Annotated in this window: 104 protein-coding genes and 5 pseudogenes (2 of these 109 only partly in view); 42 read left to right on the forward strand and 67 right to left on the reverse strand. The window is 70.4% G+C overall.

The window, feature by feature from the left end; all coding sequences use genetic code 11:
• The 4 genes in view from FB470_RS33400 to FB470_RS33415 are tightly spaced (at most 40 nt apart) and all read right to left on the reverse strand, a layout consistent with a single transcriptional unit that may run on beyond the window.
• A protein-coding gene (locus FB470_RS33400; RefSeq protein WP_306998111.1) for an SDR family oxidoreductase crosses the window boundary here: on the reverse strand, positions 1–486 show its 5' portion. The gene continues 327 nt to the left of window position 1, outside the view; only the first 486 of its 813 coding nucleotides appear in the window; the start codon lies at positions 484–486; the stop codon falls past the left edge of the window.
• A 40-nt stretch (positions 487–526) separates the two neighbouring features.
• Positions 527–1,774 carry a cytochrome P450 gene (locus tag FB470_RS33405; RefSeq protein WP_306998113.1) on the reverse strand — a complete coding sequence of 416 codons (1,248 nt, stop codon included), beginning with the start codon at positions 1,772–1,774 and terminating at the stop codon, positions 527–529.
• A gap of 4 nt (positions 1,775–1,778) precedes the next feature.
• Positions 1,779–3,233, reverse strand: coding sequence for an AMP-binding protein (locus FB470_RS33410; protein ID WP_306998115.1), 1,455 nt, complete (start codon positions 3,231–3,233; stop codon positions 1,779–1,781).
• Positions 3,234–3,271: 38 nt separating this feature from the next.
• Positions 3,272–4,036: an SDR family NAD(P)-dependent oxidoreductase gene (locus tag FB470_RS33415; RefSeq protein ID WP_306998117.1), complete on the reverse strand. Its 765-nt coding sequence runs from the start codon at positions 4,034–4,036 to the stop codon at positions 3,272–3,274.
• Positions 4,037–4,155: 119 nt separating this feature from the next.
• On the opposite strand from FB470_RS33415, the gene FB470_RS33420 reads away from it, so the two are divergent.
• Both FB470_RS33420 and FB470_RS33425 read left to right on the forward strand, forming a co-directional pair.
• Entirely contained in the window at positions 4,156–5,328 is a 1,173-nt protein-coding gene (locus tag FB470_RS33420) for a thiolase family protein (RefSeq protein ID WP_306998119.1), read from the forward strand.
• A gap of 31 nt (positions 5,329–5,359) precedes the next feature.
• A complete protein-coding gene (locus FB470_RS33425; RefSeq protein WP_306998121.1) occupies positions 5,360–6,169 on the forward strand; it encodes an enoyl-CoA hydratase/isomerase family protein in 810 nt (269 codons plus the stop codon).
• A gap of 53 nt (positions 6,170–6,222) precedes the next feature.
• Here FB470_RS33425 and FB470_RS33430 read toward each other — a convergent pair whose 3' ends face one another.
• From FB470_RS33430 to FB470_RS33505, 16 genes are all read right to left on the reverse strand, one after another.
• Positions 6,223–6,651, reverse strand: coding sequence for a nuclear transport factor 2 family protein (locus tag FB470_RS33430; RefSeq protein WP_306998122.1), 429 nt, complete (start codon positions 6,649–6,651; stop codon positions 6,223–6,225).
• A complete protein-coding gene (locus FB470_RS33435) occupies positions 6,648–7,874 on the reverse strand; it encodes a cytochrome P450 (RefSeq protein WP_306998124.1) in 1,227 nt (408 codons plus the stop codon). Before FB470_RS33435 ends, FB470_RS33430 begins: the two co-directional genes overlap by 4 nt.
• 61 nt (positions 7,875–7,935) lie before the next feature.
• Positions 7,936–8,700: an SDR family NAD(P)-dependent oxidoreductase gene (locus FB470_RS33440; RefSeq protein WP_306998126.1), complete on the reverse strand. Its 765-nt coding sequence runs from the start codon at positions 8,698–8,700 to the stop codon at positions 7,936–7,938.
• A gap of 193 nt (positions 8,701–8,893) precedes the next feature.
• The gene (locus FB470_RS33445; protein ID WP_306998128.1) at positions 8,894–9,823 is read right to left on the reverse strand and encodes a zinc-binding dehydrogenase; all 930 of its coding nucleotides are present in this window, start codon (positions 9,821–9,823) and stop codon (positions 8,894–8,896) included.
• 155 nt (positions 9,824–9,978) lie between these two features.
• Positions 9,979–10,179 (reverse strand): hypothetical protein, encoded by a 201-nt coding sequence (locus tag FB470_RS33450; RefSeq protein ID WP_306998130.1) that lies wholly within the window; start codon positions 10,177–10,179, stop codon positions 9,979–9,981.
• Positions 10,166–10,615, reverse strand: coding sequence for a nuclear transport factor 2 family protein (locus tag FB470_RS33455; RefSeq protein ID WP_306998133.1), 450 nt, complete (start codon positions 10,613–10,615; stop codon positions 10,166–10,168). The genes FB470_RS33450 and FB470_RS33455 overlap by 14 nt, the downstream gene beginning before the upstream one ends.
• A gap of 16 nt (positions 10,616–10,631) precedes the next feature.
• Positions 10,632–11,507 carry a phytanoyl-CoA dioxygenase family protein gene (locus FB470_RS33460; protein WP_306998135.1) on the reverse strand — a complete coding sequence of 292 codons (876 nt, stop codon included), beginning with the start codon at positions 11,505–11,507 and terminating at the stop codon, positions 10,632–10,634.
• Between the two features lie 162 nt (positions 11,508–11,669).
• Positions 11,670–12,809 (reverse strand): amidohydrolase family protein, encoded by a 1,140-nt coding sequence (locus FB470_RS33465; protein WP_306998137.1) that lies wholly within the window; start codon positions 12,807–12,809, stop codon positions 11,670–11,672.
• Positions 12,810–12,880: 71 nt separating this feature from the next.
• The gene (locus FB470_RS33470) at positions 12,881–13,369 is read right to left on the reverse strand and encodes a PaaI family thioesterase (RefSeq protein WP_306998139.1); all 489 of its coding nucleotides are present in this window, start codon (positions 13,367–13,369) and stop codon (positions 12,881–12,883) included.
• Positions 13,370–13,388: 19 nt separating this feature from the next.
• The gene (locus tag FB470_RS33475; RefSeq protein ID WP_306998142.1) at positions 13,389–14,165 is read right to left on the reverse strand and encodes a crotonase/enoyl-CoA hydratase family protein; all 777 of its coding nucleotides are present in this window, start codon (positions 14,163–14,165) and stop codon (positions 13,389–13,391) included.
• Positions 14,166–14,173: 8 nt separating this feature from the next.
• On the reverse strand, positions 14,174–15,616 hold the full coding sequence (locus FB470_RS33480) for an aldehyde dehydrogenase family protein (protein WP_306998144.1): 1,443 nt from the start codon (positions 15,614–15,616) through the stop codon (positions 14,174–14,176).
• Complete coding sequence (locus FB470_RS33485) at positions 15,613–16,407, reverse strand: SDR family NAD(P)-dependent oxidoreductase (protein ID WP_306998146.1); 795 nt, start codon at positions 16,405–16,407, stop codon at positions 15,613–15,615. Before FB470_RS33485 ends, FB470_RS33480 begins: the two co-directional genes overlap by 4 nt.
• Positions 16,404–17,201, reverse strand: coding sequence for an SDR family NAD(P)-dependent oxidoreductase (locus FB470_RS33490; protein ID WP_306998149.1), 798 nt, complete (start codon positions 17,199–17,201; stop codon positions 16,404–16,406). The genes FB470_RS33485 and FB470_RS33490 overlap by 4 nt, the downstream gene beginning before the upstream one ends.
• Positions 17,198–18,199 (reverse strand): acyl-CoA dehydrogenase family protein, encoded by a 1,002-nt coding sequence (locus tag FB470_RS33495; RefSeq protein WP_306998152.1) that lies wholly within the window; start codon positions 18,197–18,199, stop codon positions 17,198–17,200. The genes FB470_RS33490 and FB470_RS33495 overlap by 4 nt, the downstream gene beginning before the upstream one ends.
• The gene (locus FB470_RS33500; RefSeq protein ID WP_306998154.1) at positions 18,196–19,359 is read right to left on the reverse strand and encodes an acyl-CoA dehydrogenase family protein; all 1,164 of its coding nucleotides are present in this window, start codon (positions 19,357–19,359) and stop codon (positions 18,196–18,198) included. The genes FB470_RS33495 and FB470_RS33500 overlap by 4 nt, the downstream gene beginning before the upstream one ends.
• Position 19,360: 1 nt before the next feature.
• Positions 19,361–20,209 (reverse strand): SDR family oxidoreductase, encoded by an 849-nt coding sequence (locus FB470_RS33505; protein WP_306998156.1) that lies wholly within the window; start codon positions 20,207–20,209, stop codon positions 19,361–19,363.
• 113 nt (positions 20,210–20,322) lie between these two features.
• Between FB470_RS33505 and FB470_RS33510 the strand changes: the two genes are divergently transcribed.
• Entirely contained in the window at positions 20,323–21,102 is a 780-nt protein-coding gene (locus tag FB470_RS33510) for an enoyl-CoA hydratase/isomerase family protein (RefSeq protein WP_306998157.1), read from the forward strand.
• A 53-nt stretch (positions 21,103–21,155) separates the two neighbouring features.
• Here the strand turns inward: FB470_RS33510 and FB470_RS33515 are convergent, their stop codons facing one another.
• Positions 21,156–21,899 (reverse strand): SDR family NAD(P)-dependent oxidoreductase, encoded by a 744-nt coding sequence (locus FB470_RS33515; RefSeq protein ID WP_306998160.1) that lies wholly within the window; start codon positions 21,897–21,899, stop codon positions 21,156–21,158.
• 125 nt (positions 21,900–22,024) lie between these two features.
• Here FB470_RS33515 and FB470_RS33520 point away from each other — a divergent pair, with 125 nt between their 5' ends.
• The 7 genes and pseudogenes from FB470_RS33520 to FB470_RS35920 form a co-directional block, all read left to right on the forward strand.
• A complete protein-coding gene (locus FB470_RS33520; RefSeq protein WP_306998162.1) occupies positions 22,025–23,188 on the forward strand; it encodes a cytochrome P450 in 1,164 nt (387 codons plus the stop codon).
• Positions 23,189–23,284: 96 nt separating this feature from the next.
• Positions 23,285–23,923: a TetR/AcrR family transcriptional regulator gene (locus FB470_RS33525; RefSeq protein ID WP_306998164.1), complete on the forward strand. Its 639-nt coding sequence runs from the start codon at positions 23,285–23,287 to the stop codon at positions 23,921–23,923.
• A gap of 212 nt (positions 23,924–24,135) precedes the next feature.
• Entirely contained in the window at positions 24,136–25,641 is a 1,506-nt protein-coding gene (locus FB470_RS33530) for an AMP-binding protein (protein ID WP_306998166.1), read from the forward strand.
• A 42-nt stretch (positions 25,642–25,683) separates the two neighbouring features.
• Positions 25,684–27,156 (forward strand): aldehyde dehydrogenase family protein, encoded by a 1,473-nt coding sequence (locus FB470_RS33535; RefSeq protein ID WP_306998168.1) that lies wholly within the window; start codon positions 25,684–25,686, stop codon positions 27,154–27,156.
• A gap of 30 nt (positions 27,157–27,186) precedes the next feature.
• Positions 27,187–28,296: an NDMA-dependent alcohol dehydrogenase gene (locus FB470_RS33540; protein WP_306998170.1), complete on the forward strand. Its 1,110-nt coding sequence runs from the start codon at positions 27,187–27,189 to the stop codon at positions 28,294–28,296.
• Between the two features lie 308 nt (positions 28,297–28,604).
• Positions 28,605–28,703 (forward strand): annotated as a pseudogene (locus tag FB470_RS35915) (IS481 family transposase); the annotation flags it as partial.
• Between the two features lie 17 nt (positions 28,704–28,720).
• Positions 28,721–28,836 (forward strand): annotated as a pseudogene (locus FB470_RS35920) (IS481 family transposase); the annotation flags it as partial.
• Between the two features lie 690 nt (positions 28,837–29,526).
• On the opposite strand, the gene FB470_RS33545 reads toward FB470_RS35920, so the two are convergent.
• On the reverse strand, positions 29,527–29,937 hold the full coding sequence (locus FB470_RS33545) for a nuclear transport factor 2 family protein (RefSeq protein WP_306998172.1): 411 nt from the start codon (positions 29,935–29,937) through the stop codon (positions 29,527–29,529).
• A 40-nt stretch (positions 29,938–29,977) separates the two neighbouring features.
• Positions 29,978–30,721: an SDR family NAD(P)-dependent oxidoreductase gene (locus FB470_RS33550; protein ID WP_306998174.1), complete on the reverse strand. Its 744-nt coding sequence runs from the start codon at positions 30,719–30,721 to the stop codon at positions 29,978–29,980.
• Between the two features lie 184 nt (positions 30,722–30,905).
• On the opposite strand from FB470_RS33550, the gene FB470_RS33555 reads away from it, so the two are divergent.
• Both FB470_RS33555 and FB470_RS33560 read left to right on the forward strand, forming a co-directional pair.
• Complete coding sequence (locus FB470_RS33555; protein ID WP_306998176.1) at positions 30,906–31,301, forward strand: nuclear transport factor 2 family protein; 396 nt, start codon at positions 30,906–30,908, stop codon at positions 31,299–31,301.
• 1 nt (position 31,302) lies between these two features.
• Complete coding sequence (locus FB470_RS33560; protein WP_306998177.1) at positions 31,303–32,508, forward strand: cytochrome P450; 1,206 nt, start codon at positions 31,303–31,305, stop codon at positions 32,506–32,508.
• A 50-nt stretch (positions 32,509–32,558) separates the two neighbouring features.
• Here the strand turns inward: FB470_RS33560 and FB470_RS33565 are convergent, their stop codons facing one another.
• A complete protein-coding gene (locus FB470_RS33565) occupies positions 32,559–33,587 on the reverse strand; it encodes a phosphotransferase family protein (RefSeq protein WP_306998180.1) in 1,029 nt (342 codons plus the stop codon).
• 22 nt (positions 33,588–33,609) lie between these two features.
• Positions 33,610–35,283, reverse strand: coding sequence for an AMP-binding protein (locus tag FB470_RS33570; RefSeq protein ID WP_306998182.1), 1,674 nt, complete (start codon positions 35,281–35,283; stop codon positions 33,610–33,612).
• A 67-nt stretch (positions 35,284–35,350) separates the two neighbouring features.
• Between FB470_RS33570 and FB470_RS33575 the strand changes: the two genes are divergently transcribed.
• The 3 genes and pseudogenes from FB470_RS33575 to FB470_RS33580 all read left to right on the forward strand — a co-directional run bounded on the left by FB470_RS33575 (position 35,351) and on the right by FB470_RS33580 (position 38,606).
• Positions 35,351–36,838, forward strand: a complete 1,488-nt coding sequence (locus FB470_RS33575) for a phytoene desaturase family protein (RefSeq protein ID WP_306998184.1) — start codon at positions 35,351–35,353, stop codon at positions 36,836–36,838.
• Between the two features lie 165 nt (positions 36,839–37,003).
• Positions 37,004–37,378, forward strand: a pseudogene (locus FB470_RS35925) (alcohol dehydrogenase catalytic domain-containing protein); the annotation flags it as partial.
• A 388-nt stretch (positions 37,379–37,766) separates the two neighbouring features.
• Positions 37,767–38,606, forward strand: a complete 840-nt coding sequence (locus FB470_RS33580; RefSeq protein WP_306998186.1) for an SDR family oxidoreductase — start codon at positions 37,767–37,769, stop codon at positions 38,604–38,606.
• Positions 38,607–38,679: 73 nt separating this feature from the next.
• Here FB470_RS33580 and FB470_RS33585 read toward each other — a convergent pair whose 3' ends face one another.
• The 7 genes from FB470_RS33585 to FB470_RS33615 all read right to left on the reverse strand — a co-directional run bounded on the left by FB470_RS33585 (position 38,680) and on the right by FB470_RS33615 (position 45,665).
• On the reverse strand, positions 38,680–39,894 hold the full coding sequence (locus FB470_RS33585; protein ID WP_306998188.1) for a cytochrome P450: 1,215 nt from the start codon (positions 39,892–39,894) through the stop codon (positions 38,680–38,682).
• A 400-nt stretch (positions 39,895–40,294) separates the two neighbouring features.
• Positions 40,295–41,152 carry a mycofactocin-coupled SDR family oxidoreductase gene (locus FB470_RS33590; RefSeq protein ID WP_306998190.1) on the reverse strand — a complete coding sequence of 286 codons (858 nt, stop codon included), beginning with the start codon at positions 41,150–41,152 and terminating at the stop codon, positions 40,295–40,297.
• Complete coding sequence (locus tag FB470_RS33595; RefSeq protein ID WP_306998192.1) at positions 41,149–42,690, reverse strand: class I adenylate-forming enzyme family protein; 1,542 nt, start codon at positions 42,688–42,690, stop codon at positions 41,149–41,151. Before FB470_RS33595 ends, FB470_RS33590 begins: the two co-directional genes overlap by 4 nt.
• Entirely contained in the window at positions 42,690–43,946 is a 1,257-nt protein-coding gene (locus FB470_RS33600; protein WP_306998194.1) for a phenylacetate--CoA ligase family protein, read from the reverse strand. Before FB470_RS33600 ends, FB470_RS33595 begins: the two co-directional genes overlap by 1 nt.
• Positions 43,947–43,993: 47 nt before the next feature.
• Positions 43,994–44,452, reverse strand: coding sequence for a nuclear transport factor 2 family protein (locus FB470_RS33605; protein ID WP_306998196.1), 459 nt, complete (start codon positions 44,450–44,452; stop codon positions 43,994–43,996).
• An 80-nt stretch (positions 44,453–44,532) separates the two neighbouring features.
• Entirely contained in the window at positions 44,533–44,724 is a 192-nt protein-coding gene (locus FB470_RS33610) for a ferredoxin (RefSeq protein WP_306998198.1), read from the reverse strand.
• Positions 44,725–44,930: 206 nt separating this feature from the next.
• A complete protein-coding gene (locus tag FB470_RS33615) occupies positions 44,931–45,665 on the reverse strand; it encodes a TetR/AcrR family transcriptional regulator (protein ID WP_306998200.1) in 735 nt (244 codons plus the stop codon).
• A 78-nt stretch (positions 45,666–45,743) separates the two neighbouring features.
• Here FB470_RS33615 and FB470_RS33620 point away from each other — a divergent pair, with 78 nt between their 5' ends.
• The 7 genes from FB470_RS33620 to FB470_RS33650 all read left to right on the forward strand — a co-directional run bounded on the left by FB470_RS33620 (position 45,744) and on the right by FB470_RS33650 (position 52,517).
• Complete coding sequence (locus FB470_RS33620; RefSeq protein WP_306998201.1) at positions 45,744–47,006, forward strand: FAS1-like dehydratase domain-containing protein; 1,263 nt, start codon at positions 45,744–45,746, stop codon at positions 47,004–47,006.
• Between the two features lie 48 nt (positions 47,007–47,054).
• Entirely contained in the window at positions 47,055–47,852 is a 798-nt protein-coding gene (locus tag FB470_RS33625; RefSeq protein WP_306998203.1) for an enoyl-CoA hydratase/isomerase family protein, read from the forward strand.
• Positions 47,849–48,280 carry a hypothetical protein gene (locus FB470_RS33630; RefSeq protein WP_306998205.1) on the forward strand — a complete coding sequence of 144 codons (432 nt, stop codon included), beginning with the start codon at positions 47,849–47,851 and terminating at the stop codon, positions 48,278–48,280. The genes FB470_RS33625 and FB470_RS33630 overlap by 4 nt, the downstream gene beginning before the upstream one ends.
• A gap of 115 nt (positions 48,281–48,395) precedes the next feature.
• Positions 48,396–48,884 (forward strand): DoxX family protein, encoded by a 489-nt coding sequence (locus FB470_RS33635; protein WP_306998206.1) that lies wholly within the window; start codon positions 48,396–48,398, stop codon positions 48,882–48,884.
• A 161-nt stretch (positions 48,885–49,045) separates the two neighbouring features.
• A complete protein-coding gene (locus tag FB470_RS33640) occupies positions 49,046–50,245 on the forward strand; it encodes an NAD(P)/FAD-dependent oxidoreductase (RefSeq protein WP_306998208.1) in 1,200 nt (399 codons plus the stop codon).
• A 562-nt stretch (positions 50,246–50,807) separates the two neighbouring features.
• Positions 50,808–51,653, forward strand: coding sequence for a mycofactocin-coupled SDR family oxidoreductase (locus FB470_RS33645; RefSeq protein WP_306998209.1), 846 nt, complete (start codon positions 50,808–50,810; stop codon positions 51,651–51,653).
• Positions 51,654–52,250: 597 nt separating this feature from the next.
• Complete coding sequence (locus FB470_RS33650) at positions 52,251–52,517, forward strand: hypothetical protein (RefSeq protein WP_306998210.1); 267 nt, start codon at positions 52,251–52,253, stop codon at positions 52,515–52,517.
• A gap of 80 nt (positions 52,518–52,597) precedes the next feature.
• On the opposite strand, the gene FB470_RS33655 is transcribed toward FB470_RS33650, so the two are convergent.
• The gene (locus FB470_RS33655) at positions 52,598–53,914 is read right to left on the reverse strand and encodes an MFS transporter (RefSeq protein ID WP_306998212.1); all 1,317 of its coding nucleotides are present in this window, start codon (positions 53,912–53,914) and stop codon (positions 52,598–52,600) included.
• Between the two features lie 45 nt (positions 53,915–53,959).
• Complete coding sequence (locus FB470_RS33660) at positions 53,960–54,355, reverse strand: MarR family winged helix-turn-helix transcriptional regulator (protein WP_306998213.1); 396 nt, start codon at positions 54,353–54,355, stop codon at positions 53,960–53,962.
• Positions 54,356–54,485: 130 nt separating this feature from the next.
• Between FB470_RS33660 and FB470_RS33665 the strand changes: the two genes are divergently transcribed.
• Positions 54,486–54,932 carry a MarR family winged helix-turn-helix transcriptional regulator gene (locus FB470_RS33665; RefSeq protein ID WP_306998215.1) on the forward strand — a complete coding sequence of 149 codons (447 nt, stop codon included), beginning with the start codon at positions 54,486–54,488 and terminating at the stop codon, positions 54,930–54,932.
• Positions 54,933–55,227: 295 nt separating this feature from the next.
• Here the strand turns inward: FB470_RS33665 and FB470_RS33670 are convergent, their stop codons facing one another.
• The 9 genes from FB470_RS33670 to FB470_RS33710 form a co-directional block, all read right to left on the reverse strand.
• Positions 55,228–55,383 (reverse strand): TetR family transcriptional regulator, encoded by a 156-nt coding sequence (locus FB470_RS33670; protein WP_306998218.1) that lies wholly within the window; start codon positions 55,381–55,383, stop codon positions 55,228–55,230.
• Positions 55,384–55,703: 320 nt separating this feature from the next.
• On the reverse strand, positions 55,704–57,089 hold the full coding sequence (locus FB470_RS33675; RefSeq protein ID WP_306998220.1) for an MFS transporter: 1,386 nt from the start codon (positions 57,087–57,089) through the stop codon (positions 55,704–55,706).
• Between the two features lie 39 nt (positions 57,090–57,128).
• Positions 57,129–59,273, reverse strand: coding sequence for an acetate--CoA ligase family protein (locus FB470_RS33680; RefSeq protein WP_306998221.1), 2,145 nt, complete (start codon positions 59,271–59,273; stop codon positions 57,129–57,131).
• A 68-nt stretch (positions 59,274–59,341) separates the two neighbouring features.
• Positions 59,342–60,238 carry a LysR family transcriptional regulator gene (locus FB470_RS33685; RefSeq protein WP_306998223.1) on the reverse strand — a complete coding sequence of 299 codons (897 nt, stop codon included), beginning with the start codon at positions 60,236–60,238 and terminating at the stop codon, positions 59,342–59,344.
• Between the two features lie 26 nt (positions 60,239–60,264).
• Positions 60,265–60,663, reverse strand: a complete 399-nt coding sequence (locus FB470_RS33690) for a Zn-ribbon domain-containing OB-fold protein (protein ID WP_306998226.1) — start codon at positions 60,661–60,663, stop codon at positions 60,265–60,267.
• A gap of 15 nt (positions 60,664–60,678) precedes the next feature.
• Positions 60,679–61,836 carry a thiolase family protein gene (locus FB470_RS33695; protein WP_306998228.1) on the reverse strand — a complete coding sequence of 386 codons (1,158 nt, stop codon included), beginning with the start codon at positions 61,834–61,836 and terminating at the stop codon, positions 60,679–60,681.
• A 2-nt stretch (positions 61,837–61,838) separates the two neighbouring features.
• On the reverse strand, positions 61,839–62,669 hold the full coding sequence (locus FB470_RS33700) for a crotonase/enoyl-CoA hydratase family protein (RefSeq protein WP_306998230.1): 831 nt from the start codon (positions 62,667–62,669) through the stop codon (positions 61,839–61,841).
• Between the two features lie 6 nt (positions 62,670–62,675).
• Entirely contained in the window at positions 62,676–63,473 is a 798-nt protein-coding gene (locus FB470_RS33705; protein ID WP_306998232.1) for an alpha/beta fold hydrolase, read from the reverse strand.
• Positions 63,473–65,872, reverse strand: a complete 2,400-nt coding sequence (locus FB470_RS33710) for a CaiB/BaiF CoA-transferase family protein (RefSeq protein ID WP_306998233.1) — start codon at positions 65,870–65,872, stop codon at positions 63,473–63,475. The genes FB470_RS33705 and FB470_RS33710 overlap by 1 nt, the downstream gene beginning before the upstream one ends.
• A gap of 203 nt (positions 65,873–66,075) precedes the next feature.
• Between FB470_RS33710 and FB470_RS33715 the strand changes: the two genes are divergently transcribed.
• Positions 66,076–66,981 carry a LysR family transcriptional regulator gene (locus FB470_RS33715; RefSeq protein WP_306998235.1) on the forward strand — a complete coding sequence of 302 codons (906 nt, stop codon included), beginning with the start codon at positions 66,076–66,078 and terminating at the stop codon, positions 66,979–66,981.
• A gap of 18 nt (positions 66,982–66,999) precedes the next feature.
• Here the strand turns inward: FB470_RS33715 and FB470_RS33720 are convergent, their stop codons facing one another.
• The 4 genes from FB470_RS33720 to FB470_RS33735 all read right to left on the reverse strand — a co-directional run bounded on the left by FB470_RS33720 (position 67,000) and on the right by FB470_RS33735 (position 71,266).
• The gene (locus FB470_RS33720; protein ID WP_306998237.1) at positions 67,000–67,452 is read right to left on the reverse strand and encodes a hotdog family protein; all 453 of its coding nucleotides are present in this window, start codon (positions 67,450–67,452) and stop codon (positions 67,000–67,002) included.
• Positions 67,449–68,045 (reverse strand): FAS1-like dehydratase domain-containing protein, encoded by a 597-nt coding sequence (locus FB470_RS33725; protein WP_306998239.1) that lies wholly within the window; start codon positions 68,043–68,045, stop codon positions 67,449–67,451. The genes FB470_RS33720 and FB470_RS33725 overlap by 4 nt, the downstream gene beginning before the upstream one ends.
• Positions 68,042–70,546, reverse strand: coding sequence for a CaiB/BaiF CoA-transferase family protein (locus tag FB470_RS33730; protein ID WP_306998241.1), 2,505 nt, complete (start codon positions 70,544–70,546; stop codon positions 68,042–68,044). The genes FB470_RS33725 and FB470_RS33730 overlap by 4 nt, the downstream gene beginning before the upstream one ends.
• A 105-nt stretch (positions 70,547–70,651) precedes the next feature.
• A complete protein-coding gene (locus FB470_RS33735; RefSeq protein ID WP_306998243.1) occupies positions 70,652–71,266 on the reverse strand; it encodes a TetR/AcrR family transcriptional regulator in 615 nt (204 codons plus the stop codon).
• Positions 71,267–71,380: 114 nt separating this feature from the next.
• Here FB470_RS33735 and FB470_RS33740 point away from each other — a divergent pair, with 114 nt between their 5' ends.
• Together FB470_RS33740 and FB470_RS33745 are read left to right on the forward strand one after the other, a co-directional pair.
• Positions 71,381–72,466 (forward strand): MBL fold metallo-hydrolase, encoded by a 1,086-nt coding sequence (locus FB470_RS33740; protein WP_306998245.1) that lies wholly within the window; start codon positions 71,381–71,383, stop codon positions 72,464–72,466.
• The gene (locus tag FB470_RS33745) at positions 72,463–74,835 is read left to right on the forward strand and encodes an acetyl-CoA acetyltransferase (RefSeq protein WP_306998247.1); all 2,373 of its coding nucleotides are present in this window, start codon (positions 72,463–72,465) and stop codon (positions 74,833–74,835) included. Before FB470_RS33740 ends, FB470_RS33745 begins: the two co-directional genes overlap by 4 nt.
• Positions 74,836–74,844: 9 nt before the next feature.
• Here FB470_RS33745 and FB470_RS33750 read toward each other — a convergent pair whose 3' ends face one another.
• Positions 74,845–75,456 carry a TetR/AcrR family transcriptional regulator gene (locus FB470_RS33750; protein ID WP_306998248.1) on the reverse strand — a complete coding sequence of 204 codons (612 nt, stop codon included), beginning with the start codon at positions 75,454–75,456 and terminating at the stop codon, positions 74,845–74,847.
• 98 nt (positions 75,457–75,554) lie between these two features.
• Between FB470_RS33750 and FB470_RS33755 the strand changes: the two genes are divergently transcribed.
• The 3 genes from FB470_RS33755 to FB470_RS33765 are packed head-to-tail and all read left to right on the forward strand — an operon-like array spanning position 75,555 to position 80,895.
• Positions 75,555–77,621: an acyl-CoA dehydrogenase family protein gene (locus FB470_RS33755; protein WP_306998250.1), complete on the forward strand. Its 2,067-nt coding sequence runs from the start codon at positions 75,555–75,557 to the stop codon at positions 77,619–77,621.
• 29 nt (positions 77,622–77,650) lie between these two features.
• Positions 77,651–79,771: an acetate--CoA ligase family protein gene (locus tag FB470_RS33760; RefSeq protein ID WP_306998252.1), complete on the forward strand. Its 2,121-nt coding sequence runs from the start codon at positions 77,651–77,653 to the stop codon at positions 79,769–79,771.
• Complete coding sequence (locus FB470_RS33765) at positions 79,768–80,895, forward strand: nitronate monooxygenase (protein ID WP_306998253.1); 1,128 nt, start codon at positions 79,768–79,770, stop codon at positions 80,893–80,895. Before FB470_RS33760 ends, FB470_RS33765 begins: the two co-directional genes overlap by 4 nt.
• An 864-nt stretch (positions 80,896–81,759) precedes the next feature.
• On the opposite strand, the gene FB470_RS33770 is transcribed toward FB470_RS33765, so the two are convergent.
• Both FB470_RS33770 and FB470_RS33775 read right to left on the reverse strand, forming a co-directional pair.
• Positions 81,760–82,866 (reverse strand): NDMA-dependent alcohol dehydrogenase, encoded by a 1,107-nt coding sequence (locus FB470_RS33770; protein ID WP_306998255.1) that lies wholly within the window; start codon positions 82,864–82,866, stop codon positions 81,760–81,762.
• Positions 82,867–82,888: 22 nt separating this feature from the next.
• Positions 82,889–84,568, reverse strand: coding sequence for an ABC transporter substrate-binding protein (locus tag FB470_RS33775; protein WP_306998258.1), 1,680 nt, complete (start codon positions 84,566–84,568; stop codon positions 82,889–82,891).
• 213 nt (positions 84,569–84,781) lie between these two features.
• Here FB470_RS33775 and FB470_RS35930 point away from each other — a divergent pair.
• Positions 84,782–85,514: pseudogene (locus FB470_RS35930) on the forward strand (prephenate dehydratase domain-containing protein).
• A 33-nt stretch (positions 85,515–85,547) separates the two neighbouring features.
• Positions 85,548–87,035, forward strand: coding sequence for an aldehyde dehydrogenase (locus FB470_RS33780; protein ID WP_306998260.1), 1,488 nt, complete (start codon positions 85,548–85,550; stop codon positions 87,033–87,035).
• 66 nt (positions 87,036–87,101) lie between these two features.
• On the opposite strand, the gene FB470_RS33785 is transcribed toward FB470_RS33780, so the two are convergent.
• The 5 genes from FB470_RS33785 to fdxA all read right to left on the reverse strand — a co-directional run bounded on the left by FB470_RS33785 (position 87,102) and on the right by fdxA (position 90,609).
• Entirely contained in the window at positions 87,102–87,848 is a 747-nt protein-coding gene (locus FB470_RS33785) for an enoyl-CoA hydratase/isomerase family protein (protein ID WP_306998262.1), read from the reverse strand.
• Positions 87,848–89,023, reverse strand: a complete 1,176-nt coding sequence (locus FB470_RS33790) for a thiolase family protein (RefSeq protein ID WP_306998265.1) — start codon at positions 89,021–89,023, stop codon at positions 87,848–87,850. Before FB470_RS33790 ends, FB470_RS33785 begins: the two co-directional genes overlap by 1 nt.
• Positions 89,024–89,105: 82 nt before the next feature.
• Positions 89,106–89,411, reverse strand: coding sequence for a hypothetical protein (locus FB470_RS33795; RefSeq protein WP_306998267.1), 306 nt, complete (start codon positions 89,409–89,411; stop codon positions 89,106–89,108).
• Positions 89,412–89,452: 41 nt separating this feature from the next.
• Complete coding sequence (locus tag FB470_RS33800; RefSeq protein WP_306998268.1) at positions 89,453–90,277, reverse strand: SDR family oxidoreductase; 825 nt, start codon at positions 90,275–90,277, stop codon at positions 89,453–89,455.
• 2 nt (positions 90,278–90,279) lie between these two features.
• Positions 90,280–90,609 (reverse strand): ferredoxin, encoded by a 330-nt coding sequence (gene fdxA / locus FB470_RS33805; RefSeq protein ID WP_306998270.1) that lies wholly within the window; start codon positions 90,607–90,609, stop codon positions 90,280–90,282.
• 153 nt (positions 90,610–90,762) lie between these two features.
• Here fdxA and FB470_RS33810 point away from each other — a divergent pair, with 153 nt between their 5' ends.
• Positions 90,763–91,500 carry a FadR/GntR family transcriptional regulator gene (locus FB470_RS33810; protein WP_306998272.1) on the forward strand — a complete coding sequence of 246 codons (738 nt, stop codon included), beginning with the start codon at positions 90,763–90,765 and terminating at the stop codon, positions 91,498–91,500.
• A gap of 9 nt (positions 91,501–91,509) precedes the next feature.
• Here the strand turns inward: FB470_RS33810 and FB470_RS33815 are convergent, their stop codons facing one another.
• From FB470_RS33815 to FB470_RS33825, 3 genes are read right to left on the reverse strand one after another with little or no spacing between them, the layout of a single operon-like run.
• Positions 91,510–92,694 carry an NAD(P)/FAD-dependent oxidoreductase gene (locus tag FB470_RS33815; protein WP_306998274.1) on the reverse strand — a complete coding sequence of 395 codons (1,185 nt, stop codon included), beginning with the start codon at positions 92,692–92,694 and terminating at the stop codon, positions 91,510–91,512.
• A gap of 11 nt (positions 92,695–92,705) precedes the next feature.
• Complete coding sequence (locus FB470_RS33820) at positions 92,706–92,900, reverse strand: ferredoxin (protein WP_306998275.1); 195 nt, start codon at positions 92,898–92,900, stop codon at positions 92,706–92,708.
• A 59-nt stretch (positions 92,901–92,959) separates the two neighbouring features.
• Positions 92,960–94,186 carry a cytochrome P450 gene (locus tag FB470_RS33825; protein WP_306998276.1) on the reverse strand — a complete coding sequence of 409 codons (1,227 nt, stop codon included), beginning with the start codon at positions 94,184–94,186 and terminating at the stop codon, positions 92,960–92,962.
• A gap of 98 nt (positions 94,187–94,284) precedes the next feature.
• On the opposite strand from FB470_RS33825, the gene FB470_RS33830 reads away from it, so the two are divergent.
• On the forward strand, positions 94,285–95,145 hold the full coding sequence (locus tag FB470_RS33830) for an alpha/beta fold hydrolase (RefSeq protein ID WP_306998278.1): 861 nt from the start codon (positions 94,285–94,287) through the stop codon (positions 95,143–95,145).
• Positions 95,138–95,887, forward strand: coding sequence for an alpha/beta fold hydrolase (locus FB470_RS33835; RefSeq protein ID WP_306998280.1), 750 nt, complete (start codon positions 95,138–95,140; stop codon positions 95,885–95,887). Before FB470_RS33830 ends, FB470_RS33835 begins: the two co-directional genes overlap by 8 nt.
• A gap of 225 nt (positions 95,888–96,112) precedes the next feature.
• Here the strand turns inward: FB470_RS33835 and FB470_RS33840 are convergent, their stop codons facing one another.
• Positions 96,113–96,991, reverse strand: coding sequence for an SDR family NAD(P)-dependent oxidoreductase (locus FB470_RS33840; protein ID WP_306998282.1), 879 nt, complete (start codon positions 96,989–96,991; stop codon positions 96,113–96,115).
• Positions 96,992–97,114: 123 nt separating this feature from the next.
• On the opposite strand from FB470_RS33840, the gene FB470_RS33845 reads away from it, so the two are divergent.
• Positions 97,115–97,906 carry a FadR/GntR family transcriptional regulator gene (locus tag FB470_RS33845; RefSeq protein ID WP_306998284.1) on the forward strand — a complete coding sequence of 264 codons (792 nt, stop codon included), beginning with the start codon at positions 97,115–97,117 and terminating at the stop codon, positions 97,904–97,906.
• A 23-nt stretch (positions 97,907–97,929) separates the two neighbouring features.
• On the opposite strand, the gene FB470_RS33850 is transcribed toward FB470_RS33845, so the two are convergent.
• The 4 genes from FB470_RS33850 to FB470_RS33860 form a co-directional block, all read right to left on the reverse strand.
• Positions 97,930–99,117 carry a CaiB/BaiF CoA transferase family protein gene (locus tag FB470_RS33850; protein ID WP_306998286.1) on the reverse strand — a complete coding sequence of 396 codons (1,188 nt, stop codon included), beginning with the start codon at positions 99,115–99,117 and terminating at the stop codon, positions 97,930–97,932.
• Positions 99,118–99,225: 108 nt separating this feature from the next.
• Positions 99,226–99,651, reverse strand: a complete 426-nt coding sequence (locus FB470_RS35935; protein WP_370876639.1) for an aldo/keto reductase — start codon at positions 99,649–99,651, stop codon at positions 99,226–99,228.
• Positions 99,648–100,895 carry an MFS transporter gene (locus tag FB470_RS33855; protein ID WP_306998288.1) on the reverse strand — a complete coding sequence of 416 codons (1,248 nt, stop codon included), beginning with the start codon at positions 100,893–100,895 and terminating at the stop codon, positions 99,648–99,650. The genes FB470_RS35935 and FB470_RS33855 overlap by 4 nt, the downstream gene beginning before the upstream one ends.
• A 35-nt stretch (positions 100,896–100,930) precedes the next feature.
• Positions 100,931–102,124, reverse strand: coding sequence for an acetyl-CoA acetyltransferase (locus FB470_RS33860; RefSeq protein ID WP_306998289.1), 1,194 nt, complete (start codon positions 102,122–102,124; stop codon positions 100,931–100,933).
• A gap of 136 nt (positions 102,125–102,260) precedes the next feature.
• Between FB470_RS33860 and FB470_RS33865 the strand changes: the two genes are divergently transcribed.
• Both FB470_RS33865 and FB470_RS33870 read left to right on the forward strand, forming a co-directional pair.
• Complete coding sequence (locus tag FB470_RS33865; RefSeq protein WP_306998291.1) at positions 102,261–103,718, forward strand: OB-fold domain-containing protein; 1,458 nt, start codon at positions 102,261–102,263, stop codon at positions 103,716–103,718.
• 41 nt (positions 103,719–103,759) lie between these two features.
• Entirely contained in the window at positions 103,760–105,310 is a 1,551-nt protein-coding gene (locus FB470_RS33870) for an ABC transporter substrate-binding protein (RefSeq protein ID WP_306998294.1), read from the forward strand.
• Positions 105,311–105,369: 59 nt separating this feature from the next.
• Here FB470_RS33870 and FB470_RS35940 read toward each other — a convergent pair.
• A pseudogene (locus tag FB470_RS35940) lies at positions 105,370–106,253 on the reverse strand (SDR family NAD(P)-dependent oxidoreductase).
• 57 nt (positions 106,254–106,310) lie between these two features.
• Here FB470_RS35940 and FB470_RS33885 point away from each other — a divergent pair.
• Positions 106,311–107,084, forward strand: a complete 774-nt coding sequence (locus FB470_RS33885; RefSeq protein ID WP_306998299.1) for an SDR family NAD(P)-dependent oxidoreductase — start codon at positions 106,311–106,313, stop codon at positions 107,082–107,084.
• Between the two features lie 12 nt (positions 107,085–107,096).
• On the opposite strand, the gene FB470_RS33890 is transcribed toward FB470_RS33885, so the two are convergent.
• A complete protein-coding gene (locus FB470_RS33890) occupies positions 107,097–108,227 on the reverse strand; it encodes a CaiB/BaiF CoA transferase family protein (RefSeq protein WP_306998301.1) in 1,131 nt (376 codons plus the stop codon).
• 77 nt (positions 108,228–108,304) lie between these two features.
• On the opposite strand from FB470_RS33890, the gene FB470_RS33895 reads away from it, so the two are divergent.
• Complete coding sequence (locus FB470_RS33895; protein ID WP_306998302.1) at positions 108,305–109,852, forward strand: ABC transporter substrate-binding protein; 1,548 nt, start codon at positions 108,305–108,307, stop codon at positions 109,850–109,852.
• A gap of 131 nt (positions 109,853–109,983) precedes the next feature.
• On the opposite strand, the gene FB470_RS33900 is transcribed toward FB470_RS33895, so the two are convergent.
• On the reverse strand, positions 109,984–110,391 hold the full coding sequence (locus FB470_RS33900; protein WP_306998304.1) for a ferredoxin: 408 nt from the start codon (positions 110,389–110,391) through the stop codon (positions 109,984–109,986).
• Between the two features lie 123 nt (positions 110,392–110,514).
• Here FB470_RS33900 and FB470_RS33905 point away from each other — a divergent pair, with 123 nt between their 5' ends.
• From FB470_RS33905 to FB470_RS33915, 3 genes are read left to right on the forward strand one after another with little or no spacing between them, the layout of a single operon-like run.
• Positions 110,515–111,795 carry a cytochrome P450 gene (locus tag FB470_RS33905; protein WP_306998306.1) on the forward strand — a complete coding sequence of 427 codons (1,281 nt, stop codon included), beginning with the start codon at positions 110,515–110,517 and terminating at the stop codon, positions 111,793–111,795.
• A 54-nt stretch (positions 111,796–111,849) separates the two neighbouring features.
• A complete protein-coding gene (locus FB470_RS33910) occupies positions 111,850–113,301 on the forward strand; it encodes an aldehyde dehydrogenase (protein WP_306998308.1) in 1,452 nt (483 codons plus the stop codon).
• Positions 113,302–113,331: 30 nt separating this feature from the next.
• A complete protein-coding gene (locus FB470_RS33915) occupies positions 113,332–114,963 on the forward strand; it encodes a GMC family oxidoreductase (protein ID WP_306998309.1) in 1,632 nt (543 codons plus the stop codon).
• 100 nt (positions 114,964–115,063) lie between these two features.
• Here the strand turns inward: FB470_RS33915 and FB470_RS33920 are convergent, their stop codons facing one another.
• Positions 115,064–115,343, reverse strand: partial view of an MFS transporter gene (locus FB470_RS33920; protein WP_306998311.1) — the final stretch only. The gene runs 1,115 nt beyond the window's last position; only the last 280 of its 1,395 coding nucleotides appear in the window; the start codon falls outside the window, past its right edge — the gene reads right to left on this strand; the stop codon is at positions 115,064–115,066.

Raw genomic sequence — 115,343 nt, forward strand, 5'->3', positions numbered from 1 at the left:
GCCGTGGAATCCGGCGATCGAGATGGTGTTGACGATGACCCCGCGCCCGGCTTCGACCATCGACGGCAGGATTCGTTTGCTCAGCAGGAAGGGCGCGGTGAGGTTGACCGCCAGCACCCGGTCCCACTCCTGCTCGGTGGTCTCGGTGACCGACGTGTAGCTGCCGATCCCGGCGTGGTTGACCAGCACCTCCACCGGACCGTATGCCGACTCGGCACCCGCCGCGGCGGCTTCCACACCCTCCGAGGTGGACAGGTCGGCCACCACCGCGGTCGCCGTGCCGCCGTCCTTGCCGATGAGGTCGACGGTCTCCTGCACGGAATCGGCGGCGATGTCGACCGCGACCACCCGAGCGCCGGCCCCCGCAAAGGCCCGGGCCACTGCGCGGCCGCCGCCCCAGTACGGGAGCCCGCCCGCGCCGGTGATCAGTACGGTCCGGTCCGCCAGCCCGGGTACCGTCGCGGGACCTCCGGAAACCTGCACCATGACATCTCCATTCAGTCGATCTGCGCACCTGACGTGTGAGTCAGCGGTCCCAGGCGACGGTCAGCCGTTCCGGCGCCCGCTTGAGCGCGGTGTCTATGTAGGCCACCTCGTCGTCCACGACTCGCAGCGGCGGGAACTCCGTGGACAGCAGCCGGAAAGCCGTTTCCAGCTCGGCGCGGGCGAGATGCGCGCCCGCGCAGAACGTGGGCCCGGCGCCGAATGCCAGGTGCCTGCCCGCGTCGGGCCGCATGATGTCGAACACCCCGGGGCGTTCGAACTTCCGCGGGTCGCGGTTCACCGCACCGATGATGGCGGTCACACGCTCACCGCGGGGGACGACGTGATCGCCGATCGGGACGTCGGCCACCGCCGTGCGCGCGTACAGCTGGCGGCCCGACGAGTCGTACCGGAGGATCTCCTCGATCGCCCGCGGGACCAAGCCCGGATCGGACCGCACCAGCGCCCGCTGCTTGGGAAACCGGTCGAAGGCGATCACCCCGTTGGCGAGCACGTAGGCCGTGGTCTCGTGTCCGCCGGTGTGCAGCAGGATGCACTGTCCGACGAGTTGCTCGTCCGTCATCGGCTCGTCGTCGGCAGCGTTGGCGGCGACCAGGTCGGAGATCAGGTCGTCGGTCGGCTGCCTACGCCGTGCCGCGAAGATCTCGGTGAAGGCGTCCAGGCACTCCTGCGCCTTGCGGTCGGCCTCCCGCAGCAGGGACTCCGGATGTTCTCCCGGCTCCTGGATGTCGAGCATTCCCTCCGTCCACCGGACGAACGCCTCGGTGGTGCTCGCCGACATCCCCATGACGCGGCAGATCACCTGGGTGGGCAGGTGCACGGCGAACTCGGACACGAAGTCGAACGTCTCGCGTTCGCGAAGGGGCTCCAGCAGGTCGCGTGCGGTCTGTTCGATGCTCGCCTGCGACTGCCGGACGCGTCCCGGGGTGAACGCCTTGTGCACCAGGCGCCGCAGCCGCGCGTGTTCGGGATCGTCCCGGAACATCATGCCGCTGAGGAAGACCCGCGTCGCCAGCGGCAGCGATTCCCACGCTTGCGCGCGAGCAGCCGGGGGCGTCAGCGCGAGCGGGTCACGGCTGAAGCGCTCTTCCTTCGCGAACTGACTCGCCTCGTCCCAGCTCGTGATGAGCCACAGCGCCTGGTCGCTGCGATAGACCGGGTCGTGCGCGCGCAGTCGCTCGTAGAAGGGGTACGGATCCTGCGAGATCTCTGCCCGGCGAGGGTCGCCCGGCGTGAGGTAGATGTTCACCTCGTCGTTGAGAGCGGACATGCGATCAGCCTCGATTCGTGAACAACTTCGCCACCGCGGCCCGGTCCACACGTCCAGACGCCTTCGGCAGCTCGTCGACGACTTCCCACAGCCGCGGCCGTTTGTGGCTCGCCAGCCGTTCGCGCGCGAACTCCTCCAGCGCGGCTTCGGTGACCTCACCGGCCACCGCGGCCGCGATCCGGCTGCCCCACCGGGCGTCCTCGACGCCCACGACGCAGACGGCCCGTACGCCCTCGTGTTCGAGCAGGATTCGCTCCACCTCGGCCGGGTAGACGTTCTCGCCGCCGCTCTTGACCATGTTCGTGGACGTGCCGACGAACGTCAGCGAACCGTCCGCTTCGCGGACGCCGAGGTCGGTGGTGTGGTGCCAGCCGCCCTCCCAGCGCCGCGTCATGTCGTCGCCCCGGTACCCGGCCATGACGAGCGGGCCGCGTACGACGACCTCGCCGACCTCGCCGGGATCGGCCTCGTCGAGGGTGCCGGGTCGCACGACCCGAACCGACGCCACGTGCTGTGGCCAGCCGACGTTGCCGACCGGCGCGCCGGTGCCGAGCGCGACGCTGGTCACCAGGCCGGTGACCTCGGTCTGCCCGTAGCCCGTGGACGTGCCCAGCGACTCCCCCGCCCACACCGGACGCGAGGTCATGGCCGTCCAGCGGTCCAGGACTTCACTGCCGGACAAGGCGGGCGTGCGCAACGTCGAGAGCTTCAGTCCCCGCTCCTCGGCAGCCGCCACGATCTGGGGCACCGACGCGGGCACGAGGTACGCGCCGGTCACACCGAGCCGGTCGACCAGTTCCGCGAACTGCTTCGGCTCCATGCGCGGCACGACCACGGTCCGCGCGCCCACCAGCCAGTGCGCGAGGACGTACTGGAACGTCCCGACATGGGCGAGCGGGCCGGACGCCAGGTACACCTCACGCGGCGAGAGCTGGTCGCGGGCGGACAGCAGCAGTGACTGCAGGATGAGCCCGCGGTGGGTCAGCTGCGCCCACCGCTGCCGGCCGTCGAACGCACCGGTACCGATCACGAGGACCGGATCGTCTTCGAGCGCCTGGTCCTCGGGCGGGGTCTGCGCGTCGCACAGCGCGGCCGCCCCCCCGGGCCCGTCGAGGACCACCCGCGGCCCGAGCTGGGCGAGCTGGTCCTCGCGCTCGGCATCTGTCGACTTCGGGTGCAGCGGCGCCAGTGCCGCGCCCAGCCTGCCCGCGGCGAGCAGCGCGACCGGCAGCCAGGCCGAGTTGCCCCCTGTCCAGGCGACGATGTCGCCCCGCGCGACACCCCGGGCAGCGAGCCCGGCGGCCAGCTCGCCGGCCTGCTGCGCGAGTCCGGCGTGCGTCCAGACGCTGTCCTCGTCCTCGACCGCGGTGGCGTCGCCGAAGCGGCGCGCGTTGTTTTCGGCGATGTCGCCGAGGGTCAGCGCGTGGATCGAGCGCCTGGTGCGCAGATCGGTTCCCACCGTGAAACTCCTTCGTTTCGTTGCGCCTGGCACGGGGGTCAGCTGAAGCGCTGGGCCCCGTCGATGCGGATGACCTCACCGTTCAGGTAGTCGTTGTCGACGATCTGCATGACCAGCTTCGCGTACTCGTCGACCGACCCCATCCGCTTCGGCGCGGGGATGCCGGGCCCCCACTTGGCCTGTGCTTCCTCCTCCGGCATGCGGTAGGCCGGCGTGAAGAACGTCCCGGGCGCGATCGTCATGACGCGGATCCCGAGCGGCGCGAGGTCGCGTGCGCCGACGAGGCCGAGCGAGACCACGCCACCCTTCGCGGCCGAATAGTCCGACTGTCCCACCTGACCCTCGAACGCCGCGATGCTCGCGGTGTTGATCACCACGCCCCGCAGGCCGGAGTCCAGCTCGGGCGCTTCGGCCATCGCCGCAGCGGCCTTCTGCATGAGCGAGAACGTGCCGACGAGGTAGATCTCGGTGGTGCGCCGGAACGTCTCCAGCGGATATGTCGCTCCCTTGCGGTTGACGACCCTGGCCTTCGCCACGGGGCCGCTGTGCACGCAGACCGACACCCGCACCGGGCCCAGTTCTGCCGCCGCGTCCACCGCCCGCTGCACGTCGTCCTCGTCGGTGACGTCGGTGCGCACGAAGATCACCTTCGGCCCCAGTTCGTCGGCGAGGGTCTTGCCCCGCTCCTCGTCCAGGTCCGCGATCACCACCGACGCGCCGGCCCCGGCCAGCCGCCGGACGCTCGCCGAACCCAGCCCGCCGGCACCACCCGTCACGATCGCGGAGCCACCTTCGATGCGCATCTTCCGCCGACCTCCTCTTTGTTGACTGAACTGAGCGTACATAGAATAGTCGTGATAGTCAGTCTCTGGCGCTGTGTTTCTCGCGTCGGACGAGCAGACCACGAGGAAGGCGGGAACCGATGGCGGAGGCCTGGATCCTCAGCGCCGTGCGCACGGCGGTCGGCACAGCACACAAGGGAACTCTGCGCGGCACGAGTGCGCTGGAGCTCGCGCGCGTCGCGGTCGACGCCGCCCGCACCCGGTCCGGTCTCGAACCGGAACGGTTCGACGACGTCGTGTTCGCCGAGTCCTACTACGGCGGCGGGGACATCGCGCGCCACGCCGCGATCGAGGCGGGCCTCGTCAACGTCGGCGGACAGGCCGTGAACCGGCACTGCGCGGGCTCGCTCACCTCCGTGGCGAACGCGGCGGGCTCGATCATCGCCGGCATGGACGACGTCGTCATCGCGGGCGGGGTCCAGTCCTCCTCGACCGCGCCGGTGCAACGCTGGCGCGTGCCGGGCACCGAGGAGTACCTCGAACCGTGGTGGAGCCCCACCCACCCCGACTCGCCCACGGCGCCCAACCGGGACATGACGATCACGGTCGGCTGGAACACCGCGCAGGCCATCGGGATCAGCCGGGAGGAGATGGACCGCTGGGCGTACCGCTCGCACCAGCGGGCGGTGGCCGCGATCGACGACGGCACGTTCGCCGAGGAGATCGTGCCCGTCAAGGTCACCCTCCCCGACGGCTCGGCCACCGAGTTCGCCGTCGACGAGCACCCGCGCCGGGATTCGACGCTGGAGAAACTGGCTTCCCTGAAGCCGTTGCACCCGGAGATCGAGGGCTTCTCCATCACCGCGGGCAACTCCAGCGGGGTCAACGACGCGGCCGCCGCGCTCGTACTCGGCAACGCGGACACCGCCCGGTCCTACGGCGGAACACCGTTCGGTCGCGTACGCGGCTGGGCCTGGACGGCCGTTCCCCCGGAGCGGACCGGCGCCGCCGTCCTCGACGTCATCCCGAAGGTACTGCGCCGCACCGGGCTGTCCATCAAGGACATCGCGCTGTGGGAGATCAACGAGGCGTTCGCCTCGGTGCCGGTCGCCGCGTGTCGCGAGCTCGCCCTCGACGAGGAGAAGGTCAACATCCACGGCAGCGGGTGCAGCATCGGCCACCCCACCGCCGCCTCGGGCGCGCGCATGCTGACGACGCTCGTCCACGATCTGCGCCGGCGTGGTGGCGGCCTCGGGATCGCCGCCATGTGTGCCGGTGGTGGCCAGGCCGGCGCCGTGCTCGTCGAGTGCTGACCCGCTGAAACCCCTTGACAGAAAGGCTTCCATGACCGACCCGAAACCGGGCGCCACCGGGACACGCCCACTGGTCCTGCTCGACGTACGCGACCACATCGCAACGGTGAGCTTCAACCGGCCCGAGCGGCACAACGCGGTGGACAACGACGTCGCCTACGCACTCACCGACATCCTGCGCGAGCTGCACGAGAGGCCCGGCCTGCGGGCGGTCATCCTCCGGGGCGAAGGGAAGTCCTTCTCCTCCGGGCGCGACACCAAGGCGCTCGGCGGGCGCCCCGGCGGGGAGACGGACCTCGAGTTCGTCGCGAAGTTCCAGCGCAACATCACGCTCATCTCGACCATGCCGGTGCCGGTCATCGCGGCACTGAAGGGCTGGGTGCTCGGCGGGTCGTTCGAACGCGCCCTGCACTGCGACATCCGGATCGCCGCGACCGACGCCAAGCTGGCGCTGCCGGAGGTCGGGCACGGGCTGGTGCCCGACACCGGCGGCGTCTCGCGGCTGCGGGCGCTCGCCGGCCCGGGCATGGTGAAGGACCTGGTGCTGACCGGCCGTACGCTGACCGCCGAGGAAGCCCTGACCGCCGGGATCGTCTCGCGGGTCGTGCCGCCCGAACGGCTCGACGACGAGGCGTGGCAGGTGGCATCGCTCATCGCCTCACGCAGCCCGCTGGCGGTTCGCCTGGGCCGCCAGATCATCGACGACCTCGATCGCGAGGCCCACGCTGCTGCGCTGCGGCAGGAAAACCTCGCGCAGGCGCTGCTCTTCGCGTCCGAGGACTACCGCGAAGCGAAGGCAGCCAGAGCCGAAGGCCGTACGCCGGAGTTCCGCGGTCGCTGAAAGTGTGGTGTGTCCCGTCCGCCCGGAACGGGACACACCACTTCCACTCACGCCTACTTGCCTTCGTTCTCGGCCGGTCCGACCCGAATCCGCCGGACGGCGAACCGCCAGCCTTCCGGGGTGCGCACGACCTGGTCGCTATTGCTCCCGGCGAACAGGATCGTCCATCCCTGCCCGGCGGGGGCGACGAACGCCAGCGAGGAGAACACCTCGGCGCTGTCCCTGGACGTGAACTCGATGTCCACGTTCGACATGAGATGCTGGCCGCCGTGCGCCGCCGACCACGCCTCGTTCGTCCAGAACGAGGCCATGTACGAGGAGATCGCGGCCTTGCCGGACTGGACGCCCTCCACCCCGTCGAGGACGCCGTCCGCCACGAAAAGCTCCGCCGCGTCGTGGGCCCGTCCACGGTCGAAGTAGCGGTTGTAGCGCGCCAGCAGCCGGGTGATCTCCAGCTCGTCCTGCACCGTCCCGGCCATCATGCACGCAACCGCACGGGCAGGACGGACACGCAGTTGACCATGACGCTGTCCATCTTCTCCGGCTCACCGGCCAGTTCGGTGCGCGGGAAGCGTTCGAGCAGCTCCTCGAACGCGATCCGCGTCTCCAGGCGGGCCAGCTGGGCGCCGATGCACAGATGCGGGCCGTAGCCGAACGCCACGTGCTCGCGCGCGTTGGGCCGGGTGATGTCGAAGCGGTACGGGTCGTCGAACACGCTCTCGTCGCGGTTCGCCGCCCAGTAGGCCGCATAGACGGGGTCTCCCGCCTTGATGACCCGGCCGTGCAGCTCGACGTCGGTGAGCGCCGTGCGCAGGTTGTAACGCGCCACCGAGACGTACCGCAGCATCTCCTCGACCGCGTTGCGGACGAGCGAGCGATCGGCCCGCAACCGGTCGAACTCGGCGGGGTTCTCCAGCAGAGCCAGCATCCCGCCCGCGATCAGGTCGCGGGTCGTGTGGTTGCCGGCGGACAGCAGCGTCCAGCTCCACATCAGTTCCTCGGCCGGGGTGAGGGAGTCACCGTCGAGCTGCGCCTGGACCAGCGTCGTGAGCAGGTCGCGGCCCGGGCTCCGCCGCCGTTCTTCGAGGAGCTCCTCGAAGAAGTCGTACATCTCGACCATCGCAGGCACGGGACTCTCGCCGCCGATCTCGGTGCCCATGAAGACCGCGTGCGTCCACTCGTGGAACTTCTCCTCGTGGCGACGGTCCGCGCCGAGCAGCTCGCACATCACGTAGCAGGGCACCGCGGCGGCGATCAGCTGGACGAAGTCGACGACCTGCCCGTCACCGGCGGAGGCCAGGCGCTCCCGGACGATGCCGCGGATCCACGGCTCGAACGAGTTGATCTGCTTCATCGCCAGATGCGGGCTGATCAGCTTTCGGTGCCGGGAATGGTCCGGCGGGTCCATCCACATGACGTGCTGGGTGAGAAAGCGACTGTCGTCCTTCGGAAGCTCCTCGGGATCGGCCGAGCGGAACGCCAGCAGAGTCCCCTGGGTGCTGGTGAACTCGGCCGGGCTGCGCAGCACCCGGCGCACGTCCTCCATTCGCGAGACCACCCAGAACTCGCGGGGATAGGCGGGACGCGGGTCACGGAGGTGGGCGGGCTCCTCGGTGTGCAGCCAGCGGATGGCCTCGCGCAGGTCACCGGTGAAGAACGAAGGGTCTTCGGGGGCGACCCGCGGGCGGGCGGAAACCTGGGTCATGCGGACGTGAACCTCCTTGGTCACAACGGGAGCGAACGCGGTGGGAGCCGGCGAGCAGCGCTCACCAGGCTGCCGCGCCGCCGTCGGTGGCGAGCGCGTGCCCGGTCGTGTAGGTCGACTCGTCACTGAGCAGGTAGACCACGGCGTGCGACACCTCGTCCGGGCTCGCCACGCGGTTGAGCGGGGTCATCGCCGCGAACGTCTCCCTGTCCTCGGGATGGGTCTCGTACCAGGCGGCGGCCATCGGCGTGAGCATGGAACCGGGGCACAACGCGTTGACCCGGATGCCGTCCTTGCCATAATCGATCGCGGCATCCTTGGTGAGCCCCAGCACCGCGTGCTTGGAGCTGATGTAGGCCGACGAACCGCCGGCTCCGATGAGGCCGCCCACACTGGAGACGTTGACGATCGAGCCGCCACCGGTGCCGAGCATCGCGGCGATCTCGTACTTGAGGCAGAGGAAGGTGCCGGTGAGGTTGAGCGCGACGACGCGTTCGAAGTCGGCGAGCTCGTAGTCGGCGAGCCGGACCCGCGGCGGGCCACTGATCCCGGCGTTGTTCACCGCGCCGTCCAACTTCCCGAACGCCGCCACCACCTCGGCGGTCATCCGTTCGGCGTCGGCGGCCACGGACACATCCGCCGTGACGGCGACGGTCTTGGCCCCAGTGGCATCGGCGATCTCCCGGGCGGCGTTGGCAGCGCCCTCGCCGTCGATGTCGGCGACCGCGACAGCCGCGCCCTCCTCCGCGACCCGGAATGCACAACTACGCCCGAGTCCCTGCGCGGCGCCGGTGATCACAATGGACTTTCCCGAGAGCCGGTTCATCGTTCCCCATCTCCTATGACAAGGTGTCATATATTGACTCCTTGTTCAGCATTACGACGATGAGGTTAGTCACAGCACCTCAAGGGTGTCAACGCTCACACCCCGGTGAGAGCAGCCGGGCACCTGGCAGCGCGGCGCATCCATCAGGGCGCATCGCGCTTTCGCCGTGCAGCAGGGGTTTTCGGACCGGGTTTCAGAGCAGAGCGACGAGCCTGCCGGCCACTTCGCCGCGGCGGAGCCGGTCCATGCCCTCGCCGATCTCGTCGAAGGAAATGGTGCGCAGCCCGGCGTCGATCTTCCCCGCGGCGACCAGCTCGAGGTAGCCGCTGACGTCCTCGTGCCTGCCGGAGTTGGAGCCCAGGACCTGGACCTCCTTCATCACCAGCGTGAGGACCGGTAGCTCACCGGTGGCGCGGAAGACCCCGATCTGCACCACGCGGCCGCCGGGCCGCACCGCTTCGACGGCGTCCTTCGTGGTGTCGGCTCCCGCGAAGTCGATGATCACGTCGAGACCGACGTCCGCGAACTCGGTGATCGAGCGCGCACATGCCGTGACGCCGACGGCCTTCGCCTTGTCCCACACCTCTTCCTTGAGCTCGGCCGCGTACACCTCGGCGCCCTTGAGCAGCGCGATCTGCGCACCCACCATGCCCAGGCCGCCGAGCCCGACCACGCCGAGCTTGGTGCCCTCGCCCACACCCGCCACGCGAACCGCCTTGTACGAGGTCATCCCCGCGTCCGTCGCGGCGGCCGCCTCGGCGAACGACACGCCGTCCGGAATGGCCACGAGCTCGTCCGCCAGACCGATCACCTTGCCGGCGAAACCGCCGTCGCGACCGGAGCCCGCTCCGCCCATCACAGCGGGAATCACGACTTCGTCGCCCACGGTCCACTTGCTCACGCCGGAACCGACCTCGCTGACCACACCGGCGATCTCGTGGCCGATCGTCATGGGCACGTGGTCCAACAGCCCTTCGAGCGCGCCTTCCATCGTCCCGACGTCGGTGTGGCAGAGGCCGGCGGCCCTGACCTCGATCACCACCTCGCCCGTGCCCGCCCGAGGCTCCGGAACTTCCCTGCACTCCAACGACTTTCCCACCGCCACGAACTGCCAAGCACGCATGTGCCCCTCCTTGGCATCACCGGTCCCACCGCCGGCGGCGCACGCCGGCGGTGGGACCGGTGATGCACGTAGGTGCTCCTCGGCCGGCGATCGTCGCCGGCCCCTCGGCGAGGTTGCCGCCGTAGGTCGCCCCGGTTTGACGGTGGTTCAGAAAATCACTCGGCCGAATAGGACCGACGGACCTCGCGCAGCACGTTCAGCCGATGTTCCAGCTCGTCCCGCCCGGTGTCGTCCGGCCCGAGCGCGGCGAGCTTCTCCTCCGCGAGCGAGATCTCCCCGTCGATCCGCTCACCCGCTTCGTCACGGGTCAACAGGTCCTGGTCCGCCCAGTCGACCAGGTCTTTACGCTCCACCACGGGAGATCCCTTCTGTTCCGGAAACCTTCAGTAGTTCCATGTCACCCTGATGCCAGAGGATCGTGGTTCGTCGTTGCTGGAAGCGCCAGCCCTGCGACAGACGCACGACTTCGTCGTCGTAGCGCGCGCCGACCAGGAGCTGCTCGCCACCATGCGAGATGTGGTTGGCGATGACATAGGTGACGGCGGTGCCCTGGTCGCCGTCGGCCTCGAACTGCGGCACCGACATGTGGTGCTGGGTGAGCTGGAACCCGGCGAGAACGCTCTTGAGATGCCCGAGGATCGCCTCGGGCCCGTCAAGCACGTTGCCCCGGTAGTCGGCTCGCGAACCAGCGTGGAAACACCCGGCGGCAGCCTGCCAGTTCTTCGTGTCGACCGCGTGCGCGTACTTCTGCTGCAAGCGAATGATCGCGACGTAGTCGTCCGTCTCGGACATCTGCTGCTAGCCTCCGCTACTGCAGGTTGGCCAGGGACTGGTCGATCTCCGCGGGCTTCCGGTAGCCCTCCGGCACGAAAACGAGCGGGAACTCGGGGTGGTCCAGTGGCGCACCGACGGTGGCCTCGCCCCGCTCTCGCAACGCATCCACGCGGCGGTGCGCGCTGCCGAGGTAGACGGCGTCAGCGGGGAAGTAGGAGTTGATGTAACCCCAGCGCGGCCGATCCGTCTCGTTGACCGGGGCTCCGTGCACCGTGAGGTCGAAATGCGCGGTCGCGTCGCCGGGCCGGTAGGTCAGCGGTTCGGACAGTTTCCAATAACGGGAATAGGGGTGGTTGCGCGGATCCGGGCCGAGGTTACCGAACCGGTGCGACCCGGAGTAGAACCGCATCGAACCGCTCTCGGGACTTACCGGGGCGAGCGCGATCCAGAAGTTCAGGCCACTCATCGATACCGGAGCGTTGCCCAGGCCGTCCTGGTGGAAACGCGTTTCGGCCTTGCCCGCGTGCCCGCTGTCGTTGCCGACGGGCAACTTGACGCCGAGCAGGTCCTCGTACCGCCGGATGGGCGTACCGCCGCCCAGCAGTTCGCTCGCATTACGCCCCATCGCGGCCGACAGTGATACCGCGGCGAAGGCCGAGCTGTCCGCGGACGGGTTGTAGTAGTCGTGAAAGATCGTGAGGTCGTTCTTCCCCGTCCGGTCGTTCATCCGCTCGGCCGGACGCTCACCGTCGCCCGAGTCGCCGAGCAACTGACGGGCATCGGCGAGCAGGCGTGCCGCGGTGCTCGCGTCCACGAGGCCCGGCAGGAAAACCCAGCCATGCTCGTAGAAGTGCTCGCACTCCGCCGCGGTGACCTCGCGGATGACCGGGGCCTCCAGTCCATCGTCCATTGTGGACTCCTTCGCTAGTCGTCGTTGACGGCCACCGCGGCGCTCGGTACTCGGCGTTGGAGCGCCGGCTACCCGTGAAGTGCGGCGATAGGCCCATCCGCCACGTCCCGGGGTCGGGCGGGTTCTAGCCCGCCCGGTCGTCCGGGTCTTCGCGCTCCACGCTCAGTGGAAGTTGTAGAGCCGCCGCACGTTGAGCTCCACGATCTTGTGGGTGTCCTCGTCGGGGATGTCCTTGAACTGCTCCTCGGCCAGCTTCCGGCTGTTGGGCCAGTTCGAGTCCGAGTGCGGGTAGTCCGACTCCCACGTGATCAGGTCGACACCGATCGAGTCGCGGTTCTCCAGGCCGAAGTCGTCCTCGATGAAGCACCCGTGGAAGTGCCTGCGGAACAGGTCCGACGGCAGCACGTCCTGGTTGATGTTCTGGTAGAAGCGGTGCTTCTTCCACGTCGCGTCAGCGCGCTCGAGGATGTACGGGATCCAGCCGATGCCGCCCTCCGACAGCCCGAACTTCAGCTTCGGGAACTTGTGCAGGGTCGGGCTGAACAGCAGGTCTGCCGTCGCCGACATCGAGTTGGTCCCGAACAGCGTGATCATCGTCGCCATCGGCATCTCAGGCGCGGTGTTCGGCGCCGAACCCGAGCTCCCGAAGTGGATGACCAGCGGCGTGTCGGCCTCCTGCGCGGCGGCGAAGAGGCGGTCCCAGTGATTGGTGTGGAACGACGGGAGCCCGCGCGGGACCGGGTTCTCGGTGAAGCAGATGGCCTTCGCACCCTTGGCGACCGTCCGCTGCAACTCGGCGACCGACTTCTCGATGTCCCACAGCGGGAGAATGACCGCCGGGATGAAGCGGCGCGGGTCCGTGGCGCACCACTCGTCGAGCACGAAGTCGTTGTAGGCCTGGATGCATGCCTCGCGCAGACCGTCGTCACCGCGCCGCAGGAACATCGTCCCGGAGAAGCCGGGTAGCGACGGGAAGCACAGCTGGGCCCACACCCCGTCGAGGTCCATGTCCACCAGGCGTGCCTTCGGGTCGTAGCACCCGGGGATCATCTCGTCGAAGCGCACCGGGTCGACGCCCCAGTCCTCCGGCGCCTTGCCCGCCACGGCGTTCAGGCCCAGCGAGGGGTAGCGCTGGTTCGCGTAGTGCCACACCTGCTTGGGCTTACCCGAGATGCCGGGCTCCTCCACGATGCGGGGGCCCATCTCCTTGTACTTCTCCGGCAGCCGGTCCTGCCAGACCCGGGGATGCTCGATGAGGTGGTCGTCCGTAGAGAGCATCTTCATGTGGGGCTGCAGCGGCATATCCCGCCCTCCTTGTAACGAGTCGTATTTTCATTGTACATGACGTCAACTAATGCTCAGCCGTACACCGCCTATGCGGGCCGCTGCTGAGCGAGCCATTCCTTGTGGCGCTGGAAATGCCGGTCGGTCACCGCGGTGAACACCGACTCGGCCGTCGCGAGCAGCGCGTCGCTCGAGGCCAGCCGCATCTCGCCGTCGATGAACATGTCCCGGTCGAGGGTGCGCACGCGCCACGCCCGCAGCACGATGGGCTGCTCGATGGGGATGGGCCTGCGGTAGTGCACCGTGAGCGATTTGGTGACCGCAACCGGTACCCCGGCGGGGCCGGTCGTCGCGGTGCCCAGCAGCTCGTCGAACACGACCGCGGCGTACCCGCCGTGGATCACACCCGGGCCGCCTTCGACGTCCTTGCCGAAGGTGATCCGGCCGCTCACCGAGCCGTCCTCCTCCAGCCAGCGCACCAGCCCGACGCGGCAGGCGCCCTGCGGCTTGCACCCCGAGCAGTACTGCCACTCCCGAGGCGCGGTCAGCTCCCCGGCATCCTCGACACCACTGTTCATACCCCGGCCCTCCACCACGCTACGAGTTCGTCCACATCGGGTCGCGACGCTCGGAGAAGGCCCGCAAACCCTCCGCCGCGTCGTTCGAGTCGCGCACCTCGCGCGCGATCTCGTAGTTGAGCCGCCACGCGTCCTTCAGCGGCAGGTCGGCGGTCTCCTTGACGACCCGCTTCGAGCCGGCGACCGCGAGCGGTGCCTGGCGGGCGATCTTCGCGGCCATCCCGATCGCCTCGGTGAGCACCTCGTCCGCCGGGACGACCGCGTTCACCAGGCCCAGTTCGTACGCCCGCCGGGCGACGACCGGCTCTGCGGTCATCGCCATCTCGAGCGCCAGCGGAGTGGGGATCAGCCGGGCCAGCCGGAGCAGCCCGCCGCCGCCGGCCAGCCTGCCGAGGCGGACCTCCGGCAGCCCGAACATCGCGTGCTCGGCGGCGACGACGAGATCGCACGCGAGCACGACCTCGAACCCGCCGCCCAGCGCGGCGCCGTTCACCGCGGCGATCAGTGGCTTCGGGAAGTCGCGCCGGGTGATCCCGGCGAAGCCGCCGGAGATCTTCAAATGCCCGTCGGAGCCTTCGCTCGCAGCGGCCCGCACGTCCATCCCGGCGCAGAAGGACTTGTCGCCTGCACCGGTCAGCACGACCGCGCGGACCGACGGATCCTTCTCCAGCTCGTCGAAGTGGTCGTTGAGCGTCCGTGCCGTCTCGACGTCAACGGCGTTGCGGACCTCGGGCCGGTTGATCGTCAGCACCGTGACGTGGTCACGCTCGACACGGAGAACCTTGTCTGTGCCCATCTACGACCTCAGTTCCACGACAGGAGCTTGAGCTCGCAGAACTCGTCGATGCCCCACGGGCCACCCTCCCGGCCGAGCCCGCTTTCCTTGTACCCGCCGATCGGCGCGGCCTGGTTGAAGACGCCGGTGTTCACGCCGACGTTGCCGGCCCGGATCCGCCGGGCGACCGCCATCGCACGGGCGCGCTTGCGCCCGTACACCACGCCGGCGAGGCCGAAGCGGGAGTCGTTGGCGATCGCGACCGCGTCGTCGTCGTCCTTGGCCTTGATGATCGTGACGACCGGGCCGAAGACCTCCTCCTGCGCGAGGTGGGCCTTGTTGTCGGCAAGCACGACGGTCGGCTGGAAGTAGTAGCCGCGGCCGAACCCTGGGTGGCGCGCTCCGCCGACGACGACCTTCGCGCCGTCGTCATCCGCCGTCGCCAGGTGCGCCTCGACCCGTTCGCGCTGTGCGGCGCTGATCAGCGGGCCCACCTGGGTCTTGGGGTCCGCGGGGTCGCCGACGACGGTCGCCTCGACCGCGGCCGAGACCTTTTCGACCACTTCGTCGTAACGCGACTCGGCGACGATGATGCGGGTGGTCGCGCCGCAGGACTGGCCAGCATTGACCACGAAGCCGCCCACGAGAGCGGGCACGATGCCGTCGATGTTCGCGTCGTCGAGAACGATGGCGGGCGACTTGCCGCCCAGCTCCAGCACGACACGCTTGAAGCTCGCCGCACCGGCCTGCAGCACCGAGCGGCCGACCGGCACCGAGCCGGTGAACGACACGGCGTCCACGCCGCGGTGGGCGACGAGGCCGGCACCGATGTGCGGCCCGTCGCCGACGACGAGGTTGAGCACCCCCGGCGGAAGCTCGGCCTCTTCCGCGGCCCGAGCCAGTTCGTACGAGATGAGCGGCGCGATCTCGTTCGGCTTGTAGACGACTGTGCAGCCCGCGGCGAGCGCGGCGCCGAGCTTCCACGTCGCGATGAGGAACGGGAAGTTGTAGGCGCACAAGGACGCCACGACACCGACGGGCTCGCGGACGACCACGCCGGGAACGTTCGTGACGGGCACCGGGGGCACCGGCTCGTCGTCGCGGCGGCCGGCCATCTCCGCCAGGTAGCGCCAGTGGTCCAGTGGGCGCGCGACCTGCAGGCCGCGGGTCAGCGACACCGGCGTGCCGACGTCGGCGACCAGCCGCTTCGCGATCTCGTCCCGCCTGCGCTCGAGCGCGCCGGCGAGCCGGAACAGCGCGGCGCTGCGCTCGCGGGGCGCCATGCGTGGCCACGGGCCCTCGTCGAAAGCCCTGCGAGCGGCGGAAACCGCAGCATCCATATCGGACTCACTCGCACCGCCGACAGTACCGATCCGCTCCTCGGTCGCCGGATTCTCGACCGTGATGGCGCCGCCCGTCGCGGGTGCCCACCGGCCGTCGACGAACAGCTCGGGTTCTTCGTACACGCTCATCCCTGCTTTCCTTCGGATGCGGCTGATTGGCGCACCTTGCGCGGTCGTGGCCTGGGAACGGCGAGCGGGCCGCCGCCGTCGACGGCGATGACCTGTCCGTTGACCATGGCGGCCTCCTCCCGGGCGAGGAACGCCACGACCGAGGCGACCTCTCCCGGTTCGACCGTGCGGGGGTTGGACTGCGCCGAGAGGGTGTTCTCCAGGTGCTCCCCCATCCCGGACGTCATGTCGGTGAGGACGATCCCCGGGGACACGACGTTGACGGTGACGCCGTCGGGCGCGACCTCCTGGGCGAGCACCCGGGACAGCTGGTTGACCCCGGCCTTGGTCACGCCGTAGAGGGCCGAGCCCGGCAGCGGGATCGACCCCGCGGGTGAGCTGATGCTGATGACGCGGCCCCAGCCAGTGGACGCCATGCCGGGCAGCACCCGCTTGGTCATCGCGAAGACGCCGGTGAGGTTCGTCGCGATGCTGGCGTCCCAGTCCTCGTCGGTGAAGCGGTGGCTCGCGCCCACCGCGCGGACGCCCGCGTTGTTCACGAGCACCTGTGGGGTCCCCAGCTCGGACTCCACGGCGGACACGCACTCGTCGACCGAGGCCGCGTCGCCGACGTCGCAGCGGATGGCGACCGCCCGCCCGCCTCCGCGGCGCAGTTCGTCGACCAGCTTGTCGGCGCGGCCCGGGTTCGAGGCGAACGTGACGGCCACCGCCAGCCCGTCCGCGGCCAGCGCGCGTGTGATCGCGCTCCCGATGCCGCCGGCCCCGCCGGTCACCAGTGCGACGCGGGTCATGGCGCGCTCCTTTCGCCCGTGCGGTCCTGTTTCTTCGGCACCCGAGGCAGGAACGTCGGGCCGCCGCCGTCGACCGCAAGGATGTGCCCGTTGATCGCGGCCGCCTCGTCACTGACGAGAAACGCGAGCGCGGCTGCGATCTCGCCGGGCTCGATCGGGCGTTTCAGCGACTGCGCCTGCACGTTCAGGTCGAGGATCGCGTCGCCGTGCCTGGTCAGCATGTCGCTGGCCACGACACCGGGAGACAGGGCATTGGAGGTCACGCCCTTGTTGGCGACCTCCAGCGCGACGACGCGGGTGAACATGTTCAGCCCGGCCTTGCTCGCGCCGTAGGGGCCCGCCGCCAGGAACGGCGTCTGGCCGGCGGCGGAGCTGATGTTGACCACGCGGCCCCAGCCGGCCTCGAACATCGCGGGCAGGCACTCGCGGACCAGGAACGCCGGACCGGTGAGGTTGACCTGGATCAGCCGCTCCCACTCGTCCGCCGTGTGCCGCACGACGGTCTTGCCGACGTTCACGCCCGCGTTGTTGACGACCACGGAAACCTGGCCGAGCCGCTCGCGGACCTCGGCAAGGCCGCTGCGGATCGTGTCGCGGCCGGACAGGTCGAACGCCACCGGGATCGCGGTGCCCCCGTCGGCGGTGATCTTCTCCGCCAGTGCCGTCGCCCGCTCCTCGCCCGAGGAGTACCCGATGGCCACGGGGTGACCGGCGGCGGCCAGTGCCTGCGACAGCGCGCTACCGATCCAGCCCGCTCCCCCGGTCACGAGTGCCGGACGGTTCTGCGCGCTCACGCGGTCCTCCCTTCCGCCAGCAGCGACTGGCCGATCCCGAGCGCGACCTGCGGGGCGGAACCGAACGCGGAGCTCAGCGCGTGCGCGCGCTTGAGGTAGAGGTGCACGTCGGCTTCCCACGTGTAGCCGAGCGCGCCGAACACCTGGACCGCCGTGCGCGAGTTCGCGAGGAACCGTTTCGTGGCGACGAGCCAGGCCATGTGGATCTCCTGCGCGGAGGACTCGACCCCGTTTTCGGCCGCATGCAAAGCGGCCCACAGCGCGGAGGACTCCGCGGCGTGCGCCGCGACCGACATGTCCGCGCACAGGTGCTTGACCGCTTGGAAACTGCCGAGGGGCCTGCCGAACTGCGTGCGCGACTTGGCGTGCTCGACGGCGAGCCCGGTGACGGCGTCCGCTCCCCCGGCGGCGGCCGCCGCGGTCAGGGCCGCGCCCTCCAGGCGCAGTGCACGGGCCAGCTCCGGGCCGCCCACCCTGTCCGTGGCGCCGAGGCCGGTGATCTCGTACAGCGTGCGGGTCGGGTCGAAACTCTTGCGCGGCTTGACTTCCAGCTGCGCGGCGGGCGCGGCCACAACCTCGTCGCCGGCCACGACGAGAACCACGTCGGCCACGTCGAGGTCTTCGACCAGCAGTGGGCGTCCTTCGACGCGCACAGCACCGGCGACGACGAGCGTCCCGTCCGCGGCGCCCGCGTACTCGTCCCCCCGCAAGTGGGTGGCAGCCAGGTGGGTCCACAGCAGCGGGCCCGTGACCAGCGCACGCCCGATCTCGAGGAACAGCAGACTCGCGTGCACCATCGACAGGCCCGCACCACCGGCTTCCTCGGGCACTCGCAGGGAGAACCAGCCCTGGTCCGCGGCCTGCTTCCAGAAGGCCTTCGACGGCCGCTGGCCGTCGTCGGCGAACCTGCGCAGCGTGCCACGGTCGAAGCGATCCTCGCAGAACTCGCGGACGGACTCGGCGAGCTGCCGCTCGAGGTCGTCGTATTCCAGGTTCACCGCTTGCCTCCCTCACGGGGCAGCCCGAGCACGCGCTCCCCGACGATGTTGCGCTGGATCTGCGAGGCACCGGCCGCGATCGACGACGACAACGTGCGCAGATACCGGGCAGTCCACTCGCCGGGGACCTCGTCGTAGGCGGTGATCTCGGGGCCGAGCACGTCCGTGACGAGGCGCCCGATCCGCTGGTCCAGCTCGGCGAAGAACAGCTTCAGCCGCGAGCCCTCGGACCCGGGGTCGGCGCCGGCCGCCAGTTTGGACAGCTCGCGGTAGACCATCGACCGCAGCGACGAGACCTCCGCGGCACATTCGCCCAGCTCCTGCCACGCGGACACGCCGGCGCCGCAGCGATCCAGCAGTCGCGCGACCAACTGCACCCGTTGCCGCAGGCGCAGCTCCCGGTCGGCGAACGCGGTGGAGCGCTCGAAGCCCAGGGTGGTCATCGCGACCTTCCAGCCCTCGCCGACCTCGCCGAGCACGTTGGCGAGCGGGATCCGCACGTCGTCGAAGAAGACTTCGTTGAACTCCGGGCACTCGTCGATCTGCACGATGTTGCGGATCGTGATGCCCGGGGTGTCCATGTCGACGACGACGTAGGTCAGGCCGCGGTGACGGTCCTCCTGCGCGCCGGTACGGACGATCAGCTCGCCGACGTCGGCCACGTGGGCGTTGCTGTTCCAGATCTTCGAGCCGTTGACCACCAGGTGGTCACCCTCGACGCGGGCCCGGCAGCGGATGCCCGCGAGGTCGGACCCCGCCTCGGGTTCGCTGAAGCCCTGGCACCACATCTGGTCGCCGCGCAGAATCGCGGGCAGCCACCGGCTCCGCTGCTCGGGCGTGCCGACCCGCATGATCGTCGGCCCCGCGTGGTAGAGCCCCACGAAGTTGAGACCCGGCTGCGGCGCGTCGAGCTCGGCGGTCACCTCGTGGTAGACCAGCTGCTCGATCAGCGTCGCGCCGAGCCCGCCGAACTCCTTCGGCCAGGAGACGCCCGCCCAGCCGGCCTTGTACATGGCCTGCTGCCAGCGCCGATCGAACTCGCGGCGCGCCGGTGAGTCGTTGAAGTCCGGTCGGTCGGCGAAGTCGGGCAGGACGTCGCCGAGCCAGGCCCGCAGCCGGTGCTCGAAGTCCCTTTCCCTGTCGCTCGGTCGCAGTTCCACGTCAGCGCTTCTCCCGCGTGGGCATCCCGCGCTCCGCGATCTGCTGCGGCACCGTCTTGTATTCCGGTGTGAGGTGCCCGCGCCGCAGCCAGTTCGCGCCGTCCATCACGAGCGTGTGCCCGCTGACGTACGCGCCGTCCGGTCCGCACAGGAACACCGCGGCGCGGCCCAGCTCCCACACCTCGCCGGCGCGGCCCAGCGGCACGACTTTCGCCGCCCGCGCGTACGCGTCCTCGATGGACTCCTCGGGGTGCATCTGCGCCTGCACGGTCGGGTTCGGGAAGATACCCGGCGCCAGCCCGTTGACCCGGATGCCGTGCGCGCCCCACTCGACCGCGAGGGTCTGGGTGAGGTTCGCGACCGCCGCCTTCGAGGCCGCCGAGGCCGCGAGGCCCGGGCAGCCGCTGTAGATGTGGGTCGAGACCACGTTCAGGATCGCGCCCGGATGCTTGGCCTCGATCCAGTGCCGCCCGGCGGCCCACGAGCACAGGAATGTGCCGTTGACCACGATGTCCACGATCGTCCGCCACCCGTTCGGCGTGTACTCCTCGGCCGGCAGCACGAAGTTGCCCGCGGCGTTGTTGACCAGGATGTCGAGCCGCCCGTGATCCCGGACTGTCGCGTCGACCATCGCTTGCACCGCGTCCGCATCACGGATGTCGACCTGGTGCGCCGAAGCGGAGCCGCCCGCCTGCTCGATCGCGGCCACCCCGTCCTTCAGATGTTCCAGGCCTCGTGAGGCGACGACGACGTGCGCCCCTTCCTTGGCCAGTTCGACCGCGATACCGCGGCCCAGTCCCGTGCCGCCGCCGGTCACGATCGCGACCTGGCCCTTCAACGCGTCAGCCACTCAAGCTCCCACCACCGCTGGACGATTACTCAATCACCGTACTCCATAGTCATCGACTCAACAATGCGTCTAGTATTTTCGACGAGACCCGGCTGGTGACGAGGAGAGTGCGCGTGTACGAGACGATCAAGCTGGAGAAGAAGGACCACATCGCCACCCTGACCCTGAATCGGCCGGAGCGGCTGAACGCCTTCACGCCGACGATGCTGGACGAGGTCTCGCACGCCTGGCAGGACATCCGCTACGACGACGACGTCCACGTCGTGGTGCTGACCGGCGCGGGCCGGGCGTTCTGCTCCGGGGTCGACCGCGCCCAGAGCATCACCGACACGCCCAACGTGTGGAACCGCGAGGACGCCGGGCGACGCAAGCTCGGACCGAAGTCGAACAGCTGCTGGAAGCCCGTCGTGCTGGCGGTCAACGGACTCGCCGCCGGTGGGGCGTTCTACTTCCTCAACGAGGCCGACATCGTCATCTGCAGCGAGAACGCCACGTTCTTCGACCCGCACCTGACCTACCACCTCGCGTCCACCTGCGAGCCCATCGGCGCACTGGCCCGGATGCCCTACAGCGAGGTGATGCGCATGGTGTTGCTCGGCAACCACGAGCGCATCGGCCCGGACAGGGCGCTCGCACTCGGGCTGGTATCCGACGTGCTCCCCCAGGACGGGCTCATGGACGAGGCGCACTCGCTGGCCGCGAAGATCGCCGAAGCCTCGCCGCGGGCAGTCCAGGGCTCGGTCCGCGGCGTCTGGACGGCGTTGCACTCCGTGTGGGCGGGCGGACTCGACCACGCGATCGTCTACCCCACGATCGGCAACGACCCCGAGGCGGTGGCCGAGGGCGTCGCCAAACTCAAGTCGGGCAAGCGGCTGGAATACCGCGTCCGCTGACGCCGGTCCGTCGCCGCGGCCGCGAGGCCGCGGCGACGACCGCCCGGACCGCCTCACAGCAACGACCGGCCACCGTCGACGACCACGCACTGCCCGGTGATGAACGACGACTCGTCCGAGACGAGGAAAGACACGAGGTTCGCCACGTCCTCGGGGCGCCCCAGCCGTTCCTGCGGGATCTGACCCTCGAGGATCGTCCGCAGCCGCGGACCGGCCTCGGCGATCAGCGGGGTGTCGATGGTGCCCGGGCACACCGCGTTGACCCGGATCCCGCGCCCCGCGTACTCCACCGCGGCCTGTTTCGTCATCATCACGACCGCACCCTTGCTCATCGCGTAAGCGCTGGACTTGGGGCTGGGGATGATCCCGCCGATCGACGCGGTGTTCACCACGGCGCCGCCACCGGAGTCGAGCAACAACCTCAGGCCGTGCCGCAGGACGAGGTACGCCCCACGCGTGTTGACCGCCATCACGCGATCGAAATCGTCGATCGGGTACTCGTGCAGGTACGCGCGCCCGCCACCGACACCGGCGTTGTTGGCCAGGATGTCGAGACCACCGGCCACTTCTTCGACCCGCGCGAAAAGTTCGGCCACGTCTCCGGAATCCCGCACGTCACAGGAAATCTCCGTGACGCACCCCGCAGTGGACGCGATCGAATCCGACCATCCGGCCTCGGCGACGTCGGCTCCGAACACGTGCGCCCCGTCGCGCACAAGCCGTTCGGCGACGGCGCGGCCGATGCCACTCGCCGCCCCCGTCACCACCGCGCGCCTGCCGCTCAACCGTCCCGCCATCCGCACATCCCTCTTCTCGCGTGGTGGATCCTCGACCACACAAGGGATACCAGTATATACTGCGTCAGTAAACGAACTGTTCGTATAACGAAGTTGGCCGCCGCCCCAGCAGTGGAGATTGCCCGATGGAATACGATCCCTACTCGCCGACGATCCAGCGGGACCCGTTCCCGACCTACCGCTGGCTGCGAGACGAACGACCGGTCTACTACAACGACCGCCTGAAGTTCTGGGCACTCTCGCGCTTCGACGACGTCCTCGCGGCACTGGTCGACTGGCGGACGTACTCGTCCGCGCAGGGTGTCACGATCGAGCGGTTCGACAAGCCGCTGCCGATGATGATCCAGTCGGACCCGCCCTACCACCGCGGGTTGCGCAGCCTGGTCAGCGCCGCCTTCACCCCGCGGCGCATCCGCGAGCTCACCGACTGGATCCGGTCGACCACGCAGCAGTACCTCGACCCGCTGATCGGCTCCGGCGGTTTCGACATCGTCAAGGAGTACAGCTTCCTGCTGCCCAACGAACTGTTCTGCGAACTGTTCGGGGTTCCGACGCAGGACCGCGTCCGCGTCAAGGAACTGTTCCACGCGGGCTTCTTCCGCGACGGCCCCGAGCTGCCGCAGAGCGCCCGCAGCGCGCTGCGGGAAGTGCAGGCGTACTTCCGGGACCTGATCAAGGAACGGCGGCGCAAGCCCGACGACGGCTTCCTGACGCAGCTGATCTCCTCGCAATTCACCGAAGAAGACGGTCGTCTCCGCGACCTCACCGACGACGAGCTGCTCGGGTTCTGCTGGCTGCTCGTCTCCGCCGGCGGCGACACGTCGGCGAAGAACATCCCGAACACGCTGCTGCTGCTGGCCGAGCACCCGGATCAGCGCAAGGAACTCATCGACGACCCGAGCCTCGTGCCGAACGCGGTCGAGGAGGCGCTTCGGCACAGCGGGCCCGCGCACTACCAGGGCCGGTGGACCACCCGGCCAGTGGAACTGCACGGCACGACGATCCCGGAGGGTGAGCGCGTCGTGCTCATCACCGCGGCGGCCAACCGGGACGAGCGGCAGTTCGACAATCCCGACCAGTTCGACATCCACCGCAAGATCCAACGGCACGTGGCCTTCGGGTTCGGCATCCACCTGTGCATCGGCGCCCACCTGGCACGCATGCAGGCGAAGATCGGGATCGAGGAGTTCCTCGCGAGGTTCCCCGACTACACGTTCGACGAATCGGGGCTCGAGCGGGCGCCGTCGGGCAACATCGTCGGCTGGGCCAAGGTTCCGGTCTTCATTTGAGGACGCCCGCCCACACCCTGGCGTCCCGGTCCGTGATTTTCCGGATGTGCAACCGAACCAGTGCAGCCCGCCCGAGCCAAGCGGTGGAGTTCGACGATGGCACGTACCTCTGACACGCACCGCCCGCGCTCACTCCGCGCCGAGCAGAAGGAGCTGACGCGGCGCAAACTGGTCGCCGCGGCCAAGAAGGTTTTCGGCAGCAAGGGCTACGCCGGCACGAGCATCGACGACATCGTCGCGGCGGCCGGCGCGAGCCGAGGTACGTACTATCTGTACTTCCGGAACAAGTGCGAGGTCGCGGCGGAGCTGATCGCGGAGTACACGGTCGAAGCCGAAGCGTTGCTCACCGATCTCACGCAGCAGTCCGACCCGGACCGCGACAAGGTCAAGGCGTGGCTCGAAGCGTACTTCGCCTTGTTCTCCCGCCATCGTTCGAGCATCCGGGCGTGGATGCAGGCCGAGAGCATCGAGCGCAGCCTGCGCGTGGTGAGCGACCAGCGGCTGGAGAGGTTCCTCGGCCGCCTCACCACGTGGATCGGTGAAAACCGCCGTCGCGCGGGTCTCCCGGAGCCGGACGAGATCTCCCACAGCAGAGCCGTTCTGCTGGTGGCCCAACTCGAACGGCTGGCCTACTTCATGCTTGTCCGGAAGTGGGAGATGGACGAGGGTGGTGTCATCGAGTCGCTGGCCGACGCCTGGGAGTTGAGCGTACTGGCCCATCCGGCGGCGAGGTAGCGGATTCCGAACGGGCTCCCTACCCGGTTCGAAATTGCCCGTAGACGAACAGCGGGAACAAACTCTAGTCTTCTGATTAATCGTCGTACAGTGCGTCAGCGTAGCTGACCTTCGTCCAAGGAGGGGCGTTGGGACTTGAATTGACACAGTCCGGCGTAGGCAGTCCTGTCAACCGGGTACCGAGTCATCCCCACGAGATCGTTCTTCGGACGATGCTTGAACACCAGGCCGCCAAGATCGCGGGCAACGAGGCGATCCGCTTCGAAGACGGTGAACGGTGGACCTACGAGGAACTCGTGCACCAGGGTTACGCCGCCGCGAACGTACTGGCCGGGCGCGGCGTGCGCCGGGGCCAGACCGTTCTGGTGTTCCTGCCGAACGGCCCGGACTGGATTCGCGCCTGGCTGGGCATCGCGTTCCTCGGCGCGATCGTGGTCCCGGTCAACACGGCCGCGAAGGGCAAGTTCCTCGCGCACATCTGCCAGGACTCCCGCGCCGAGCTGATCATCACCGACCGGAACCTGGCCACCCGGCTGGAGCAGGTCGACGTGCGGCTGCAGCGCCTGCTCGGCGCCGAGCTCGCCACCGGCGACCGCAGGGCCCCGTCGCTGGACCGGCCGCTCGAACCCTGGGACCCGATCTACATCAACTACACGTCGGGCACCACGGGCCCGTCGAAGGGGGCGCTCACCAGCAACCTGTGCGCGGCGATGACCGCGCACGAGCCGTTCAACAAGTACGTGCGGCCGACCGACTGCCTGCTGGCGGACCTGCCGATGTTCCACACGTCGGGCCAGGCGCCGACCTTCGGGTTCTGGTCCGCCGGCGCCCGCGTGGTGCGGCGTGAAGTCTTCAGCGCGTCGCGGTACCTCGACATCGCGCGTGAAGAGGGGGTGACGCACAGCTTCCTCGTCGGCACGATGGCCGGAATGCTCCTGGCCCAGCCGGAGAAGCCGGACGATGCGGACAACCCGCTGCGGCGGATCCTGGTCACTCCGATGGTGGGCGACCCGGAGGGCTTCATGCGCCGGTTCGGACTGGAGAACATCTTCGTCTGCTACGGCCCCACCGAGACCGGCGCGGTCACGATCCTCAACGACCCCACGCCGAACACGAAGGCGCTGGGCGTGCCTCGCGCCGGCCTCGATGTCCGCGTCGTCGACGAGCACGACATCCCGGTTCCGGACGGCACCCCGGGCGAGCTCATCGTCCGGTCGGACCGCCCGTGGGAGCTCATGACCGAGTACTGGGGCCGGCCCGAGGCGACCGTGAAGGCGTGGCGCAACGGCTGGTACCACACCGGCGACGCGGTCGTGCGGGAACCGGACGGGCAGCTCTACTTCAGCGACCGCATCACCGACTCGCTGCGCCGCCGCGGGGAGAACATCTCGAGCTTCGAGGTCGAGAGCAGCGGCCTGTCGTTCCCCGGCGTGCAGGAGATCGCCTGCGTGTCGGTGCCGGGCGACCTCGATGGCGACATCGAGGTGAAGGTCTACGTCGTGCCCCAGCCCGGCAAGACCGTCGCACCGGATGAGCTGGTGCTGCACATGGCCCGCGAGCTCCCCTACTTCGCCGTCCCGCGGTTCGTCGAACTCGTCGACGAGCTGCCCAAGACTCCGACCGCGAAGATCCGGAAGGTGGAGCTGCGTGAACGGGGCAACGGCCCGCAGACCTGGGACCGGGTCGCGGCGAAGATCGCGATCAACCGCACCACCTGACACGCCTGCCCACCATCCATTGAGGACAGACCAGGAGAGGCAATGACGCCTACCGGAACGCTTTCCGCCGAGACACAGAGCTTCCTGAAACAGCCGATGCGAAACCTCATCGGCGGCGACTTCAAGGCCGGCCGCGGTGAGGAGTTGGCTGTCGTCGACCCCGCGACCGAAAACACCATCGCCGAGTTCCCCGGTGCGGGCAGGGACGACGTCGCCGACGCCGTGGCCGCGGCGCGGACGGCCTTCGACGACGGCCGCTGGCGTTCGCTGCCGCCGGCCCAGAAGGAGAAGGTGCTGCACAAGCTGGGCGAGTTGATGGAGCGCGACCTCCAACAGCTGAGCGAGCTCGACACGCTGGACAACGGCATGCCGCTGGCTTTCGCCCAGTACGCGGTGGGCTTCGCCATCGACACCCTCCGGTACTACGCGGGCTGGCCGACCAAGATCGAGGGCACGCTCAACCCCGTGCCGGGCGAGTACTTCAGCTACTCCAGCCGCGAGCCGATCGGGGTGTGCGCGGGCATCACGCCGTGGAACGCGCCGGTCAGCGTGGCGATCAACAAGATCGTTCCGGCGCTCGCGTGCGGGAACACCGTCGTGCTCAAGCCCGCTGAGCAGACACCGCTCAGTGCCGTGCGGCTGGCGGAGCTGTGCGTCGAGGCGGGCATCCCGCCCGGCGTCGTGAACGTCGTGAACGGGGACGGGCCGACCGTGGGCGCGGCGCTGGTGAACCACCCGGAGGTCGACAAGATCTCCTTCACCGGCTCCACCGCCACCGGCCGCCTGATCCAGGCCCAGGCGGCCGAGACGATGAAGCGGGTGACGCTCGAGCTCGGCGGCAAGAGCCCGAACATCGTCTGCGCCGACGCGGACCTCGACGCGGCCACCGGCGGCTCGCTGATGGCGGCGTTCGCCAACTCGGGCCAGGTCTGCTACGCCGGGACCCGGCTGTTCGTCGAGCGCTCCATCCACGACGAGTTCGTCCAGCGGCTCGTCGCCGCGTCCGGCGCGATGACCGTCGGCGGCGGGTTCGACCCGGCGTCGCAGCTCGGCCCGCTCGTGTCGGCCGAGCAGCTGGACCGCGTCCAGTCCTACATCAAGATCGGCGTCGACGAGGGCGCCGAACTCGTCGCCGGCGGCGAGCGGGTTGGCGACAACGGCTACTTCGTGGCGCCGACGATCTTCGCGAACGTGTCGAACTCGATGCGCATCGCCCGCGAGGAGATCTTCGGGCCGGTGGTCTCGGTGATCCCCTTCGACGACGAGGAGGAGGCGCTGCGCCTGGCGAACGACTCCGAGTACGGACTGGGGGCCGGTGTGTGGACCCGGGATGTGTCCCGCGCGCACCGCCTCGCGGCCGGCATCCGCTCGGGCATCGTGTGGGTCAACACCTACGGCGACCTGCTCCCGAGCTTCCCGTTCGGCGGCTACAAGCAGTCCGGCTACGGCCGTGAGTTCGGCAGCGCCTCGATCGACACCTACACCGAAACCAAAACCGTTCTGCTCCGCCTCTGACCCTCGACGAAGACGAAGAAGGGCAAGTACATGAAGATTCCTGCCGCGGTCCTGTTCGGGGTCAAGGAGGACTACCGGATCGAGGAGATCGAGCTCGACCCGCCCAACCCGCACGAGGTGACCGTCAAGCTGGCGGCCTCGGGCCTGTGCCACTCCGACGACCACTCCGTGACCGGCGACGTGCCGTGTCCTTTCCCGATCATCGGCGGGCACGAGGGCGCGGGCGTGGTCACCGAGGTCGGGTCGCAGGTCACGGCGCTGAAGGAAGGCGACCACGTCCTGCTGCACCCGGTGCCCAACTGCGGGGAGTGCCGCTGGTGTGTGTCCGGGCGCGCGAATCTGTGCGACAACGGCGCCTTCGCGCTCACCGGTTACGCGCCCGACGGCACCTACCGCCGCCGGCTGAACGGCGAGAACATCGGGGCGTACGTCCAGTTGGGCACCTTCGCCACGCACACCACCGTGTCCGAGACCCAGGTCGTGAAGATCCCCGAGGACATCCCACTGCAGACCGCCGCGCTCATCGGCTGCGGGGTCACGACCGGATTCGGCGCCGCCACGAAGGTCGCCGACGTCAAACCGGGTGACGTGGTCGTCGTCGTGGGTGTCGGCGGGGTGGGCACGAGCGCCGTGCAGGGTGCCCGGATCGCCGGGGCCAGCACCGTCGTCGCCGTCGAGCCGCTGCAGTTCCGCCGCGAGTTCGCGCTCACGATGGGCGCCACGCACACCGCCGCGTCCGTCGACGAGGCGACCGATCTCGTGCGCGAGGCGACCCGCGGGGTGATGGCCGACGTCGTCATCGTGACCGTCGGCGTGCTGCACGGCGACCTGCTGGCCCCGGTCATGGGCCTGACCTCCAAGGGCGGCAAGGCCGTCATCACGTCGGTGGCGCCGATCGCGGAGACCACGGCCGCCGTGTCGCTGTTCGACCTGGCGATGTCGAACAAGCGGATCTACGGCCACGTCTTCGGGGAGGCCAATCCGGCGGAGGACTTCCGCCGCCTGATCGAGCTGTACCGGACCGGCCTGCTCAAGCTCGACGAGATGATCACCACCCGGTACTCGCTCGACCAGATCAACGAGGGCTACCGGGCGATGCACTCCGGGGCGAACATCCGCGGCCTCATCACCTACGACTGAGCCGCACCGACGAGAACGGGGCCCCGGCAGGTACGTACCCGCCGGGGCCCCGTTCTCGTCGGTGCGGGTCCAGCTCGGGTATTGACCTGTTCGGCGGGGCCGTGGGTTGCCGGACTTCGATTTCGTTGGTGCAGGCGGCGATCACCAGCCTCGAACCGGCGGAGGAACGCCTGCCGGGCCAGGGCTAGATGTGTTGTTCGGGGACGTTGGTGATGGGCTGACACGCTTGGGATGATCTTGATGTGGGTGAGGACCTCCGGGTTCGGTGTGGATCGCGACATCAACAGCCGAACACCAGGAGGTCCTCGATGGTCCACCGTAACGCGCTCTTGACTCCGACGGGCCGGCTGAGGCTGGCCCGGTGTGTCGTGGAGCAGGAGACCTGGAACCGTTCCGCTGCCCGCCGCAACGACCAGAAACCCAACGCCAAGCCGCCTTCCCCGACTGGCCCGGCTGGTACAACTACCACCGACCCCACACCGCCATCGGGGCAACACCCCAGCCAGCCGCGCCACCAACCTCACCCAACAACACAGCTAGACCTTGCCAGGCCAGTGCGGGAGTGCCAGAGCCACACGGGCTTCGGGATGACCCCCCGACGGCAGGCGGGCCACCTCGAGCCGGATCCCGGTGCACCCCGGGAGGGGCAGCTTGCCCAGGTGACCGGCCCAGGCGATGCGATGGGTCAGCCTCGGGTGCGGTCGGTCCCGTGCCCGGACCAGGGCGGGGCCGTCGAGGTGCGGGTGGTGGTGTCCGGTTCGCCCCAGGTGGACGGGTCGCCGAAGGCGAACTCAGCCACCGCGGCGGCGCGGGCGACCCTTGGTTGTGCCGGGCAGTGGGCGGGTGCCCGGGGCGCAGGCACCAGAACAGTGACCGGCAGACCGGCCAGCACGTGTGCCGGCCGGGGACCATCGTAGCCGGCGTCGGCGACCAGCAGGATGTACGGCTCCCCGGCCTGCCAGTGACCCCCCTGATCCGCCGGTCCACCACGTCGCGCACCGGCCGGCCGTCACTGTTGCCGCATCATCGCCCGGCCGGCCGGACCACGTCCATCCAGAGAATGCGTTGCGGACACGTGCGCGCTTCCGGCGCAGCCCACCGGTGATGTCGACCGCCAACACGAGCCGGCCGTCTGGTGCCCGCGGCATAGTCACCCCGGGCACACCCGGTGGATGCACACCGATCAACTGAAGCCCTTGGACTGACTAAGGGCTTCACCCAGAACTCAAGCTAGGACTTCGAGCCCTCCAGGATGGCGTGCGCGTCGAACGGGATGATGTCGGCGGAGCGGATCCGGCCGTTCTCGAACTTCCACACCGCGACCAAGGGCATGTCGAAGAACTTCCCGGTGGCGCGGATGCGCCCGACGATGCGGTTGAGCGCGACGACGTAGTCGCCCTGGCACACGTACTCCGCCGGCTTCATCGAGTCGAAGGCCCAGAACTCGGCGGTCTTGGCATACAGTTCCCGCCAACCTTCGATCCCGTGGTAGGTGCCCCCGTAGGGCAGCGACTCCGGCTCACGGGTCACCAGGTCGGGGTGCAGCAGGTCGTAGATCTCATCCGGCAACTTCGCACCGGGTTCGTAGGCCGCTCCAGCGAGTTCGTAGAACCTGCGCAGCACAGCGAGATTGTCAGCCATCTGCTGTCTCCTTTTGATGGGATGGGGCTTGTACGAGCGATCAGGGCATCACGGCGCCACCGTTGACGTACAGGATCTGCCCGGTGATGCTCTTCGCGTCGTCGGAGGCCAGGAACAGCGCCGCGGCCGCGATCTCCTGCGGCTCCATGGCACGCCCCAGCGGGGTGCTCGCATTGAGGCGCTCCGCCATCCGCGGCGAAACGGCCTGCTGGGTCGCTTCGGTCATCGTCATCCCGGGCGAGATGCAGTTGACGGTGATGTTGTAGCCACCCAGCACGCCCGCCATGAACTTGGTGAGGCCGTTGACGCTGTACTTCGACCACGCGTAGGCGAAGTTCGGCAGCGTCTCGGGCTTGCGCGACACGTGGTACATCAGCGCCGCGTCGGACGACTGGTTGATGATGCGCCCGGAGTTCTGGGACATCATCGTCGGGACGACGGCCTTCGACATCCGCCACGGCCCGAGCATGTTGACCGACAGCACCTGGTCCAGGTACGCCTCGTCGGCCCGCTTGTGGTCGATGTTCGCATAAATCGCGGCGTTGTTCACCAGTACGTCGATGCGGCCGAACTCGGCGACGACGCGGTCGGCCGCATCCTGGCAGCTGGCCAGCGACGAGATGTCCACGCGGCCACCGAGGTGCCGCTGGTCACCGCCGGCCGGCAGCTCCTTCGCGGTGGACTCGGCACCCTGCTCGTCGATGTCCAGCGCCACGACCGACGCTCCCTCGTCGGCGAACCGCTTGGCGTGCTCCTTGCCGATCCCACCGGCTGCTCCCGTCACGATGGCGATCTTTCCCGCCAGGCGCTGTGCCGCTCCCACCTTGCTCCTCCGATCCGGGTCACCCGCCGGGCGACCACCGCTCGACTTCCTCGTCACCCCGAGCATAGACAGTATGAAGGGTCAACGAGTAGCCTTTACGTCATCTTCTTGCACACATCGTCAGCGTAGACGAAAGGCACCTCGCATGAGCGCACCAGCGGCGGAGATCGTGGAGAAGTTCCAGACCGCCTTCGGCACCGGCGACATCGAGACCGCCAAGAAGCTGGTCGCACCGGACTGCCGGCTCTACGAAGCCCCCTCGCTGCCCTACGGCGGCGTGTACGAAGGCCCAGCGGGCTTCCAGAAACTGTGCGAGCGGGTCAGCGCCAGTGGCGAATTCGCCCTGCAACCCAACGTCTACCTCCCGATCGACGACGAGCGCGCATTGCTGCGCGGACACATGAAGATCACCAACCGCGAGACCGGGGCGAACGTCGACATGCCCTTCCTCGAGCTCTACACCGTGCGCGACGGGCTCATCGAGGAAGTGCTCGTCTGCTACCACGACTCCGCCGCGGTCACCGCGACCCTGCGGGACTGACGTGACCGGCACGCCACCGATCTTCGACGTCACCGACCCCCGGCTCGTCACGGACCCCAACGCCTACTACGCGGTGTTCCGGCGGGAAAACCCGAGCCACCTGGTGCCCGGGCTGGGACTCACGTTCTTCCGCCACGCGGAATGCAGCCAGATCTTCCGCAACGCGAGGACATGGGGCAACGACCCGTTGCGGTCGCTGCGTTTCCAGGAGCTGGAGCGCAGCGACCCCGCGGCCGCACAGGAAAGCCGCCGGATCTTCGAACACCGCTTCATGGACGAGATCGATCCACCGGACCACACACGCATCCGGAAGCTGTTCGACAAGCTGTTCGGCCGCCGCAACTCGCTGGCACAGCGGGAAAGAATCCGGGCGCTGTTCTCCGAGCAGCTCGACCGGCTCGAAGGCAGGACCGAGTTCGACCTCGTCACCGACTACGCGTACGCGGTGCCGATCCGCATGGTCTCGGAGCTGACCGGGCTGCCGTCCGACGACGACCCGAAGGTCGCGGCCTGGCTGCTGCAGATCGCCGCCGACTACGACGTGCGGCTGATCGACGGGGTCTACCGCGCCGCGCAGCCGCTGTTCGACTACATCGAGGACTTCGTCGCCGCCCGGCGAGTGGCCCCCCAGGGCGAATTCATCGACGGGATCCTGGAGGCCGAGGACACCGGCGAGCTCTCACACGGCGAGATCGTGGGCGCCATCGCCATCTTGCTGGCGGGCGGGTTCGAGACGACGGCCAGCGCGCTGTGCAACGGCGTTCACGCCCTGCTCACGCACCGCGACCAGCTCGGCCGGCTGCAGGCGGACCCTGACCTGCTGGACTCGGCGGTCGAGGAAATCCTGCGGTTCGACCCGCCGGTCTCGACGCAGAAACGGATCGCGCTGCACCGCACCGAGCTGGCGGGCCACGTGGTCGAGGAAGGCGAACAGGTCGGCGTCATCATGCACTCGGCCAACCGCGACGAGGATGTGTTCACCGACCCGGACGCCTTCGACGTCGGCCGCAGACCCAACCCGCACCTGTCGTTCGCGGCGGGCATCCACCACTGCGTCGGCGCCCCGCTGGCGCGCCAGGAGCTGCTGATCGGCCTGGAAGTACTTCTGGAGCGCTACCGCGACCTGCGGCTGATCGAGGCCGAGGAACGAAACTCCTTCGGCACCAACAACCTGGCGACGCTGCGTGTGGCGGCCACCCCACGCTGACCGGAAAGTGCCGCCACGACGGGCGTCGTGGCGGCATTTTCCGGTATTCCTCAGGCAGCCCCGGTGAGCCGCTCGTGGGCGGCGGCCAGCAGCAAGGGCAGCACGCGGCGCGACTTTTCCGTCAACGCAGGGGCCTCACCACGCCGCTGTGCATTCTTCACCAGCAGCGCCGACGCGGCCGCCTGCTTGTACCGGGCGAGCGCGTCGAACCACGCCAGGTCCGCGACCTCCCGGCCCATCGCCGCCTCGTAGACCGCCCGCAGCTCGGCCGGTTCGACTGCGGGGGCCCATGGTGCGACGACAGCCGGGTGCGCCGGGTCGGACATGAGCCGCATCCAGGCGAGGTCGGCACGCGGATCGCCGACCGACCAGATCTCCCAGTCGGTCACCGCGCGGATCTCGGTCCCGGCACACTGCATGTTGCCCATCCGCCAGTCGCCGTGCAGTATCGACGGCCATACCGGCGCGGGCAGCGCGTCCTCGAGGAGCCGGCCGCACTCCGCCTCCAGCTCGGCCACGCGCGGTTCGAGCTCGCAGCTCGCGAACGCGGTGCGCCACCGGCCGAGCTCGTCCTCCGGGCCGGAGACCGGCTCGTCGAGCCCCGCCTGGAAGGGATCGGCCGTGTGCAGTGCGGCGAGCATCCCGGCGGCCAGGCGCATGCGGGTCAGCACAACCCCGGCGGGCGGACGGACCGGTGAGTCGGTGTGCCGCGGCTCGTAGCGTTCACCATCCACAGAGGACATGACCAACAGCGGCGGGACCTCCGGTGGCGCGCCGGGGTGTGCCCCCAGCACGGCCGGCACCTCGACGCCGGGCACACCTGCCAGTACCGACAGAACCCTGGCCTGGCGCAACACGTCCCGGTCGCGCACCGGTGCGAGCCCCGGCGGCGCCACCTTCACCACCACCGGTTCCCCGCCGGCGCGCGCGGAGTACGTCAGACCAGACCGGCCGCCCTTGAGCTCGGCGAGCCCGGTCACCTCGGCGCCCATCGCCTCGCCGGCCCGCCGCACGATGTCCGCGGGATCAGCGGCACCGACACCGGCTCCGTGCCCGGCCGGGCGCGAGGCACTGCCCATGTTTTCCCCTCGTGACGGAGTTTTACGAGCGACGGTCGACGACGATGCCCGCCGCGGCCCGGTCCCACGTCCGCGCCGAGTTGCCCAGCTCGCGCAGCGCCGCCTTGCGGATCTTGTTCGTCGGAGTCTTCGGCAGCGCGTCGATCACCTCGACGAACCGCGGCACCATGAAGTAGGGCAGGCGCGGCAGCAGGAACTCGATCAACTTCGCCGGATCGAACGCCGCGGCATCCTTCACGACCACGAAGACCTTGACCTCGTCGTCACCCTCGAACTCGCTCGGCCCGGCGACGCAGGCCACCTCGGCGACCTCCGGGTAAGCGGCCACCTGGGCCTCGACCTCCATGTTGGACACGTTCTCGCCGCGCCGCCGGATGGCGTCCTTCACCCGGTCGACGAAGAAGAAGTCGCCGTCGTCCTCGCGGACCAGGTCTCCGGTGTGGAACCAGCCGTTGCGCCACGCCGCCGCCGTCGCCACCGGGTTGCGCCAGTACTCGGCGATGATCTCCCACGGCCGGTCCGTCCGCAGCAAGAGCTCGCCCGGTTGGCCGGCGGGCACGCGCTGGTCGTGGGAGTCGGCCACGGCGACCTCCATCCCGGGACGTGGCCTGCCGAGCAGGCCGGGCCGCAGCGGGCGGTCCGGCGCCGACACGAAGATCGAACCGCCCTCGGTGGATCCCATGCTGATGTAGAGCTCTTCCAGACCGAACCGGTCCACCACCCGCTGTGGGTCCGAAGGCACCGGGCTGATGTAGACACTGCGCAGCGGCGATTCGGCATCGCCGGGCCGCGGCGGCTTCGACAGCACCATTCCGGCCATCGTGCCGACCAGGAAGGCGAAGGTCGCACCGGTCTCACGAACGACGTCGAGCCAGCGCGAGGCGGTGAACACCTCGCGCAGGGCGATGCTCTGACCGCACGACCAGAACGCCAGGGCCGGGCACTGGCCGCCCACGTGGAAGAGCGGGAGGTCGACGAGCACGCGGTCGCCGGGGCGCACCTTGACCGCGAACGAGTGGTAGGACGCCATGCAGGAATGCAGGTACGTCGTGGCCACGCCCTTCGAGGCCCCCGTCGTGCCCGAGGTGTAGTTGATGAAATGCAGGTCCCACGGCTCAAGCTGTGGATCGGCCACCGGCTCCGGTGACCCGTCCGCCAGCCCGGCACCATCGACGACATCCAGCTCGAGCCCGACCGCATCCACGCGCGGGCGCAGCCCGTCGTCGGTCACGATCACCGAGGCCCCGGAGTCACCGCACACGTGTGCCAGCAGATCGCCCTTGTATGCGGTGTTGACCGGAGTCACGACGGCACCCAGGAACGTCGCGCCGAACCACGCACGGAGCCAGTCCTGACCGTTGGGCAGGAAGACCAGCACCCGGTCGCCGCGACCGACGCCGCGGCCGGCCAGCGCGTTCGCCGCGCGGTGGCCCGCTGCCAGCGCCTGCCGGAAGGTCCACTCGGTGCCGTCTTCGAACAGCACCGCCGTCGCGTCCGGCGTCGCGCCCGCCACACGCTCGAGGATGTACCGGGGAACCATCTCGTCCACCGCGGAAGGCAGCTCGTCGGCCGACCGCTCGCGCCACGCCGTTCGCTCTGCCACGGACACCCACACTCCTTCGTGCAGTCCCCCTGCCGGATCGCCACATCGTAGAGGTCGAATGACGAACAGTCTAGTTGTTGCACTTGGGTTCACCAAGCGTATGGTCAGAACAGCGAACTGGGTACGTGCCGAAGAAGTCACAAATCCACTAGGAGCCGTCATGTCGGACCGAGTTCCCTGGAACGTGCAAGAGCGCGAAGTCGTGATCATCGGTGCCGGCTACGGCGCGCTGATCGCAGGGGCGGTTCTCGCCCGGGCGGGGCTACGGCCGCTGCTGATCGAAGAACTGGACCAGGCCGGGCTGCCGGGCGGGGCCTACCCGTACTCGCCCCAGCCGGGAGAGACCTACTGGCTCGACTTCGGCCGCCGCGACAGTCACGGCGAGCAGGACTACGTGCTGGTCACCAACCAGTGGCACCTGAAGGCCGCCGAGCGAGCGGGCGTCACGCTGCCGATCGTCGGCCCGCATGCGCCGACAATGCGGACGCACCGCCTCCCCGAGCGCGTGGTGTCCTCCTTCGGTGCGGGCACCGACGACGCGACGCGCTTCCTCCGCGAGAACTGCGGCCTCGACGACGAGCTGGCGCAGCGGTTCCTGGTGTTGCTGGGCGAGCTCGCCGCGATGGACGGCGCCGAGGCTGCGAAGCTCACCGACGTCACCTTCGAGCAGTGGTTCGAAGAGCGCGGCGAACCAGCGGACCTGCGCAAGGCGATGTACTCGCTGTGCGTGTGCATCTACTCGCTACCTCCGGAGCAGACGTCGGTGGGCAGGTTCGTGCTCAACTACGCGAAGTCCGCGCTGCAGTTGCACACCATGAACGACCCGGAAGTCGGCGGCATGCAGGGCGCCTGCCAGCCCTACATCCGGGCCATCGAGGAAGCCGGCGGCGAGATCTGGCTGAACACCGAGGCCACCTGCCTGCTGCGCGACGCCGACGGCGCGACCGGCGTGCTCGCCCGGGACGTGCACGCCTTCGTCCGCGAGGTGCGCACCCGCCACGTCATCTTCACCCGGCCTGCGTTCCAGCTGTTCGACCTGGTACCCGAGAGCGAATTTCCGGCAGGGTTCGCCGAGCAGGCCCGCTCGACCAGGCAGTGGGAGCTGCCCATGATCTCCGTCCAAATGGGACTTTCCGGCACGCCGATCCGGCGCGGGGACGGGAAACCGGACGACTTCGCCAGCTGGAATCGCGTCATGGTCGGCGAGGATCGCAGCTACGCGGGCGGCTGGATCATCCCGTCGCTCACGTCCCCGAAGTCGGCGCCGCCCGGCAAGCACCTGCTGGAGGTCTGCTACGCCGACGATGGCACGAAACGGGTGGACGGGCGCATGGTGCCGCATTCCTACGAGGAACTCAAGCCGGGGCTCGAACGACTGGTCGACTACGTGTATGAGTTCTACGCCAACCTGGAGGAGATTGTCGAGTGGTCGGAGGTCTACTACACGACCGAAGCCGGCGGGCACCACTGGGCCTACAAGCCCGGCGCCCGCGTCCCCAAGGTCTCCCCCATCCCCGGGCTCTACCTGCAGGGCTACACGACCGACACCAGCTACGCCTACTACGAAGCCGAGGAGTACTCGGCGCTCGACGTCGTGGACACCGTCCTTGCCGCGCTGCGCAAGGGCGAAGCGAGCGCCATTGGCTGAGTCCCGCAACGACGCGAGGGCGCTGCGCCGCCTGATGACGACGGCGTCGGCGGCGCGCGGGTTCCGCGAGCCGGTCGGCCTCCCGGCGGGCAGGCACAGGCCGATCCGCCGCAGGGTGGTCGCGGACCTGGCCCGCCCGGACACCGGTCCGCATCGTTCTGCCTGATGCGCGGGATCACCACGGCGCCAGGCGAAATCAGCCTGGAAGGCCTCCCCGCTCCCCCGCCAACGGCGCCAAGGGACGCGCTCATCCACATCACCGGCTGCCGGGTCTGCCGCACGGACGTCGAACCATCCGCTGCCTGCGCACCGCCGCCCGGTGCGCGGTATCCGATCCGGCCCGGGCACGAGGTCGCGGGCATCGTCGAGGCCGTCGGCGAGCCTGACCTTGACGCGGACCAGGCAGCGGTGAGCGGTCGCGTGGCCCTGCACCCGGTGCTGAACTGCGGCCGATACGCCGCCTGCCGCGCCCGTGCCGACAACTCGTGCACGCGCGCCGAGATCCCGGGGCTACACCGGCCCGGTTGGATGGCGACGCACGTGCTCTGGCCGCTGCCCCGGACCGTCGGGATGAGCCCGACCGGCCCGACCACGGCGGCTATCCTGGCCGACGCGGTCGCCACGGCGCACCGGGCGCTCAGGCAGGCCGGGGTTCCGCATGGCGGGACCGCCGTGGTCCTGGGCACCGGCAGGCTCGGTGACCAGGTGCTCCAGCCGGCCCCCGTACTCGATCCCAGCGGCTCGATCGCCGCCGTGGTCTCTTCCGCGGCAACGGCTGAACGTGTTGCGTCGCAAGGCATCGAGGCGAACGTCGGACTCACGTCCGGGGTCCGTGCACTGCGGCGGCGGTTCCCCGGCGGCGTCGACGCTGTCTTCGACTTCACCGACGCTCGCGGACGGCACCAGGTGACCGAATCAAGGAGGAACTGTGACACCAAGGGAATTCACGTTGACACCGGCTTACGATCGCGTGGTCGTGACCGGCGGCGGGCCGGGCATCGGCCGCTCGGTCGCGCTCGCGATCGCCGCCACCGGTACCGGCGTCTACGTGCTCGGCCGCCGTGTGGCGCGGCTCGAGGAAACCGTCAAACGCGGCGCCGGCCTGCCGGGCAAAATCGTCCCGGTCACGTGCGACATCCGTGACGCGGAGACGGTCGCCGCGGCTTTCCGCACGATCGAGGAGGACGGCGGTCCGGCGCAGCTGCTGTACCACGCGGCGGCGGCGGCCTACGGTTCACTCGCCGAGGACATCACGCCCGAGGGTTTCGCCCACGTCGTGCAGTCCTCGCTCGTCGGCGCCTTCCACGTGATCCATCGCTGGGCCGAGCCGCTGATCGGCGCCGGGCTGCCCGGCGCCTGCGTCGCGGTCACGAGCGCGCTCGCCTCCCGTGAGACCCCCGGAGTGGCGCACTCGAGTGCGTCGAAGGCCGGCGTGGAGGGGTTCATCCGTTCCGCCGCACGGGAATGGGGCCGTTACGGCATCCGGCTCAACACCATCGGCCCGGGCCCGTTCCCGTCCGAGGGCACCAACGAACTGTGGGACCAGGGCGGGATCCGGGCCCGCATGGAGTCGACCACCGCGCTGGGCCGGCTCGGCACGGAGGCGGAGATCGTCGGCCCGTCCCTGTTCCTGCTGAGCGACGCGGCGCGCTACGTCACGGGCGTGTCGATCCCGGTGGACGGCGGGTTGCGGTTGACCCAGTGGACCGTGCACTCGCCGGCAGAGAGCGTGTCTCCCCAGGACCGCCGGGCCGTACCTTCGCCTTGAACCCCGTACCGCCCCGGCATCTGCGTGCCGGGGCGGTGCGGCGGCCGGCGCAACCGGCTGGACCGGAAACCGGTCAAGCCACCTCGAAGGACAAGTGCAACGATTCGAAGGCCCGGATGCTCGACAGCGGAATCCACTTGGGCCGTTCCCCGTCCCGGAACTCCCACCGCTTCCACCGGTCCAGCAAGACGTCCAAGGCCTCCGACAACTCGAGACGGGCCAGCGCGTTCCCCGGACAGAAATGCGCACCACGGCCGAACGTCACGTGCGAGGGGCCCTCCCGGTCCAGCCGCAACTCGTCGGGGCAGGTGAACACGTCCGGGTCGCGGTTCGCGGCGAGCAGGGAGATCTGCACCATCTCCCCCTCGTGCGCGACGGCCCCACCGCCGAGATCCAGGTCGGTCCGGGCCTTGCGCATCAGCCACGGCAGAATCGGCTCCAGCCGCAAGATCTCCTCGATCGCGGGGCGCATCAGAGCCCGGTCCGCACGCAGCCGGTCCTGCAGCTCCTGGTTCTCGGCGAGGGTCGCCATCATGATCATCAGCGCGGAGCGGGTGGTGTCGTGCCCACCGTGCATGAGGAGCACGACCATCCGCAGCAGGTCGTCGTGGCTCAGCCGGTCGCCGTCCTCCTCCGCGGCGATCAGTGTGCTCAGCATGTCGTCACCGAGATCGCGACGGCGTTCGGCGATCAGCCCTTCCAGATAGGAGTAGAGATTGACGACCGCGGCCTCCGCTGTCCGCCGGCCCTCCGCGCCGAGCTCTTCGGAAAACATGGCGTTGAGGTCGGTCACCCAGGTGTCGAAGGTGTGGTGGTCGGCGCGGGGGATGCCCAGCACATCACAGATGACCTGCACGGGCAGCTGGTGCGCGAAGTCGTGGATGAAGTCCACCTCGCCGCTGTCGCCGATCTCGTCCACGAGCTTGATGCACAGCTCCCGCACCGGCTCCTTCATCCGCGCGACCGCTCGCGGGGTGAACGCATGCATGACGAGCTTGCGCAGCCGGGTGTGGTCGGGACCGTCCTTGTGCAGGATCGTGCCCAGGTGGAACTCCGCGAACGGACCGTCGGTCACGCCCAGCTTGGCGAACGACTGGGCGTAGTCGTTGCACACCTTGGGGCTGTTCAGTATCGACTGCACGTCCGCATGAGCCAGCAGCACCGGCATCCCGTAGATGTTCCGCGCCACCGGATTGGCACTCCGGATCTGCCGCAGGTAGCCGTGCGGGTCGTCGTTGAACTCCTCCGACATCACGTCGAGGCGTGGCAGGGGGACGTCTTGCGCCATCGAAAGCTCCGTCCGATCAGGGTTGACAGCAGTTCGGATTACGACCTGACAATTACTGACAACTTATTCATTCACCGTATCTGTTGATCACCGGAGACTCAGCTGGCGCCCGGGGTCGCTGACCTCACGCCGATCTTGATCGGCACCCTGGCGCGACCGGCCGCCGCGTCCTCGACCTCCTCCGCCCGCCGGCGGGGACCGAGCCGCACTGACGGACAGTTCAAGCATCAAACAGACAGTCGTTCTCTGAATCCGCAGTATTGCATGTCACATTCGGCCAGGTCAACGGCCCGAAAGCCCCATCACGAACGAACCGTCGTCCGTCGGCGAAACGGCCGTGGGAATCGGGTTTCGCCCCGATTCCCACGGCCGTGCCTGCTCTTCCGTCAGCCATCCGCCATCAGGACGTCACCGGATCCGTGTTGATCCCGGCGAGCAGCAGGTGCCCCGCGTCGACCGGGATGGTCACACCCGTGACCGAGCTCGCCAGCTCCGAGTTGAGGTAGAGCGCCGTCTCGGCCACGCGTTCCGGCTCCAGGAAGCTGGTCGCCTTCAGCGCGCTGTAGTGGTAGCCGCCCTGGATCATGTCCGCCTCGGTGCCGCCCGGGTGCCCCGCCATCATGTCCCAGGCCGCCTGGTGGCTCGACATCGGCGTGCGGATCGCGCCGGGACAGATGGCGTTGCACCGGATGCCGTGCCTGCCGCCCTCGAGCGCGATGACCTTCATCAGCCCCAGCGCGCCGCTCTTGGCGGACGTGTAGTGGGCGTAGTTCATCCCGGGCTCGATGCCGTTCACCGAAGAGATGACGACGATCGAGCCGGTGCCCCGTTCGATCATGTGCGGCGTTACGGCCTTCGCCGAACGCCAGATCCCGGCGAGGTTGGTCTCGATCGTCTGCGACCACATCTCCTCGGAGAGCTCCCAGTACGGGGCCATCGTCCAGATTCCCGCGTTGGCGATCAGCGAGTCGATCTGCCCGAACCTCTCCAGTGCCGCCGCAACCGCAGCATCCAGTTGGTCCTGCGACCGCACGTCCGCGCGGACCGCCAGCGCCTCGCCGCCTTCCTTCTCGACGAGCGCGACCGTCTCGTCCAGGTCCTCCGGCTTCGCCATCGCGTAGGGCACACTCGACAGCTGATCGGCGATGTCCACCACCACGACCTTCGCGCCCGCTCGCGCGCTGACCAGCGCGTGAGCGCGGCCTTGCCCGCGCGCACCGCCAGTGATGAAGACGACCTTGCCGTCCAACAGCCTCATCTCGACATCTCCTTCGATCCGGTGGACGCCTTCGCCGGAATGACGAACTCGCCGGCACGGTCGACGACCAGCTTCGTCAGCGCTCGGCGATCCAGCTTCCCGTGCGGCGTCCGGGGCAACTCCGGGAGTGCCAGGTAGCCCCTGGGGGATTTGTAGGGCGCAAGCCGCTCGCGGACCCAGGCGTGCAGCGCCTCGGGTTCCGGCACGCTGTCGCCGGACGGCACAACCACGGCCAGCATCCGCTCACCGAGGCGGTCGTCGGGCACGCCCACCACCGCGGCCGCGGCCACGCCCGGCGCGCGCTCGAGCACGTCCTCGACCTCGGCCGGGTAGATGTTGAACCCGCCGGAGACGATGAGGTCCTTCACCCGCCCGGCCACGGACAGGATCCCGTCCTCGTCGACCGAACCCAGGTCTCCGGTGTGCAGGAAACCGTCCGGATCGACCGGTGCGGCGTCGTCACCGGCGTACCGGCGCATCACCTGCGGGGAGCGAACGGTGATCTCCCCGACCTCGCCCGCGGCGACCTCCCGCCCGGTTGCGGTATCCACGATGCGGATGTGCACACCCGGCAGTGCACGCCCCACGGACCCGGGCGGGCGGCGCCCGGCGCGGACATCTTCCAGACGCTCCGCGGCGATACCGCCCATCGCCTCGGTCTGGCCGTAGTTCGACAGGAGCGGGAACCCATAGCGTTCTTCGAACTTTGCCGCCAGCGAACGGGAAAGCGCGGCGGAACCGACCGTCGCGTACCGGACGCCGGACAGACGCACCCGCGACGGGGCGTGCACGAGGTCGAACACCATGGCGGGGACGAGACGAAGCGTGCGCACCTTGTGCTCGGCGACCACCGCATCGAGCCCCACAGCGTCGAAGCGTTCGAACACCACCACCGGTTTGCCCGCCCACCAAGCGAACAGCAGGCCCATCAGTCCGGAGGTGTGCGAGAGCGGGGTGAGCGCGACGTTCGGCCGCCGGTCCTCGTCCGCCAGCGACCGGGGCCCGGACTCGATGCCGGAACTGGTCAGCATGCCATCGATCGACGACACCAACGCCTCACCCCGGTGCACGATGCCCTTGGGCGCCCCGGTGGTCCCGGACGTGAACAGCACGAGCGCTTCGGCAGCCGGGGCCACCGTGGCCGGTTCCTCAGCCGTACCCGGGGAATCCACGGCGACGACAGGCAAATCCGGGAAATGTGCGGCCCGGTCGGAGGTGGTCACCACGACATCGACCCCGGCGGCCCCGGCGAGCCGGACGGCCTCGGCCGGGGAGGCGAGGCTGCTGATCACCGCGGCTGTGGCCCCGGACTGCCACGCCCCGAACAGTCCGGCGCCGAACAGCGGCCCGTTGGCGATCCAGACCCCGATCCGGGCGGGCCGCCCGGCCGCGGAAAGGCACGCGGCCGTCACGGCGGACGATGCCGCGGCCAGCTCGCCCCAGGTGGTGCGGTCACCGGACGGTGTGTACACGGCCACGCCGTCCGGCCGCTGCTTTCCCCTGTCCCGCACCAGGTTCGCAAGCGCCGCCCAGCCCATCACTGCTCGTCGACCACGAGTGACGGCTTGTACGACGCCCTCGCCATGGTTCCGCGGGGCAGGACGGTGATTTCGACGTCGACCCCGAGCTTCTCCTCCAGCCGCAGCTCCGCATTGTGGCCGCCGCCGTCGCCCTCGGCGCGGATCTCCAGGCGCTTCTGCGTTTCGCCTCGGCGCACCAGCTGGTACACCGGTCCGGGGCGGCCCAGGTCGTCGTCCTTCGCCAGCTCGACGGCCACATCGATGGGCATCACCTCTGTGCCGTCGACGTTGACGACGTCACCGCGCCGGCCATCGTAGAATCCGCGCCGCGTGGTCTCGCCACACGGGCACGGCGCTTCTTCGACGCGAACGACGTCACCGATGTCGTACCGGACGACCAGGCTGTCGCGCTCCAGCGTGGTGATCACCAGGTTGCCGCGCTCGCCCGGCGGGACCGGCTCGTAGGTGACCGGGTCCAACACCTCGACCACGGCCAGGTCCTCGTTGAGGTGCGCACCGGCCTGCTCCGAGCATTCCGTGCCCAGGTACGAGAAAGCGTCGGCGCCGGCCGAGATCTGCCGCCACTGGAACGCGATCGAGTCATCCGGCGGCGGGAGCCGCAGGTCCTCGACCGGGTCGTAGCCGAACTTGACGGCTGCCTCGTTGAGACGCTGCAGTGCCGGCCCGAGCACCACGTACCGGTTCGGCTTGAGCAGGGAAAGCAGCCGCAGGGCGGGCTCGATGCTCTTGTCGTCGGTGGGCGGGCCGATCGAGACGCAGAGGAACCCGTACCGCTCGGCCGCCGCGCGGTTCATCGGCTCCCCGTTGTTGAGGTAGCCCGGGTGCGCGGTGACCATGATCGTCTCGCCCGGCTTGTAGCCCTGCCGCCACTGGTTGCGGGCATAGGCGCGGTACTCGACCTCGAGGTCGCGGGGGGTCCAGAAGAGCACCGTGGGCTTGCCCGTCGTACCGGTCGTCTGCGCCACCCGTACGCAGTCCATGACGGCCGCACCGCGGTAGTCGCCGAACGGCGGGTGCTCGGCCTCGCTCTGACGCAGGTCCGCCTTGACGAAGGGCCGCACCGACGACAGGTTCGCCAGCGACAGCTCCCCCCGGCCGATACCCGCCTCCTCCAGCCTGCGGCGGAAGAACGGGATCGGCACGTCGTAGATCCGTTCCGAAGCCGCGGCCAGGCGCTCATCCTGCAGCGCCCGCCGGTCCTCGCGCGACATCGTCTGGAGCGCCTCGTCGTAGAAAATCCTGCTGCTCGCCACCGCTACCTCTCCGTTGGGGAAGTTCTGAAGTTGCCCGGACTCGCCGCTCAGACGTCGGAAATCTCGGCCTTGGTCAGAGCGATGAACGTCTTGTTGACCCGCCGGAAGGTCAGGTCGGTCGAGACGAGCCGGTGGGTGAAGCGCCACCCGTCCGGCGTGCGGACGAGCTTGTCCTGGTAGAGGCCGGTGGTCACCACGGTCGAACTCGCCCGGTCGTCCCGGCGGTGCCCCATCAGCAGGGTGGCGGTTTGCGTTGCGGTGTCGCCGTCCACCTCGATGACCGAGTCGAGGGTCATGTGCACGCTGCCGTAGACGGCCTTGCCCATCAGCTTCCGGATCGCCTCGGTGCCCTCGGCCTTGGGTCCGTCCGCGACCTCGAAGACACCCTCGGGCGTGAACGTGCCGAGAAAGTCCTCGAGCCGCTGGTTGTCCGCGGCGCGGTTGTACCGGGCGGACAGCTCCCGGATCTCGTCCTTGTCCACCAACATGCGCAGTTCGTCCGCCACGGGGCCTCCATCCTGGTACTGAACGCTATAGCAACACACTAGACGCCCTGTCATCGAGTTGTCACGTATTTCCCTTGGCGCTAGCCCTCGATGCGCAGCGCCTGCTTCGGACAGACCTGGACGGCGTCCTCGACAGCGGCGCGCCGGGACTCATCCGGCGTCTCGTCCAGGACGTACAGCTGGTCGTCATCGCGCAGGTCGAACACGTCCGGCGCCGCCATGACACAGAGACCGTTGCTCTCGCACAGGTCGTAGTCCACCTTGACCTTCATCGCCGATCACCACTCCCAGAGTATCGAATTTCGGTGATGAAGAGTCTATACATTAGTCACTGTGTCGGCTAGCGTGCCGAGGCGTGGCCGGAACGACAACGACCAGACGGGCCGGGGAGCCCGGGTACGAAAAAGGCCGGCAGGCCCGGGAATGGGTACCCGGAACTGCCGGCCGTCGGCGCGCTGTCGCGGCGCGGTTCGGGGGATCAGCGCTTGGTGGACGCCGAGCCGGTCACCTCGCCACGCAGAGTCAGCTCCCAGAAATCGACGAGCGACTCGACCGCGCTGCGCTTGTCGACGCGCATCCCGCGGAGGACAGAGAAGTAGGAGAACCGCTCGAGCTGGGTGAGCAGGACGATCGCGCGGCTGCGCGAAGCCTCCACCGGCTCCCCCAGACCGTTGCGCCGGCGGGTTTCGTTGATCCAGGCGGTCAGGTGGCTGACGAACGTGGCAAGGCGCTCGTCGCTGACCGCGCGCAGTTCCCGCTCACTGCTCTCGGCCTGCATCCACGCCCGGACGCTGGCTTCATGCCGCACGAACAACTTCAGGTACGCCTCGACCCAGCGCTTGATCGCGGCACGATCCGGGTCCAGCCGTTCGCCCACGTCGGCGAGCAGCTCCTCCACCTCGCGGGTGTACTGGGCGGTGAGTTCGGCGGCAACCTCGCCCTTGCTCTTGAAGTACAGATAGAAGGTGCCCCTGCTGGCGCCCGCGGTCTCGACGATGTCGTCGATCGTGGCCTTGGCGTATCCCTTCCGTTCGAAGACGTCCTTCGAAGCCTCGATGAGCTTCCGGCGCGTCATCTCTTTCTGCTCTTCGCGCAGGGAGCGGCGCTTCACCGGAGTTCCGTCGCCCCCACCTGCGTCGGCGTCGCCGAACAGGTCGGCGGCGGTTGAACGCGTTTTCATCACCCCAGCATATCCTGTCCAATGACTGATCACACAGAGACGTTTCTTTACACGGCGTCAACGACCGCGCTGGCGCCGGAACAGCTACCCCTCGACGACACTGGAGCGGCGATGAGCACCAGCCCGGCCACGGAGGCCTCCCAGCAACCGGATCGCATCCGCGAAGAGGACATCACCCGCGCGAAGGACCTCGTCGGGTTCTACTACGCGACGACTCAGCGCGAGCACTTCGCGACGGCCACACCGGACGTGCTGCGCAACTTCGCTCGAGGCTACGGTGACGACAACCCGCTGTACACCGACGCCGAGTACGGCGCGGGTACGCGCTGGGGCGCCCAGATCGCGGCACCCATGACGGGCGTCGCCGTGAACGAGGCACTACGGGCCGACCCCCTTCCCGCCGACCGCAGGCGGCCGTCGTTCCGCGGCATCCACGTGTTCGTCTCGGGCAGCAGCTGGGAGTGGTTCCGGCCGGTGTTCCCCGGCGACCGGCTGCACACGTTCCAAGGCTTCGAGAACGTCGAGGTCAAGGCCTCGGAGTTCGCCGGGCGGTCGGTCATCATCACCCGGCGCCACGTGCGGATGAACCAGCGCGGGGAGGTGGTCTCGATCGCCCGCGTCATCGCGATCCACACCGACCGCGAGAAGGCGAAGAAGACGGGCAAGTACGACGAGATCAAGCCCGCGACCTACACCCCCGAGGACATCGCCGAGATCGACGAGATCTACGCCGCCGAAGGCCCCCGCGGGGACAAACCCCGGTATTGGGAGGACGTCCACGTCGGCGACTCCCTCGGCAAGATGGTCAAGGGACCGCTGACGGGCACCGACCTGATCCTGTTCCACGCCGGCGGCTACGGCTTCACCCCGTACGCCCCGAGCGCGGCACGGCTCGGCTACCAGAACCGGAAGCGGATCCCGGCGTTCTACGTGAACAACGCCCAGGGCGTGCCCGACGTAGTGCAGCGGGTGCACTGGGACACCGAGTGGGCGCAGTCGATCGGAGTCCCGATGGCTTACGACTACGGCGTGCTGCGGGACTGCTGGCTCTCCCACTACCTCACCGACTGGATGGGCGACGACGCCTGGTTGCTGCGCCAGTCCAGCCAGATGCGGAAGTTCAACTACATCGGCGACACGCACATCTTCACCGGTGAGATCGTCGGCAAGCGGCAGGACGGCCCACGCCGCGTCGTGGACGTCGAGCTGCGCGGAACGTCCCAGCGCGGCGAGGTCACCTGCCCGGCCACCGCGACCATCGCGCTGCCGAGCCGGGACGCCGGCCCGGTGCCGCTGCCGCAGGTCCCCGAGGACATCGCCCGTACCGCGACGGAGATCTACACGCGGCACAACCAGCTCGGCCGGGCACACTGACTTGTTGTACACTTATACAGTGATTGAACTGACCGTCAGGGAGGGCCAATGCTGGACGAAGCCGACCACCTGCTGACCGAGCGCGTGGACGACACCCTGGTCGTCACCCTGAACCGGCCGGCTCGCCGCAACGCGCTGACGGTCGCGCTCGTCACCGCGCTCGGCGACGTGATCGAGACCGCTCCCGCCAGGGCGGCGCGGGCAATCGTGATCACCGGCGCCCCGCCGGTCTTCTGCGCGGGTGGCGACCTCACGGATCTCTCGGCGGTGGCCGATGAGGGCGCACTGGCGGTGAGCGAGTCCATCTACGGCCGGTTCCACCGGCTGGTGTCGGCGATCTCGGAGTCCCCGGTCCCGGTGATCGCGGCGGTGAACGGGGCCGCGCTCGGCGCGGGGCTCGACCTCGCGGCCGTGTGCGACTTCCGCATCGCCGCGTCCTCGGCCCAGTTCGCCAGCTCCTGGATCAACGTCGGACTCGTTCCCGGCATGGGCGGGGCGCAGTGGCTCACGCGCCTCACCGGCGGCGCCCGTGCGACCGAACTGGTGCTCACCGGCCGCACGATCGACGCGGTCACCGCGGAGCGGTGGAACCTCGTGCACGAGGTGGCCGAGCCGCACGAGCTCATGGCCCGCGCGTTCGAGCTCGGCAAGCAGCTGGCGGCGTTGCCGCCGGTCGCGCTGGCCCGCAGCAAGGCAGCGCTGCGGCGCACCATCGCCGATGGGCTCGGCCAAGAGCTGGCCACACTGGGTGCGGTGCAAGGGACGCTGCTCACCGGGCCCGAGTTCGCCGAGCGGGCGGCCAGGTTCCGCAAGGGCGGCCGCGCTCACGGCACGAGCGCGAAATGACCGCCGAGACCGTCGAGCGGCGGACGCCGTGGCCCCCCAGCGCCTACCGCACATTGCTCGGCTGGGAGGTCGAATGGCGGGACGGGCAGCCGTGGCTGCGCACGGGCAACGGCGTCGTCGGCGCGTCCGTGCCCGCCTACCTCGGCCCACTGGTGGTGAGGGCGCTCAGCGGGTGTGATCAGCCCGCACCGGCTCTGGAGCTGACCCGCGAACGGCGCTGGGTGTTCCTCGCCGACCCGAACGACGACGTACCGGGGTGTCACGTCCCGCCGTCCACCATGGAGGTGCTGAGCTGCCCGGCGTCGATCCCCTTGCCCGCGGCGGGCACCGTGGATAGGCCGAGTCGCTGGGTGACGCCACCGGATCCCCGGAACCGGTGGCTGCCCACCCTCGCGGCCATCACCGCCATCGCGAGCCGTTACCGCTGACCGCGGGTCGAGCGCATCGCGACGTCCGATATGGGCATCTGGACCAGACACGCAAGGCAACCGGGAGGAGAACGCTGTGCGCAGCAAGAGACGTGACGGAGCGGCCGGAAGGGAGGTGGCCCGCCTGCTCCTGCGTGGAGTGGTCGGCGGAACGATGATCGCCCACGGGCTCAAGCACGGCCGCGGTCTGGAAGGCACGGCAGGCTGGTTCGGTTCGATCGGCTTCCGCCGGCCCATGGTGCAGGCGGTGGCCAGCGCGGTGGTCGAGACCGGCGCAGGCGCGGCGTTGCTCGCCGGAGCGGGCACGCCGCTCGCAGCAGCCGCTGTGGTCGGCACCATGGGTGTCGCGGCGAAGACCGTGCACGCTCCCAACGGGTTCTTCATCACCGCCGAAGGCTACGAATACGTTCTGAACCTCGCCGCGGCCTCGGTGGCGTTGGCCGGGCTCGGACCCGGCCGGTTCAGCGTCGATCGCGCGCTGGGACTCGACCGGAAGCTGCGCGGTGGCCTGGTCGCCGCAGCGGCCGCAGGGCTGGGGCTGGCGAGCGCCGCCGGACAGCTCGCGGCGTTCTGGCGCCCGCCCCAACCGAAGCCGGTCTCCTGAATCGCGGCATGGTGGGGACAGGCGCATCAGGTCCGCTCCGTCCGGGAAGTCGGCGCGCCGGAACCGTCCACGAACTGCCTGTCACCTGGTAACCCGGAAAGGGGCGTCATGAAAATCGAAGTGGACCAGGAAAAATGCGTCGGCGCGGGTCGACACGAGCGATGAAGACTCCGGAGAGTGTAGTGATCGCCGGCGCCTCGGTGGCCGGGCTCTCGGTCGCGGAAACGCTGCGTCGCGAGGGATTCACCGGCCGCATCACGATGATCGGCGAGGAAAAGCACCTCCCGTACGACCGGCCGCCGCTGTCGAAGGAGATCCTGTCGGGCAAATGGCCGCGTGAACGGGCATCGCTGCGCGAACCGTCCGCGATCGACGCGCTGGGCCTGGACCTGCGCCTCGGCGTGCGCGCGACCGGGCTGGATGACCAGGCACGCCGGGTCCGGTTGTCCGACGAGACCGCAGTGGACTACGACGAGCTGGTCATCGCCACCGGCGCCCGTGCGCGGTGCTTACCGGGAGCCGAGGGAATTGCCGGGGTGCACGTCCTGCGCACGCTCGACGACGCCCTGGCGCTCCGGGTGCAGCTGCAGACGTCCAAGCGCCTGGTCGTCGTCGGAGCCGGCTTCCTCGGCGCGGAGGCCGCCTCCGTCGCCACGCTCGGGGGTACGGAAGCGACACTGGTGTCGGACATCCCGGCTCCGCTCGCCGACGTGCTCGGGCCGGAGCTCGGCTCGATGCTGGTGGACGTGCACATGGCGCACGGGGTGAAGATCCTCGCGGGGACCGGGGTGCGGGAACTCCGAGTCGACGGCGGCCGCACCCGGGGAGTACGACTGGCCGACGGCAGGGACGTCCACGCCGACGCGGTGCTTGTGGCGATCGGGTCGGTGCCCAATGTGGACTGGCTGGCCGGCAGTGGGGTCGGAACCGGGAACGGTGTGGTGTGCGACCGGTACTGCCAGGCCGCGCCGGGCGTCTGGGCCGCGGGGGACGTGGCTTCCTGGGAGCACATCGGCTTCGGCGAGCGGCTGCGCATCGAACACCGGACCAACGCGGTCGAACAGGGCATGGCCGTGGCCCGGAACATCCTCGCCGGTGACGAACGCAAGCCCTTCACGCCGATCCCCTACATCTGGTCCGATCAGTACGATCTGAAGATCCAGATCTACGGGCTCTCCCGTGGGGCGGAGGGCTTCGCGGTGACCGAGGGCGGCATTGACGAGCGTTCGCTGCTGGCGCTCTACAACAGAAACGGCGTGGTGCGTGCGGCGGTCGGTGTCAACAAGATCCGTGCCACGCACCAGGCCAGGGCACTGATCGCGAAGAACACGCCCTGGACCGAAGTCGTCCGAAGCCGCTGATCACGCCGACTCGGCCGCCGTGCACGCGGGCAGGTGCCCGGCTAGCCGTGCCCGAGAGGGAATCGTCAGCCGTGGGCCCCTCGCGATCTTTCCCCGCGCCGACGTGGCGCCCGTCGTCGCGGACCCACTACACCTGGTCGGCACAGATCTCCGGGGCCGTGTCACCCCTGCGGCACCCGCATCAATAACGCATACTCAATTATCCCAACCCCGGCGTCAGAAAGACACTGTGAGCGAGAACCGGACTGGTGTGGACATCACGTGGGACGCGGATTCAAAACCGGCCGAATTCCGGCAACGCGATCAGCCAGGCCGCCATCGAGGCGGTACTGCGCCCGCGCACATGAAGCGCCGCCACAGATAAACGTAAATCTCAACAAGCGCACATGTCGTGCGTCCGCACCTGTCGGCCACTCGTCGAAGGTGCGGACCTCGCGCGGTGCGCGCAACCCGCGAGTAGTCGCGAGACTCGGTGCGATCGGACCACTAGCAACAGAGTGCACTTTGTGATAGCCATGAATGCGGGTTTTTTTCACCACGGGCGAGAAGGAGAAGGGGTCACATGGCCGGACGGGTCGAAGGCAAGGTCGCGTTCATCACCGGAGCCGCACGGGGACAAGGCAGGTCGCACGCCGTGCGCCTGGCGGCGGAAGGCGCCGACATCGTCGCCGTGGACATCTGCGCCCAGATCGACGGTGTGCCTTACCCGCTGGCCACCGAAGCCGATCTCGCCAAGACCGTCCGCCAGGTCGAGGAACTCGGCCGGCGCATCGTCGCCGTACAGGCCGACGTCCGCGACACCGCATCCCTGGCGGCCGCCGTCACGGAAGGACTCGCCGAGCTGGGACACATCGACATCGTCTGCGCCAACGCCGGGATCACCGGCCCCATCGGCGAGCCCATCTCCGACGTCAACGAACGCGTCCGCCTCTTCGAGCAGGTCGTCGACATCAACCTCACCGGCGTGTACCGCACCATCGAACTCACCAAGCAACCTCTCATCGACAACGGCCCCGGCGGCTCGGTGATCATCACCAGCTCACTGGCCGGCCTGCGCGCGCTCGGCGCCGGAGGCGGATACACCGAAGCCAAACACGGCCTGGTCGGCATGGTCCGCGCCTACGCCCACGAACTGGCCCCGCACCACATCCGCGTCAACAGCATCCACCCGTCCAACGTACGGACACCGATGATCGTCAACGACGCCACCGTCCGCGCCTTCCGCCCCGACCTGAAGAACCCGACCCTGGACGAAGCCGCGGCAGCACTGCAAACCCTCAACCTGATGCCGGTCCCCTACCTCGAACCGGAAGACATCAGCAACGCTGTACTCTTCCTCGCCTCCGACGAGTCCCGCTACATCACCGGGATCGCTCTACCCGTCGACGCCGGCGGTGCCATCAAATGACCGGCGGCGTTCGGCGCTGGCAAACTGCTCTACGGCAGTGACTACTGCTGGGCCCCGCCGCCCCTGGTCGACGTGCAACTGGGGAGCATCGACGGGGCACGACAGCCTCCAGGCAGCGCGCAGGGACATGACTCCACTCCATGTGGGCCGCCGGTGCCGCCTTCGTTCCACGAGCTCCTCATTATTCCACTGTGGACACATGCTTCCCGTTGGCACAGCACCAAGAAGGGGCTCGGACGGTGCGCACCGCGACCGGGGCACCGGTCAATCCGCGCAATGTGTGGCGGTCTTGATGCGTCCCGAACCGGCCGCGACGGGAGGCTTGAGTGGCAGCAGCGTGGAGCTGTCACAGCTGCGGCACGGGGAGCTCGACCTTGCCCTGGTCCACCTTCCCGTGCCGTTCCCGGTGTCGCGTCGCCGGGGCTGGCCCGGTACCGCTATTCGATCGCCTCGGCCGGCGGCGCCGGGTTGCCGGAGGGCCGTCCGCTGCGCTTCTCGGACCTGCGCGGACGCAGCCTGTTGACCTCTCCACTGAGGATGCAGCCGGAACCGATGTGCAGACTGCTCGACGCTCTGCACTGCAGCGGGGTCGAGTCCGTGACAGAGATCGATCTCCGCGTGGTCACCGTCGAGGGAAGGTCGGCTCGCAGCGGGGAGCTCATCCTCACCGCACTCGGGGACGACCTGCCCTCTGCCCGCTTCCTGGACCTGCAGCGCATCCGCACGGAGCCGCTCGCCGATGACGAGATCCGCTTCGAGATCGGCTCGGCCTGGCACGCCCGCGATGCCGTGCACCGCACGCTGATCGAGGCCATCGTCCTCGACGTGATCCCGGTTGGCCGCGATCTGCCCTTCCTGGGCTGAGCCCGCCCGGCCCCGCATGGAAACGGCGTCGTCCGGCGGGTTCTGGCCTGCCGGACGACGCCGTGGTCGGAGAGCCCGATTCAGGATGCCGGATGCGCCTGGTGCCGGGCGTGCTCGTGGTGCAACTCGTCGTCGATCGCGCCCGGCGCGCCGCCGAATTCGTCGGCCACCTCGCCCGCGATCTCCTCTTCGGTGGGCTCGGCGCTCTCGTCCCCCGTGGCCATTTTCTTGTCCGCCGCACTGAGCTGACGGTGCCCGGTGGCGAGCGCGACAATGCCCAGGACGACCGCGACCGCGCCGACCACGAACGGAACGTGGATGTTCCAGGCATCGACCATCTTGCCCGCTACGAACGGGGCGAGCCCGCCACCGATGAAGCGCACGAACCCGTACGCGGCGGACGCGACCGGCCGTTCGACCGGAGACACGAGCATGACGGCCTGGGTGGTCAGCGTGTTGTTGATGCCCACCACGATCCCCGAGGCGACCACGCACACGATCACGAGCCACCTGTTGCCGGTGAAGAACCCGATCAGCACCAGCAGGACCGCGAAGAACCCGAGCGCGCCGTACAGCGACGGCGCGGTGCCGAACCGGTTCTGCAGCCGCGGCGCGCCGAACACGGCGAAGATCGCGACGAGCAGGCCCCAGCCGAAGAACACGAACCCGAGCTGGATGGCGTTCAGCTTCATCGGGTAGGGCGCGTAGCCGAGCATGGTGAAGAAGCCCCAGTTGTAGAGCAGGGCGGTGAGGCTCATGACCAGCAGGCTGCGGTGCCGCAGGGCGAGCAGCGGCGCGGCGATCGAGGTCTTGTGCGCCGGCTTCGGGGTCTTGTCGAGCAGGGTCACCGTCGCGAGCAGGGCGATGGCCATCAGGACGGCGACCCCGAAGAACGGACCGCGCCAGCTGATGTCCCCCAGCAGGCCGCCGAGCAGCGGCCCGGCCGCGATGCCCAGGCCGAGCGCGGCTTCGTACAGCACGATCGCGCCGGCGAACCCGCCCGTCGCCGACGCGACGATGACCGCCAGCGAAGTGGCGATGAACAACGCGTTGCCCAGCCCCCAGCCGGCTCGGAAGCCGACGATGCCGCCGATCGAATCCGAGAATCCGGCCGCCGCGGAGAACACCACGATCAGCACGAGCCCTGCGATAAGTGTCCACTTCGGACCGATCCGGCTCGACACCCACCCGGTACCGAGCATGGCCACGGCCGTCACCACCAGATAGCTGGTGAACAGCAGGCTGACCTGACTCGGGCTGGCGTGCAACTGCTCGGAAAGCGCGGGCAGGATCGGGTCGACGAGCCCGATGCCCATGAAACTGACGACACAGGCGAAGGCGACGGCGAAGACGGCTTTCGGCTGTTTGAAGATACTGGTGCCCTGAGCTGAGCTCATCTGGCGTCCTCCGGTTGGGGGGTCGGGACCGGCGCAGCTCGCCGATCAGACGGTTGAGCGCGGGCATCGCCGCCGCGATGGCGCGCAGATCTTTCCCGGACAACCCGGCGACGCTCGGGCCAGGCGGGCCGCGCGTTCAGTGCGCCGGCAGTCCACCAGCCGGGCGCCGGCTGGGGTGGCGCTGAGCACGACCGCGCGCTTGTCGGCCGAGTCGCGTTCGCGCCGCACCAGCTCTTGACCGCACAGGCGCGCGACCAACGCGCTCGTGGCCGGCCGGCTGAGGCAGGCGTACGTGGCCAGGTCAGGTCCCACGCGGGCCAGGCGTCCGAAGACGGCGGCCGCGGTCGGGCTCAGCTCGCCGTGCTGCCCGCGCACGCAGAGCAGGAGGTCAGCGACAACGTCGTCGAGCTCCTCGGAGACCTGCAGGGCGCTGTTCCTCACGCTATAGTTGTACATGCTAACTATGTAGTTTCGGAACCGAGAGTGGAGAAAGTCACCTTCTTGCCCGAAAAGATCGGTTGTGTTGATCAGTTCTTCGGCTAGCTACATCCACCCGTGATACAAATGGTCCGTGGACGACATCGCGGACGCGCTCGACGAGATGGCCCGCCTGGTCGTGCATCACCTCGCTGACCGAGAAGGTTTGTCCGTGACGGCCACAACCTGTCTGGCACGCCTCCACCGCGAGGGCGCACTCCGGCTCACGGCACTGGCCGCGGCGGAGCGCGTCAGCCAGCCCTCGATGAGTCAGCTCGTGCAACGCCTGCAACGGCAGGGCTACGTGACCCGGGTCGACGACCCCAGCGACGGGCGCGCCTCACTCGTGACCCTCACCGACTCGGGCCGCGCGCTCCTCGAGGACCGGCGCCAAAGACGTCACGAGCGGCTCGCCGAACTACTCGGCGCACTGCCCGAGTCCGACAAGACGGCGCTCCGGCTCTCGATGCACGTCACCCTGCCACTGATGCGCAAACTGGCCGCCGTCGCTCAGGAGGACCGGACGATCGGCGGCAGGTAAGGCACTTCGGAGGGTGACCGAAGCGTTCCACGGCAACCTGGGTGCCCGGTGACGGCCCTGAACGGCCATCGGACAGCGCTGCCGACCTTGCCAGCCGGCTGGTGCAGCGGGGAGTCAATACACCGCCACGGATGGTGCGGCTGCCACGGCGAGCGGAGACGGGACATGCCGACGGCCCGGATTCTCGGTCTGCGGACGTCTCCGGTCGCCGAGGGACAGCTGCGGTTCCAGATCGGCCTGGCCTGGCAAAGCACATCCGACGGCAGTTCCGTCCGTTCGGTACCGCTGTTGAGCATCAGGCCGCAGTGGCCCGGGTTCTCGATCGCAAGGGCGTTCGCAACCGCGCGAAGTCGAACCGCAACAGGCCGCGCACGACCTCGGCGCGGCCGGCGAAATGCTGGTAGATGCTGACCGGTGCGATCCCCACCGCGCGAGCGATGTCGCGGACCACGGCGCGTCCTCGTCCTCGATACTCGACAACAACCGGCTGGCGGCCTGCAGGATCTCCGTCCGCAACTGCTCGCCCTCACCCCACCGGTTGCGAGCGCGCGGGCGCGGCATTCACGTGATCCTTCATCGGCCGATCCTCGCCCGCCGCCGCAAGCCACCCGCTCCGACGCCAGCGCGCCGCCCAGCACCGCACGCGGGCCAGAAACGAAACCTGACTCGATCACCACCAGGTCCGGTCGTGGCGCGTGGTAGGCGAACCTCGTCTTGCGGGTCGCCGCCGGCGCCGACGACCACGCCCTTCACCTCATTGCCATTGCTGTCCTACCCGACCGAGATCTCGGCGAGTGATCGGTCCTTCGTGCGCGGGCCCAGCGCGACGGACACGGTCGCGACCACCATCGTCGCGATGATCGTCCACATCGCCCAGTGCGCGCCGGCGGCGGAGAGCACCGGCAGGACCACGAACGGCGCCACCGCGCCCCCGAGGTGTCCCACTCCGTCACCGATCGCGGCGGCCGTGCCGCGGGCCTGGGTCGGGAAGATCTCGGCGGTGTAGGTGAACGCCGGAGGCACCATGATGCCGATGGCGAAGGTGAACAGCAGGTTCGCCACCACCAGCACCGCAGCTCCCGATCCGGCGACCAGCAGCAGGTAGCTCGCCAGTGTCATGCCCGCGGAGAGCACGATGATCGTGCGCCGTTCGACGCGCTCGATGGCACCGAAGAGCAGCAGGCAGGACAAGATCCCGGAGATCCGGCCGATGACGGTGAGCCAGAGGGCCTGCGTCGGCTGCGCGCCGAGTCCCTCCAGCAGCAGCGGCTGGTAGGCGCTGAACCCGTAGAACCCGACGTAGAAGAAGAACCAGAAACCGGTGATCAGCGCGACCCGGCCCAGCATCGGGCGCCGCAGCAGCTCCGCCAGCGGCGTGCGGACGTCCTGGACGGGCTCCGCCGCCGTGATCGGCCCCTCCGGCGGCAGCTGCGCGTGCCGGTAGGAGCGCGCCGCCAGACGCTCGGTGATCCGCTCGGCCCGGTCGAGATGACCGCGTGCCGCGAGCCAGCGGGGTGATTCCGGGATGACGCGGTCGTTCAGCAGGAACAGCACGACCAGGACCACGCCGCCGAAGGCGATGAGGATCCGCCAGCCGCCCGGTCCGAGGTCGAGCACCGGCAGCGACCCGAACCCGATCAGCGTGAGCAGGACCGCCTGCATCAGGTAGATCGTCGTCAGGTACCGGCCGCGGCGGTTCTTCGGCGCCAGCTCCCCGACGTAGGCCGAGGCGAGCGCCAGCACCGCGCCCATACCGCACCCGCACAGGAACCGGAACACCGTGAAGGACCACAGGTCCCAGGACAGGGCGGTCAGGAACCCGCTCAGCCCGAGCATGACGACCGTGCCCCGCAGGCCGGCCAGGCGTCCCCGCCGGTCGGCGAGGTGGCCCAGGGCGTACGCCCCGATCGCGTACCCGACCAGGTTGGCGGTCACCGGCCAGGACAGGTCGGTGACCGCCAGCCCCAGTGCCTTCGAGATCGACGGGAACGTGATCGTGACGACGCTGATGTCGTAGTTGGCGAACAGGTAGGTCAGCAGGAGGCCGAACGTCGCCAGCGCGCTCTGCCCGACGCGGGGTGCGTCGTCGAGCAGCTGGTTGATGCGGGCCCTCCGTCGGGAATCCGCGTCCGGCGCATGGGTGGGAACGGTGGACACAGTGCGCTCCTTACATCGTTGTAGGGGGTGCGGGAGGGGTCAGTCGTTCCATACGACCAGTGCGTCGAGCGCTTCGATGCCGTCCGCCGCGACACGCAGCGGGTTCACCTCCAGCGCGGCGAGGTCCGGACCGAGGCGCCGGGCGGTGTCGCCGATGCGCCAGACGACGTCCGCGAGCCGGTCGACGTCGATCGGGGCGCTGCCGCGGGCGCCCTGCAGCAGGGGCGCGGCCTTCAGGTCCAGGATGGCGTCGCGGACGGTGTCCCGGTCGGCGGGCAACGCGATCCTGCGTACGTCCCGCAGCGTCTCGGTCCACACACCGCCCATGCCGACCGCCAGCACCGCACCCCAGTCCGGATCCCGCACGACGCCGACGAGGAACTCCAGCCCGCCCTCGCGCATCGGGCTCACCAACACACCGTCCAGAGACGCGCCGGGAACCGCGGCCGCGACGTGCGTGAGCAGCGCGTCGACGTGCGCGGGCACGTCCGCCGCCGCCACGCCGAGCACGACGCCGCCGACATCGGACTTGTGGGCGATGTCGGGCGAGACGATCTTCAGCGCGTACCGGTCGGCCGAGCCCGCGACCAGTCCCGCCGCGGTCGCACCGTCGGGAACGACGGTCGCCGGAACCACCGGCACACCCTCGCGTTCGAGCAGTGCGCGGCTGCGGGATTCCGACCAGGTGCCGGTGGCAGGGCCGAGACCGGTGATGTCGAGCGGCCGGGCGTCGGCTGTGGTGTCCAGCAGGTGCACACGCGCGTGGCGGGCGAGCAGGGACACAGCGGTCAGCACGCGGTCGAGTCCCCAGGCGACGGCGGGCATCGGGTGTTCCCGCCTGAGGCGCAGGGTCGTGTCGGAATAGGCGCGCACCGTCGTGCTCACCAGCAGGGCCGGGACGGGCGAGTTCGCCGCGGCCGTCAGCAGGCCGGCGAGCATGCCGTCCTCGGGGGTGGCCGCCATGTGGTCGGCTTCGGTGATGGCGATGGACACGTCGATGTTCGGGTCGGCGGACACCAGCGCGAGCCCCTGGCCGAACAGCTCGCGGTCGGCGACCGCGGCGCCGGTGACGTCGAGCGGGTTCTGGGCGGTGCCGTAGGAAGGCAGCACCTCGGCGAGCCCGGCGGCCGTCGCGGGTGTGATCTGCGGCAGCTCGAGCCCGAGCGACTCTGCCAGGTCCCCGGCGATGTCTCCCGCGCCGCCCGAGATGGAGGTGACACCCACTCGGTTGCCCCGGATCGGGCCGACCCTCGTGAAGATGTCGGCCGTGGCGAGGAGATCCTCGAGCGTGTCGACGCGGACCACGCCTGCGGCGGTGAGCGCGGCGTCGATCACGGCGTCGTCACCGACGAGCGAACCGGTGTGCGCCATGGCGCTGCGCGCGGCAGCTTCGCTCCGGCCGGCCTTCAGCACCACGACGAGCTTGCCCGCCGCGTGCGCGCGCAGACAGGCCGCCCGGAAGTCGTCGGGTCGACGGATCGTCTCGAGGAACACCCCGATGGCAGCGGTCCCCGGATCGTCGACCAGGTAGTCGATCACGTCACCCGCTGTGACGTCGACCTCGTTGCCCGTGCTGACCACGACGCTGACCCCGACGTCGAACTGGCGTGCCAAGGTGGACAGTTGGCCGCCCAGGTTGCCGCTCTGCGAGACGATTCCCACCGAGCCGGGGCGCAGCGGTGCCTCCTGGCCCATCGGGGTGAGACCGATTCCGGCGCGAACATTGGCGAAACCGAGGTTGTTCGGTCCCAGGACGGCCATGCCGGTCCTGCTCGCGAGCTCGCCGATCGCGTTCTGCAGCGCAAGCCCCTCCGAACCGACCTCGGCGAAACCGGAGCTGAGCACCTCCGCCGCCGGAACGCCCAGGGAAGCGGCCTCCTCCAGCACCCCGTACACCCTGGCCGCGGGCACCATCACGTACACGAGATCGGGTGTCCGGGGCAGGCTGGACAGGCTGACGGCCAGTTCGTGCCCGTGTGCCGTGCCGCCTCGGGGGTTGACGTAGAAGACCTCGCCATCGAAGCCGTAGGCGCGCAACGCGTGCTCGACCAGGCCCGACCACGCGTTCCGGTCACTCGCGCCCACCAGCGCCACCGACCGCGGCTCGAACAGCGGGCTCAGCCGGTGCCTGCCGCCCGGCCTCCCGCCGCTGTCCGCCGGTGCCTGGTCCATCGTCGTGGTCACGCGTTCACTCCCTTGCGTCCGTGGTGTGCACGGAAAACGCTAATCAGCGGGAGCCGGTGAAACCACGATCAGCTGGGTCGCCGAGCCGGACCGAAACGGTCCGGCTCGGCCGGCACGCGCTCGCGCACCGCGCGGACGATGTCGTCGAGGTCGACGCGGTCACGCCGCCACACCAGGTGGGTGGCCGCGAGGATCGGGCGCTCGGTCACGAGCCGCACGAGCGACGCGCTCGTTGGTCGCGGCGTTCCCACGAGGTTCAGCGTCACCCGCTCGCCGTGCTGCGCCAGCACGGCGAGCGCGTTGGCGTCGGCTCGCGGCACCACGCGGACATCGGTGATCCGCTGCTCGACCAGGAAGCGGTCGAGATCGGCGCTGAAGTTCAACGGATACGAGGTGAGCAGTGTCCAGCCCTCGAGGGCGCCCGCGGACAGCCGGTGCCCGGGAAACCGCGCCCCGGCTTGCGGGCCGGCGAGCACCTCGATCTCCTCCAAGCCGATCGGCACGCTTCCCAGCCGTTCATCGGACACCACGACGCGCACGGTCGCGATGTCGAGCTGCTGATCGAGCACCTTCCGGTTCTGCACGGGCGAGCTGGCCGGCAGGAACTCCAGCTCGGCCCCGGGGCGCAGCCGCCCGAGAACGTCCTCGAGAACCCTGGTCACGGTGGCGCTGATCCCGGGCACGAGCCCCACCCGGAACGGCACGGCCCGGGTTGCGGTGCGGAGTGCTTCGACGCGGTCGAAGGCGCTCAGCACCTCCTCGGCGAGCGGCAGCAGCCGACGTCCCGCCTCGGTCAGGTCGAGACGACGGCCGCCCCGCACGAACAACGGCGCGCCCAGGTGCCGTTCCAGGTCGCGGATGCGCCGCGACAGCGGACTGGCCTCCATCGAGAGGCTGACGCTGGCCGCGGCGACGGTGCCCGCCCTGGCGACCTCGACGAAGTACCGCAGGTGCCGAACGTCCACAAGCGCCTCCTCGTACCGCGACCCGGCTACTCCACCTTGGCGAAGTACGGCACCGTCTCGTCGTGCTCGCCGTCGCCGGACTTCTCGAACCGTACCCTCACCCGGGCCCCGGCGAGGTCGTCGTCCGGGTCGAACCCGCGCAGCTCGGTCCACCACCACGGGCCTTCCGCGAGCTCGACGATGCCCACCACGGAACGACGGGTGCCGCCGTCGGGTGTCCTGGTGTGGGGCACCGACCACGTCACGACGGTCCCTTCGCCCGAGGCCGGCACGTGCTCGAAACGAGCCCTGTCGAAGGCGGTGTCGGTGCGCGGGTCGAGGATCTCACCGGTGGTGGTGTCGCGTACCAGCAGGAACTCGCCGCGCGCGGTGCCGTCGAAGAACTCGGCTGTCGCCGCGTCCCGGCGCACTGGGAAAAGTGCCATTCCACTCAGTCCTTTCTAGACGGTGCCCAGCACGAGGGTGGCGTGGTGGTCGAGGGTGCCGCCGTTGCCGGACACCAGCACCCGGTCGTGCCGGGCGACTTGCCGCTCCCCCGCCTGGCCCCGGGTCTGGATGACGGCCTCGGACAGTGGGGTCATCCCCCACAGGTAGTACGACGACAGCTCACCGCCGCCGGTGTTCACCTTCAGCTTCCCGTTCGGGCCGAGCGTGCCCGGCTCCGCCAGAAAGGGCCCGCCTTCGCCCTTCTCGCAGAACCCGTAGTCCTCCAGTGTGATCAGCGCGGTGAAGGTGTAGCAGTCGTACACCTCGACCACGTCGATCTCGTCCAGTTTCGTGTCGGCCATCCGCAGCGCCGCCGGTCCCGAGCGCGCGGCGCCGCTGACGAGGCCGAAGTCCTCGTTGCGCACGCCGGTGCGACCGGGATGGGTCTGGGCCCAGCCGAGCACCTCGACGGGTGGCTGCTTGAGCGTGCGAGCGCGGTCCAGCGACGTGATCACGAGCGCGATGCCGCCGTTGGAGACCAGGCAGCAGTCGAGCAGGTGGAACGGTTCGGAGATCCAGCGCGAGGCGTGGTAGTCCGCCAGCGTGATGGGCTTGCGCATCTGTGCCAGCGGGTTCATCGTGGCCCACTGCCGCTGCGCCACCGCGATCGCACCCAGGTGGTCGTTGGTGGTGCCGTACTTCTGCATGTGCCGCCGCGCGGCGAGCGCGTAGTAGGTGTTCGCGCTGGACAGCCCGCCCGCCGCCATCATCCCGCGCCATCCGGTGGGCAGCGACGCGGCGCTCCGGTAGGCCGCACCCGCTCCGACGTTCTCCTTGAGCGGGTCGTCGGCCCACACGACGGCGATCGTGTTCGCCATCCCCGACCGGATCGCCATCGAGGCGTACTGCACCATCTGCGCCGCGGTGGACCCGTAGCCCTGCATGGACGTGAGCAGGTTCAGGTCCGTCAGGCCCAGCATGCCCTGCAGGCCCAGGTCGACACCGCTGCCGAGGCCGCTCGAGACGATGAGGCCGTCGAGGTCGCCCAGTTCCAGCCCGGCGTCGGCGACGGCGTCGCGCACGGCGATCGAGGCGAACTCGCTCGCCGTGTAGCCGTAGACCTTGCCGATCTCGCTCATGCCGAGACCGGCGATCGCGGTCCGCACAGTCATGGTCACTTCCCTTCCCAGCGCGGTTGGCGCTTCTCCGCGAAGGCGCGCATGCCTTCCCGGGCGTCCTGTGTGGTCATCAGATGGGCTCCCTCGGCCGCGCTGCGCGCCCAGTCGGCCTCCTCGGCGGCGACCTTGCCGTCGGTGATGCCCTTGGCGATCCGTTTGGTCACCTGGACCGCGACCGGTGCATTCGCCAGGATCCGGTCGGCCAGGGCGAACGCCGCCGGCAGCAGGTCGTCCAGCGGCACCACCTGGTTGACCAGACCGAGCTCCCGCGCGCGGTGCGCGGACAGCGGCTCACCGGTGAGCATGACCTCCATCGCGATCTTGTCCGGGATCTGCCGCGGCAGCCGGAAGGCGCCGCCGGCTCCCGCGAAGATGCCGCGCTTCACCTCCGGCAGCCCGAACGTCGCGCTGTCCGCCGCCACGGCGAGGTCGCTGGCGAGCGTGATCTCCGTGCCGCCACCGAGGGCGAACCCGTTCACCGCGGCGATCGTCGGCTTCGAGACGTGGTGTGTCACGTATCCCGCGAACCCCCAGCGCCGCAGGCGTTCGTCGTCGCCACCGAGCTCACCGGCCGCCGCGGCTTTCAGATCCGCGCCCGCGCAGAACGCCCGGTCCCCCGCACCGGTGATGATCACGCACCACACGTCGGTGGTGTCCTCGGCGTAGTCCAGTGCCTCCCCGACGCCGACGGTGACGGCCCGGTTGACGGCGTTGCGTGCTTCCGGCCGGTTCAACGTCACCAGCAGCACGTGCCCCCGCTTCTCGGCGAGTACGGCCCCGTCGCCCCCGATGGCGATGTGTTCGGGCTCAGTGTCGAAGCTGCCCACAGTCGTTCACTTCCCTTCCTCACCACGGCTGAGCCAGTCGAGCATCAGCCGGTTGAACTCCTCGGGACGCTCCTGGTGCAGGAAGTGGCCCGCGCCTTCCCAGACGTGCACCTCGTCCCGGTGACCGGCCGGCAGCGAACGCTCCAGCGTGGACGCTTCCCCGCTCGCGTACACCGCCAGGCGGGGATGGGATCGCCGCCGGAGGTAGTCGGCAGCCACCACCGCACGGCCGATTCCCTCGTCGCCCTCGTAGAGCCCGAGCAGGCACCCGGACACCACGTGCGCCGGCACGCCCAGCAGGCGCCGGATGTGCCAGGTCTTCAGGAACGGCGGTGTCGCCTCGGTGTAGAAGCCCGCCGCGAACATGCCGGCGGCGGTTCCCACCGGGTCCGGACCGCGCATCGCCGCGAGCACGGGGGCGAGGTGCTCGTCGGAGGCGTTGTACACGGGGTCGACCAGAACCAGCGCCTGGACCAGGCCGGGGTGGCGGACCGACAGCGCGGAGGCCACGACCGTGCCCATCGAGTGGCCCACCACCACCGCCCGCTCGACCTCCAGTGCGCGCAGCAGCGCCGCCGCGTCGTCGGCGAGGACCTGCGGGCGGTAGGAGCCTTCGGGGGCGGACGAGCGGCCGTGGCCCCGGTGATCCGGCGCGATCACCCGGTAGCCGGCGGCGAGCAGGGCGGGCACCTGCCACGACCAGTCGTGCGAGTCGCACGACCAGCCGTGCAGCAGCAGCGCCGCGGGTCCGCTCCCCTCGTCGGTATAGAACAGCTCCACGTCGTCCAGTGCGATCCGGGGCATCACCGCACCGGTGTCCGTTCGGGCGATACGGCCGCGTTTTCCTCGATCGCGCCCGCGTCGAGCAGGCGCTGGATCTCGTCGTCGCTCAGGTCGAGGACCTCGCGCAGGACCTGCCGGGTGTGCTCGGCCGCCAGCGGCGCGGGACCCAGCCGCGGCTCGCCCAGCGTCCGGGTCCGCGCCTCGCCGAGGTTCGTGACCAGCGGGGCGGGCAGCTGCGGCTGGACCAGCTGGCCGAACACCTTCCGGGAACGCAGGTGCGCGTCCGCGCGCAGGTCGTCGACGCGCAGCATCGCTCCGGCGGGCACGCCCACGGCCTGCAACTCGGCCGCAGCGTCGCGCGGGTCTTTGGCCCGGCACCACTGCGCCAGCAGTCCCCGCAGCTCGTGCCTGCGCTCCCAGCGCTGGGGCGCCGTCGCGCACCCCTCGTCGTCGATGAGGTCCGGCCGGCCGATGGCCCTCGCCACCGCGGCGAACCGCTCGTCTCCCTGGGCGTCGACGACGAGCCACTCGTCGTCACCGGCCGCGGGGAAAATCCCGCGGAACGCATCGCCGCCCCGGTCGTTGCCCTCGATGCGTGGCCCGGCCCCAGGAGCGAGCGATTCGGCCAGCAGCAGGTCCGCCATCGCCCCGAAGATCGCGTCGACCTGCGCGGTGCTCACCCGACCCCCGGCGCCGGTCCGGTCGCGGCGGATCAGCAGCGCCACGATCGCCGCCGCGTTCAGACGGGCGACCACGTGGTCGGGGAAGATCGTGATCGCGTCGCTGTAGCCGTCGGCCTCGTCCGGGTAGGACCACAGCTTCGACAGCCCCGCACTGGCCCGCACCAGCGGCCCGTACCCCAGCCGCCTGCTCCACGGGCCGTGGTTCCCGAACGCGCTCGACTCCGACAGGATGATACCGGGGTTCAGCGAGCGCAGGGTGTCCATGTCGAACCCGAGCGAGGCCAGCGTCCCCGGCTTGAAGTTGGTCAGTACCACGTCGGAGCGGCGGACCAGGTCGGCGAACACCCGCTTGCCGTCCTCGCTGCGCAGGTTGAGGCCCAGACTGCGCTTGTTGCGCAGGCCCCAGCTGGCCGCCTCGGAGATGGCCTCCCCGCCGGGGGTCTGCCGGGCCCCATCGGGAAACGCCGACGACTCGACCTTGATCACGTCGGCGCCGTAGTCCGCGAACAGCCGCCCCAGCTCGGCGCCGACGACGATGACCCCGAGATCGAGGACGCGCAGGCCCTCGAAGGGCAGCCGCCCCGGACGCGCGTCCGGGAGCGTGGTGACCCCGGTGTGCGCGGACGGAACGTCACCGGCCTGGGCCGGGAGCCGGCGGTCGTCGATCTCGAACCAGCCCGAGTGCACCACGGCGGGCGCACCGTCCACAGTGTTCTCGGCGAAGGAGCCGTTCTCACGGAAGGCTTCCTCGGCGAGAACCTCCTGGGCGCTCGCGAGCGCCGCTGTCGGTACCCCGTGCTGCTGCCCCTGCTCCACTGCCTCTGCCATGGTGAGCCCGGCGAACAGCTGCCCGATCAGCGGGTACAGCCGGGCCGCGGCCCCGAACCGCGTCGTCGTGTTGTCGTACTTCGGGTCGTCGAACTCCGCCGGCCTGCCGAGCCACTCGAACATGCCGCGCCACTGGCGCTTCGACAGGACGCAGATGCGCACCATCCCGTCCCGCGCGGCGAAGATCGGGTACAGGTGGCGCGCGTCGGGACGCCCCCGGGGCAGCTCGCTCAACGGCACCCCGGCGCGGGCGCTGCCGCCCACGCCGAACACCGGATCCAAGATCTGGATCAGCGCCTCCTGCACCGAGAAGTCCGCGACATCCCCCTCGCCGGTGGCTCGCACGTGCGCCAGCTCCAGCAGCACGACCCACACCGCCTGCACCGCCGCGGACTCGTACAGCAGGAACTCCGGTGGCAGCAGCGGCTCGGTGACCTCCGGCAGACCGGACCGGGCCAGCACGGTGCTCAGCGCCGCGTGCACATCCGGCGTCGCGACCCAGCCCGCGCGTTCGCCGTAGGTGCCGAAGTCGGTCATCTCGACCACGACCAGCCGCGAGTTGCGGTCGCGGAGCCGTTCCGCGGCCAGGTCACCGGTGCGCGGCCGGTCCCGCAGGACGACATCCGCCGAGGCCGCCAGTTCGGCGAACTCCGCACGTCCCCCGGCCGTGTCCAGGTCCAGGACGACCTTCTTCTTGCCGGAGTTGCGCACCAGGAACGTCAAGCTCTGTCCGTTGTGGACGACACCGGACCGGCGAGCGGGCGAGCCGCCCGGTGGTTCGACCCGCAGGACCTCGGCGCCGAGGTCGGCCAGGACGCGGCCGACCGTCTGCAGCGGTCCGTCGACCGCATCCACGACGCGGACGCCGCTCAGCGGACGGCCGGTCGTGACGTCGTTGTCCCGAGACATGGTTCACTCCTTCGTGTGCCGCTGTCGCCGCTGGTTCCCGCCGGCGCTCCCTTCCACTGTGGTCACCTGTTCCCGCCCGGCACAGCGCAAAGATGGCCCCGCGAACGCTGCGCCCGGCGACGGGAGCACCGGCCAATTTCGGCAATGTGCTCCGGACGAGATCGGTGTGGAGCGACGAGGGCGCAGGCGCCTAGAGTGGCAACGTGGAGCTGTCACAGCTGAGAGCTTTCGTCACGGTTTCGCGCACCGGCACCATCGCCGCGGCGGCCGAGTGCCTGAACGTCACCTCCTCACCGCTGAGCCGCACCATCCGCGAGCTGGAACGCCACCTCGGCCGGGAGCTGTTCCTCCGCAGGTACCACCGGTTCGAGCGCACCCCGTTCGCCGAGGAGTTCCTGCCGCTGGCGGTGGAGATCCTCGCCCAGGCGGACGAAGCCGAACGTTTCGCGGCGGGCGAGGAGGCACCACTGCGCATCGGCGCGACGCCGTGGACGTCGAAACGGCTGACCCGGCAGCTCATGGAGTCCGCGGCGGAGCGGTCGGCGGGCACCCCCGAGTTCAGCTCCGACGTCTCATCGGTGCTCATCGAGTCACTGCGCCACGGCGAGCTGGACCTGGCACTCGTGCACCTCCCGGTCACGGCCCGCGGCGTTGCCACGGCGGGCCTGGCCCGCTACCGCTACTCGGTCGCCGCCGCGGGCGACCCCGATCTGCCCACGGGCCGTCCCCTCCGGCTGTCGGACCTGCGCGGCCGGAAGCTGCTGTCGTTCCCGCTGGCGATGCAGCCCGCGCCGATGAAGGCCATGCTCGACGCCCTCACCCGTGCCGGCGTGGAGTCCATCGCCGAGATCGACCTGCGCGACGTCATCGGCCTCGAAGGACGGATGGCGCGCACGGGTGAACTGATGCTCGCCATGCTCAGCGACGACCTGCCGACGGCCCGGTTCCTCGACCTGGACCGGCTGCGCACCTATCCGGTCGCGGACGGCGAGATCCGGTTCGAGATCGGACTCGCCTGGCGCGGGCGCGACTGCGTCCATCGCGCGGCCATCGACGCGGTCGTCGCCGCACTGAGCCCGGACGGCGACGACCTGCCGTTGCTCGGCTGACCCGGCGGGCGCCGGGCGTCAGTCCAGGTCCGCGCGCCGCGGCAGCCGCACGACCACCGCGCCGGGGCCCACAGTCACGCCGTCGTCGTCCTCGCAGGCCATGCGGACGGTGACCTCCCCGGTGGCCGGGTCGGCCCCGGTGACGGTGCCGGTGACCCGCGTGGTCGTCCCCACGAGGTTGAACCGGCCCATGCGGAACCCCTTCAGCGCCAGGATGCGCGCCCGAGGGCCGGCCCAGTCACGCACGCAGCGTTCCCACATCCCCATCAGGAACAGGGTGTTCGCGTAGGCGTCCGGCGCGCCCGTGGCCCGGGCGTACTCGCGGTTGTGGTGGATGGAGTTGAAGTCCCGGTTGGCGCCGGCCTCCATGACGAGGCGGTAGAGCGGGAGCGGGAACGCGACCGGCGGCAGCTCCTCCCCCACCCGCACGTCCTCGGCGTACCGGGTGTCCGGGACGGTCGGTGTGCTCACGACTGCTCCTTCCCCGCCGGGTGCGGGTCGTAGGCGTAGGTGCCGGTGCGCATCCGCGCCACCACGTCACCGGCGTCGGACACGATCTCCGACTCGAACGTGCTGAACGCGCCCCGCCCGACCCGGGTCTCCTTGGGCACGCACGACAGCAACCGCCGGCCCCGGGTGCCGAGGCGCTCACCCACCACCACCGGCCGGAGGAAGTCGATTTCGATGTCCGTGGCGAAGAACCCCGTGGTGCGCGGCGCAGGTCCCGGGTCGTCGTTGTTGATGGGCGAGCGGGCGGGCTGCGCGTCCGGGTCCGCCGAGTCGAACAGCGTCGCCTCGCCCGGCGCCCACATCGCCGGGATCGTGTACATCAGGACGGCGCTGCTCGGCGCGACCACCCCGTCGTACCCGGCGGCGCGCGCCGCCTCCTCGTCGTAGTGGACCGGACTGCCCAGCTCGAGGGGTTCGCAGTAGCGGCGGATCGTCCCGGGCTCGACGGCGTCGGCTCCCCAGGTGATGCTGCCGTCGGACAGGTCGGTACCGACCAGGGCGACCATGGTGTCCCAGGCGCTGACCCAGCCGGGCCGCTCGTCGTCGGCGCTCATCGCATGACTCCTTGTTCCACGAGTGCCTTGATCCTTTCGTCGTCGTAGCCGAGCAGCTCCCCGAGCACCTTTTCGTTGTCCTGCCCGAAGGTCGGGGCGGCACACCGCACCACACCGGGTGTCTCGGACAACAGGTACCGCGGCCCTTCCACGGTCGTCTCCCCGTGCAGCGGATGGGGCAGCCGCACGAGGTGGCCGCGGTGTGCCAGCTGGGGATCCGAGCAGAAGTCCGCGCTGGACGCGGACACGTGGGCGGGTACGCCTGCCGCTTGCAGGGCCGCTTCGACGTCGGCGGCGTACCGGGTGCTCGTCCACTCCGCGACCGCCTCCTCCAGCTCAGCGGCGCGGGCGAGCCGTCCGGCGGCGGAACCGAGCTCGGGATCGCCGACGAGGTCCGGCCTGCCGATCGCCGCGGCGAGCGCCCGCCACTGCGCGTCGGTGGTCACCGCGATCGCCACGTACCGGCGTCCCTGGTAGGCGTGCTCGTCGGGCAGGGCCGGGAAGACTCCGTGCGGCGCGTGTTCCCGGTCGGCGTTCCCCATTCGCGCCACGACGGTGCCGTTGTCGGCGTTGTCGGCGATCTCCGGCGCCTGGAACCACACACCGGCCTCGACCTGGGACACGTCGAGGTAGCACCCTTCTCCGGTGGCGTCCCGGCGGCGCAGCGCCGCGAGCAGGGCGACCAGGGAGAACCGCGGGCCGACGTAGTCGGTGTAGGGGCCGTAGGGCCCGAACGGGGGCCGGTCGGGCCACCCGACGATCGACTGGTACCCCGACAGCGAAGCGCCGATGTTGCCGTAGCCCGCCAGCGACGACCACGGTCCGGTCTGCCCGTTGATCGAGGTGCTGACCATGATCAGCCCCGGCTGCTCCGCGCGCAGGGTTTCGTGGTCCAGCGCCCAGCGGCGCATCAGACCGGGCGAGAAGGACTCGATCACCACGTCGGCCCACCGGGCCAGGTCGCGCGCGACCGCGCGCCCGGAGTCCGACCGCAGATCCAGGGTCACCCCGAGCTTCCCGGCGTTCCAGGTGCCGTAGAGGGCCGAGTTCTCGGGCCCGAAGACGCCGCCGTGGAAGGGCGGCATCAGCCGGGCGGTCTCGATCCTGGTCGAGGATTCGACGCGGACGACGGTGGCCCCGAAGTCGGCCAGTGCGCGGCCGACGACCGGACCGGCGACCACCCAGCTGAAGTCGAGGACCTTGAGCCCCTCCAGCGGAAGACGCCGGGTCCCCGCGACGGCCCTGGGCGCCGGGCGTTGCGGCGCGGACAGCCACTCGTCGAGGACTTCACGCGTGTGCTCCCCCAGCGCCGGGGCCGGCCGCGTCAGCGTGCACCCGTCGGCGTCGGTGCGGGCGAACGGACCCGGCAGCGTGCGGGCACGCTCTCCCTCACCGACGGTGCGGAAGAACCCGCGCGCCGCCAGCTGCGGACTGGTGAGCACGTCGGTGGTGTCGAAGATCGGGACGCACAACAGCTTGTACGCCATGGCCGCCTCGATGATCTCGGCCTTCGTCTTCGTGGCCAGGTGCTTCGCCACGGCGGAGCGCAACTCGGCCGTGTCGGCATCGGTGAACTCGCCGGACTCGATGAGCCCGGGCACCGTCCGGAAGTCCAGCTCCGCGAAGCGCTCCACCGGTGCGCCTTCGGCGGCCATCCAGCGCAGGAAGTTGTTCGTGAACCCGCCCGAGGCCGGGCCGACGCCGATGTGGAACTCGACCAGACCGTCCCGGCACTCCCACTTCTTCAACGCGGCTTCGGTGCCGCTGCCGCTGCCCGACTGGTCGACGCGGGCCGCGCCGAGCGTCTGCCCGGCGGCCATGTCCTGGTTGACGTCGCCCACCGCGTCGGCGAGGACGCGGCCGAGCGTCGCCGCGCCGAGCGACGCCTGCGCGGACACGTCGACGAGCTGCCCGGCGCCGCTGGTGTCCCGCTCCCGGAGGGCGAGCAGGATTCCCGCCGCCGCGTCGGCCGCGGCGTGCAGGAACGCCTGCGGCAGTGAGATCCGCACGGGCGGGCGATCACCGTCGCGGTGTTCGTCCAACGGGCCGCCGGCCGCCCAGAGCACGAGGTCGGCGGCGTGGTAACCGGCTTTCGGCCCGGTCCGCCCGAACGCCGTCACCGACGCGTAGACCAGCCCGGGGTTGAGCGCGCGGAGATCGCCGGCGTCGAGACCGCGCGGGCCCTGCACAGCGGGGCCGTCGGTCTCGATCACGACGTCCGCGACCGCGGCGAGCCTGCGGACCAGATCCCGGCCTTCCGGGGTGCCGGGGTCGGCCACGATGCCCCGCTTGTTCGCGGCGTAGGCCTCCCACACGTAGGAGGCATCGGGCCGTGGTGAACCGCCGGGAGCCCGCAGGTGCGGCGCCCTCCGCCGGGCACTGCTGCCCGATGGAGGTTCGACCTGGACCACGTCCGCGCCGAGGTCGGCGAGGATCCTGCCCGCGAGCAGACCCCGTTCGTCACTGAGATCGAGCACGCGCAAGCCGTCCACGAAAGCCATGGCCTCTCCTGGGTTCCGCCGGCCCGGCCATTACTGAACGAAAATGGTCGGTATTGTGGGCTCGAGGTTATACCGACGAAGTTCGTTCAGCAATAGCCTGGACGCTCAGCCCGCGGTCACGGCGCCGAGGACGAAGTCGACCAGCTGTTCCGCGTAGTCGGTCAACCCCTCCCCGACCCGCCCGCGCAGTTCGTCCGGGGTCGACAGTGCGTGGTTGAGACAGCCGCCCACGATGGCGTCGAGCAGCAGGGTGACGCTTGTGCCGGACTTCAGCTCGCCGCGGGCGATCCCGCGGCGGACGATCGCGCGGGCGGCGAGGACCTGCGACTGCCGGAGCTCCTTCACCCGTTCGGCGACTCCGGGTATGCGGTCGGCGTCCATCAGGAGCCTGGTGGTGACCCGGCCCGAGTCCCCGAAGAACGAGGTCAGCATCTGCCCGGCGAGCCGGACGAGGTCCTCGCGCACGGAGCCGGTGTCGATGTCGGCGACCGGGGTGACGCGCGCCTCCAGGCAGCTGGCCAGCAGCTCCTTCTTGTTCGGCCACCGCAGGTAGATCGACGCCTTGCCGACCCCCGCACGCCGGGCCACGGCGTCGACGGTGAACCTGCCCCAGCCGTCCTCGCCGAACACCTCCGCCGCCGCGCGCAGGACACGGCGGTCGACCTCGGGGTCCCGCGGCCGTCCGGCCGCCGGGGCCGCGTCAAGAGCGTTGCCGGTCATGCGCTCACCTTGCCAGAGCCGTGAGGAGGGTCATTGGTGAACGACATCCGATCAGCATATAGTCGTCCTATTGCTGGACGTAACCTGTTCAGTATTTTCGGAGGGGAGTGGACCATGCCGGCCGACCAGGGCATCGAAGTCCTCGGGCTCGAGCAGCAGGCAGCCTGGCGGGCCAAGCAGCTGCCCCCGGCCGAGAAGCTGCCGGGCGGGCTGTGGTCGGTTCCGGTGCCCATCCCGGACAACCCGCTGCGCTACACGTTGTCCTACCTCGTGCCCGCCGACGACGGTCTGGTGGTCGTCGACCCGGGCTGGGACACCGACGAGGGCTGGCGCGCGCTGCTCGACGGTCTCGCCGCGGCCGGTGCCTGCACCGCCGACGTGACCGGGATCGTGGCCACCCACGTGCACCCCGACCACCACGGACTGTCCGGCCGCCTGCGCGCCGAATCCGGCGCGTGGATCGGCATGCACCCGGCCGAACGGGACACCCTGCCCCACCGGCACCGCGGCGAGCACGGCGACCTGCGGGCCGAGTTCACGGCGTGGCTGCGCACCTGCGGTGCATCAGAGGCGGACGCCACGGACCTGCTCGGTACCCTCGCGGCCGCCCCTCGTCCGGCCGACGAGATGGCCGAACCCGACGTGCTGCTGCACGACGGCGACCTCGTTCCGATGCGCGGGAGGCGGTTGCGCGCGGTCTGGACCCCCGGGCACACCCCCGGTCACCTGTGCCTGCAGGAGCCCGACGCCCGGTTGCTGCTCACCGGTGACCACGTCCTACCCCGGATCACCCCGGCCATCGGCACCCGGCTCGACACCGCCGAACCACCGCTCGGACGGTTCCTCGGCTCCCTGGCACGGACCGCGACGTTCGACGACCACGACGCGCTTCCCGCGCACGAGTACCGGTTCCGCGGCCTCGCGCGGCGCAGCGAGCAGCTGCGTGCGCACCACGAGCAACGGTGCCAGGAGATCCTCGCCGTCACCGCAGAACTCGGGCGGCCCACCGTCTGGGAGGTAGCCACCCACCTGACCTGGTCGCGGCCGTGGCCGGAGATCGGCTTCATGAAGGTGAGCGCCGTCGCCGAGACCGCCGCGCACCTCGAACACCTCGCCGATCAGGACCGCATCCACTGGAACAAACCCGAATCCGGCACGGCCGGCGCACTACGGGTCAGCACGAACAGGAGCATCCTTTGAGCGACAACGACATCGACCCGCGTACCCCGGTCGTGGTGGGCGTCGGGCAGTTCGCCGAACGCCTGGAAGACCCCGGGTACCAGCGCCTGTCCGCCGTGGACCTCGCCGCCGCCGCCGTCCGCGCGGCGCTGGAAGACACCGGCGCCGACCCCGCGGCCGTCGCGGCCGCCATCGACACCGTCGGGGGCATCCGCCAGTTCGAGACCTCCACCCCCGGGGCGCCCGCACCCCTGGGCAAGTCGGACAACTACCCCCGATCGGTGGCCAACCGGGTCGGCGCGGCGCCGGCCCGCGCGATCCTGGACGTCGCGGGCGGACAAGGCCCGCAGCACCTCGTCACCGAGTTCGCGGCGACCATCGCCGCCGGCGACTCGCAGGTCGCGCTCGCCTTCGGGTCCGAAGCGATCTCCACCGTGCAGCACCTGGCCAAGGCCGAGGACAAACCCGACTTCACCGAGCACGCCGAAGGCAGCCTCGAAGACCGCGGCTTCGGCCTGAAGGGCCTGATGTCCCGGCACCAGGCGATGCACGGGCTCACCGACGCGCCGAGCCAGTACGCCCTGTTCGACAACGCGCGGCGCGCCCGCCTCAAGCTGTCGCGCGAGGACTACGCCGCGGCGATGGGCGAGCTGTTCGCGCCGTTCACCAAGGTCGCCGCCGCCAACCCCTACGCCGCCGCTCCGGTGGAACGCAGCGCCGAGGAGCTCGTCACGCCCACTGAGGCGAACCGGATGATCGCCGATCCCTACCCGCGCTACATCGTGGCCCGGGACAAGGTCAACCAGGGCGCGGCGGTGCTCGTCATGTCCGTCGCGGCCGCCGAACGGCTCGGCGTGCCCCGTGAGAAGTGGGTCTTCCTGCACGGGCACGCCGACCTGCGTGAGCGCACCCTGATGGAGCGCACCGACCTGAGCGCGAGCCCGGCGTCCGTCATGGCGTCCCGGCACGCCCTGGAGCTGGCCGGCGTCGACGTGGCCGAACTGTCCACACTGGACCTCTACAGTTGCTTTCCCGCCCCGGTCTTCAACATCTGTGACGGGCTCGGCCTGAAGGCCGACGACCCACGCGGACTGACCCTCACCGGAGGGCTGCCCTTCTTCGGTGGTGCGGGGAACAACTACTCCATGCACGCCATCGCCGAGACGGTCCAGCGGATGCGGGCCGAGCCGGGCACCTTCGGGTTCGTCGGCGCCAACGGCGGGCTGATGAGCAAGTACTCCGTCGGCGTCTACTCGACCACCCCGGTCGAATGGCGCGCGGACGACAGTGCCGCGCTGCAGCGGGAGATCGACTCCTGGCCGGCGCCGGAAGAAGCACTGCAGGCCGACGGGTGGGCCACCATCGAGACCTACACCGTCAAACACAGCCGCGGCGGCAAGCGCACCGGCGTCGTCATCGGCAGGCTCGAAGCCGACGACCGCCGCTTCGTCGCCATGACCCAGGACGGCGACGAGGAGATCCTCGCGCACCTGTCCGCCGGCGAACCGATCGGCACCCGCGTGTTCGTGCGTTCCTTCGGGTTCGGCAACCGGGTCACCACCAGCGAAGCCCGGATGAACGAACTGTTCCCGCCCCGCGCCCCCGGGTTCCGCGAGGACTACGAGCACGTCCTGGTGCGCCGCGACGGGCACCTGCTGGAGATCACGATCAACCGCCCCGACGTCCGCAACAGCCTGCACCCGCAAGCCAACGACGAACTCGACGAGATCTTCGACGCCTACTTCGCCGACCCCGACCTGTGGGTCGCGATCCTCACCGGCGCCGGGGACAAAGCCTTCTCCGCGGGCAACGACCTCGGCTACTCCGCCTCGGGCAAACCCGTGTGGGTGCCCAAGAACGGGTTCGCGGGCCTGACCAGCCGCCGGGACCTGCCCAAGCCGGTCATCGCCGCGGTCAACGGGTTCGCCATGGGCGGCGGGTGCGAGATCGCCCTGGCCTGTCACCTCGTGGTCGCAGACGCCACGGCGAAGTTCGCCCTGTCCGAAGTCAAGGTCGGACTCGTCGCGGGGGCAGGCGGGCTGGTCCGGCTGCCGCGCACGGTCCCGGCCAAGGTGGCCACCGAGATGATCCTCACCGGACGGCGTCTCAGCGCCGAAGAGGCCCAGTCCTACGGTCTGGTCAACCGGGTGACCGAGGCGGGCAAGGCACTCGAGGGTGCCCGGGCATTGGCGGCCGAGATCATCGACGGGTCCCCCACGTCGGTCCGCGTGTCACTGCAGATCATGGCGGAGACCTCCGGAATCGCCGACACCGTCGACGCGGTCACCCATCCCTCCTCCGCCTTCGAGGACCTCATGCTCAGCGAGGACATGGTGGAAGGCATCACCGCCTTCGCCCAGAAGCGGCGCCCGGTGTGGCACAACCGCTGACCCGCGCGGTCAGCGTTCCGGGGCGGGGATGCGGACAAGCAGGAAGTCGACCAGAGCGCGCACGTAGTCGTCGGCGTTCTCCCGCAGCTGTGCGCGGGCAGCGGCGGGCGTGGTCTGGACGTGGTTCACGACAGCGCCGGACAGCGTGTCCAGCAACAGCGTGACCGACGTGTCCTCGGGCAGCTCGCCCCGCTCGATGGCACGCCGGACGATGGCACGGGCGGCGAGGATCTGCGACTCCCGGATCCCCGCCCAGTGCCCGGCCACACCGGGAATGCTGTCCGCCTCCAGGGAGATCCGCAGCGCGGCCCGCCGCGAGTCGCCCAAGTAGTTCCGCATGAGCTGCGAGGCGAGCTGGATCAGCTCGTCGCGCACCGTGCTGGCCCGCACCTCGGTGACCGCGCTGACGTGCCGCCGGAGCGCTTCCAGCAACAGCTCCTGTTTGGTCTGCCACCGCAGGTAGATCGACGCCTTGCCGACGCCCGCGCGCTTGGCCACCGCCTCCACGCTGAACCCGGCCCACCCCTGCTCCCCGAAGAGCGCGATCGCGGCATCGGCGATCTTCCGGTCGACTTCGGGGTCGCGGGGGCGGCCCGCGGCTGAAGTCTCGATCTCGGTCATCGCTGTGCCTTCTTCCTGCCGAGCCCTTTGCTGAACGGCTCCCGTCAGTATAGAGTCGAACCCAGTTACAGACGAGTACCGTTCAGGAATGAGGGGACATGGCGTCGAACGAGGAAGTGACCGCCTTCGCCGCATCAGTGGCGGGCGTGGCCGGCGAACAGTGGGGGAACGCGACCGCGGCCCCTTCGGGTGATCTGGAGAAGTTGTGGCGGACAGCGGCCGCGCAGGGGTGGTTCGACCTTGCTGCGGCCGACGCGTTGGACGCCGCTCTCGCCGCCGTCCGTCAACTGGGCCGGGTGGCGTGTCCCCTGCCCGTCATCGACGGCTTCGCCGCCGCCCGGCTCCTGCCCAGTCTCGACTTCGGTGACGTGCGGGTCCTGGTCTCGATCGGCACCGAGGGAGATCTCGTCGAGCACGCGGAGGCCGCCACCGCCGCCACGCACGTGCTGCTCGTGCCCGCCGAGGGTGGCACCGCGTACCTGCGGGAGATCGCCGGAGTGGAACCGCGTCCCGGGCTCGCTGTGCCGGCGTGGTGCCAGGTCCGGCTCGGTGCCACCACGACGAGCGTGGACATCGATTCCGCTCGTGCGGATGAAGCGGTGGTGCTGATGCGGCTCGGGCTCGCCGCGCGGGCGATCGGCGCCGCGGAGCGGGCGCACGAGATGGCGGTCGAGCACGCCAAGACCCGGCACCAGTTCGGCCGTCCGATCGGCTCGTTCGGCGCGGTCCAGCAGCGTACGGCGTCCTGCCAGATCGACGTCAGCGCCGGGAACCTGTTGATCGAGCAGGCCCAGGAGCAGTGGGCAGCGCGGACCGCGGACTGGACCTCGTGGGCCGAGATCGCGGTCGAGCACGTCCGCGAAGCCGCGCCCCGCGTGCAACTCGGTGCGCAGCACACCCTCGCCGCCATCGGGTACTTCGAGGAACACGAAGCGCCGTGGTTGTTCCGGCGCGTGCACGCCGACGTCACGCGGCTGCGGTCCTTCCCGCGCGCGGCGGGCGAGTTCGCCGACGTGCTGGTCGAGACGGACACGTCACTGCCGCCGTTCCGCGCGGGTGACGTCGGCGAAGCCTTCCGCACCGAGGTGCGGGCACTGTTCGCCGAACACGCCGAAAAGTCCTCCCGCAGCAACATGGACGTCGACCACGAACTGGTGCGCGCGGTGGCGGACCGCGGCTGGTTCGGGTTCGCCTGGCCGGCGGAATACGGCGGCCGCGACGCGACACTGGCCGAGCAGGTCGTGCTCAACGAGGAAGCCGCCTACTCCGGCGCACCCGTCACCAGGGCCCTGAGCGCGGTGATGCTACTCGGCAACTCGATCCTCAAACACGGCAGCCCCGAGCAGAAGGACCGTTTCCTGCCGCTGATCCGTCGCGGTGAACTCGCGTTCTGCCTCGGCTACAGCGAACCCGAAGCCGGGTCGGACCTCGCGTCGCTCAAGACCCGCGCCGTGCGTGACGGCGACGGCTGGGTCATCAACGGGCAGAAGCTGTGGACCACCGGCGGCCACACGGCCGACTGGGTGTGGCTGGCGGTCCGGACCGACCCGGACGCGAAGCCCCGGCACGCCGGTATCACCGTGTTCCTGGTTCCCATGGACACCCCCGGTATCACCGTGCAGCAGCACCGCGCGCTGTCCGGCGAGATCTCCTGCACCGTCTTCTACGACGACGTCCGGGTGCCCGACTCGGCACGAGTCGGCGAGGTCAACGGCGGCTGGAAGGTCATCACCGACGCACTGGCGGGCGAACGCATCACGATGGGCAACATCGCCGCAGCACTGCACCGCCAACTCGACGACCTCCTCGCGGAAATCCGCGCCGACGTGGACGGCACGGTCGGTCCGCGCGGCTCCGGCCGCCGCGCCCTGCTGGGGCGGGTCGCGGTCGCGATCCAGGCCACCCGCGCCCTCGTCTCGGCCGCGATCGACGCGACCGGCCAGGGCCGGGGCGCCCGGCTGGAAGCACCGATGGCCGGGGTGCTCGGCGGCGAGACCGCGGAGGCGTTCGGCGAAGCCGCGCTGGAAATCCTCGGCCCGGACGCCGCACTGGCTTCCGCCCCGTTCGAATACGGCCTGCGGCTGTCGGTCATGTACGTCGTCGGCGGCGGAACCAACGACATCCAGCGCGGCCTGATCGCCCGCGGCCTCGGCCTGCCCCGCTGAGCTGGTCCATCCACAAAGGAGTGTGCAAGATGACCCTCGCGATCACCCCGGAGCGGCTCGCTTCACTGTTCCGGCCGCGTTCGGTCGCCCTCGTCGGAGCCTCGAACAAGTCGAGCTTCTCCCGCAGCGCCTACAACAACCTGGTGGAGTTCGGCTTCGCCGACCGCACGTTCCTGGTCAACCGGCGCGGCGCCGAGACCCACGGGCGGCCGACGGTCACATCGTGCACGCGGATCGGGGAGCCGGTCGACGTCGCGTTCATGATGGTGCCCCAGGCGGGCACGCTGGACGCCCTCACCGACGCGGCCGAAGCCGGGATCCGCAACGCCGTGATCCTGTCCTCGGGGTACGGAGAAGCCGGTGAGGCCGGCCGGGCCGCGCAGGCCGAGCTCGTCGCGCACGCCGAGTCCCTGGACGTGGTGCTGCTCGGACCGAACCACCTCGGCTTCGCGAACTTCGTCGACCAGGTGCCGGTGACGCCGATCAACGGCCTCCCGCACCGGGCTGGTTCGGTGGCTCTGCTCTCCCAGAGCGGCGCCAGCTCGCAGGCCATGCTCAGTTTCGCGGGGATCTGCGGCGCGGACCTCTCGTCGATGGTCACCCTCGGGAACGAGGCCATGATCACCGCGGGGCACGTGCTGGACTACCTCGTCGACGACGAGCACACCCGCGCGATCGCGATCTTCCTGGAGACCATCCGCGACCCGGAGGTCTTCCGCTCCGCGGCCCGGCGCGCCGCCGCCGCGGGCAAGCCGGTCGTGGTGCTCAAAGCGGGCAGCAGCGAGCTGGCCGCACGCACCGCGGCGGCCCACACCGGAGCGCTCGTCGGCGACGACCGGACCATCGACGCGGTCTTCCGCGACCTCGGAGTCATCCGGGTGGACTCCATCGAGGACATGCTGATCACCGCGGGCACCGCCGCGCAGCTCGGGCGGCTGGCGCGTCCCGGCATCGGCGTGGTGTCGATCTCCGGCGGGGCCTGCGACATCCTCGCCGACCGCGCCGAGGACCTGGGCGCCGAACTGCCGGCGTTCGCCGAGAGCACCGAGCAGGCGCTCGCGGAGATCATGCCCCCGTACGGCACCATACACAATCCACTTGACGTCACCGGCGCCGCGATCATCGACCCGACCATCTTCACCCGCGCGATCGAAGCGGTCTCCGCCGATCCGGGCGTCGGTGTGGTCGCCGTCGTCAACGCTCTGCCCTGGCAGTCGGACGGCCGACCGTACACCGGCCAGGTCTTCGCCGACGCCATCGGCGACGGGATCGGCCGCGCGCAGAGCCCCGTGGTCTACGTCAACCAGGTGCTCGAGCCGATCACCGCCTACACCAGGGAGGTCATGGCGCACGCGAGGGTGCCGCACGCCGTGCCCGGGCTGCGGCAGGCCGTCGTGGCGCTGCGGAACCTCGCCTGGTGGTCGGAGACCACGCGCGACGCCGCCACCCCGCACGAGCCGCGTGCGCTTCCGGTGCCGGACTCGTCCGCCCGCCGCGGCACGTGGTCCGAATCCGCTGCCCGCGGGCTGCTGGCGGACGCGGGAATCCCGGTCGTGCCGGCGGAGCTGGTGACCTCGGCCCAGCAGGCGGTACGGGCCGCCGCCGGGTTCGGCGGCCCGGTCGCGCTGAAGATCGTCTCCCCCGGGATCCTGCACAAGAGCGACATCGGCGGAGTCCGGCTCGGTCTGGCCGGCGACGAGGCCGTCGCCGCGGCCTACGAAGAAGTCGCCGCGGCCGGCGCGAAGGTACCGGGCGCCACCATCGAAGGCGTGCTCGTCTCCCCGATGCGGGCCGGCGGCACCGAACTGCTGGCCGGTGTCGTCCGGGATCCGCAGTGGGGACCGGTGCTCGCGGTGGCGCTCGGCGGCATCTTCGTCGAGGTCCTCGGCGACTCGGCCCTCTCACCGCTGCCCGTCACTCCAGCCAGGGCCCGGCAGCTGCTCGAGGGACTACGGGGTGCAGCGCTGCTGAGGGGTGCGCGCGGCGGCGAGCCCGCGGACCTCGACGCCCTCGCCGACGTCATCGCCCGGGTCGGCGACCTGGCGCTCGCGCTGGGTGACGACCTCGAATCCCTCGAAATCAACCCGCTGCGGGTTGCCGGAAACACCGTCGAAGCCCTCGACGCTGTCGTCACGTGGAGGAACACATGATCAAGACCGCACTCACCGACCTGCTCGGGGTCGACCACCCGCTCGTCGGGTTCAACCGCTCCCCCGGGGTCGTGGCCGCGGTGACCAACGCCGGCGGGTTCGGTGTCCTGGCCGCCAGCGCGTACACCCCCGAAGAGCTGGACGCCCAGTTGACCTGGATCGAGCAGCAGGTGGAGGGCAAACCCTACGGCGTCGACCTCCTCGTCCCCGAGAAGTTCGCCACCGGTGACCCGGACAACCTGATCGCCAGCCTGCGTGCCCAGATCCCGGCCGAGCACATCGCGTTCGTCGACGGCCTGCTCGCGGAGTACGGCATCCCGGCGACCACACCGCGGGCCGGCCACGACGAGGTCTCCGCCTCGATCAACCCCGACGGCGCCCAGGCCCTGCTCGACGTCGCCTTCTCCCACCGCATCTCCCTGGTCGCCAACGCACTCGGCACTCCCCCACCGCACCTCGTCGACCGCGCGCACCAGGCCGGTGTCGTCGTCGCCTCACTGGTGGGACAACGCAAACACGCCGTCCGTCAGCTCGATTCAGGGGTGGACGTCCTGATCGCGCAGGGCACGGAAGCCGGCGGGCACACCGGCACGATCGCCACCATGGTGCTCACCCCGGAGATCGTCGACCTGGCCGGGGACAAACCCGTCCTCGCCGCCGGTGGGATCGCCTCCGGCAGGCAGCTGGCCGCGGCACTGGCCCTCGGCGCCTCCGGCGCGTGGTGCGGTTCGGTGTGGCTGTCCAGCCACGAGGACATCACACCGTTGCCCGTCAAGGAAAAGTTCCTCGCCGCCACCAGCTCCGACACCCTCCGCTCGCCCACCCGCACCGGCAAACCGGCCCGCCAGCTCCGCAGCGCCTGGCACGACGCGTGGGAGAAGCCGGACAGCCCGAAGCCCCTGCCCATGCCGCTGCAACCCATGCTCGTCAACGAAGCCTGGGAACGCATCGACGCCGCGGCCGAGCAGGGCCACGAGGGCGCGAAGAAGCTCGAATCCTTCTTCATCGGCCAGGTCGTCGGCTCCTTCGCCGCCCTCCGCCCGGCCGCCGACATCGCCCGGCAACTGGTCGCCGACTGCGAGAACCGGCTGGCCGAGCTGGCGGCAAGCACGACGAACGGCTGACCGGATGAGGCGGGGCAGGCGGCTGGGGCGAACCCCGCGTCACACGTTCCTGGCACGCCACCAGGCAGCCCCGTCAGGCGATCGCCGGCGCGGTCGGCGTCCGCCGGGCTTGCCCCCGCGAGTTCCTCGCCGGGGCAAGCCCGGCTGCTCGACGCGCTGGGACGACGCCCTCGCCGGCCTGCCAGGAACTCCGGAACGTCGATCGCACAACCGGCGCTCCTGACAGCCCGGGCTCCGTGTCGCCGCCGTTCCCAGCGCCTACCGCGACACGGCCCGTGGGTCAGGCCAGCGGAACGAGCCGACGCGCTGCGCCATGCGGCGCAAGCGGTCTTGCTCGACGATCCGCGCGAGGGCCGGGACCTATTGCTCCAGTCGGCGGTCCGGGACCGAGAGCTCGGTCTTCGCTTCGGATCCCCTTCTCACGGCGGCGACCGGCCCGAAAGCCTTCGTCTTCGAGGCCGGCGCGCTCCTGCACGAGGAAGGACGTTCCTCTTCAACGCAACGGCGTCGCCCGGGCGGCCCCGGTGGGAGCGACCGCCCGGCTGCTCGAACTCCGGTGGGAGCGTGGCGTGCGACTCACCGAGCCGGCACATGGCGGTGGGCCGCGCGGGATGACCTTCGTACCACGATCGCCGAGCCAACCGCCGCGCACGGCCGGGCAGTGCGGACAGCGCGACAGGCCGGGCGTCGAACCGGCTTCCGCGGCAGCTCGACGAACCGGAGCGGTCCCTGCCGGATGGCTTCGGGGACGGAGTCAGCCGCTACGGGACCGAAGGCGTCAACACCATCCCGATGGGGAAGACCACCACATGCCAGGCCGCCGGCGGGCACGCCGGCTACGCCCGCCCCGACCCCTCCCGACCGCTACAGCTCCAGCAGACCCCGCAGGTTCCGCCCGCCGTGCATGTCGGCGAATCCGGCGTTGACCTCAGAAAGGGGGTAGCGGGTGGTGATCAGCTCGTCGAGCCGCAGCTGACCCCGGCGGTACATCTCGATGATGCGCGGGAAGTCCGCGACCGGGTTGGCTGCACCGTAGACGTGCCCGCGGAGTTCCTTGTTGCTCATCGCGAAGTCGAACAGCGAGAACGTCATCGCCGTCTCCGTGACGGGCGTGATCGACGTGACGACCACCCGGCCGCCCTTCGAGATGATCCCGACCAGCGGGCCGAGGTGCTCGCCGTGCGCCACGCCGACGCACAGGATCGCCTTGTCCGCCATGACACCGCGGGTGAGGTCGGCGACCAGTGCCGTCGCCTCCTCCATGTCCGCGGCAACGTGGGTCGCGCCGAACTCCAGGGCCCAGTTCCGCTTCCGTTCGACCGGGTCCACCGCGACAATCGTCGACGCGCCGGCGATCCGGGCACCTTGGACCGCGTTGATTCCGATGCCGCCCACACCCTGCACCACCACGACGTCGCCGGGGAGCACGTCCGCGACCCGGATCGCGCCGAGTACGCCCGTGGTCACGCCGCACCCGATGAGCGCAGCGACGTCCAGCGGGACGTCGTCGTCGATCCGCACCGCCTGCAGCTCACTCACCACCGCGTGGGACGCGAACGTGCCGAGCTGGCACAGTGCGGAGAGAGTCTGTCCCCCCAGGCGCCTCGCGGGAACCTGCTCGTCCGCCGCCGGGGCCACCGCCCGGCGCCCGAGGTCGCACAGGTTCGCGCGCCCGGAGATGCACCAGCGGCAGTTGCCACAGGCCGGGATGGCGGAGAGCACGACGTGGTCACCGGGGCGTACCCGGGACACCCCCTCCCCCACCTCGAGCACGACGCCGGCGCCCTCGTGGCCGCCGACCTGCGGCAGGGGCATCGGGATGTCACCGGTGACGCCGTGGTCGTCGGAGTGGCAGATGCCCGAAGCCTTGAGCTGGACCAGCACCTCCCCGGGGCCGGGCTCGCCGAGTTCGATCTCCTCGACCTTCCACGGGCTGTTCCGCTCCCACAGCACCGCTGCCGGAACCTTCATCGCACGTCTCCTTCGGTTGTTGTCATGACGCCTTTCCCAGGCCGCGGATATCGGTGTTGCCGCTGACCGTGCTCCACGGCATGTCGGCGACCCCTGTGATGCGCGACGAGGCGACAAAGAAGTTCGGGATCGCGCAGATGGGCACACCAATCGGGTTCGCGACCAGGTACGAGTTGAAAGCCCGGAGCGCCTGCTCCTGCTGAGCGGTACCGATCGGCGCGTCGAGGGCGGCCTGTCCCAGCGCCGACATCTCGCTGGTCGGCCCGCCCGGGTTGTCCAAGCGCAGGAAACTCTGGACCGTCAACGACGGGTCGGCGTCCGGGAGGATTTGCTCGACCAACGCCGGGGCGCCGCCGCTGCGGAAGGCCGGACGTGAGTCGTTCGGGTTCATCGCGGTGAGCCTCAGGTCGATGCCCGCTTCGGCGAGCTGGGCCTGGAGGGCAGGGGCGAGCGCCCCGGAAAGACCGGCCTGATAGAAGATCGCGTCGATGCCGGCCCCGTCCCGGCCGGCCACCGACAGCAGTTGCCGGGCACGGGCCGGGTCGTGGGTGTAGGCGTTGTCGAGATCGGCCACGTGACCCGGCCCGTCCGGGAACGGCTGCGAGGTCGGGCGGCACAGACCGCCGAGCAGGCTCGTGCTCAGGCTCTGCCGGTCGACCGCGTAGTTGAGCGCCCTCCGCACCTCGACCGAGTCGAGCGGTGCCCGGCTCGTGTTGAGGAACATCGCGGCGACGTTCTGCGTCGGTTTCTCGACCACCTGGGCCGTCGGGTCGCCGCGGAACGACGCGATGTCGGCGTGCAGGTTGACCTGCGCGAGGGTCCCGTCGATCTGGCCGGCGCGCAGCGCGTTCATCCGGGCGGCGCCGTCCGGGATCGCCAGCACCTCGACGCGCGCGGCCTTCGCCACCCCCGGGTCCCAGTACCGGTCGAACCGCTCGTAGGTGACACGGTCCGCGGTGCGGGAAACGAACCGGTAGGGCCCCGAGCCGACCGGTTGGGTTCCCATGGTGCCGAACGCCGCCGGGCTGCCGATCAACAGGTTCGGGCTGGCGAGTTCCGCGGGCACAGCCGCGTCCGGCGTGTCGAGGACAATGCGCACGGTCCGGTCGTCGACGACCTCGGCCCTCGACCACCGGCTCAACTTGTTGGCCAGTACCGGCGTGCTGTCCCGCAACTGCAGGGCGCGGCCGAGGTTCGCGGCCACCGACCGGGCGTCGATCGGCTTGCCGTCATGGAAGACCGCGCCCGTGCGGAGCGTGACCGTCCAGGAGAGACGGTCGGGGGCCTCGGTCCAGCTCGCGGCCAGCCGGGGGCTGATTCGCCCGTTGCTGTCAACGGTCGTGAGGCCGTCGAAGATGAGCGTGTCGTAGGTGATGTGGGTCAGCTCCGCCTTTGCCACCATCGGGTCCATCTGGATGGGCGGCACCGAGATGGCCCACCGGATGGTGGCGTTCGGGTCCGGCTGCAGCCGGCCCGGGTCCCGCTCGCCCGTCACGCCGGCGCACGCCGCGAGGGTCAGCGCGCCGACCACAACCACGGCCGCACGTGCCCTCCGGGCCACCCGTCGCCGAATCAGCGCATTGAGTTTCCGCACGCCCGTGTCACGCTCCTTCGTTGCAGGTGAACGGCGAGTACTTGTCAGCAGAGATCCGCTGTGGTCCCGGGTGACCGGAGCACGACTTCCCGGTGTGGGGAGCGGCACACCTCCACCGAGGTTTAAAGTATCCTCTAATTGGGCTACAGGCAAGCGCTTGGCGATTCCGCCCCGGAAGCATGAGACGCCGGACCGAAAGGACGCCATCGGTGAGCAGCACCAGGCGGGACGAGCGGCCGTTGCGCCGTCTCGGTTTCCCCGCCCCCAGCCACGTTCACCGGGCAGGCGCTGGTCGCGGTGCTGGAGCCCGCCGAGTTCGCGATGGCGGACCTCGTGCCCCTGCACGGGAATCCCGCGGTCCTGGCCGCGGTACACGAGGGACTGGTCGACGCCGGCTGCGGTCCCCTGGAGAACAGCGTCGAGGGCGCCGTACCCCCCGTGCTCGACGGACTGACTGAGGACCCACCGCTGGCGATCATCCGGGAGGCGGTGCTCGCCGTGCGTTTCGCCCTGATCGTCCGTCCCGGAACCACCACGGAGGGCATCCGCGCCATGGCTTCGCACACTCACGCCATTGCGCAGACCCGACTGGATCATCACACACGTGCCGGCGGCCGAAGTCCGGATCACCTCCTCCACATCGGAGGGAGCCGCACAGGTTGCCCGTGGCGAGATCGACGCCGCCGTGTCGTCACCGCTCGCCGCCCGCGAGCACGGCCTCGAGATCCTGGCCCACGACATCGCCGACCACCCGGGCGCCGTCACCCGGTTCGCCCTGGTCACCCGCCCCGGCGCCACGCCGGCACCGACCGGCCCGGGGACTACTGGTTCCACCTCGACTGCGCCGGCCACGTGGAGGAACCGACGGTCGACGCGGCGCCCACGTCCGCAACCTCGGCTCCTACCCACGGGCGGACACCCCTCAGCCGCCCGTCGGAACCGGGGCATTGTTGACGGTCTCACACAGTGGGTTCTCCGGATGGTGACACCCATTACCCTTACTGAGTACACTCATTCATTCCACGGAGACGCATGCCGGCGAGACCCTGCGTGACCGTGTCGAGTTTCCAACGACGGGAGTCCGACAATGACCGCAACGTCCCCAGCGCCCGAGCAGGCCGACGTGATCGACCGCGAGGAGATCCTCCTCGGCGGCACGTGGGTGCCGGCCACCGGTGACACGCTGATCGACGTCATCAACCCGGCGACCGAGCAGATCATCGCCCGCGTCCGCGAGCCCTCCACCGCGGACGTGGATCGTGCCGTCGGGCGGGCGCGCGCGGCCTTCGACGGCGGGCTGTGGTCCTCGTCGTCGCCGGAGCAGCGGGCCAGGGCGATCGACACCGTGGCCGACGGACTCCAGGCGCGTGCGGCCGAGCTGAGCGCCCTGGCGACACGGGAAGGCGGGATGCCGGTCGCCTTCGCGGACTCCAGCGTTGAGCGCGCCGTCAGCTTCCTCCGCTACTACGCGGACCAGGCCCGCTCCTTTCCGTTCCGGACGGACCGGGAACGCCCGGACGGCGGAACAACCCGCATCGTCCAGGAGCCGGTCGGCGTGGTCGCCGCGATCGCGCCGTGGAACGGCCCACTCGCCGTGGCGGCGCTCAAGCTCGGGCCCGCTCTCGCCGCGGGGTGCACGGTGCTGCTCAAGTCCGCGCCGGAGACTCCGCTCACCACATACGTGCTCGCCGAGGCCGTGGCCGAGGCCGTGACGGCCGGCGACCTCCCGGAGGGGGTGGTGAGCGTGATCACCGGCGGCCGGGAGATCGGCCAGGCGATGGTGGCCCACCCGCAGGTCGACAAGATCAGCTTCACCGGCAGCACGGTGGCGGGCCAGAACATCATGGCCGCGGCGAGCGAGCGCATGGCCAGGCTGACCCTGGAGCTCGGCGGGAAGTCGGCGGCGATCCTCGCGGAGGACGCCGACCTGGAGGCCGCACTCGCCAGCCTGATCCCGATGTCGTGCGGCAACACCGGACAGATGTGCTTCGCCCTCACCCGCGTCCTGGTTCCCCGGAGCCGGCACGACGAGATCGTCGAGGCATTGCGGGCCGGACTCTCGTCGCTGGTCGTCGGCGACCCGGCCGATCCGGCGACGACGACCGGTCCCCTCGTGTCCGAGCAGCACCGGGCCCGAGTGGAAGGCTACCTCGCCGTGGCACGTGAGGAAGGCGCGCGGGTCGTGCTCGGCGGCGGCCGGCCGCGCGGACTCGACAAGGGGTACTACATCGAACCGACTCTGCTCGACGGTGTCGCCAATTCGATGCGGGTGGCCCAGGAGGAGATCTTCGGGCCGGTCGTCAGTGTCATCACCTACCGCGACATCGACGAGGCGATCCGCATCGCCAACGACTCGCGGTACGGCCTCGCCGGTTCGATCTACACCGCCGATCACGAACGCGGTTTCGAACTGGCCCGTCGCGTCCGCACCGGAACGATCACGGTCAACGGAGCCGTCTTCGACACCACGGTCCCGTTCGGTGGCTTCAAGTACTCCGGAATCGGCCGCGAAGGCGGGCCCGAGGGCCTTGCCGCGTACACCGAAACCAAGTCGGTGCACATGACGAACCGCTGACGAGAGACCGGGGGCGGCGGCGAAGGCTGCCACCCCCGGCTTCCGGTCCCCGGCCGCCGGAGGCGATCACCCGGCGACGAAACGCCGGATCAGTTTCTGTGCCTCGTCCGTCGTGACCGCGGCCGCGATGGTCCGGGCCTCGTCGGCCGCGTTATGCGCGCGTCCCTCGCCGAAGGACGACCTGATGAGGCGCTTGGCTTGTCCGAGCGCCAAGGCTGGTCCGGCGGCGAGTGATTCGGCCAGTTCGCCGGTTCGCCGGGTCACGGCGTCGTCGTCGGTGACCTCGGTGACCAGGCCCCACGCCCGGGCTTCCTCGGCCGTGAGCGTTCGGCCGGTCAGCGCGAGCTCCAGGGCGCGTTGCGTACCGACCGCACGGGGCAGCAGGTAGGACACGCCGCAGTCGGGGGTGAGGCCGATACCGGAGTAGGCCATGCGGAACTTCGTCGACCGCGCGGCCACCACCACGTCGGCGTTGAGCACGAACGCCAGACCGGCCCCGGCAACCGCACCCTGGACCGCCGCGATCACCGGTTTGGGCAGCTCGGACAGCCGGCGCAGGTGCGACTCGAACAGGGTGGCCAGCTCGTGGAGGTAGTTCGCCGGATCGGACGCAGCCAGGAACGACCGCACGTCCCCGCCGCCGCAGAACCGCGGCCCCGCACCAGCCAGCAGGATCACACGCACGTCGTCGCCGGCCGCCGCTGTGACCGCTTCGCCGAACGCCTGAGCGGTCGGCAGGTCCACCGCGTTCGACACGCTCGGACGGTTCAGCGTGATCCGGGCGACGCCACCCTCAACCTCGAACCGCACCATCAGGCGACCCTTCGCAGCAGCGCGGCCAGCGCCTGCCCGCCACCGATGCACATCGTCACCACGCCCAGCTCCAGGTCGTTGCGGACCAGGTGCTTGGCCGCCCGCAAGGTGAGGATCGCGCCGGTTGCCCCGACCGGGTGGCCGAGGGCGATGGCCCCGCCGTAGGGGTTGGTCTTCTCCGGATCCAGCCCGGCATCACGGATCACCGCCACCGCCTGCGACGCGAACGCCTCGTTCAGCTCGACCACGTCCACATCACCTGGCGTGAGCCCGGTCTGCGCGAACAACTTCGCCAGCGCCGGCACCGGCGCGTACCCCATGAGCTCCGGCTCGATCGCCGCGGTCGCCACGGATTCGAGCGCGACCAGCCCGGTCAGCCCGCGCTCGGCGGCCACCGACTCGCGGGTCAGCACCACCGCCGCGGCGCCGTCGTTGATCCCGGATGCATTGCCCGCGGTGACCGTGCCGTCCTTCTCGAACGCCGGCCGCAGCTTCGCCAGCGCCTCCACGGTGGTGCCCGGCTTGGGGTGCTCGTCCTCGGTCACGGTCACCGGGCGGCGGCCACCCACCTCGACCGGCGTGATCTCCTCGGCGAACGCCTCCTTCGCCGCCACCGCGGCCGCGCGCTGCTGGGACAGCAGGGCGAACTCGTCCTGCTCCTGGCGCGACACACCGCAACGGCGGGCGACGTTCTCCGCCGTCACTCCCATGTGGACGTTGTGGAACGGGTCGGTCAGCATCATCACCGTGCCATCGGCCAGGGTCCGGTCGCCGAGCCGGTAGCCGGACCGGGCGCCGAAGTCGTAAAACGGCATCCGGCTCATCGACTCGTCCCCGCCCGCGAGTGCGAACTCCACGCCGCCCCACCGCAACTGCATCGCCGCCGACCAGATCGCCTGCAGGCCCGACCCGCACAGCCGGTTCACCGTGTAGGCGGGCGTTTCCACCGGCAACCCGGCGGCCAGCGCCACCCGGCGGGCGTTGTAGGCGTCCGGGCCCACCTGGCCGATGCAGCCCATGACGACCTCACCGATGTCGCTCGCACCGACCCCGGCGCGTTCCAGCGCCGCCTTCGCCGCTGTGGCACCGAGTTCGTGCGCCGGCACGTCCTTCAACGCCCCGCCGAAGCTGCCCACCGGCGTCCGTGCGCCCTCCAGCAGAACGACCCTGTCCACGCTCATCCACACCTCACCAGCCGAGTGCCGTTGCGCCGAGCCTAGATCGGCAGGCCGGCGACGTGGTGATGTCTGCGTCACATCATGCGGCCACGATCTCCGCCAGGGACTGGTTCTTGATGCGAGGCCCGAACGCCATCGCCGCGATGATCGTCCACATTGCCCAGTGCGCGCGGGCGTCTCCGGATGCGGCGACCAGCAGCAGGTGACCCGCGTCGAAGAGCAGCCGGCAAGAGCCGAACCCCTGGGAACCCGCCTGGAAGCTCGGCCGACGGAGTGCACACCTCCTTGACGGGCTCGGTGGCGGTCGCCGGTAGGCCGGAGCCGTGGCGCCGCTGCGGATCGGCGCCACGTCAGCGACCTTGAACGACGACAGCCGGGAAGCCACGGCCTTCCGCTCCTGGCACGCACAGGCCGCAGCCTTACCGGTCAGTCGTCCAGGAAAAGGTCTCGTTCCGGGTTCTCGCCGCCGCCGTAGATGGTCAGGTCCTCGACTCCAGCTGCGGCGACAACCGTGGCGTCGACCTCGCACCGGCCGGTGTAGGTGCGCGGGTCCCGCGTGAGCATCGCGATCGCGGCGTCGGCCATGATCTTCGGCGACCGCGCTCGTGCGGCACCTTGCGCGCCGGCCACCACGTTGCGCACCGCCGCGGTGTCGATCAGCGTCTGCGGCCACAGACAGTTGAATCCGATCCCCTGGTCGGCGAACTCGGTCGCCCAGCCCAGGGTCAGCATCGTCATCCCGTACTTCGACAGCGTGTACGCGGGGTAGGCGCCGAGCCAGCGCGGGTTGAGGTTGAGCGGCGGGGACAGCGTGAGCACGTGCGCGCTGCGGCTCTTGCGCAGGTGGGGCAGGCACGCCCGGGTCAGCGCCCACGTGCCACGGACGTTGACCGTCTGCATCAGGTCGAACCGCTTCGGGGCGAGGTCGAGGGTGCCCTCCAGCGAGATCGCGCTGGCGTTGTTCACGCAGATGTCGATCCCGCCGAACTGCGCGACCGCCGCCTCCACCGCTGCGGCGACCGACTCGTCGCGCCGGACGTCGCCCACGACGGGGAAGGCCTTCCCGCCTGTCGCTTCGATCTCCGCCGCGGCCGTGTAGATCGTCCCCGGCAGCCGCGGATCGGCGGTGGCCGTCTTGGCGAGCAGCACGATGTTGGCGCCCTCGGCGGCGGCCGCCACCGCGATCGCGAGGCCGATTCCCCGGCTGCCACCGGAGATCACCATGGTCCGGTCCGCCAGCTTTCCCGTCACGGTCACTCCCCCGTCGCTTGCTTGAGCGGCAGCGCCGCGACGACCGCGTGGTCGGCCAGCGGCCCGCCCACCGATTTCGCCCCGCCGGGACTTCCGAGCTCGGCGAAGAACTCCGTGTTGACCGCGCGGTAGCCGGCGAGCCGGCCCGGCAGATCGTCCTCGTAGTAGATCGCCTCCACCGGGCACACCGGCTCACACGCACCGCAGTCGACGCATTCGTCCGGGTGGATGTAGAGCGCACGCTCGCCCTCGTAGATGCAGTCCACGGGACACTCGTCCACGCAGGCCTTGTCCTTGACGTCGACGCAAGCCTCGGTGATCACGTAGGTCATTGGCTACCTCCATTTAAAGGATACTCTATTTCTGGCTTTTGCCCTACCTCCGTGCGTCGCGACACGTCGGCCCGGTCCTCGCCGCGCGCCCGCTGCCAATGGGGTACGTTTTTCCTTTCAGGTGTGCGGCGGCAGCACGGAGACGATGAGGGCATGGCAGACGCAGTTCCCCAGGCCACCCACACGGGTGGGGACCACTCCCGGGTGAAGGAGAAGCGGGGCGAGGTCCTGGCCCGCAAGATCGAGGAGAAGATCATGCGCGCCGGCTGGCCGGTCGGCGAGGTGCTCGGCTCGGAGCCGGACCTGCTCCAGGAGTACAAGGTCTCCCGGGCGGTCCTCCGCGAAGCCGTGCGGATCATGGAGCACCACGGAACCGCCCGTACCCGGCGCGGCCCCGGTGGCGGCCTGATCGTCACCAAACCGGACGCACGCGCGGTCGTCCGCTCCGCCGCCGTGTACCTGGACTCCGAGGGCATCACGCCCGACAAGCTCGCGGCCGCGCGCACCGGCGTCGAACTGATCGCCGTCCAGCTCGCCGCCCAGAACATCGACGAGGACGGGATCACCCGGCTCCGGGCGGCACTCGATCGCGAACGGGCCTCCGTCGCCGGCGGCGAGACCGCCACCTCTGGCCGCAACGACGTGCACACGGCCATCGCCGCGCTCAGCGGCAACCCGGCGATCCAGCTGTTCACCGAGACGCTGGCCCAGCTCGAGGTGGAGGTGTTCCGGTCCGTGCCCGAGCCCAAGACCGCCAGCGACGCGCGGACCCAGTTCCTGGACGACCACATCAAGATCGTCGAGGCCGTGGTCTCGGGTGACGCGAGCGTGGCGCGGTTCCGGATGCAGCAGCACCTTGCCCGCGTCGCGGTCGAGATCCACCCCCGCTGAGCCCCTCCCTCACGCGACCGCGGTGAGCTGCTCTTCGACAGCCGCGCACGGGACGCTGTCGTTGATCGCCTTGCGCACCGCAAGGAGCGCTCGAGGCCAGTTCACCACGGCCGCGAAGGCGAGCCCGCCCTGCTCGTCGGAACCGACGAACGCGACGCCGCCCTTCCGCGGATCGTCGAAGCGGGCGACCCGGGTCGCCCGCGCGCGGCGGCCCACGAAGCTCATCGTCCGGTCGTACTGGTCGCTCCACACGTACGTGTTGGCCCGGTGCGCGGCGACCTCGCTCGCCCCGGCAAGCACTTTGCCCACCACGGATGCCTGTTCTGTCGCATTCGTCCAGTGCTCGATCCGCCGGGCCGCTCCGCTCACCGGGTCCTCCCACCGCGCGACGTCCCCCGCGGCGAGGATGTTCTCGTGCCCGCGCACTCGTCCCCAGGCGTCGCACGCGATCCCGTCGGCGATGTCCAGGCCGGAGCCCTCGAGCCAGCCGGTGTTCGGAACCGCGCCGACCCCGAGAACCACGCAGTCGGCGTCGAGCACCTCCCCGCCGCGCAACTCGACGGCGAGAACGCCTCCGGCCCTGGCGATGTCACGGACGGCCTCGCCGACTCGCACCCGCACGCCGTGGCCGGCGTGCCATTCACCGGCCAGCGCGCCCAGCTCGGGACCGGCGGCGGGAAGGAGCGTCGCTTCGGGCTCCACGATCGTGACGTCGAGACCGAGACCACGCGCGGTCGCCGCCACCTCGCACCCGATGAAGCCGCCGCCCACCACGACGAGCCGGGCGCCCCGCCGGAGGTCCGCCCGCAGCGCCTCGCAGTCGGCCCGGCTCCGCAACGAGTGGACACCAGGCAGGTTCGACCACGGCAGCCTGCGGGCGCTCGCGCCGGTGGCGATGACGAGCCGGTCGTAGGGGACCGGGCCTGCCGTCGTGTGGAGGACCGCCGCCGCGGGATCGAGGCCGACCGCGCGCTGTGACAAAGCCGTCCGGATGCCCAGCTCGGCGGCCGCGCTCTCGGTCAGCAGGCAGTTCTTCTCCGGCGCGAGAGCACCGGAGAGCATTCCCTTGGACAAGCACGGCTTGTCGTAAGGCAAGTGGGGCTCCTCGCCGGCGAGGAGGATCTCGTCCTCCCCGCCATTGCGGCGCAGCGCCTGCGCGACGCGCACGCCGGCGACCGACGTGCCGACGATCACGGTCCGCACGGTCAGCCTTCGATGCGGAGTGCGGCGACCGGGCACGCCTCCACGGCTTCGGCCACGAGTTCGCGGTCCTCCTCGGGCACTTCGTCCCGCCGTACTTCGACGTGCCCGTCGTCGTCGAGTTCGAAGTAGGTCTCCGCGGTCATGACACAGTTCGCATAGCCGGCGCACAACGCGCGGTCCGCACGGATCGCGGCCATGTGGCACCTCCGTTCACAGTCGTGGATCTTCCATACCTGGTTCCGCCCGTGTCACCGTCTCAAAAGGACAGCGGCACCCGGCGCGGCAGGATCTTCTGCTGGCCACCGGCGTATTCGACGTCGTCGCCGTCGGTGATCCGGTATTCCGGCAGTACCGAGTGGAACTCCTCGAGCGCCACCCGGAGTTCCAGCTTGGCCAGGGGAGCGCCGATGCACCGGTGGATGCCCGTCCCGAACGTCAGCTGCTGGGCGGGCTTCCGGCTGAAGTCGACCTTTCCCGGGCAGGCGAACTCGGCCGGGTCGTGGTTGGCTCCCCCCGTGTGCAGGAGGACCCGGTCCCCGCGCTTCAACCCCACACCCGCGACCTCCACGTCGCGGGCGACGTCCCGGATGATGTGGTGGAAACCGTGGTAGCGGATCAGCTCGTCGGCCGCGGTGGGGATCGAGTCCGGTTCCGCCACGATCTTCTTCCGGTATGCCGGGTTCTTCGCCAGGAAGGCGAACGAGTAGGCGATCATCCCCGCCGTCGAATCGGTGCCCGCGAAGAACATCAGGGTGGCGATGTTGACGATCTCGTCGTCGGTCAGCGGACGGTCGAACACGGCGGCCTTCAGCAGGAAGCTGATGATGTCCTCACCGGGCCGCGAACGCCGGCGCGGGATGAGGTCGGCGACGGTCGCCTCCACGCGACCGAGGAGCTCCTTCCGGAACTTCTGCGCCGCCTCCTCGCCCTGCTCCCGTCGAAGTCGCTCCGCTTCGTAGACCAGCCCCCAGGAGATCTCGTGGTAGACGGGAAAGTCGGACAGGGGCAGGCCGAGCAGACCGCAGAAGGTGGCCGCGGGCAGGGAGATCGCGTAGTCGGTCACGAGTTCACAGGAACCGGACCGTTCGAAGGCGCCGATGCGTTCCCGGGCGACGCGGCGCACCAGTGGTTCCATCTGGGCCAGGCGGCGCGGGGAGAACATGCCCATCAGCATCTTGCGGTACGCGTGGTGCTCCGGGGGGTTGAGCCGCAGGGGGATGTGCCGGGTCCCCGTCCAGCTCGTGTTCAGCGTTCCCTGCTGGGGGTAGGTTTCCGGATCCTGGAAGGCCGCCTTGATGTCGGCGAACCGCGTGAGGACCCAGAAGCCGCCCCCGTAGGGCGTGTAGAAGATCGGGAACGAGTCCCGGAAGGCGTTCATCGCGAAGGGCGGGAACTCCGCCACCTCCGGGCCGGCCACCGGATCGAAGTCCACGACGAGATGCGCGGGCACATGATCGGGGATCGCCGCCGACGAGTGGGCCACCGGCCGCCTCCTTTGTCACCGTTGAACGAGGGCGAGATTTAAGTATACTTTTCTTTGCCAGTGCCATCAACCCGGATCCGAGCAGGAGACCGTCGACGATGACGACGACAGTGATGAAACTCGACGGGGCGGACGGGCAGACGCTCGTCGCGGACGTCACCGAACCCGGCGTAGCGGGTTCGTCCGGACCGGCCGTGCTCTTCCTGCACGGCGGCGGGCAGACCCGGGGATCGTGGCGGGCGACCGCGACGCGGATCGCGGGCGAAGGCTGGCGCACCGTGAGCATCGACCAGCGCGGACACGGAGAGAGCCCGTGGCGGCCCGACGGGCGGTACGACAACGGCGACTACGCCGCGGACCTCGTCGCCGTTGCCCGCCGGTGGCCCCGGCCCGTGGTCGTGGGGGCCTCCCTCGGCGGCCTCGCCGGCCTTCTCGCGGTCGGCGAGCTCGGCCTCGACGTCCGTGGCCTCGTGCTCGTCGACGTCGCGGTCTCCAACAGGGTGGACGGCAGCGACCAGATCCGTGGCTTCATGACCGCCCACCCCGACGGGTTCGCCGATCTGGACGAAGCCGCCGACGCCGTGGCCGCCTACCTCCCCGGGCGCCGGCGGCCGCGTTCGGTCGACGGGCTGCGGCGGAACCTGCGGCGCCACGACGACGGCCGCTACCACTGGCACTGGGACCCCCGGTTCCTCGACCACGACCGGGGCCGCGGCGAGGCGGCGCGAGAACGGTTGGCCAACGCCGCGCGGCGAATCACCGCACCCGTCCTCCTCGTCCGCGGTGGCCGCAGCGAGCTCGTCGACGACCACGCGGTGTCGGAACTGCTGGCCCTGATCCCCCACGCCCGCGTGTCCGTTGTGGACAAGGCGCACCACATGGTGGCAGGGGACGACAACGAGACGTTCGGCCGCGAGGTCGTCCAGTTCGTGCGCGCGACGGAGGACTCCGATGACTGAGCACACCGGGATGCCGGGCTTCGCGCTCCAGCACGGCGGGTTCCACGGATCGTGGTGCTGGGAGCGTGTCGTGCCGTTGCTGGAGGCGCCGGCCGTCGCGATCGACCTGCCCGGCCGGGAAGGCGATCCCGCCACCCTGCGCGGAATCACGGCCGCCGGGTGGACCCGCAGCGCGCTCGACCAGATCAACGCCCTGCCGACGGACCGGGTGGTCCTCGTGGCGCATTCCCTCGGCGGCGTCACCGCCCTCAACGCGGCGAAGGTCCTGGGCGACCGGCTCGCGCACCTCATCCTGGTCTCGGCATTGGTACCGGCCGAAGGCCAGACGCCGGCCGAGCTCATCGCCCGGGGCGCGCATCGCGACAGTCTCCTCGACGACACGGGCCAGTTCGGCGCGCCCCCGATCGAGGCCATCCGGACACTGCTGGCAAACGACATGCCGGACCAGGCGGAGGCCCTGTACGCCCGTCTCCGGCGCGAGCCCGTGGGACCGGTTTCGGAGCCGTTCACCCACGACGGGATACCCGCCGTCCCGACGACCTACGTCCGGCTCACCCGGGACAACGCCGTCCCGTGGGCGATGCAGGAACAGATGATCGCCAATCTCCCGCACGAACCGGCCGTGACCGAGATCGACGCCGGGCACAACGTGATGATGAGCCGTCCCGGGCAGCTCGCCGACCTGCTCAATCTGGTGGCCGCACGCGGCGGGAGCCGCGCCACGCCGGCACACCGGGGCTGAGCGAGCCGCACACACCGGGGCTGGGCGAGCCGCACACACCGGGGCTGGGCGAGCCGCACACACCGGGGCTGGGCGAGCCGCACACACCGGGGCTGGGCGAGCCGCACACACCGGGGCTGGGCGAGCCGCACACCGGGGCTGGGCGAGCCGCACACACCGGGGCTGGGCGAGCCGCACACACCGGGGCTGGGCGAGCCCCTCGGTCTCGCCCAGCCCCGGAAACCCTCACCGGGCGGACTGCACCTTGGCCACCAGGCCGGGCAGTTCCTGGGCCAGTTCGCCGACCGTCCACCGCGCGTCACGGTCGAGCGCCGGGCCCCGGCTCCACGACTCCACGACGGTGACGTGCCCGCCCCGCACGTAGAACGTGCCGCCGCTGATCGGGCAGTCCGCCGTCGCCAGGTAGGCCACGACCGGCGAGACGTTGGCCGGGTCGTACACGTCGAAGGCACCGTCGTCGTCGGGTGCGGCCATCAGCTTCTTCACCGCGGGCACCGCCTCGGTCAGGCGCGTGCGAGCGGCCGGCACGATGCAGTTCGACCGGACTCCGTACCGCTCGAGTTCGGTGGCGACGGCCTGCGAGAACATACCCACACCCGCCTTCGCGGCGATGTAGTTGGCCTGCCCGGGGTTGCCGAAGAGTCCTGAGCTCGACGAGGTGTGGATCACCGACGCGCGGATCTCCTCGCCCGCCTTGGCGCGGTCCCGCCAGTAGGACGCCGCCCACCTCGTGGGCACGAAGTGACCCTTCAGGTTCACCCGGGTGACGAAGTCCCAGTCCTCCTCGCTCATGTTCACCAGGAACTGGTCACGTAGCGCGCCGGCGTTGTTGACCAGCACGTCCAGCCGGCCGAATGAGGAGACGGCCAGCTCGACGAGCGCGCGCCCGGATTCCCATTCGGTGATGTCGTGCCCGCTCGCGACCGCCTCACCCCCGGCCGCCCTGATCTCCTCGGCGACCTCCGCCGCGGGGTGCTCCGAGCCGCGCTGGAGGTCGTTGACCACCACACGTGCACCCTCTCGCGCCAGCAGCTTCGCGTGCGCCGCTCCGAGGCCACGCCCCGCGCCCGTGACCACGGCGACTCGCCCGTCGAGACTTCCCATGCTTCGACCTCCTCGAGACCTGTCCGATATTCAGGATACTTAATTGGCAGAGTAGACACAACTAGCTGGCATGTCGTCCGAGTCATGTCCATGATCAGCGAATTATGAATATACTGTTCTACTATGGCGAGCGACTCATCCTCCGTGGCCCCGGTTCCGGCACTCCCCCGCACGGGCGCGCCTGCTCTCGAATCCGCCCCGAGCAAGCTCGCCGAGCAGGTCGCCCGCCGGCTCGAGGACAAGATCGTCGAGCTCGGCTGGCCCGTCGGCGAGGTCATCGGATCGGAGCCCGACCTGCTCGCCGAGTTCGGGATCAGCCGGGCCATCTTCCGCGAGGCCGTCCGCCTGCTCGAACACCATTCGGTGGCGCGCATGCGGCGTGGGCCGGGTGGCGGGCTGGTGGTGACCACACCGAACACGTCCTCGGTCGTCCGGGCGGCCGCGCTGCACCTGCAGTTCGACCACGCGACCCCGCGCGACGTGTTCGAGGCGCGGTCGGCGCTCGAGCTCAAGATCGTCGAGCTGGCGACGGAGAAGATCGACGAAGACGGCATCAGGCTCCTGCGCGCGACCCTCGACCAGGAGGCGGCGATCCAGGCCTCCGACCGGCTGGGCACCCACGACGTCCACCTCGTCATCGCCGACCTCACGGGCAACCCCGCGATGCGGCTGTTCCTCGAGGTCCTCACGAAGCTGACCGTGCCGCGCACCGAAGGAGTCGAGGAGGTGCGCAAGCGCGGCCGCCACGTCCGCCACGCCCACGACCGGATCGTGGAGGCCATCGTCGCCGGCGACGTGGCGCTCGCGCGCCACCGCATGCAGAGCCACCTGTTGGCGATGAGCCGCTACCTCGCGCACCCCGGTACGTCCGGGGAGCACAGCGTAGCGCGTCCCGGTCTGCATCCGGCCGACTGACCGGCCGCCGGTGGCCCGAGCGCTCAGCGCGCCGTGTCGCCGATGCGCAGCACCCCGGCCGCGGCGAGTTCCTCCCGCTCCGCGGCGGACAGGCCGAGCCCCTCCAGGATCTCGTCCGTGTGCTCCCCGGGCAGCGGCGGCGGGCGGCGCACCGACGACGGCGTCGCGGCGAACCGGGGCGCCGGCGCGGGTTGCGGGACCCCGAACCGCGGCTCGTAGATCCCGCGGTGCCGCACCTGCGGGTGCTCAGTGGCTTCGTCCAGGTTCAGCACGGGCTCGACGCAGGCGTCCCGCCCGGCGAACTCCGCCGCCCACTCGTCCCGGGTCCGGGTGCGGAAAGCCTCGGCCAGCCGCTTCTTCGCCTCCGTCCACAGTGTCCGGTCCTGGTGCGCGGCGAGCATGGCCGGGTCGCCGTCCAGTCCGACGCCGCGCAGCAACTCCTCGTAGAACGTGCGCTCCATGGCGCCGACACTGACGTACCCGCCGTCGGCGGTCTCGTAGACGTCGTAGTAGGGCGCCCCGGTGTCGAGCAGGTTCGTCCCGCGCGGCCCCCACGAGTCCATCGCCCGCAGCGTGTGGACCACGGTGGCCAGCAGCGCGGACGCGTCGAGCATCGCGACGTCGACGACCTGCCCGCCGGCGCCCGCCCGGGACGCGAAGACGCCGGCCAGCACCGAGATCGCCAGCAGCATCCCGCCGCCCCCGAAGTCCCCCACCAGGTTCAGCGGCGGAACCGGCCCGCCGTCCGCGCGGCCGATCAGGTCGAGAACCCCGGACGCGGCGAGGAAGTTGATGTCGTGACCGGCCGCCCGCGCGTACGGCCCCTCGTCCCCCCAGCCCGTCATCCGCGCGTACACCAGGCCCGGGTTCGCCGCGAGACATTCCTCCGGCCCGGCACCCAGCCGGCTCGTCACGCCCGGGCGGAACGGATCGATGACGGCATCCGACGACCGCACGAGCCGCAGCAGGAGATCCGCGCCGGACTCGTGCCGCAGGTCCAGCGCGATCGACCGGCGGCCGCGGTTGAGCAGGTCAAGCCGCGGATCGTACCCGGCGAGCGGCCGGTCCAGGGCGGTGAGCCGGTCGACCCGGATCACGTCGGCGCCCAGATCGGCCAGCACCATCGCCCCGAACTGCGAGGGGCCCTTCGACCCGTGCTCGAGCACGCGAACGCCGCGCAGCGGCGCGGTGCCCGGACCTGGCGTGTCCATCGTCTTCCTCACTTTCGGTCGGCCGCGGGACGGTCCCCGCAGCCCGCTTCGGCACGGCCCCGTTCTCCTCCACCCGCTCGACGCGGGTGGCGCCGGCCAGCACACGGGTCACGCCCGGCCTGCTGAGCAGCCGGCTCCGGGGCGGAGCCGGCACATCCGAGCGGTACTTTCCGCTGAGCAGACCGCCGGCCAGCGGGGCGAGGGCGGACAGCGTCTCCTTACCGGCACGTCGGGATCCGGTTTGTGGAGCTGGCGGAGATCGATCCAACAGGTCCCCAGCCGGCGCAGGCTGCCCTCGACCGACTTGCACAAGGTGCCCGCTGCGGCTCCCGCACCGGTTCCCGCAAACAGCGGGTGCCCGAACGTCGTCGCGACGAGAACCCGGTCGCGACGACCGGCCAGAGCACGGCCCAGCAGACGTTCGCTGCCTCCCGGAGCCACCGGTGGGTAGTGGCCTGAGTCGCTGCACCCGGGTGCCGGCGCACCAACCGGCCTGCGGGCGATCGTGAAGGCGCTGTCCACACTCCCGTTCATCGGCTGCTCACCGGAGCGGCGGACCACACGCGGCGGACCGGGACGCCGGTCGCCCAGGGGACGAGCGCGATCGCCACGACCGCTGCCGCCCCGGAGGCAAGGAACGCCCCCGAGGCGGACCCGTAGCTTCCGACGGCCAGACCGAGCAGCAGCCCGCCGAGCGACGCGGACAGATCGGAGAAGGCGCTGTACGTGCCCACGGCGGCCGAGCGTTCCCGCTCCGGCGCGCGCTGGAACACCAGCGGCGTCAACGTCGTTCCCTGCAGCATCATCCCGGCCGCGAGCAGTCCGGCGCCGGTGTTGAGGGCCCAGGACGCCGGCACGACCGCGATGAGCACCATGGCCGCCAGGACGAGCAACCCGGACAGCAACGGACCCCGTGCCCGCCCGAGCCGGTCCACGTACCGCGCGCCGACGAGCCGGACGACGACGCTGCCCACCCCGTAGATGGCGAACGGGAGCGTGACGTCGGCCAGCCCGATCTCGTGGGCGCGCGCGGCGGCGAAGGCGGCGAGTGCGGTGTGCCCGCCGAGAAGCAGCCCCATCAGCACTCCCGGCCGCAGGCCGGCGGGATGCCACGGGCGCCGCCTGCGGGGCGGCGCCAGCCCGTCCGGCACCTCCGCGAGGGCCGGCTCCGGCCTCGCCCGGTCCGCGGGGCGCCGCAACTGGGGCACCGCCAGCGCGACCAGACCGCCTGCACCGGCCACCGCGGCGGCGCAGAGCCAGGCGACGTCGGTCCCGGCGGCGCCGATGACCGCCGAGCCGATTCCCGGTCCGACGGCCAGCCCGGTGTAGTGGGCGAGGGTGAAGTAGGAAACCGCGGCGCCGACCCGTCCCGGCGGCGCCACCGCCCCGACGTTGGCCATCGTCGGCACGTAGACCGCGGCGTGCGCGAAGCCGTAGAGCAGGCGCAAAGCCATGAGGACCACCAGGCCCCCGCCGAGCGGAACCACGCCGGTGGCGAGCGCGGCGGCCGCGGCGCCGAGCACCACCACCCGCCGCGCGCCCGAACGGTCGGCCCACCACCCGACGAACGGCCGGGTGAGGAGCGCGGTGACCGCGAACAGGCCGTACACCACCCCGGTCTCCACCCCGCCACCGCCGAGTTCCCGGGTCACGTGGACCGGGAGGATCGCGAGGACCATTCCGAAGGAACTCATGTAGAGCAGGATGATCAGCATCAGCGACAGCAGCGCCGGCGTGACCGCGCGCCGGGACGGCTGTGTCTCGCGGACACCGCTCACCGGGCTCGCTCCGCCGCTGCCGCCCACGGGCACGATCAGCCCCGCTGGGTGCCGACGACCGAGACGAACGAGACGCAGTCCCCCGGCGGACCGCCCAGGTTGTGGGTCAGCCCGAGCGTGCGCCCGCGCAGATCGATCTGCCGCTCCGCGGGAGCGGCGCCGCGCAGCTGGAGCCAGCACTCGTAGAGCATCCGCAGCCCGGACGCGCCCACCGGGTGCCCGAAGCTCTTGAGGCCCCCGTCCGGATTCACCGCCAGGTCGCCGCGCAGGTCGAACCGGCCGGCGAGGACGTCCTTCCACGCCGAGCCACGGGCCGAGAACCCGAGGTCCTCCATGAGTACCAGCTCGGTCGGGGTGAAGCAGTCGTGCACCTCGGCGAGTGCGAGTTCGCGGGCGGGGTCCTCGACCCCGGCCTGCGCGTAAGCCTGCCGTCCGGCGGCCACGACCTCCGGGAAGGTCGTGAAGTCGTACTCCGTGTCGCGCTGACCGGACCCGTCGCCCGCGACGAGCGCCAACCCCTTGACGTAGAGGGGATCGGCCCGCCGGGCCGGCGCGTCCTCGCCCCGAACGATCACCGCGGCCGCGGCGCCGTCGCTGACGCCGGAGCAGTCGAACACCCGCAGGTCGCCGGCGACGCGGGGCGACCGCTCGATCGTCTCGGCCGCGACCTCCTTGCGGAACTGGGCCTTGGGGTTGCGCGCGCCGTTGAAGTGGTTCTTGGCGGCGATGTGGGTGAGGACGCGGCGCAGCTCCTCCCGGGACACGCCGTGGCGTTCGGCGTAGGCGGGGACGAGCAGGCTGAAGTAGGCCGGGCCGGTGAGCTCCGTGCGCGTGCCGTCCTCGGGCACCGGGACCGGCACCAGACCGGAGGTGCCCGCGTCCTTCATCTTCTCCACGCCCAGCGCCATGACGACGTCGTAGGCGCCCGCGGCGACGGCGTAGGAGGCATTGCGGAACGCCTCGGAGCCGGTGGCGCAGAAGTTCTCGACCCGGGTGACCGGTCGGCCGGCGAGCTTGAGGGGACGGCTGAGCGTGAGCCCGCTCATCCCCGTCGCGCGGGTGCCGAGCCAGAAGGCGTCCACATCGGACAGGGTCATTCCCGCATCTTCGACCGCGGCGAGCGCGGCCTCGACGATGAGGTCCTCGGGGCCGCGATCCCAGAGCTCGCCGAACTGGGTCAGTCCCATGCCGACGATGGCGGCCGCGTCTCGGATGCTTCGCGCAGACATGATTTGAAGATACTCATCTAGTGTCGACAAGGGAAGTGGGCGTCCTTATTCCTGCGAAGATGTCGACACTCTTGGCCAGTTCCTGTAATTTCGTATACTCTAATTGCCCTTACTCCGGCGACCAGCGGAGCGTGACGTGAACGCACTCGTGGCCTACGGGTCCTACCTGCCCCACCACCGGCTCGACCTCGCCGACATCGGAGCCGTGCTCGGCACCCCGGGCGGACGCGGCAGGCGCACCGTGGCGGGGTACGACGAGGACGCCACATCCATGGCCGTCGAGGCGGGCCGTGCCGCCCTCGCCGCCTTCCCCCGGGACGAGATCAGCAGTTTCGTTCTCGCGATCGGCGAACCGCCCTACCTGGACCGGACCAACGCCGCAGCGGCACACGCCGCGCTGCGGCTCCCCGGTTCCGCGCTGGCCATGGACCTGATCGGGTCGACACGGGCAGGAGCCGCCGCGCTGGCGACCGCGGCTGCCAACCCCGGCCCCACGCTGGCCGTGCTGTCGGACCTCCGCGGCGGTCTGCCCGGCGGGGCCGACGAGCGGGGCGGCGGTGACGCGGCTGCGGCCTTCGTGCTCGCACGGCCGCGCCCGGACCGGCCCGCCCTCGCCGAGGTGCTCGCGACGACGTGGACCACCGACGAGCTCTTCGACCGCTGGCGGGTGCCCGGGGAGCCGGCATCGCGCGTCTGGGAGGAACGGTTCGCCGAAGGGCCCTACACCGACCACGGCCTCGATGTGCTCCGCCGCGCTCTGCGGGAGGCCGGGGCGGAGATCGGCGCCGTCGACCACCTCATCGTCGCCGGCCTCCACCAGCGGGCGGCGCGGGCGGTGGCGGCCAGGGCAGGCGTACGCCGCGAGGCGGTGACCGACACGCTCGCCAGCCGGGCCGGTAACCCCGGCACCGCGCAGGCCGGCCTCCTGCTCGCCGACGTCCTGGACCGGGCAGGTGCCGGCGAGGTCGTCGCGCTGGTCGTCCTCGGTGACGGGGCGTCCTGCCTGGTGCTGCGCACCACCGCCGCGCTCGCGGACCACCGGGCCCCGGTCACGGTCGCCTCCCAGCTCGGGGGAGGCGCTCCGGTCTCCTACGGGACGTTCCTCACCTGGCGGGGCCACCTCGTCCGGGAACCACCGCGCCGGCCCGACCCGCAACCGACCGCGGCGCCGCCCGCGCACCGCGCGGCGCCCTACAAGTACGGTCTCGTCGCCGGCCGGTGCTCCGCCTGCGGCACCGTCAACATCCCCGCCGAGCACGTGTGCGTCCGGTGTGGAGCAGTGGACACCCAGCAGCCCCACCCGCTCGCCGAGCGCGGCGGCCGGGTCGTCACGTTCTCGATCGACCACCTCGCGTTCTCCCCGAGCCCACCGGTGATCGCCGCCGTGGTCGACTTCGCCGGCGGCGGGCGGCTGATCTGCGAACTGACCGACGTCGACCCCGGCGACGTGTTCGTCGGCATGCCGGTGCGGATGACGTTCCGGCGGACCGCCAGCGCCGCCGGGGTGCACAACTACTTCTGGAAGGCCCGTCCGGACGTCACAGCGGCGTCCGGCGAACGCGCGAACACCCAAGCCGCGAGCGTTCACGGCTGACCCGCAGCCCAGTTCCCACCCCTTCGACGAGGAGAACAACGATGTTGTCCAGAACGTCGCGCCTCACTGCCATCCTGACCGCCGCACTGACCGCGGCGAGCCTGACCGCGTGCGCCGGAGCCGGCCGGTCGGCGACCACCGCGGGCGGGGAGGTGAACCGCGCCGCGACGGTCCGCTTCTCGATCGCGAACCCACCGGTCCAGTTCGACCCCATCGCGTCCCGCAACGAGATCGGCGACGTCACCTACTTCGGCGCCCTGTACGACGGGCTGACCGGGGTCAACCAGAACGGCGACCTCGTGCCCCGGCTCGCCGAACGGTGGGAGGAGTCCCCCGACAAGCTGTCCTGGACCTTCACCCTCCGCCCCGGCGCGAGGTTCCACGACGGCGCGCCGATCGACAGCGCCGCCGTCGTCGCCAACCTCGAACGCGCGCTGGCGGCCCGCTCGGCCAACGGTTTGCTGAAGGCCAAGCTCGGCCCGGTCACCGGAGTCCGGGCCACCGGCCCCGCCACCGTGACGTTCACCGTTTCGGCGCCCTACCCCAGCCTGCCCGCCGTACTGGCCAGCCCCGTTCTCGGCATGGCGAGCCCGGCCGCCTTCGCCACACTGGCCACCGCGCCGGTCGGCTCGGGTCCCTACAAGTTCGTCTCCCAGTCGGCCAACCGCGCGGTCTACGAACGCTTCGACGGCTACTGGGACCCGGGGGCCGCCAAGGCCGCCCGGCTCGAGCTTCTGTCCATCCCGGACGGTCCCGCCCGGATGAACGCGCTGCGCAGCGGCCAGATCGACGGGGCGAACGCACAGATCAACCTCTACGCCGACACCAAGGGATTCCAGTCCGACCCCGCCTACCAGGTACTGACCAAGCCGACGCAATCGGTGTTCACGCTCTACCTGAACACCACGCACGCGCCCCTGGACAACCCCGACGTCCGTCGCGCCCTGAACTACGCCGTGGACCGCAACGCCCTCAGCGCCCTGGTGGGCGGCCTGTGCCAGCCGGCGGTCCAGCCGTTCCCGACGGGCCCCGGGCACATCGACGGCGCCGAGCAGCAATATCCCTACGACCCGGAGAAGGCGAAGCAGCTGCTGGCCTCCGCCGGCGCCACCGGGCTCACCATCAACGGGATCTTCCTGGCCGCCGGTCTGTCCCAGACGCTGGCACCGGCGATCCAGGCGCAGATGGCGAAGGCCGGCATCGACCTCCAGATCAACGGTGTCAACCAGAACGACGCGCGCGGGATCTTCCGCAGTGGCAAGCCGGATCTGATGGTCCACCAGATCAACGGCGAGCTGGACCCGGCGCTGACCCTGGAGAACAACTTCCTCGGCCTGGACAGCCCGGGTGGCGCCTCGCCGGAGATCACGGCCCGCGCCCGGCAGGCCATCGCGGCCCCCATCGGCTCGCCGGAACGCACCGCGGCACTGGAGCAGTTCAGCCGGGCCGTGATCGCCGAACCGGTCCATGTCCACGTGTGCAGCATCCCGAACCTCTTCACCGGCACCGCCAAGCTCGTCGGCCTGGACCAGATGCCGTGGAGCTCGATCACGCTCAACCCGGACATCCGCACCCTCGGCCTGACGAACTGAGGCTCGGTCGGGGGTGCCTGGCGAGCGATCCGCTCGCCAGGCACCCCCCTGTTTCGGCGTCAGGACGGGTTCACCTCCGCACCCGCCGTCGACAACCGGTCCGCGGCCTGGGTGTCGACCTCCACACCGCTCGGGAACCCGGGCATATCCGCCACCTGACGGTCCATGTGGGACAGTCCGGTGGCGCCGCCGTCGACCGGAACGATCGCGCCGGTGATGAACCCGGCCTGGTTCGACACGAGGTGGGCGGCGGTGTAGGCGATGTCCGACGGAGTGCCGACCCGGCCCTGGTAGTACTTGCGGATCATCGGGCCGAACTGCGGATCCTCCAGCATCGCCCGGATCGCCGGCTCCCCGGTGTCCACGAAACCCGACACCAGGCAGTTCACCCGCACCGAATACCGCGAATAGTAGGCCGCCATCGACCGGGTGAGGCTGACCATGGCCCCCTTGCTGGCGGTGTAGGCGTCGAGGCCGGCGCGCCCCTGCATCGCCGCGGTCGAGGCGATGTGGACCACGGAACCGCCACCCGAACGCACGATCTCGGGCAGCGCGTACTTGCTGGCGAGGAAGGTCCCGGTGGTGTTCACGCGGAAGATCTGTTCCAGTCGGCGAGCGCTATCTCGGTGACCGGACCGTCCACTTTCCACCGGCCCTGCACCCACGCGGCGTTGTTGACCAGCGCGGTCAGTTCGCCGAAACGCTCGACCCCGGCGCGGACCGCGCCCCGCACGTCCTCCTCGACCGTGATGTCCATGGGCACGTACAACGCCTGTCCGCCCGCTTCGGTGATCGTCCGCTCCAGCTCCGCACCCGCGTCGCGGCTGCGGCCGGTCACCACCACCCGGGCGCCCTCGTGCGCGAACAGCTCCGCCATCCGCCTGCCGATCCCGTGGGTCGAACCGGTGATCAGCACGACCTGGTCGTCGAGCCTTCTACTCATGTCCCTCGCCTCGATCCTTCATCTATTCCTTTTCCTTCCAGGCATTCGGAGGTTGTCATGTCCGATGTGGACTGTTTGTCGGGCCGCGTCGCGCTCGTCACCGGCGGTGCCGGTGGCATCGGTGGCGGCGCCGCGGCGGAACTCGCCCGCCGTGGCGCCGCGGTCGTCCTGCTGGACCGGGCGCAAGCCGGGCCCGCGGACGCCGCCCGCCGCCTCTCCGGCACGACCGGCGGAGAGCTGACCGGGGTCGCCGCCTCCGTCGTCGATCCGGCGGAGGTCGGCGCGGCGGTCACGACGGTCCTCGAGCGGTACGGCCGCCTCGACATCGCCGTCAACGCCGCGGGCGTTCCCGGGCCCCGCGGGCCGGTCACCGGCCTCACCGACGCGGACTGGGACCTCGTCGTGCGGACCCATCTGTACGGCACGATGCACGTGACCCGCGCGGTACTGCCGTCGATGCTCGCGGCGGGCTGGGGCCGGATCGTCAACGTCACCTCCTCGGCGGCCTGGGACCCCGGGCCGGGACTGGCGCCGTACGCGGCGGCCAAGGCGGGCATCACCGGGTTCACCCGGTCCGTCGCCGCCGAGGTCGGGCAGTCGGGGGTCACCGTCAACTGCGTCGCCCCGGGCCTGACCGCCACACCCGCGGTCGAGGCCAAGTGGCCCGATCCCGAGGACCAGGCCGCACAGACGCGCCGGCTGGGGTCGGTCGTGCCGCGGTTCGGCCGGGTCGGGGAGATCGCGGTCGCCGTGGCCACGCTGTGCCTCCCGTCAGCCGCCTACACGACCGGGAGCACCGTGCACGTCAACGGCGGTTCCTACATGCCCTGAACGGGGCCCCGGCTATCCGCGGTCGAGCGCGGTCCAGCCATCGGCCCGGACGGCGTCGCCGTCTTCGTCGAGGGCCGGCACGTGCCGGTGGACCACGGACCGCAGACCGTTCAGCGGCAACCCGAGCGCCGGCGCGGAGCCGGGTTCCTCGCCTTCGTGCAGCATTCCCAGCGACCGGACCAGTTCGTCCTCGAGCGCCTCGTGCGGCGTGCGCACCGGCCCGACGGACACCTCGTGGTCCCGGAGCACGGTCTCCCAGTGGGCCAGCGGACGGGCCGCGATCGCCGACCGCAGCATCTCGTCCAGCTCGTCGAACCGCTCCTTGCGCTGGGCCAGCGTGGCCAACCCGGGATCGTCGGCCACGTCGGGGCGCCCGATCGCGCGGCACAGTTCCACCCAGCCCCGGTCCTCGATGGTCGACATCGTGAGGTGGCGGCCGTCGGAGGTGACGAAGACACCGACCCCCGGCATCCGTCCCCGCGACGGCGTGCCGACCGGGTGCACCAGCCGGCACAGCATCGGGTACATCCACGCCAGCGCCGCGGAAAAGCATGGGGCTTCGATCCGGACGGGCGCTCCCGTCGGCCGGGCGAGCGCCGCGAGGATGCCGATCGTCGCGTACATCCCGGCCGCGTAGTCCGACACCGGGTAGGGCACGTCGTAGGCGGGCTCGCCCTCGCCCGCCAGCACCGCCAGCGCTCCGACGCGCGACTGGAACTCCGAGTCGTGGGCCCGGTCGTGCGCGAACGGGGACGCGGCCGGAACACCGGGGAGCGAGACGTAGACCAGCCGGGGGTTCAGCCGGCCCAGTTCCGCGAACCCGGCACCGATCCGCTCGGCGACGCCGGGCCGGAACCCTTCCACGACCACGTCTGCCTCCGCGGCGAGCTTGTGCAGCACGGCGCGGTCGTCGGGATCGCGCAGGTCGAGCGCGATCGAGTGCTTGCCCCGGTTGTAGGCCCGGAAGTACTCGGGTACCGACAGCCGTTCCAGGTCACCGTGCGGAGGCCGCTCCACCTTGAGCACCGTCGCGCCGAGATCGGCCAGGATCTGCGTCGCGAACGGACCGGGCGTGTAGTTCGACAGGTCCAGCACACGCAGGCCGTCGAGCTGCGGCGGGACTCCAGTGTCCTCTGGTGGCATCGGGCTTCCTCCCGGGCTCGAAGATGAGTACCCTAAATTAGCGCCATGAGGGGCGTCAGTAAAGGAGGACCGATTTCGTGAGAACGACGTCCGCCCGGTATTCCGGGCTCGCGCGGGCCACACTCGCCGGCCTGCTGGTCGCCGTGCTCGGCGCCTGCGTGCCCGCCACCGAGGGCGGCACCGGGACGGCACGCGACGGCGACCCGGCCGCGCGCGTCACCGTTGCCATGAGCGTGCCGGCCAGCCAGTGGGACCCGATCGCCACCGTGAACGAGGTCGCGGACAACATGTACTTCTCGCTGCTCTACGACCGGCTGCTGACGGTCGGCGCGAACGGCGAGATCCTCCCCCAGCTCGCGACGGGCTACACCGTCTCCGACGACGGCCGCTCGGTCCGCCTGGACATCCGTCCGGGCGCGACCTTCCAGGACGGTTCGCCGATCGACGCCGCGGCTGTGGTGGCGAACCTGGAACGAGCGCGCACCAGCGGCAAGGCGGTCGCCTCGTCCCGCCTGGCGGGCGTGACCGCGGTCCGCGCCGAGGGCGCTTCGGTGGTCCTCGACCTCGCCGCCCCCGACCCCGCGCTGCCCGCCGAGCTCACCAGTGTCGCGCTCTCGATCGCGGCGCCGTCGGCGTTCGGCCGGCTGGGCACCGAGCCCGTCGGCTCCGGTCCGTATCGGCTCGACCGGGCAGGCCAGGACCGCGTGTCCTTCACCCGCTACGACGGCTACTGGGACCGGGGCCCGCGGGCCGCCGGGTTCGACGTCGTCGCGATTCCGACGACGTCGACCCGGCTCAACGCCCTGCGGTCGGGCGAGATCGACTGGGCCTTCGTCAACCTCGACGCCGCCGCGGAGATCAAGCAGTTCCAGAGCGACCCCGCCTACCGGGTCACCCAGGTGCCGACCCGGTCGGTGTTCGCCCTGAACCTCGATACCCGCGTCAAGCCGCTCGACGACCCGCAGGTCCGCCAGGCACTGAGCGCGGCCATCGACCGGAACCTGCTGAACAACTCACTGCTGGGCGGGATGTGCGCGCCGTCCGTCCAGCCGCTCGCCGCCGGCCCCGGCCACCTCGACGACGCACCGGCGGGCGGCCCCGATGTCGCGCGGGCCCGGGCGACCATCGCCGCACGAGCACCCGGGCTCGTCCTGCCCACCGTGGTGGCCAACGGGACCGCGGCCGCCACTCTCGCGGCAGCGCTGCAGCCGCAGCTCGCCGAGATCGGCGTGACGATGCAGATCAACTCCATCGACGGACGCTCGGCCCGGCCGGAGTTCCGGTCCGGCCACTTCGCCGCGCTGCTGCAGCAGGTCAACGCCGAGGTGGACCCGCTGCTGCAGCTCCAGCTCAACTACGCCGGTCCGGACGCGCCCGGAGGGACTTCGCCACAGCTGGCCGGCCTGCTCGCGGCCGCCGAGCAGCCACCGCTGGGAAGTCCACAACGGACGCAGTCGCTCGAGGCGGTCTCCCGCGAGCTCGTCGCGCAGCCGGTGCACATCGTCATCTGCGGGGTGCCCAACACCTACATCGCCGCCGCCGACGTCGTCGGAACGGACAAGATGCCGATGAGCGATGTCCTCAACCCGGCCGACGTCCGCACGCTCATGAAGGTCGCGGCATGAGCGTGTGAGGGGTGCGGGTCTGACGCGGCGTCAGACCCGCACCGCTCCGGCGAACCAGCCGAAGCCGAATTGGTCGCCGAACACGGCCGTCCCGGAGCCGGGCGTGGCCGAGAGGCTCGACGAAGACCGGGTCACTGCCCGCGCACAGCGAGGCTGCCCGCCCGCACGGCGATCCCTGTGGCACCGGGCCGGCGGCCGCGCACGGCCTCGATCGCGAGCCGGGACGCCTTCATCACGTCCTGCACCACGGCGTGCAGACAGGTCCTGATCGGCTCCGTGCGCCGAAGATCGGCGACGCTCGCCAGGAACTCCTCGACGACAACCGCCGGGTCCCGCGGCGCCGGGGTCACTCCACGACACCGATCGCGCCCTGCGGGCACGAATCCAGCCTCCTGCGCGATCCCCCGCCGCTCCGGCGAAACTGTCGTCCCGTCCGCTGCCGAGCACCCCTCGTCGTCGAGCGGGAACACGTCCTCGTCGATCATCAGGCACCGTGCGTATCCCTGGCACTGCGACGGGTCGACCTTGATCCGCATCATCGTCTCCCCGTGACGCAGACAGCCAAAGCTATTTGAGGATACTGTAAGCCCTGCTTGGCCACTGGTGGAAAAAAGTACACTCTTGTACTCTGCTGTGACCGGCGTCGCTCGAGGGAGAGTGAAGTGTCCGCAGCTACCGCCGCACCGGGCCCGGCCCCGTGGGCCACGTACCGCGACCACGATCTCGACGCGGAGTACGAGAAGGCGCTGAAAACGTCCGATGACTCGCTCCACGACCCGCATCCGATCTACGACGAACTACGCTCGCGGGGCTCGGTCTACCGGAGTGACGTGCTCACCGACGTGTTCAAGCTGCCGTACTCGATGGCGAACGCGGCGGGCGACAGGCAAGTGTTCACCTTCCTCAGCCACGACGCCTGCGCGCAGGCCTACCGCCACCCGGAGATCTTCAGCTCGACCGTGCTGCAGGAAACCGTCGGGCGCGTCCAGGGGAACAGCCTCATCACGTTCGACCCGCCCGAGCACACCCGGTTGCGCCGGCTGCTGACCGAGGCCTTCAACAAGAAGCAGTTCACCCGCTGGCGGGACGAGATCGTCGACCCCGTGGTCCAGGAGGTCTTCGCCCGGTTCGCCCAGCGTGGGTCCGCGGACCTGATGCGGGAGTTCGCACTCTGGCTGCCCATCCGGGTCGTGCACGAGATCATCGGCCTCGACGCCGGGCTGCTCGGCGAGTTCACCCGGCTCGCCGTCGGGCTCCAGCTCGTCAAGACCCGCCCCGACATCGCCGGCGCCGCGTCGCAACGTCTGGCCGAACTGTTCGGCGAGGTGATCGACCGGCGCCGGCGCGAACCCGGCAACACCACGGTCGACGTGCTGATCGACGCGCGGGTCGACGGCGAGCACCCGCTCACCGACGAGGAGATCCTGTCCTTCCTGCGCGTGCTGCTCGTGGCGGGCGGGGAAACGACCACCCGCGGTCTCGGCTCGCTCCTGGTCGGCCTGCTCAACGACCCCGAGCAGCTCGACCTGCTGCGTCAGGACCGCACCCTGCTGCCCCAGGCGGTCGAAGAGGCTCTTCGCTGGGAGTCCCCCACCCAGTTCAACTACCGCCTCACCAAGGCCGACGTCGAAATCGACGGCGTGCACATCCCGGCGGGCGCGGGCATCAACCTGTGCATCGCCGCAGCGAACCGGGATCCGATGCGCTACGAGGACCCGCACCGCTTCGACATCCGCCGCAAGCCCCGCAGCCACCTCGCCTTCGGCTTCGGAGCCCACCTGTGCATCGGCATGCACGTGGCCCGGACGGAGATCACGCTCGCGATGAACGCGGTGCTGGACCGGCTCCCGGGCGTGCGCCTCCCGGCCGGCCACGGCCCGCTGACCATCGAGGGCTCCACCTTCCGCAACCCGTCGACGATCCCCATCGAGTGGGACGTCTGAGCCCCCACCGAACCGTCGCCCGGCCGGACAGACCGGCGGAGAATGAGGAACGCAGTGCCTGGATATGACTACGACCGGATCCTGATCGGCGGCCGCTGGACCGAACCCGCGAGCCCCGAGAAGGTCGATGTCGTCTCCCCCGCGACCGAGGAGGTCGTCGCGCGGATCCCCCGCGTCACCGCCGCCGACGTGGACCGAGCCGTCGACGCCGCGCGGGAGTCGTGGCGGCGGCGGGAGTGGCGCGACGCCCCACCGGACGAGCGTGTCGCGGCGGTCCGCCGGCTGGCCGGCCTGCTCGCGGAGCACGCCGATGACCTGGCCCAGCGCGTCACGAGCGAGATGGGCTCCCCGATCACGATGTCGAAGGGCAGCCAGGCCGGGGCCATCGGCCTCGTCCGCTCGTTCGCCGACGCTTACGAGAAGCTGACGCTCGAAGAACGCAGGCCGGGTCCGCGCGGGCCGGCGTGGATCCTGCGGGAGCCGGTCGGTGTGGTGGCCGCGATCTCGCCCTGGAACGGGCCGCTGTTCCTGTCCCTGGTCAAGGTCGTCCCGGCCCTGCTGACGGGGTGCTCGGTCGTGGCCAAACCGGCGGTGGAGACCCCCCTGACCGGGTTCGTGCTCGGCGAGCTGCTCCAGCGGGCCGGCATTCCCGACGGGGTCGTGAGCATCCTGCCCGCCGACCGCGACGCCGGGCAGCACCTCGTCGCCCACCCGGGGATCGACAAGGTGACCTTCACGGGCAGCACGGCCGCGGGCCGCCGGATCGCCGCCACCTGCGGCGAGCAGCTCAAGCGGGTGAGCCTCGAGCTGGGGGGCAAGTCGGCGGCACTCGCCCTCGACGACGTCGAGGTGGACGTGCTGGTGCCGGCGCTGCTCGCCGGGTCGTTCTACAACAGCGGTCAGGCGTGCAACGCGCTGACCCGGCTGGTCGTGCACACCTCCCGCCACGACGAGGTCGTCGACGCGCTCATCGACGGGGTCAAGGGGCTCGTCGTCGGCGATCCGGCCGATCCGAAGACCCAGATCGGCCCGATGGCTTCGGCCACGCAGCGCGCGCGGGTGGAGAGCTACATCGAGGCCGGACGCGCCGAAGGCGCCACGGTCGCGTGCGGCGGCGGACGACCGGCCGGCCTGCCCCGCGGATGGTACGTCGAGCCGACCGTCTTCACCGGCGTGGACAACTCCATGCGCATCGCCCAGGAGGAGATCTTCGGGCCCGTCCTGTCGGTGATCCCGTTCGACGGCGGCGACGAAGCGGCCGTCGCCATCGCCAACGACTCGGACTACGGCCTGCACGGCGCGGTGTTCACCGCCGACCCGGAGCGCGCGCTCGCGGTCGCCCGGCGTGTCGAGAGCGGCACCTTCACGCTCAACGGCTACCTGACCAACACCGCCGCGCCCTTCGGCGGGCTCAAGGCCAGCGGGCTCGGCCGCGAGTTCGGACCGGAAGGGCTCGGCGAGTTCCTCGAGTACCGGACGATCAACGACCCGCGCGCCTCCGCCTGAGCCGCTCCCCGCATCGCGATCGGAGAAATCGTGACAGCCCACCAGGAATGGGACTACATCGTCGTCGGCGCCGGCTCGGCGGGCTGCGTGCTCGCGGACCGGTTGTCGGAGTCACCGGACAACCGCGTGCTGGTGCTGGAGGCGGGCGGGTCCGACCTGCACCCGATGGTGCAGTTGCCCGTCGGCCTCTACCGCATGCCGCGCGGTCTGGACTGGAACTACAGCGCGGAGCCCGACCCCTCACTCGGCGGCCGCACCGACAAGTGGGCCGCCGGCAAGGTGCTCGGCGGCAGCAGCTCGGTCAACGGGATGATCTGGGTCCGCGGTGACCCGGCCGACTTCGACGAGTGGGAGAAGCTGGGCGCCACGGGGTGGGGATACGCGGATGTGCTGCCCTACTTCAGGCGAGCGGAGACCTACCGACGTGGCAGTGACCGCTTCCGCGGCGGCACCGGTCCCCAGCACGTGGCACCGGTCGGCGTGCGGCACCCGCTCAACGACGCCTTCCTGATGGCCGCGACCCAGGCGGGCCTGCCGTTCAACCCGGACTACAACGGCGAACGCCAGATCGGCGCGGCGCGGACGCAGGTGTCCCAGCGCCGCGGCATCCGGTGGAGCACTGCGCGCGGTCACCTCGCCCGTGCCCGGCGGCGCCGCAACTGCACGGTCTGGACGCACGCGCAGGTCCTGCGCGTGCTCGTCGAAGGCGGACGTGCGGTGGGCGTGGAGGTCCGCCGCGGGAACACCGTGACGCAGCTCCGTTGCGCAGGCGAGGTCGTGCTCAGCGCAGGCGCGATCGCCAGCCCGCGCCTGCTGATGCTCTCCGGGATCGGGCCGGCTGACCACCTGCGCGAGCACGGCGTCCCGGTGCTCGCGGACGTGCCCGGCGTGGGCCGCAACCTCCAGGAGCACGCCTGCGCGCCGATGTCGTTCGAGGTCAACGTCCCCAGCCTGAACCAGGAACTGCACGCGTGGGGGTTCCTCCGGCACGGGCTGGACTTCGTGCTGCGCGGGCAGGGCGGCGCGACCGCCACGGCGGCCCAGGCGCTGCTGTTCGGCACCTTCTCCCCGGAGAGCACCCGCACCGATTTCGAGGTCATGTTCGCGCCGTTCGGGTTCGAGCACGGCAAGGCCAAACGGAAGAAGGGCGACGGGCACGACGTCCACGCCATGCAGCTGGCGAAGAACGCGGTCGGTCGCGCCCTGCTCTGCCCGGTGCATCCCCAGGGTCGCGGCAGCATCACGTTGCGGTCCGCCGATCCCCTGGCGCCGCCCCGCATTGACCGTCCGATGTACGGCGATCCGCGCGACCTGCAGGCGATGGTCGAGGTCTTCCGCTTCATGCGGAAGGTCACGGCGGCGCCGGCGTTCCGCAAGTACATCCGCGCGGAGGTCCTCCCTGGCCCTTCTGTGCAGAGCGACGAGGAGCTCGTCGAGGTCATCAAGCGGACCAGCTACGGCGGGCAGCACGCCGCCGGGACCTGCCGGATGGGGTCCGGCCCCGAGGCTGTGGTCGACCCCGAGCTGAGGGTCAGCGGTGTCGACGGGCTGCGCGTCGCGGACGCCTCCGTCATGCCCACGCTGCCCAGCGGCAACACCAACGCCGCGACGATCATGATCGGCGAGAAGGCCGCCGATCACGTGCTGACCAGCGCCCGGTAACGGCCGGTCCGCTCTGTCACGGGTCGACGGTCACACCGAACGAGCCACCGCCCCGGACCAGCTGATCACGCTGGTCCGGGGCGGTGGCGTTGTCCGGACCTCAGTTCTTCTCCACCGGTTGCGAGACGAGAGCCATGGCCGGGACCCGCTGCTGCCGTGCCCGATCGAGCATCACGACGACGACACCGACCGCAGCCGGGAGTACGAAGAGGTAGAAGCTCCAAGCCATGGTCAGGCCGGCACCGACGATCCATCCGCCGATCAGCGGTGCCACGACACCGCCGATCTTGGCCACCCCCATCATCGCGCCGAGCGCGGAACCGCGGACGCTGGGGTCGAACCGGGTGGCCGAGTGGCTGTTGAGCAGGCTGATGGTGCCC

The sequence above is a fragment of the Amycolatopsis thermophila genome, assembly GCF_030814215.1.
GTDB classification, from domain to species: domain Bacteria; phylum Actinomycetota; class Actinomycetes; order Mycobacteriales; family Pseudonocardiaceae; genus Amycolatopsis_E; species Amycolatopsis_E thermophila.

Coding starts and splice junctions, on each gene's coding strand:
- FB470_RS33405 (WP_306998113.1), bottom strand. CDS start 1,774: ATGTCCGCTCTCAACGACGAGGTGAACATCTACCTCACGCCGGGCGAC.
- FB470_RS33415 (WP_306998117.1), bottom strand. CDS start 4,036: ATGCGCATCGAAGGTGGCTCCGCGATCGTGACGGGTGGTGCCGGCGGG.
- FB470_RS33420 (WP_306998119.1), top strand. CDS start 4,156: ATGGCGGAGGCCTGGATCCTCAGCGCCGTGCGCACGGCGGTCGGCACA.
- FB470_RS33425 (WP_306998121.1), top strand. CDS start 5,360: ATGACCGACCCGAAACCGGGCGCCACCGGGACACGCCCACTGGTCCTG.
- FB470_RS33430 (WP_306998122.1), bottom strand. CDS start 6,651: ATGATGGCCGGGACGGTGCAGGACGAGCTGGAGATCACCCGGCTGCTG.
- FB470_RS33435 (WP_306998124.1), bottom strand. CDS start 7,874: ATGACCCAGGTTTCCGCCCGCCCGCGGGTCGCCCCCGAAGACCCTTCG.
- FB470_RS33440 (WP_306998126.1), bottom strand. CDS start 8,700: ATGAACCGGCTCTCGGGAAAGTCCATTGTGATCACCGGCGCCGCGCAG.
- FB470_RS33445 (WP_306998128.1), bottom strand. CDS start 9,823: ATGCGTGCTTGGCAGTTCGTGGCGGTGGGAAAGTCGTTGGAGTGCAGG.
- FB470_RS33455 (WP_306998133.1), bottom strand. CDS start 10,615: ATGTCCGAGACGGACGACTACGTCGCGATCATTCGCTTGCAGCAGAAG.
- FB470_RS33460 (WP_306998135.1), bottom strand. CDS start 11,507: ATGGACGATGGACTGGAGGCCCCGGTCATCCGCGAGGTCACCGCGGCG.
- FB470_RS33465 (WP_306998137.1), bottom strand. CDS start 12,809: ATGCCGCTGCAGCCCCACATGAAGATGCTCTCTACGGACGACCACCTC.
- FB470_RS33470 (WP_306998139.1), bottom strand. CDS start 13,369: ATGAACAGTGGTGTCGAGGATGCCGGGGAGCTGACCGCGCCTCGGGAG.
- FB470_RS33475 (WP_306998142.1), bottom strand. CDS start 14,165: ATGGGCACAGACAAGGTTCTCCGTGTCGAGCGTGACCACGTCACGGTG.
- FB470_RS33480 (WP_306998144.1), bottom strand. CDS start 15,616: ATGAGCGTGTACGAAGAACCCGAGCTGTTCGTCGACGGCCGGTGGGCA.
- FB470_RS33485 (WP_306998146.1), bottom strand. CDS start 16,407: ATGACCCGCGTCGCACTGGTGACCGGCGGGGCCGGCGGCATCGGGAGC.
- FB470_RS33515 (WP_306998160.1), bottom strand. CDS start 21,899: ATGGCGGGACGGTTGAGCGGCAGGCGCGCGGTGGTGACGGGGGCGGCG.
- FB470_RS33520 (WP_306998162.1), top strand. CDS start 22,025: ATGGAATACGATCCCTACTCGCCGACGATCCAGCGGGACCCGTTCCCG.
- FB470_RS33525 (WP_306998164.1), top strand. CDS start 23,285: ATGGCACGTACCTCTGACACGCACCGCCCGCGCTCACTCCGCGCCGAG.
- FB470_RS33530 (WP_306998166.1), top strand. CDS start 24,136: ATGCTTGAACACCAGGCCGCCAAGATCGCGGGCAACGAGGCGATCCGC.
- FB470_RS33535 (WP_306998168.1), top strand. CDS start 25,684: ATGACGCCTACCGGAACGCTTTCCGCCGAGACACAGAGCTTCCTGAAA.
- FB470_RS33540 (WP_306998170.1), top strand. CDS start 27,187: ATGAAGATTCCTGCCGCGGTCCTGTTCGGGGTCAAGGAGGACTACCGG.
- FB470_RS33545 (WP_306998172.1), bottom strand. CDS start 29,937: ATGGCTGACAATCTCGCTGTGCTGCGCAGGTTCTACGAACTCGCTGGA.
- FB470_RS33555 (WP_306998176.1), top strand. CDS start 30,906: ATGAGCGCACCAGCGGCGGAGATCGTGGAGAAGTTCCAGACCGCCTTC.
- FB470_RS33565 (WP_306998180.1), bottom strand. CDS start 33,587: ATGGGCAGTGCCTCGCGCCCGGCCGGGCACGGAGCCGGTGTCGGTGCC.
- FB470_RS33575 (WP_306998184.1), top strand. CDS start 35,351: ATGTCGGACCGAGTTCCCTGGAACGTGCAAGAGCGCGAAGTCGTGATC.
- FB470_RS33585 (WP_306998188.1), bottom strand. CDS start 39,894: ATGGCGCAAGACGTCCCCCTGCCACGCCTCGACGTGATGTCGGAGGAG.
- FB470_RS33590 (WP_306998190.1), bottom strand. CDS start 41,152: ATGAGGCTGTTGGACGGCAAGGTCGTCTTCATCACTGGCGGTGCGCGC.
- FB470_RS33595 (WP_306998192.1), bottom strand. CDS start 42,690: ATGGGCTGGGCGGCGCTTGCGAACCTGGTGCGGGACAGGGGAAAGCAG.
- FB470_RS33610 (WP_306998198.1), bottom strand. CDS start 44,724: ATGAAGGTCAAGGTGGACTACGACCTGTGCGAGAGCAACGGTCTCTGT.
- FB470_RS33620 (WP_306998201.1), top strand. CDS start 45,744: ATGAGCACCAGCCCGGCCACGGAGGCCTCCCAGCAACCGGATCGCATC.
- FB470_RS33625 (WP_306998203.1), top strand. CDS start 47,055: ATGCTGGACGAAGCCGACCACCTGCTGACCGAGCGCGTGGACGACACC.
- FB470_RS33630 (WP_306998205.1), top strand. CDS start 47,849: ATGACCGCCGAGACCGTCGAGCGGCGGACGCCGTGGCCCCCCAGCGCC.
- FB470_RS33640 (WP_306998208.1), top strand. CDS start 49,046: ATGAAGACTCCGGAGAGTGTAGTGATCGCCGGCGCCTCGGTGGCCGGG.
- FB470_RS33645 (WP_306998209.1), top strand. CDS start 50,808: ATGGCCGGACGGGTCGAAGGCAAGGTCGCGTTCATCACCGGAGCCGCA.
- FB470_RS33655 (WP_306998212.1), bottom strand. CDS start 53,914: ATGAGCTCAGCTCAGGGCACCAGTATCTTCAAACAGCCGAAAGCCGTC.
- FB470_RS33690 (WP_306998226.1), bottom strand. CDS start 60,663: ATGGCACTTTTCCCAGTGCGCCGGGACGCGGCGACAGCCGAGTTCTTC.
- FB470_RS33695 (WP_306998228.1), bottom strand. CDS start 61,836: ATGACTGTGCGGACCGCGATCGCCGGTCTCGGCATGAGCGAGATCGGC.
- FB470_RS33705 (WP_306998232.1), bottom strand. CDS start 63,473: ATGCCCCGGATCGCACTGGACGACGTGGAGCTGTTCTATACCGACGAG.
- FB470_RS33710 (WP_306998233.1), bottom strand. CDS start 65,872: ATGTCTCGGGACAACGACGTCACGACCGGCCGTCCGCTGAGCGGCGTC.
- FB470_RS33725 (WP_306998239.1), bottom strand. CDS start 68,045: ATGAGCGCCGACGACGAGCGGCCCGGCTGGGTCAGCGCCTGGGACACC.
- FB470_RS33730 (WP_306998241.1), bottom strand. CDS start 70,546: ATGGCTTTCGTGGACGGCTTGCGCGTGCTCGATCTCAGTGACGAACGG.
- FB470_RS33735 (WP_306998243.1), bottom strand. CDS start 71,266: ATGACCGGCAACGCTCTTGACGCGGCCCCGGCGGCCGGACGGCCGCGG.
- FB470_RS33740 (WP_306998245.1), top strand. CDS start 71,381: ATGCCGGCCGACCAGGGCATCGAAGTCCTCGGGCTCGAGCAGCAGGCA.
- FB470_RS33750 (WP_306998248.1), bottom strand. CDS start 75,456: ATGACCGAGATCGAGACTTCAGCCGCGGGCCGCCCCCGCGACCCCGAA.
- FB470_RS33755 (WP_306998250.1), top strand. CDS start 75,555: ATGGCGTCGAACGAGGAAGTGACCGCCTTCGCCGCATCAGTGGCGGGC.
- FB470_RS33760 (WP_306998252.1), top strand. CDS start 77,651: ATGACCCTCGCGATCACCCCGGAGCGGCTCGCTTCACTGTTCCGGCCG.
- FB470_RS33765 (WP_306998253.1), top strand. CDS start 79,768: ATGATCAAGACCGCACTCACCGACCTGCTCGGGGTCGACCACCCGCTC.
- FB470_RS33770 (WP_306998255.1), bottom strand. CDS start 82,866: ATGAAGGTTCCGGCAGCGGTGCTGTGGGAGCGGAACAGCCCGTGGAAG.
- FB470_RS33780 (WP_306998260.1), top strand. CDS start 85,548: ATGACCGCAACGTCCCCAGCGCCCGAGCAGGCCGACGTGATCGACCGC.
- FB470_RS33785 (WP_306998262.1), bottom strand. CDS start 87,848: ATGGTGCGGTTCGAGGTTGAGGGTGGCGTCGCCCGGATCACGCTGAAC.
- fdxA (WP_306998270.1), bottom strand. CDS start 90,609: ATGACCTACGTGATCACCGAGGCTTGCGTCGACGTCAAGGACAAGGCC.
- FB470_RS33810 (WP_306998272.1), top strand. CDS start 90,763: ATGGCAGACGCAGTTCCCCAGGCCACCCACACGGGTGGGGACCACTCC.
- FB470_RS33820 (WP_306998275.1), bottom strand. CDS start 92,900: ATGGCCGCGATCCGTGCGGACCGCGCGTTGTGCGCCGGCTATGCGAAC.
- FB470_RS33830 (WP_306998278.1), top strand. CDS start 94,285: ATGACGACGACAGTGATGAAACTCGACGGGGCGGACGGGCAGACGCTC.
- FB470_RS33835 (WP_306998280.1), top strand. CDS start 95,138: ATGACTGAGCACACCGGGATGCCGGGCTTCGCGCTCCAGCACGGCGGG.
- FB470_RS33840 (WP_306998282.1), bottom strand. CDS start 96,991: ATGGGAAGTCTCGACGGGCGAGTCGCCGTGGTCACGGGCGCGGGGCGT.
- FB470_RS33845 (WP_306998284.1), top strand. CDS start 97,115: ATGGCGAGCGACTCATCCTCCGTGGCCCCGGTTCCGGCACTCCCCCGC.
- FB470_RS33850 (WP_306998286.1), bottom strand. CDS start 99,117: ATGGACACGCCAGGTCCGGGCACCGCGCCGCTGCGCGGCGTTCGCGTG.
- FB470_RS35935 (WP_370876639.1), bottom strand. CDS start 99,651: ATGAACGGGAGTGTGGACAGCGCCTTCACGATCGCCCGCAGGCCGGTT.
- FB470_RS33860 (WP_306998289.1), bottom strand. CDS start 102,124: ATGTCTGCGCGAAGCATCCGAGACGCGGCCGCCATCGTCGGCATGGGA.
- FB470_RS33870 (WP_306998294.1), top strand. CDS start 103,760: ATGTTGTCCAGAACGTCGCGCCTCACTGCCATCCTGACCGCCGCACTG.
- FB470_RS33885 (WP_306998299.1), top strand. CDS start 106,311: ATGTCCGATGTGGACTGTTTGTCGGGCCGCGTCGCGCTCGTCACCGGC.
- FB470_RS33890 (WP_306998301.1), bottom strand. CDS start 108,227: ATGCCACCAGAGGACACTGGAGTCCCGCCGCAGCTCGACGGCCTGCGT.
- FB470_RS33900 (WP_306998304.1), bottom strand. CDS start 110,391: ATGATGCGGATCAAGGTCGACCCGTCGCAGTGCCAGGGATACGCACGG.